The 114067-nt window shown below is 72.1% G+C and carries 95 protein-coding genes and 1 pseudogene (1 of these 96 cut by a window edge); 52 read left to right on the top strand and 44 right to left on the bottom strand.

Annotated features, from left to right (window positions below):
* Nucleotides 1–138 precede the first annotated feature (138 nt).
* The 3 genes from AB0L65_RS25005 to AB0L65_RS25015 are packed head-to-tail and all read right to left on the bottom strand — an operon-like array spanning nucleotide 139 to nucleotide 4711.
* Nucleotides 139–2271: an ATP-dependent RecD-like DNA helicase gene (locus AB0L65_RS25005; protein WP_364249302.1), complete on the bottom strand. Its 2133-nt coding sequence runs from the start codon at nucleotides 2269–2271 to the stop codon at nucleotides 139–141.
* 32 nt (nucleotides 2272–2303) lie between these two features.
* On the bottom strand, nucleotides 2304–3569 hold the full coding sequence (locus tag AB0L65_RS25010; protein ID WP_364249304.1) for an erythromycin esterase family protein: 1266 nt from the start codon (nucleotides 3567–3569) through the stop codon (nucleotides 2304–2306).
* Nucleotides 3566–4711: an acetate/propionate family kinase gene (locus AB0L65_RS25015; protein WP_364249306.1), complete on the bottom strand. Its 1146-nt coding sequence runs from the start codon at nucleotides 4709–4711 to the stop codon at nucleotides 3566–3568. The genes AB0L65_RS25010 and AB0L65_RS25015 overlap by 4 nt, the downstream gene beginning before the upstream one ends.
* A 96-nt stretch (nucleotides 4712–4807) precedes the next feature.
* On the opposite strand from AB0L65_RS25015, the gene AB0L65_RS25020 reads away from it, so the two are divergent.
* Genes AB0L65_RS25020 through AB0L65_RS25035 form a run of 4 tightly spaced genes read left to right on the top strand, consistent with a single transcriptional unit; the run spans nucleotide 4808 to nucleotide 8840 of the window.
* On the top strand, nucleotides 4808–5296 hold the full coding sequence (locus tag AB0L65_RS25020) for a 2Fe-2S iron-sulfur cluster-binding protein (protein WP_364249308.1): 489 nt from the start codon (nucleotides 4808–4810) through the stop codon (nucleotides 5294–5296).
* On the top strand, nucleotides 5293–6261 hold the full coding sequence (locus AB0L65_RS25025) for a xanthine dehydrogenase family protein subunit M (protein WP_364249310.1): 969 nt from the start codon (nucleotides 5293–5295) through the stop codon (nucleotides 6259–6261). The genes AB0L65_RS25020 and AB0L65_RS25025 overlap by 4 nt, the downstream gene beginning before the upstream one ends.
* On the top strand, nucleotides 6258–8288 hold the full coding sequence (locus AB0L65_RS25030) for a xanthine dehydrogenase family protein molybdopterin-binding subunit (protein ID WP_364249312.1): 2031 nt from the start codon (nucleotides 6258–6260) through the stop codon (nucleotides 8286–8288). Before AB0L65_RS25025 ends, AB0L65_RS25030 begins: the two co-directional genes overlap by 4 nt.
* A 51-nt stretch (nucleotides 8289–8339) precedes the next feature.
* The gene (locus AB0L65_RS25035) at nucleotides 8340–8840 is read left to right on the top strand and encodes a DUF6328 family protein (protein ID WP_357739825.1); all 501 of its coding nucleotides are present in this window, start codon (nucleotides 8340–8342) and stop codon (nucleotides 8838–8840) included.
* Here the strand turns inward: AB0L65_RS25035 and AB0L65_RS25040 are convergent.
* The 7 genes from AB0L65_RS25040 to AB0L65_RS25070 all read right to left on the bottom strand — a co-directional run bounded on the left by AB0L65_RS25040 (nucleotide 8789) and on the right by AB0L65_RS25070 (nucleotide 16586).
* A complete protein-coding gene (locus AB0L65_RS25040; RefSeq protein WP_364249314.1) occupies nucleotides 8789–9118 on the bottom strand; it encodes a monovalent cation/H(+) antiporter subunit G in 330 nt (109 codons plus the stop codon). The genes AB0L65_RS25035 and AB0L65_RS25040 overlap by 52 nt on opposite strands.
* The gene (locus AB0L65_RS25045) at nucleotides 9115–9375 is read right to left on the bottom strand and encodes a monovalent cation/H+ antiporter complex subunit F (protein ID WP_364249316.1); all 261 of its coding nucleotides are present in this window, start codon (nucleotides 9373–9375) and stop codon (nucleotides 9115–9117) included. The genes AB0L65_RS25040 and AB0L65_RS25045 overlap by 4 nt, the downstream gene beginning before the upstream one ends.
* On the bottom strand, nucleotides 9372–9875 hold the full coding sequence (locus AB0L65_RS25050; protein WP_364249318.1) for a Na+/H+ antiporter subunit E: 504 nt from the start codon (nucleotides 9873–9875) through the stop codon (nucleotides 9372–9374). Before AB0L65_RS25050 ends, AB0L65_RS25045 begins: the two co-directional genes overlap by 4 nt.
* A complete protein-coding gene (locus AB0L65_RS25055; protein WP_364249320.1) occupies nucleotides 9872–11422 on the bottom strand; it encodes a Na+/H+ antiporter subunit D in 1551 nt (516 codons plus the stop codon). Before AB0L65_RS25055 ends, AB0L65_RS25050 begins: the two co-directional genes overlap by 4 nt.
* 87 nt (nucleotides 11423–11509) lie before the next feature.
* Entirely contained in the window at nucleotides 11510–12319 is an 810-nt protein-coding gene (locus AB0L65_RS25060; protein ID WP_364249322.1) for a Na(+)/H(+) antiporter subunit C, read from the bottom strand.
* On the bottom strand, nucleotides 12316–15042 hold the full coding sequence (locus tag AB0L65_RS25065) for a Na+/H+ antiporter subunit A (RefSeq protein WP_364249324.1): 2727 nt from the start codon (nucleotides 15040–15042) through the stop codon (nucleotides 12316–12318). Before AB0L65_RS25065 ends, AB0L65_RS25060 begins: the two co-directional genes overlap by 4 nt.
* Before the next feature lie 137 nt (nucleotides 15043–15179).
* Nucleotides 15180–16586: an alpha/beta hydrolase gene (locus tag AB0L65_RS25070; RefSeq protein WP_364249326.1), complete on the bottom strand. Its 1407-nt coding sequence runs from the start codon at nucleotides 16584–16586 to the stop codon at nucleotides 15180–15182.
* Nucleotides 16587–16896: 310 nt separating this feature from the next.
* Between AB0L65_RS25070 and AB0L65_RS25075 the strand changes: the two genes are divergently transcribed.
* The 3 genes from AB0L65_RS25075 to AB0L65_RS25085 are packed head-to-tail and all read left to right on the top strand — an operon-like array spanning nucleotide 16897 to nucleotide 23776.
* Nucleotides 16897–18498, top strand: coding sequence for a TIGR02677 family protein (locus AB0L65_RS25075; protein WP_364249328.1), 1602 nt, complete (start codon nucleotides 16897–16899; stop codon nucleotides 18496–18498).
* Nucleotides 18495–19703 (top strand): TIGR02678 family protein, encoded by a 1209-nt coding sequence (locus AB0L65_RS25080; protein WP_364249330.1) that lies wholly within the window; start codon nucleotides 18495–18497, stop codon nucleotides 19701–19703. Before AB0L65_RS25075 ends, AB0L65_RS25080 begins: the two co-directional genes overlap by 4 nt.
* On the top strand, nucleotides 19700–23776 hold the full coding sequence (locus AB0L65_RS25085) for a TIGR02680 family protein (protein ID WP_364249332.1): 4077 nt from the start codon (nucleotides 19700–19702) through the stop codon (nucleotides 23774–23776). The genes AB0L65_RS25080 and AB0L65_RS25085 overlap by 4 nt, the downstream gene beginning before the upstream one ends.
* Here the strand turns inward: AB0L65_RS25085 and AB0L65_RS25090 are convergent, their stop codons facing one another.
* Nucleotides 23777–24730, bottom strand: coding sequence for a carbohydrate kinase (locus tag AB0L65_RS25090; protein ID WP_364249334.1), 954 nt, complete (start codon nucleotides 24728–24730; stop codon nucleotides 23777–23779).
* 148 nt (nucleotides 24731–24878) lie between these two features.
* Here AB0L65_RS25090 and AB0L65_RS25095 point away from each other — a divergent pair, with 148 nt between their 5' ends.
* The 4 genes from AB0L65_RS25095 to AB0L65_RS25110 are packed head-to-tail and all read left to right on the top strand — an operon-like array spanning nucleotide 24879 to nucleotide 28688.
* Nucleotides 24879–25871 carry a sugar ABC transporter substrate-binding protein gene (locus tag AB0L65_RS25095; RefSeq protein WP_355195768.1) on the top strand — a complete coding sequence of 331 codons (993 nt, stop codon included), beginning with the start codon at nucleotides 24879–24881 and terminating at the stop codon, nucleotides 25869–25871.
* Between the two features lie 10 nt (nucleotides 25872–25881).
* Nucleotides 25882–26844 carry an ABC transporter permease gene (locus tag AB0L65_RS25100; protein ID WP_364249336.1) on the top strand — a complete coding sequence of 321 codons (963 nt, stop codon included), beginning with the start codon at nucleotides 25882–25884 and terminating at the stop codon, nucleotides 26842–26844.
* Complete coding sequence (locus AB0L65_RS25105; protein WP_364249338.1) at nucleotides 26841–27653, top strand: ATP-binding cassette domain-containing protein; 813 nt, start codon at nucleotides 26841–26843, stop codon at nucleotides 27651–27653. Before AB0L65_RS25100 ends, AB0L65_RS25105 begins: the two co-directional genes overlap by 4 nt.
* 24 nt (nucleotides 27654–27677) lie before the next feature.
* Entirely contained in the window at nucleotides 27678–28688 is a 1011-nt protein-coding gene (locus tag AB0L65_RS25110; protein WP_364249340.1) for a LacI family DNA-binding transcriptional regulator, read from the top strand.
* Here the strand turns inward: AB0L65_RS25110 and AB0L65_RS25115 are convergent, their stop codons facing one another.
* A complete protein-coding gene (locus AB0L65_RS25115; protein ID WP_364249342.1) occupies nucleotides 28689–29417 on the bottom strand; it encodes an SDR family NAD(P)-dependent oxidoreductase in 729 nt (242 codons plus the stop codon). It lies immediately after the preceding gene.
* A gap of 122 nt (nucleotides 29418–29539) precedes the next feature.
* Between AB0L65_RS25115 and AB0L65_RS25120 the strand changes: the two genes are divergently transcribed.
* The 4 genes from AB0L65_RS25120 to AB0L65_RS25135 are packed head-to-tail and all read left to right on the top strand — an operon-like array spanning nucleotide 29540 to nucleotide 33720.
* On the top strand, nucleotides 29540–30634 hold the full coding sequence (locus AB0L65_RS25120) for a glycerophosphodiester phosphodiesterase (RefSeq protein ID WP_364249344.1): 1095 nt from the start codon (nucleotides 29540–29542) through the stop codon (nucleotides 30632–30634).
* A gap of 55 nt (nucleotides 30635–30689) precedes the next feature.
* Nucleotides 30690–32123 (top strand): tetratricopeptide repeat protein, encoded by a 1434-nt coding sequence (locus AB0L65_RS25125; protein WP_364249346.1) that lies wholly within the window; start codon nucleotides 30690–30692, stop codon nucleotides 32121–32123.
* Between the two features lie 39 nt (nucleotides 32124–32162).
* Nucleotides 32163–32990, top strand: coding sequence for a PIG-L family deacetylase (locus tag AB0L65_RS25130; RefSeq protein WP_364249348.1), 828 nt, complete (start codon nucleotides 32163–32165; stop codon nucleotides 32988–32990).
* A 25-nt stretch (nucleotides 32991–33015) separates the two neighbouring features.
* The gene (locus AB0L65_RS25135; protein WP_364249350.1) at nucleotides 33016–33720 is read left to right on the top strand and encodes a crotonase/enoyl-CoA hydratase family protein; all 705 of its coding nucleotides are present in this window, start codon (nucleotides 33016–33018) and stop codon (nucleotides 33718–33720) included.
* A 134-nt stretch (nucleotides 33721–33854) separates the two neighbouring features.
* Here the strand turns inward: AB0L65_RS25135 and AB0L65_RS25140 are convergent, their stop codons facing one another.
* Complete coding sequence (locus AB0L65_RS25140; RefSeq protein ID WP_364249352.1) at nucleotides 33855–34433, bottom strand: TIGR03086 family metal-binding protein; 579 nt, start codon at nucleotides 34431–34433, stop codon at nucleotides 33855–33857.
* Between the two features lie 118 nt (nucleotides 34434–34551).
* Here AB0L65_RS25140 and AB0L65_RS25145 point away from each other — a divergent pair, with 118 nt between their 5' ends.
* Entirely contained in the window at nucleotides 34552–35130 is a 579-nt protein-coding gene (locus AB0L65_RS25145) for a TetR/AcrR family transcriptional regulator (RefSeq protein WP_364249354.1), read from the top strand.
* Nucleotides 35131–35317: 187 nt separating this feature from the next.
* Here the strand turns inward: AB0L65_RS25145 and AB0L65_RS25150 are convergent, their stop codons facing one another.
* Entirely contained in the window at nucleotides 35318–36184 is an 867-nt protein-coding gene (locus AB0L65_RS25150; RefSeq protein ID WP_364249356.1) for an alpha/beta hydrolase, read from the bottom strand.
* On the opposite strand from AB0L65_RS25150, the gene AB0L65_RS25155 reads away from it, so the two are divergent.
* Nucleotides 36176–36322, top strand: a complete 147-nt coding sequence (locus tag AB0L65_RS25155; protein WP_364249358.1) for a hypothetical protein — start codon at nucleotides 36176–36178, stop codon at nucleotides 36320–36322. The two genes, AB0L65_RS25150 and AB0L65_RS25155, sit on opposite strands and share 9 nt — an antisense overlap.
* A gap of 46 nt (nucleotides 36323–36368) precedes the next feature.
* Here the strand turns inward: AB0L65_RS25155 and AB0L65_RS25160 are convergent, their stop codons facing one another.
* Nucleotides 36369–38294: a hypothetical protein gene (locus tag AB0L65_RS25160; RefSeq protein WP_364249360.1), complete on the bottom strand. Its 1926-nt coding sequence runs from the start codon at nucleotides 38292–38294 to the stop codon at nucleotides 36369–36371.
* Nucleotides 38295–38362: 68 nt separating this feature from the next.
* On the opposite strand from AB0L65_RS25160, the gene AB0L65_RS25165 reads away from it, so the two are divergent.
* Both AB0L65_RS25165 and AB0L65_RS25170 read left to right on the top strand, forming a co-directional pair.
* Nucleotides 38363–38824 carry an Rrf2 family transcriptional regulator gene (locus AB0L65_RS25165; RefSeq protein ID WP_364249362.1) on the top strand — a complete coding sequence of 154 codons (462 nt, stop codon included), beginning with the start codon at nucleotides 38363–38365 and terminating at the stop codon, nucleotides 38822–38824.
* 44 nt (nucleotides 38825–38868) lie between these two features.
* Complete coding sequence (locus AB0L65_RS25170; protein ID WP_364249364.1) at nucleotides 38869–40035, top strand: globin domain-containing protein; 1167 nt, start codon at nucleotides 38869–38871, stop codon at nucleotides 40033–40035.
* A 21-nt stretch (nucleotides 40036–40056) separates the two neighbouring features.
* On the opposite strand, the gene AB0L65_RS25175 is transcribed toward AB0L65_RS25170, so the two are convergent.
* The 3 genes from AB0L65_RS25175 to AB0L65_RS25185 are packed head-to-tail and all read right to left on the bottom strand — an operon-like array spanning nucleotide 40057 to nucleotide 42537.
* On the bottom strand, nucleotides 40057–40854 hold the full coding sequence (locus AB0L65_RS25175) for an ABC-2 family transporter protein (protein WP_364249366.1): 798 nt from the start codon (nucleotides 40852–40854) through the stop codon (nucleotides 40057–40059).
* Nucleotides 40847–41602 (bottom strand): ABC-2 family transporter protein, encoded by a 756-nt coding sequence (locus AB0L65_RS25180; protein WP_364249368.1) that lies wholly within the window; start codon nucleotides 41600–41602, stop codon nucleotides 40847–40849. The genes AB0L65_RS25175 and AB0L65_RS25180 overlap by 8 nt, the downstream gene beginning before the upstream one ends.
* Nucleotides 41599–42537, bottom strand: a complete 939-nt coding sequence (locus tag AB0L65_RS25185) for an ATP-binding cassette domain-containing protein (RefSeq protein WP_364249370.1) — start codon at nucleotides 42535–42537, stop codon at nucleotides 41599–41601. The genes AB0L65_RS25180 and AB0L65_RS25185 overlap by 4 nt, the downstream gene beginning before the upstream one ends.
* Nucleotides 42538–42759: 222 nt before the next feature.
* On the opposite strand from AB0L65_RS25185, the pseudogene AB0L65_RS25190 reads away from it, so the two are divergent.
* A pseudogene (locus AB0L65_RS25190) lies at nucleotides 42760–43848 on the top strand (aminotransferase class I/II-fold pyridoxal phosphate-dependent enzyme); the annotation flags it as partial.
* A gap of 162 nt (nucleotides 43849–44010) precedes the next feature.
* Here AB0L65_RS25190 and AB0L65_RS25195 read toward each other — a convergent pair.
* From AB0L65_RS25195 to AB0L65_RS25205, 3 genes are read right to left on the bottom strand one after another with little or no spacing between them, the layout of a single operon-like run.
* On the bottom strand, nucleotides 44011–45543 hold the full coding sequence (locus tag AB0L65_RS25195) for an SLC13 family permease (RefSeq protein ID WP_364249372.1): 1533 nt from the start codon (nucleotides 45541–45543) through the stop codon (nucleotides 44011–44013).
* Between the two features lie 25 nt (nucleotides 45544–45568).
* Nucleotides 45569–48340 (bottom strand): FAD-linked oxidase C-terminal domain-containing protein, encoded by a 2772-nt coding sequence (locus tag AB0L65_RS25200; RefSeq protein ID WP_364249374.1) that lies wholly within the window; start codon nucleotides 48338–48340, stop codon nucleotides 45569–45571.
* A complete protein-coding gene (locus AB0L65_RS25205) occupies nucleotides 48337–49479 on the bottom strand; it encodes an aminotransferase class V-fold PLP-dependent enzyme (RefSeq protein ID WP_364249376.1) in 1143 nt (380 codons plus the stop codon). The genes AB0L65_RS25200 and AB0L65_RS25205 overlap by 4 nt, the downstream gene beginning before the upstream one ends.
* A gap of 200 nt (nucleotides 49480–49679) precedes the next feature.
* On the opposite strand from AB0L65_RS25205, the gene AB0L65_RS25210 reads away from it, so the two are divergent.
* The 8 genes from AB0L65_RS25210 to AB0L65_RS25245 all read left to right on the top strand — a co-directional run bounded on the left by AB0L65_RS25210 (nucleotide 49680) and on the right by AB0L65_RS25245 (nucleotide 60065).
* Nucleotides 49680–50390 (top strand): IclR family transcriptional regulator, encoded by a 711-nt coding sequence (locus tag AB0L65_RS25210; protein ID WP_364249378.1) that lies wholly within the window; start codon nucleotides 49680–49682, stop codon nucleotides 50388–50390.
* Between the two features lie 213 nt (nucleotides 50391–50603).
* Nucleotides 50604–52952 carry a glycoside hydrolase family 3 N-terminal domain-containing protein gene (locus tag AB0L65_RS25215; protein ID WP_364249380.1) on the top strand — a complete coding sequence of 783 codons (2349 nt, stop codon included), beginning with the start codon at nucleotides 50604–50606 and terminating at the stop codon, nucleotides 52950–52952.
* Nucleotides 52949–53932 (top strand): ABC transporter permease subunit, encoded by a 984-nt coding sequence (locus AB0L65_RS25220; RefSeq protein WP_350727790.1) that lies wholly within the window; start codon nucleotides 52949–52951, stop codon nucleotides 53930–53932. Before AB0L65_RS25215 ends, AB0L65_RS25220 begins: the two co-directional genes overlap by 4 nt.
* Nucleotides 53929–54804: a carbohydrate ABC transporter permease gene (locus tag AB0L65_RS25225; RefSeq protein WP_357739936.1), complete on the top strand. Its 876-nt coding sequence runs from the start codon at nucleotides 53929–53931 to the stop codon at nucleotides 54802–54804. The genes AB0L65_RS25220 and AB0L65_RS25225 overlap by 4 nt, the downstream gene beginning before the upstream one ends.
* Nucleotides 54805–54831: 27 nt before the next feature.
* A complete protein-coding gene (locus tag AB0L65_RS25230; protein WP_364249383.1) occupies nucleotides 54832–56469 on the top strand; it encodes an extracellular solute-binding protein in 1638 nt (545 codons plus the stop codon).
* Between the two features lie 12 nt (nucleotides 56470–56481).
* The gene (locus AB0L65_RS25235; protein ID WP_364249385.1) at nucleotides 56482–56751 is read left to right on the top strand and encodes a hypothetical protein; all 270 of its coding nucleotides are present in this window, start codon (nucleotides 56482–56484) and stop codon (nucleotides 56749–56751) included.
* A complete protein-coding gene (locus AB0L65_RS25240; protein ID WP_364249387.1) occupies nucleotides 56748–57434 on the top strand; it encodes a DUF624 domain-containing protein in 687 nt (228 codons plus the stop codon). The genes AB0L65_RS25235 and AB0L65_RS25240 overlap by 4 nt, the downstream gene beginning before the upstream one ends.
* 87 nt (nucleotides 57435–57521) lie before the next feature.
* Entirely contained in the window at nucleotides 57522–60065 is a 2544-nt protein-coding gene (locus AB0L65_RS25245) for a hypothetical protein (RefSeq protein WP_364249389.1), read from the top strand.
* Here the strand turns inward: AB0L65_RS25245 and AB0L65_RS25250 are convergent.
* The 7 genes from AB0L65_RS25250 to AB0L65_RS25280 form a co-directional block, all read right to left on the bottom strand.
* Nucleotides 60027–61964 carry an alpha-glucuronidase gene (locus tag AB0L65_RS25250; protein WP_364249391.1) on the bottom strand — a complete coding sequence of 646 codons (1938 nt, stop codon included), beginning with the start codon at nucleotides 61962–61964 and terminating at the stop codon, nucleotides 60027–60029. The two genes, AB0L65_RS25245 and AB0L65_RS25250, sit on opposite strands and share 39 nt — an antisense overlap.
* 77 nt (nucleotides 61965–62041) lie before the next feature.
* Complete coding sequence (locus AB0L65_RS25255; protein WP_364249393.1) at nucleotides 62042–62770, bottom strand: DUF6882 domain-containing protein; 729 nt, start codon at nucleotides 62768–62770, stop codon at nucleotides 62042–62044.
* Between the two features lie 69 nt (nucleotides 62771–62839).
* Nucleotides 62840–65506, bottom strand: a complete 2667-nt coding sequence (locus AB0L65_RS25260) for a sugar-binding protein (RefSeq protein WP_364249395.1) — start codon at nucleotides 65504–65506, stop codon at nucleotides 62840–62842.
* Nucleotides 65507–65522: 16 nt separating this feature from the next.
* On the bottom strand, nucleotides 65523–66323 hold the full coding sequence (locus AB0L65_RS25265; protein ID WP_363974498.1) for a carbohydrate ABC transporter permease: 801 nt from the start codon (nucleotides 66321–66323) through the stop codon (nucleotides 65523–65525).
* On the bottom strand, nucleotides 66320–67204 hold the full coding sequence (locus tag AB0L65_RS25270) for a sugar ABC transporter permease (RefSeq protein WP_364249397.1): 885 nt from the start codon (nucleotides 67202–67204) through the stop codon (nucleotides 66320–66322). The genes AB0L65_RS25265 and AB0L65_RS25270 overlap by 4 nt, the downstream gene beginning before the upstream one ends.
* Nucleotides 67205–67212: 8 nt before the next feature.
* Entirely contained in the window at nucleotides 67213–68577 is a 1365-nt protein-coding gene (locus AB0L65_RS25275) for an extracellular solute-binding protein (protein ID WP_364249399.1), read from the bottom strand.
* A gap of 4 nt (nucleotides 68578–68581) precedes the next feature.
* Nucleotides 68582–69778, bottom strand: coding sequence for a carbohydrate kinase family protein (locus AB0L65_RS25280; protein WP_364249401.1), 1197 nt, complete (start codon nucleotides 69776–69778; stop codon nucleotides 68582–68584).
* Between the two features lie 135 nt (nucleotides 69779–69913).
* Here AB0L65_RS25280 and AB0L65_RS25285 point away from each other — a divergent pair, with 135 nt between their 5' ends.
* Nucleotides 69914–70717 carry a DeoR/GlpR family DNA-binding transcription regulator gene (locus AB0L65_RS25285; RefSeq protein ID WP_364249403.1) on the top strand — a complete coding sequence of 268 codons (804 nt, stop codon included), beginning with the start codon at nucleotides 69914–69916 and terminating at the stop codon, nucleotides 70715–70717.
* Between the two features lie 10 nt (nucleotides 70718–70727).
* Entirely contained in the window at nucleotides 70728–72098 is a 1371-nt protein-coding gene (locus AB0L65_RS25290; protein WP_364249406.1) for a 6-phospho-beta-glucosidase, read from the top strand.
* A gap of 52 nt (nucleotides 72099–72150) precedes the next feature.
* Here AB0L65_RS25290 and AB0L65_RS25295 read toward each other — a convergent pair whose 3' ends face one another.
* Nucleotides 72151–73479 carry an amidase gene (locus AB0L65_RS25295; protein ID WP_364249408.1) on the bottom strand — a complete coding sequence of 443 codons (1329 nt, stop codon included), beginning with the start codon at nucleotides 73477–73479 and terminating at the stop codon, nucleotides 72151–72153.
* Nucleotides 73480–73580: 101 nt separating this feature from the next.
* On the opposite strand from AB0L65_RS25295, the gene AB0L65_RS25300 reads away from it, so the two are divergent.
* Nucleotides 73581–74846: a hypothetical protein gene (locus AB0L65_RS25300; protein WP_364249410.1), complete on the top strand. Its 1266-nt coding sequence runs from the start codon at nucleotides 73581–73583 to the stop codon at nucleotides 74844–74846.
* Between the two features lie 244 nt (nucleotides 74847–75090).
* Here the strand turns inward: AB0L65_RS25300 and AB0L65_RS25305 are convergent, their stop codons facing one another.
* The 6 genes from AB0L65_RS25305 to AB0L65_RS25330 form a co-directional block, all read right to left on the bottom strand.
* Nucleotides 75091–75900, bottom strand: coding sequence for an amino acid ABC transporter permease (locus AB0L65_RS25305; RefSeq protein WP_364249412.1), 810 nt, complete (start codon nucleotides 75898–75900; stop codon nucleotides 75091–75093).
* On the bottom strand, nucleotides 75897–76565 hold the full coding sequence (locus tag AB0L65_RS25310; protein ID WP_364249414.1) for an amino acid ABC transporter permease: 669 nt from the start codon (nucleotides 76563–76565) through the stop codon (nucleotides 75897–75899). Before AB0L65_RS25310 ends, AB0L65_RS25305 begins: the two co-directional genes overlap by 4 nt.
* A gap of 3 nt (nucleotides 76566–76568) precedes the next feature.
* Nucleotides 76569–77405: a glutamate ABC transporter substrate-binding protein gene (locus AB0L65_RS25315; protein ID WP_350727809.1), complete on the bottom strand. Its 837-nt coding sequence runs from the start codon at nucleotides 77403–77405 to the stop codon at nucleotides 76569–76571.
* A gap of 11 nt (nucleotides 77406–77416) precedes the next feature.
* A complete protein-coding gene (locus AB0L65_RS25320) occupies nucleotides 77417–78160 on the bottom strand; it encodes an amino acid ABC transporter ATP-binding protein (protein ID WP_350727810.1) in 744 nt (247 codons plus the stop codon).
* Nucleotides 78161–78267: 107 nt separating this feature from the next.
* Nucleotides 78268–79101 (bottom strand): glutamate ABC transporter substrate-binding protein, encoded by an 834-nt coding sequence (locus AB0L65_RS25325; RefSeq protein WP_364249416.1) that lies wholly within the window; start codon nucleotides 79099–79101, stop codon nucleotides 78268–78270.
* Nucleotides 79098–79784 (bottom strand): response regulator, encoded by a 687-nt coding sequence (locus AB0L65_RS25330; RefSeq protein ID WP_364249418.1) that lies wholly within the window; start codon nucleotides 79782–79784, stop codon nucleotides 79098–79100. The genes AB0L65_RS25325 and AB0L65_RS25330 overlap by 4 nt, the downstream gene beginning before the upstream one ends.
* 162 nt (nucleotides 79785–79946) lie before the next feature.
* Between AB0L65_RS25330 and AB0L65_RS25335 the strand changes: the two genes are divergently transcribed.
* The 5 genes from AB0L65_RS25335 to AB0L65_RS25355 all read left to right on the top strand — a co-directional run bounded on the left by AB0L65_RS25335 (nucleotide 79947) and on the right by AB0L65_RS25355 (nucleotide 87871).
* A complete protein-coding gene (locus tag AB0L65_RS25335) occupies nucleotides 79947–82766 on the top strand; it encodes a response regulator (RefSeq protein ID WP_364249420.1) in 2820 nt (939 codons plus the stop codon).
* An 83-nt stretch (nucleotides 82767–82849) separates the two neighbouring features.
* Nucleotides 82850–83569 carry a hypothetical protein gene (locus AB0L65_RS25340; protein WP_364249422.1) on the top strand — a complete coding sequence of 240 codons (720 nt, stop codon included), beginning with the start codon at nucleotides 82850–82852 and terminating at the stop codon, nucleotides 83567–83569.
* Nucleotides 83569–84447, top strand: a complete 879-nt coding sequence (locus AB0L65_RS25345; RefSeq protein ID WP_364249424.1) for a hypothetical protein — start codon at nucleotides 83569–83571, stop codon at nucleotides 84445–84447. The genes AB0L65_RS25340 and AB0L65_RS25345 overlap by 1 nt, the downstream gene beginning before the upstream one ends.
* Before the next feature lie 17 nt (nucleotides 84448–84464).
* Entirely contained in the window at nucleotides 84465–84773 is a 309-nt protein-coding gene (locus AB0L65_RS25350) for a YbaB/EbfC family nucleoid-associated protein (RefSeq protein ID WP_185074069.1), read from the top strand.
* Between the two features lie 56 nt (nucleotides 84774–84829).
* Nucleotides 84830–87871 (top strand): BTAD domain-containing putative transcriptional regulator, encoded by a 3042-nt coding sequence (locus AB0L65_RS25355; RefSeq protein ID WP_364249813.1) that lies wholly within the window; start codon nucleotides 84830–84832, stop codon nucleotides 87869–87871.
* Between the two features lie 6 nt (nucleotides 87872–87877).
* Here AB0L65_RS25355 and AB0L65_RS25360 read toward each other — a convergent pair whose 3' ends face one another.
* Entirely contained in the window at nucleotides 87878–88420 is a 543-nt protein-coding gene (locus AB0L65_RS25360) for a hypothetical protein (protein ID WP_364249426.1), read from the bottom strand.
* A gap of 222 nt (nucleotides 88421–88642) precedes the next feature.
* Here AB0L65_RS25360 and AB0L65_RS25365 point away from each other — a divergent pair, with 222 nt between their 5' ends.
* From AB0L65_RS25365 to AB0L65_RS25380, 4 genes are all read left to right on the top strand, one after another.
* Nucleotides 88643–89548, top strand: coding sequence for an ATP-binding cassette domain-containing protein (locus AB0L65_RS25365; RefSeq protein WP_364249428.1), 906 nt, complete (start codon nucleotides 88643–88645; stop codon nucleotides 89546–89548).
* Nucleotides 89545–90336 carry an ABC transporter permease gene (locus tag AB0L65_RS25370; RefSeq protein WP_364249430.1) on the top strand — a complete coding sequence of 264 codons (792 nt, stop codon included), beginning with the start codon at nucleotides 89545–89547 and terminating at the stop codon, nucleotides 90334–90336. Before AB0L65_RS25365 ends, AB0L65_RS25370 begins: the two co-directional genes overlap by 4 nt.
* A gap of 95 nt (nucleotides 90337–90431) precedes the next feature.
* Entirely contained in the window at nucleotides 90432–91805 is a 1374-nt protein-coding gene (locus AB0L65_RS25375; RefSeq protein ID WP_364249432.1) for a histidine kinase, read from the top strand.
* On the top strand, nucleotides 91796–92440 hold the full coding sequence (locus tag AB0L65_RS25380; protein ID WP_364249434.1) for a response regulator transcription factor: 645 nt from the start codon (nucleotides 91796–91798) through the stop codon (nucleotides 92438–92440). The genes AB0L65_RS25375 and AB0L65_RS25380 overlap by 10 nt, the downstream gene beginning before the upstream one ends.
* Before the next feature lie 22 nt (nucleotides 92441–92462).
* Here the strand turns inward: AB0L65_RS25380 and AB0L65_RS25385 are convergent, their stop codons facing one another.
* On the bottom strand, nucleotides 92463–93182 hold the full coding sequence (locus tag AB0L65_RS25385; RefSeq protein ID WP_364249436.1) for a sulfotransferase family protein: 720 nt from the start codon (nucleotides 93180–93182) through the stop codon (nucleotides 92463–92465).
* Between the two features lie 479 nt (nucleotides 93183–93661).
* Here AB0L65_RS25385 and AB0L65_RS25390 point away from each other — a divergent pair, with 479 nt between their 5' ends.
* Entirely contained in the window at nucleotides 93662–94993 is a 1332-nt protein-coding gene (locus AB0L65_RS25390) for a hypothetical protein (RefSeq protein ID WP_364249438.1), read from the top strand.
* Here the strand turns inward: AB0L65_RS25390 and AB0L65_RS25395 are convergent.
* The 3 genes from AB0L65_RS25395 to AB0L65_RS25405 form a co-directional block, all read right to left on the bottom strand.
* Entirely contained in the window at nucleotides 94899–95144 is a 246-nt protein-coding gene (locus AB0L65_RS25395; protein ID WP_364249440.1) for an XF1762 family protein, read from the bottom strand. The genes AB0L65_RS25390 and AB0L65_RS25395 overlap by 95 nt on opposite strands.
* Nucleotides 95145–95388: 244 nt before the next feature.
* Entirely contained in the window at nucleotides 95389–95808 is a 420-nt protein-coding gene (locus AB0L65_RS25400) for a hemerythrin domain-containing protein (protein WP_364249442.1), read from the bottom strand.
* A complete protein-coding gene (locus tag AB0L65_RS25405; RefSeq protein WP_364249444.1) occupies nucleotides 95805–97127 on the bottom strand; it encodes an MFS transporter in 1323 nt (440 codons plus the stop codon). The genes AB0L65_RS25400 and AB0L65_RS25405 overlap by 4 nt, the downstream gene beginning before the upstream one ends.
* A gap of 22 nt (nucleotides 97128–97149) precedes the next feature.
* Between AB0L65_RS25405 and AB0L65_RS25410 the strand changes: the two genes are divergently transcribed.
* Complete coding sequence (locus AB0L65_RS25410; RefSeq protein ID WP_364249446.1) at nucleotides 97150–97788, top strand: helix-turn-helix domain-containing protein; 639 nt, start codon at nucleotides 97150–97152, stop codon at nucleotides 97786–97788.
* Between the two features lie 107 nt (nucleotides 97789–97895).
* On the opposite strand, the gene AB0L65_RS25415 is transcribed toward AB0L65_RS25410, so the two are convergent.
* Nucleotides 97896–99089 carry an MFS transporter gene (locus AB0L65_RS25415; protein ID WP_364249448.1) on the bottom strand — a complete coding sequence of 398 codons (1194 nt, stop codon included), beginning with the start codon at nucleotides 99087–99089 and terminating at the stop codon, nucleotides 97896–97898.
* Between the two features lie 66 nt (nucleotides 99090–99155).
* Here AB0L65_RS25415 and AB0L65_RS25420 point away from each other — a divergent pair, with 66 nt between their 5' ends.
* The 9 genes from AB0L65_RS25420 (at nucleotide 99156) to AB0L65_RS25460 (ending at nucleotide 108416) form a co-directional block, all read left to right on the top strand.
* Nucleotides 99156–100109, top strand: coding sequence for a LysR substrate-binding domain-containing protein (locus AB0L65_RS25420; protein ID WP_364249815.1), 954 nt, complete (start codon nucleotides 99156–99158; stop codon nucleotides 100107–100109).
* Nucleotides 100110–100129: 20 nt separating this feature from the next.
* Nucleotides 100130–100918: an NUDIX domain-containing protein gene (locus tag AB0L65_RS25425; RefSeq protein ID WP_364249450.1), complete on the top strand. Its 789-nt coding sequence runs from the start codon at nucleotides 100130–100132 to the stop codon at nucleotides 100916–100918.
* A gap of 139 nt (nucleotides 100919–101057) precedes the next feature.
* A complete protein-coding gene (gene boxB, locus AB0L65_RS25430) occupies nucleotides 101058–102467 on the top strand; it encodes a benzoyl-CoA 2,3-epoxidase subunit BoxB (protein WP_364249452.1) in 1410 nt (469 codons plus the stop codon).
* A gap of 71 nt (nucleotides 102468–102538) precedes the next feature.
* Nucleotides 102539–103504, top strand: coding sequence for an adenylate/guanylate cyclase domain-containing protein (locus AB0L65_RS25435; RefSeq protein ID WP_364249454.1), 966 nt, complete (start codon nucleotides 102539–102541; stop codon nucleotides 103502–103504).
* A gap of 303 nt (nucleotides 103505–103807) precedes the next feature.
* Complete coding sequence (locus tag AB0L65_RS25440; protein WP_355195879.1) at nucleotides 103808–104287, top strand: SigE family RNA polymerase sigma factor; 480 nt, start codon at nucleotides 103808–103810, stop codon at nucleotides 104285–104287.
* Nucleotides 104284–105321 carry a hypothetical protein gene (locus tag AB0L65_RS25445; protein ID WP_364249456.1) on the top strand — a complete coding sequence of 346 codons (1038 nt, stop codon included), beginning with the start codon at nucleotides 104284–104286 and terminating at the stop codon, nucleotides 105319–105321. The genes AB0L65_RS25440 and AB0L65_RS25445 overlap by 4 nt, the downstream gene beginning before the upstream one ends.
* 5 nt (nucleotides 105322–105326) lie before the next feature.
* Nucleotides 105327–106085, top strand: coding sequence for an aminotransferase class IV (locus AB0L65_RS25450; protein WP_364249458.1), 759 nt, complete (start codon nucleotides 105327–105329; stop codon nucleotides 106083–106085).
* 56 nt (nucleotides 106086–106141) lie between these two features.
* Nucleotides 106142–107659, top strand: coding sequence for an acyl-CoA synthetase (locus AB0L65_RS25455; protein ID WP_364249460.1), 1518 nt, complete (start codon nucleotides 106142–106144; stop codon nucleotides 107657–107659).
* 103 nt (nucleotides 107660–107762) lie between these two features.
* Nucleotides 107763–108416, top strand: coding sequence for an SAM-dependent methyltransferase (locus tag AB0L65_RS25460; RefSeq protein ID WP_364249462.1), 654 nt, complete (start codon nucleotides 107763–107765; stop codon nucleotides 108414–108416).
* Here the strand turns inward: AB0L65_RS25460 and AB0L65_RS25465 are convergent.
* From AB0L65_RS25465 to AB0L65_RS25475, 3 genes are all read right to left on the bottom strand, one after another.
* On the bottom strand, nucleotides 108413–109978 hold the full coding sequence (locus AB0L65_RS25465) for a benzoate-CoA ligase family protein (RefSeq protein WP_364249464.1): 1566 nt from the start codon (nucleotides 109976–109978) through the stop codon (nucleotides 108413–108415). The two genes, AB0L65_RS25460 and AB0L65_RS25465, sit on opposite strands and share 4 nt — an antisense overlap.
* Before the next feature lie 611 nt (nucleotides 109979–110589).
* Nucleotides 110590–111762: a hypothetical protein gene (locus AB0L65_RS25470; protein ID WP_364249466.1), complete on the bottom strand. Its 1173-nt coding sequence runs from the start codon at nucleotides 111760–111762 to the stop codon at nucleotides 110590–110592.
* 371 nt (nucleotides 111763–112133) lie between these two features.
* On the bottom strand, nucleotides 112134–112886 hold the full coding sequence (locus tag AB0L65_RS25475; protein WP_364249468.1) for a FadR/GntR family transcriptional regulator: 753 nt from the start codon (nucleotides 112884–112886) through the stop codon (nucleotides 112134–112136).
* 88 nt (nucleotides 112887–112974) lie between these two features.
* Here AB0L65_RS25475 and AB0L65_RS25480 point away from each other — a divergent pair, with 88 nt between their 5' ends.
* Nucleotides 112975–114067: the 5' portion of an ABC transporter substrate-binding protein gene (locus AB0L65_RS25480; RefSeq protein ID WP_364249470.1), read on the top strand. The gene runs 404 nt beyond the window's last position; only the first 1093 of its 1497 coding nucleotides appear in the window; the start codon lies at nucleotides 112975–112977; the stop codon falls past the right edge of the window.

The raw sequence follows: 114067 nt of genomic DNA on the forward strand, positions 1-114067 counted from the left end.
GGGGCGGCCCCCCCGGGCCCGGGGGGGGGGGGGCCGCCGGGGATGGGGGGGCCCCCCCGCGCGCCGGGCGCGGCGGCCGCCCTCGCCCCGCACCCCCCCGGCCCCCGGGCTCAGCCGTCCAGGGCTAGCTTTCCAGGGCTAGCTTTCCAGGGCGGAGGCCAGGCGGCGGGCCAGGCCGGTGTTGCGCCGGTGGCCGATCCGGTGGACGGCCAGCTCCAGCGCCTCCCGCTGGCCCACCAGCACCACCCACGCCTTCGCCCTGGTCACCAGGGTGTAGAGGAGCTTGCGGCGGAGCATGATCCCGCCCGACTCGGCCACGATGGGCGCCACCACGAACGGGTATTCGCTGCCCTGCGACCGGTGCACGCTGATCGCGTAGGCGTGGGTCAGGTCGTCGAGCTCGTCGAAGCCGTAGCGCACCCGCTCGCCGTCGTCGGTGAGGATCTCGATCGTGCGCTCCTCCTGCACGACCGCCGTCACCGTGGCGGTCTCCCCGTTGAAGACGCCTTTGTCGTAGTTGTTGCGGATCGGCATGACCCGGTCGCCCACACGGAACACCGACGCGCCCGACCAGTGCTCCGGCTTGTCGTCGGCGGCCGGGTTGAGCTGGTCCTGGATCAGGCGGCCGAGCGCGGTGGCGCCCGTCTCGCCCTTGCGCATCGGGCACAGCACCTGCACCTGGTCGGGCTCGACGTTCTGCTTGCGCGGGATCGCCACCATCGCCAGGTGGGCCACCCGCCGCGCCACCTGGGCGGGGTCGTCGAGCTCCTCGAACCAGAACCCGCCGCCGGCCGTCCTGACCGGGAGCCGGCCGGCGCGGATGCGGTGGGCGGCGTCGATGATGCCGCTGCCGCCCGCCTGCCGGAAGACGTGGGTGAGCTGGACCCGCGGGACCGCTTCCACGCGCAGCAGGTCGGCGAGCACGTCGCCGGGCCCGATGCTGGGCAGCTGGTCGCCGTCGCCGATGAGCAGCAGATGGCTCCCGGACGGCACGGCGGCGGCCAGCCGGGTGGCCAGGTGGAGGTCGAGCATGGACGCCTCGTCCACCACGATCAGGTCGGCCTGCGACGGCGTCTCGTCGAACAGCGTCTCCGGGTCGGGATCGGGCTGCCGGGCGAGCATCCGGTGGATGGTCATCGCCGGCAGCCCGGTCAGCTCCGACAGCCGCTTGGCCGCCTTGCCCGTGGGCGCGGTGAGCGTGACCGTGCCGCCCGCCGCCCTGACCGTGGTCGCGATGGCCTTCACCGTGTGGCTCTTGCCGCACCCGGGACCGCCCGTGATGATGGAGACGGTGCTGGTCAGGGCCATGTTGACGGCGGTCTGCTGGTCCTCGTGGAGCCCGGGGTCGTCGGGGAAGGCGCGCAGGGGGAGCGTCGAGCGGGCCCGCATGAGCCGGGCGATCTGCTCGGTCAGCGCCGCCTCCCGGCCGTGCACGTGCTTGGCGTACGCCACCGCCTGGCCCGGCTGGCCGGGCGCGGCCTCCACGACCACCCGGCGGTCGGCCACGAGCGCGTCGATCATCGGGCGCACCAGCTCCTGGTCCTGCTCGATCAGCTCCGCAGTCTCCCGCACCAGCGCGGGCACCGGCACGAAGCAGTGGCCGTCGCGGCTCCCCGCCGCCTCCAGCCGGTCGAGCAGCGCCGCCTTGACCCGCTGCGGGCTGCGCTCGGGCACCCCCGACTGCAGCGCGATCTTGTCGGCGATCCGGAACGCGATCCCCCGCACCCGCCCGATCAGCCGGTACGGGTCGGTGGCCAGCACCTCGTCGGCGTCCTGCCCGAACACCTGGTAGATCTTGGCCGCCAGCAGCGGGCTGACCCCGAGCCCCTGCAGCGTCACCATCAGCGCGGCGATCGCCTTCTGCTCCTGCCACGCCTGGACGATCTGCCCCTGCCGCAGCGGCCCGATGTTGACGACCTCGGTGAGCCGCTCGGGCTCGCTGTCGATCACCTTGAGCGTGGCCTCGCCGAAGTGGTCGACGATCGCGTAGGCCAGGCGCGGCCCGATGCCCCTGATCAGCCCCGACCCCAGGTAGATCCGGATGGCCCGGACCGACGAGGGCACGATGCGCTCGCACCCGCTGACCGCGAAGCGCCGCCCGTAGCGGGGATGGCGGCCCCACTCGCCGAAGATCCGCAGCGTCTCGCCGGGCTGCGCCCCCGCCAGCGCCCGCCCGGTGGCCACGAAGTCGGGCTCGCCGTCGGCGCTCATGCGCGCGACGGTGTATTCGTCCTCCCGGACGTAGACGAGCTGCTCGACCGACGCCTCCACACCGCAGATCCAACCACCTGGCACCGACAAGGTCACATGGCGGTCGGATATGTCGCCGGTTCGGCGTCGCCCCACGGCTCGCCGTGCAGCGGGTGCAGCGCCCTGGTCTCGTCCAGCCAGATGAAGGCGTCGTAGCGGCCGCCCACCACCGTGGGCACGTAGTTGCCCCTGAGCTCCCGCTCGGGGTGGTACACGACGCCGACCGCCCGGTGCCCCATCGGCTCGTCGTACCAGGCGGGTCTCGACCACTTGGGCGGGACCACGAACAGCACCTCGGGCTCGACGACGGCCTCGTGCAGCAGCGCCTCCAGCGACGCGGGCCGCGCCGGCGGCACCCGCATGACGTGGTGCTGCGAGCCCCAGGCGGTCGCGGCCACCACGGACCCGCGATGGGTGCCGAACCCCACCAGCACCGCGTCGTCACCGTACCGCTCCCGGGCCAGTTGCCCGAGGTTGGTCATGCCCGCGGCGGCCATGTCCGTGGCGCGGGCGTCGCCCACGTGGGTGTTGTGCGCCCACACCACGCCCTTGGCGTCGGAGAAGTCCGCGAGCCGGGCCATGGTGTCGGCCATGTGGACGTCCCTGACGTTCCAGGACTCGGGGCCGCCGCGCATCATGGAGCGGTAGTAGCGCTCGGCCCCGGCCACGACCTCGGCGTTCTGGCGCGCGCTGTAGCCCTGCTCGTCCCCGGGCGCCGCGCGGACCACGGCCTGGAGCAGCCGCACGACCTCGTCCTCGCAGCCCTCCGGGACCAGCCGGGTGGCCAGGCCGTACTGCTGCGGGTCGTGGCCGTAGGACTCGAAGCAGTACAACGCGTCGATGACCGGCTCCATCTCCTGCGGCAGCCGGGCGGCGGCGTAGCGGCGCACGGCGCGCAGCGAGTCCCACAGGCTGTAGACGTCCAGGCCGTGGAAGCCGCAGCGCTCCTCGCGCGGCAGCGCGGCGTTGTAGCGCCGCAGCCACCGGCAGAACTGCACGACCTCCTCGTTGGCCCACATGAACGTCGGCCAGCGCTCGAACGTGTAGAGGGCCTCGAAGGGATCGGTGTCGCCGGTCACGGCCCGATGCACCCGTTCGCAGTCGGGCCAGTCGCCCTCGACCCCGACGAAACCGAATCCCTTCTCGGCGATCAGCCGGCGGGTCAGCTCCGCCCGCCAGGTGTAGAAGTCATGCGTCCCGTGGCTGGCCTCGCCGATCAGCACGAACCGCGCCTCGCCCACGCGTTCCATCAGCGGGTCGAGGTCCCCCGGGCCGGTCAGCGGCAGGGCCGAGCGGCGTACCTCGTCGAGAACCGTCATTCGTCCTCCTCCGCGAGCACGCGCAGGCATTCGCGGGCCAGCTGGAGCTCCTCGCGCACCTGCACCACCATGACGGGGACGGCCGCGTCGTACGCGCTGACCGGCCCGTCGTCGTGGCGGTTGCCGAGCGCGGGAGGCTCGATGCCGAGCAGCCCGAGGCGGGCGCAGACGGCCTCGCGCACCTCGGGCTGGTCCCAGCCGATCTCCCCGGTGAACACCAGCGCGTCGATCCGCCGCAGCGAGGTGGCCGCGGCGGCGATCTCCCTGGCCACCCGGTGGCTGAACGCCTCCAGCGCCAGCTCCGCGACCGAATCGCCCTCCCGCGCGGCCGCCACCAGCTCGCGCGTGTCCCCCGAGAAGCCGCCCGACAGCCCCAGCAGGCCGGAGCGGCGCTCCAGCCCCTCGCTCAGCTCGTCCACCGTGAGATGGCCCGGCCCCAGCAGCCACATCAGCATCCCGGGATCCACGCTGCCCGAGCGCCGGGACATCGGCAGCCCCTCCAGCGGGGTGAAGCCCATCGAGGTGTCCAGGCTGCGCCCGCCCGACACCGCGCACACCGAGCAGCCGCCGCCCAGGTGCGTCAGCACGAGGTCCAGCTCCGCCGGCGGCCGGCCGAGCAGTTCGGCCGCCCGGTCGGCCGCCCACGCGTACGACAGGCCGTGGAAGCCGTAGCGCCGCAGCCCGTACTTCTCCCGCCAGGACAGCGGCAGCGCGTAGACCGCGGCCTCCTCCGGCAGGCCGGCGTGGAAGGCGGTGTCCGGGCAGAGCACGTGCGGCAGGGCAGGCAGCTCCGCGCGGGCCGCGTCCAGCAGGGCCAGCGCCGGCGGCAGGTGCAGCGGCGCCAGGCTCGTCAGGCCACGCAGCCCTTCGGCCGTCTCGTCGTCGGCCACCGCCGGGGTGCGGACGAGCTCGCCGCCGTGCACGAGGCGGTGTGCCACGGCGCGGATGTCGCGCCCGAAGTGCCCGCCGAGGAACGACGACAGCTCCCGCCTGGCCGAGCCGGGGTCGACGGCGCGTTCGGTGTGCACGCAGTCCAGCACGCAACCGCCCTCCACCAGGTCAAGGCGGAAGCTCGACGACCCGGCGTTGACGGTGAGTATCGCCGCCGACTCCGTCACCTGCTCGTCGATCGACACCCCCATGCCCGCTCGGCTACCCCTCATCTCAGGCGCAAAACGGACATCGCGCTTTACCGCCCTCAGAGATTGCCTCGTCTGGAGGTCGGGTAGTCGTGCGCCATGGACATCACCCTGAAGGTGAACGGATCGTCACATTCTGTGCACGTGGACCCTCGGATGTCGCTGCTCGACCTGCTCCGCGAACGGCTGGGCCTGATCGGCGCCAAGAAGGGCTGCGACCACGGCCAGTGCGGGGCCTGCACGGTCCTGATCGACGGGCGGCGGGCCAACTCCTGCCTGGCGCTGGCGGTGGCGATGGACGGCTCGGAGATCGTCACCGTCGAGGGGCTGATGGAGGGTGAGGAGCTGCATCCGCTGCAGGCCGCGTTCATCGAGCACGACGCCTTCCAGTGCGGCTACTGCACGCCGGGGCAGCTCTGCTCGGCGGTGGGGATGCTGGGTGAGCAGGGCCCGAGCGCGATCACCGGCGATCTCCGCGAGGACCCCGGCCTGACGCCGGAGGAGATCAGGGAGCGCATGAGCGGCAACCTGTGCCGGTGCGGCGCCTACGTCAACATCGTCAGCGCCATCGCCGAGGTCGCGCCGTGAAACTCTTCGAATACACCCGGGCGGGCAGCGCGGCGGACGCGGTGCGCAGGTTCGGGCCGGGCGCCATGTACCTGGGCGGCGGCACCAACCTGGTGGACCTCATGCGGCTGGGCGTGGCCGAGCCGGACCGCCTGGTGGACGTCGGCAAGCTGCCGCTCGACGCCATCGAGCAGGCCGGCGACCGGCTCCGCGTCGGCGCCGCCGTGCGCAACAGCGATCTGGCGCTCCACCCCCTGGTGCGCTCCCGCTACCCGATGCTGGCCCGGGCGGTGCTGTCCGGCGCCTCCGGTCAGGTGCGCAACATGGCCACGGTGGCCGGCAACCTGCTGCAGCGCACCCGCTGCCCGTACTTCCAGGACGTGACCCGGCCGTGCAACAAGCGCCAGCCCGGCTCCGGCTGCCCGGCCATCGAGGGCGACCACACGAACCTGGCGATCCTCGGCACCTCGCACGCCTGCGTGGCCACCCATCCGTCGGACATGGCGGTCGCGCTGGCCGCGCTGGAGGCCGAGGTGCACGTCACCGGCCAGGGCGGTGACAAGATCGTCCCGATGCCGGGGCTGCACCGGCTGCCGGCCGACGCGCCCGAGCGGGACACCGTGCTGGAGCCGGGCGACCTGATCACCGCCGTGGAGCTGCCCGCCCCGCCGCCGGGCGCCTCGCTCTACCGCAAGGTACGCGAGCGGGCGTCGTTCGCCTTCGCCCTCGTGTCCATCGCCGCCGTGCTCGACGTCCGCGACGGCACCGTCACCGGCTGCCGCATCGCGCTCGGCGGCGTCGCCCACGCGCCATGGCGGGCCGAACGCGCCGAGCAGGTCCTCGTCGGCGGCCCGGCGACCGGTGAGGCGTTCCGCACCGCCGCCGAGGCCGAGCTGGAACAGGCCCGTCCGCTCCCGCGCAACGACTTCAAGGTGCCGCTGACCCGCAATCTGATCGTCCGCACGCTTGAGGAGCTGACGCCGTGAACCGCGTCGAGGGCCGCGTCAAAGTCGCCGGGCTGGCCACGTACGCCGCCGAATACCCGGTCGAGGGCGTCACCTACGCCTATCCCGTGCAGTCGCGGATCGCCAAGGGCCGCATCAGGCGCATCGACGTCCGCGACGCGCTCGCCATGCCCGGCGTGCTGGCCGTGCTGTCCAGCGAGGACCCGCCCCGGCTGGGCCCGGCCGCCGAGGGCGAGCTGGCGCTGTTCCAGAGCCGGGAGGTCGCCTACCGCGGCCAGTTCGTGGCCGCCGCCGTGGCCGACACCTACGAGAACGCCCGCGCCGCCGCCGACGCGATCGTCGTCGAGTACGAGCAGGACATCCACGACGTGGCCCTGCGCGCCGACCACCCCAACCTGTACCAGCCGGAGACCGTCAACCCCGGCTTCCCGTCCGACACCGTGAAGGGCGACGTCGAAGCCGGGCTCAACGCGGCCGAGACCGTCATCGACGTGACCTACACGACCCCCGTCCTGCACAACAACCCGATGGAGCCGCACGCTGCCCTGGCGCTGTGGGACGGCGAGGGCAGGCTGCTGGTGTACGACACCACGCAGGGCACGTCCTCGAGCCGCGACCTCCTCGCCCAGACCCTCGGCGTGTCCAGTGAGCAGGTGCGGGTGGTGTCCCGGCACGTCGGCGGCGGCTTCGGCTCGAAAGGCACCTCCAGGCCGCAGGCCGTGCTGGCCGCCCTGGCCGCCAGGGCCGTCGGCCGGCCCGTCAAGATCGTGCTGACCAGGCAGCAGATGTTCGACGTCACCGGCTACCGCACGCCCACGATCCAGCGGCTGCGGCTCGGCGCGGACGCCGACGGCCGGCTCACGGCGCTGGAGCACGTGGCCTACGAGCAGAGCTCGACGCTGGTGGAGTTCGCCGAGCAGACCACGACCCCGACCCGCGTCATGTACGCCACGCCCGCGCTGCGCACGGCCCACCGGCTCGTCCGGCTGGACGTCGCCACCCCGTCGTGGATGCGCGCCCCCGGCGAGTGCCCCGGCATGTACGCGCTGGAGTCCGCCATGGACGAGCTGGCCTACGCCGCCGGCATCGACCCGATCGAGCTGCGCGTCCGCAACGAGCCGGAGACGGAGCCGGACAGCGGCCTGCCGTTCAGCTCCCGCAACCTGGTCGCCTGCCTGCGCGAGGGCGCCCGCCGCTTCGGCTGGGACCGGCGCGACCCCGAGCCGGGCCGCCGCCAGGAGGGCGAGTGGCTGGTCGGCACCGGCGTCGCCGCCTCCACCTACCCGGCCAGGCGCAGCCCGTCGAAGGCCGTCGTCACCATGCGGGAGGGCGACTTCCTCGTCCAGGTGGCCGCCGCCGACATCGGCACGGGCGCGCGTACCGCGCTGGCCGGGATCGCGGCCGGCGTGCTGCGCGTCGCGCCCGACCGGGTGCACGTCGAGCTGGGCGACAGCGACCTGCCGGACGCCCCGCTCGCGGGCGGCTCCATGGGCACGGCCTCGTGGGGCTCGGCGATCGTGCGCGCCTGCGAGCACCTCAAGGTGAACGGCACGGTGGGCCGCGCCGACACCACCGAGGAGGTCGCGCGGGACGCGGAGCTGGCCAGGCACGCGTTCGGCGCCCAGTTCGCCGAGGTGCGGGTCAACTCCGTGACGGGCGAGGTACGGGTGTCGCGCCTGCTCGGCGTCTTCGCCGCCGGGCACATCCTGGACGCCGAGCTGGCCAGGTCGCAGTTCATCGGGGGCATGACGATGGGCATGGGGATGGCGTTGATGGAGGAGACGTACACCGACGAGGAGTTCGGCGGCTTCCTCCGGCGCGACCTGGCCCAGTACCACGTGCCCGCCTGCGCCGACGTGGAGCGGATCGAGGCGGTCTGGCTGGACGAGGAGGACGACGACCTCAACCCCATGGGCAGCAAGGGCATCGGCGAGATCGGCATCGTCGGCACGGCCGCCGCCGTCGGCAACGCCGTGCACCACGCCATCGGCCGCCGCGTGCGCGATCTGCCCATCACTCCGGCCAAGATCCTGCGGGCGAGGTTTTAGCGCGCCCCGCCAAGGAAGGAGAAGTCTCTCGTTCCGGAGTCGGGAGGCGGCGTGAAGAACGAGTCGGATCAGGAGCGCGCGGACCGGAACTTCGTGGAGCTCTTACAGGGCGCGCGCGTGGCGGTGACCGGGGTGCAGGTGCTGTTCGCGTTCCTGCTCACGGTGCCCTTCTCGGTCGGGTTTGGCAGGCTGGACCCGCCCGACCGGTGGCTGTTCTACCTGGCGCTGGTCAGCGCGGCGGTCGCGTCCATCTGCTACATCGCGCCGACCGCCCAGCACCGCGTGCTGTTCCGGCAGGGGCGCAAGGAGACCCTGGTACGGCGCTCCAACCTCTACGGCATCGTCGGCGCGCTCGCGCTGGCCGTGTCGATGGCGACGGCCACCATGCTCGTGATCGACTACCTGTTCGGCCCCGCGCTGGGCTGGACCACCGGCGGGATCCTGGCCGCGCTGGCCCTGTGGACCTGGTTCGGCCAGGCGGCGCTCAACCGCTCGGACGATCAGTCCTCCGAGGGGAGCTCGGTGTCGTCGTCCGCGCGCTCGCGCGAGTAGGCGCCCCGCGCCACCATGTACGCCGCGACCGACACGGTGATCACCTGGGAGATGCCCGCCAGCAGCAGCGGCCCGGCGTTCGCCCAGGTGGGCCGGTGCAGCCACATGGCCAGCAGCACCAGCAGCACGCCGAGCACCTGCGGTTTGGTGCCCGCGTGCATGCGGTCCAGCGTGGTGCGGAACCGGACGAGCCCGGCCCCGGCCGACAGCGCCAGCGTCGCGCCCAGCAGCAGGCAGGCCGCCGCCGCAATGTCGAGCCACATGTCGAGCCGGCTCATCGGGACCTCCCCGAGAAGAAGCGGGCCAGCGACACGGACCCGACGAACCCCAGCAGCGACAGCACCAGCAGGATCGGCAGATCCGAATAGTCGTCCCTGGCCACGGCGAACGCCCCGACGCCGCACATGCACAGCGACGTCATCACGTCGACCGCGACCGCCCGGTCCAGCATCGTAGGACCGCGCGCCACCCGGTAGAGCGTGGCCGCCGCCGCGCATCCGAGCAGCCCCAGCGTCACGAGGTACACCACGGTCACGGCAGCTCCTCCCGGTCCCGCCGGGTGCCGAACGCCGCCACGATGCGCGACTCCAGCCCGGCCACGTCCGCCCGCACCGCCTCGGTGACGTCTCCCGGACGTCCCAGCACGTGCAGGTCCAGCTCGCGCTCCTTGGGGTAGGCCTCCACGACGAGGCTGCCGGGCACGGTCGACAGCGCGACCATGATCATCACGGTCATGGACTCCGACGACGTGCGCAGCCGTACCCGGACGATCTGGGTGGGCGGCACGCCGGGCCGCACCACCCAGACCACCACCCGCACGGTCGAGACCACCAGGTCCCGGCCGAACCAGAGCAGGAAGTCCACCAGCGCCACCGGATGGACCCTGATACCGGGGTCGAGGACGGGCAGCGGCAGCAACCACGTCACCACCAGCGCGACCGCGAGCCCGCCCAGCACGTTGCCGGCGGAAAGCTCGCCCCACAACGTCACCCACACCACCGCCAGCCAGGCGATCAGCGCCAGCCGCGGCTTCACGGCCGCCCCCCGAGCACGGCCGTGACGTACGGCTCGCGGGCCATCAGCTCGGCGGCGGCCCGGTGCGTGAACGCCGACAGCGGCCCGGCCAGCACCGTGAACGACAGCCCCATCGCGACCAGCGCCGCCACCGACGCCGTCAGCGCCCCCGGGACGGCCGTCGTGGTGACGGTCGGGTCCTCGCCGGTGTACTCCTCGCTCTCCACGACCGTGCCCGCCCGCACGGCCCGCGGGCCGCGCCAGAACGCCTTGCTCCACGTCTGGGCCACGGCGTACAGGGTGAGCAGGCTCGTCACCAGCCCTCCGGCCACGAGGGCGACGGGCAGCGGGCGGCCGTCGGCCATGCCCGCCTGCACCAGCATCAGCTTGCCGAGGAAGCCGGACATGGGCGGGATGCCCGACAGGTTCATGGCGGGCACGAAGAACAGCACGGCCAGCAGGGGTGCGGTCGTCATCAGGCCGCCGAGCCCGTTCACCGAGGTGGTGCCGGTGCGCCGCTCCACCAGCCCGGTCACCAGGAACAGGGTCGTCTGCACGGTGATGTGGTGCACCACGTAGAAGATCGCCCCGGCCAGCCCGGCCACCGAGGACAGGCCGACGCCGAACACCATGTAGCCGATGTGGCTGACCAGCGTGAACGAGAGCATGCGCTTGAGGTCGGTCTGCGCGACCGCGCCCAGCACGCCCGTCAGCATCGTGGCCAGCGCCACCCACATGAGCAGCGTCGACACCGGCCCGCCCGGGAACAGCAGCGCCTCCAGACGAATGATCGAGTAGACGCCGACCTTGGTCAGCAGGCCCGCGAACACGGCCGTGGCCGGGGCGGGCGCGGTGGGATAGGAGTCCGGCAGCCAGGCCGACATGGGGAAGATCGCCGCCTTGATGCCGAACGCCAGCAGCAGCGTCAGCTCCACCAGCAGCGCCACCTGCACGGGCAACGTGGCGAACCGCTCGGCGAGCTGCGCCATCGACAGCGTCCCGGTGGCCGCGTACGTGACTCCCAGCGCGATCAGGAACAACATCGACGAGGCCAGGGCCATCAGCGTGTACGTGGCGCCCGCCCGGATCCTGGACTCGGTGCCGCCGAAGGTGAGCAGCACGTACGAGCCGCTCAGCAGCAGCTCGAACGCCACGTACAGGTTGAACAGGTCACCCGACAGGAACGCGTCCGCCACCCCGGCCACCATGACCAGGAACGCCGGATGGAAGATCGCCATGGGGGCGTCGTGCTCCTGCGCGGCGTAGGCGTTGGCGACCGAGTACACCATGACGCAGAACGTCACCGCCGACGACACCAGCAGCACCAGCGTGGACAGGCGGTCGGCCACCAGGCAGATGCCGACGGGCGCAGGCCAGCCGCCCAGCTCGGTGACCAGCGGGCCGCGGGTGTCGGCGGCGACCAGCAGCAGCGCGGAGACGACGACCGAGATGGCGAGCGTGACCAGGCTGATGAGCGACTGCAGCCGGCGCAGCCGCCCCCCGATCGCCAGCTTCACGCCGGCGGCCAGGAGCGGCAGCAGCACGGGCACGCAGATCAGCCTCTCCACCGGGATCAGCCCTCGCCTTCCGGCTCGGGCACGCGGCTCTCCACGGTCAGACCTCGCCTTCCGGTCCGGGCACGCGGCTCCTCATGGTCAGTCCTCGCCTTCCAGCTCGGGGTCCTGCGCGAGGGCCTGGCGCTCCCGCTCCTCCCTGATGGCCGCCCGCATCTGCCTGCGCGCCTCCCGCTGTCGTGCCTTGAGCCTTCTCCGCATCGCCCGCTCCCTGGCCGCCTGCTCCTCCCGCCCCCGCGTGTGCTGCTCGCGCAGCTGCTCGATGCGCTCGGCGTTGTCCAGGGCGGCCGCGTCCTCGCGCCGCCCCGCCTCCTCGAAGCGCAGGTGCACCTCCTCCTCGGTCAGCCCCTCCTGCCGCCGCTCGCGCATCCACCGTTCGAGCTCGTCGTGCACCCTGGAGATGCGCTGCTCCAGGTCGGCCTCCTGCAGCCGCTCGCGCTCGGCCTGCTCGGCCGCGAGCTTGGCCAGCTCGGCGCGCTGCTCGGCGACCAGCCGCCGGTAGGCGTCCCGCCGGGCGCGCACGGCGTCGCTCAGCTCGCCGCGCCGGGCGCGCAGCCGTACGCGGCGGTCCTCGGTGTCGTCCTGGACCTCGTCGCTCCCGGACAGCTGCCACGACCGGTGCGCCAGGGCCAGCAGGAACGCCGTCACCCCCAGGGTGATCACGATCGCGGTGAGCACCATGGCCTGCGGCAGCGGGTCGGCCCGCCCGCCGACGTCCACGAAGGGCGGGCCGCCCGGGTCGCCGCCCGCGGTGACGATCAGCAGGTTGATGCCGTTGCCCAGGAGGACGACGCCGGCCAGCACCCGTACCAGGCTCCGCTCCAGCAGGAGCGTGACCCCGGTGGCCACCATCGCGAAGCAGGCCAGGAAGGGCAGCAGGGTGACGGTCACACGCTCTCCTGCCGGTCCAGCTCGGCGCCGAGGGAGCGCAGGATGTCCTGGACCATGCCGACGACGGACACGTACACGCCGAGGTCGAACAGCAGCCCCGTGGACACGTGCAGGTGCCCGGCCAGGGGCACGCTCACGTCCACGGTCAGCAGGTCGAGCGCCGCCCGCCCGAACAGCAGCCCGATCAGCGCCGTGCCCGCCGACAGCGTGAGCCCGGCGCCCATGAGCACCCCGGCGTGCACCGGGAGCGCGGCGGCCAGCTCGTTCCGCCCGCCCGCCAGGTAGCGCACGGTGATCGCGAGCCCGGCCACGATGCCGCCGGCGAACCCGCCGCCGACCTCGCTGTGCCCGATGAACAGCAGGAACACCGAGAGCACCAGCACGGTGTGGAACGTCAGCCGGGCCACCACCTCGAACGCCAGCGCCCGCTGCCCGCGCGGCAACGTGGCCGACAGCCAGCGGGTGCGCTCGACGGGCGGCCCCGCGACCGGCTCGATGTGGTACGACCTGCGCCGCAGGAACACCAGGCTCGTCACGCCCAGGGTCAGCACGACGAGCACCGTGCTCTCGCCCAGGGTGTCCCAGGCGCGCAGGTCGACGATGAGGGCGCTGACGATGTTCCGGGCGCCGGCCTGCCCGGCGGCCGCCTCCAGGTGCGCGCCGACCGGCTCGGCGGTCCGCGCGCCCATCGCCAGCATGCCCGCGCCGGTGACCACCACCCCCACGGCCAGCCCGAGCGCCATCCTGAACGGGAACGGCAGCCGCCCCCTGACCGGGCCGAGCGGCAGCCGCCGCAGCACCAGCGCGAACATGACCAGGCTCACCGTCTCGGCCAGGAACTGGGTGAGCGCCAGGTCGGGCGAGCCGTGCGCGAGGAACAGCAGCGCCGTGCCGTACCCGGTGAGGCCGACGACCAGGGCCAGCAGGATGAACGCGCGGGCGAACAGCGCCAGCACGGCCGCCGCCACCGTCAGGACGGCGGCGACGGGCTGCTCGGGGCGCTGCCAGAGGACGACGGGCACGCCGAGGTGGGGCGGGCCGCCGGAGGCGAGGGAGAACACGCCGACGCCGACCGCGGCCAGCAGGGTGAGCGTCAGGTAGTCGGGTACGGACCCGCGCTGGATGAAGCCGGTGAGCTGGATGGCGAAGCGGTCGAGCCGCTGCACGAGCGCCCAGAAGACCTGCCCGGAGTCGACCACGTGCAGCGCCGCCCCTACCCTGGCCACGGGCTCCCTGGCCAGGAACAGCGCCACCCCGGCCGCCACCGACACCGCCGACAGCAGGAGCGGCAGGGTGAAGCCACCCCACGGCGCCAGATGGACCTCATGCCCTTTAACGCGAAATGTCCCGATATATCCGGAAAAGGTGGAGGCGAGCCACCCGGCGAACGGCGTCAGGACCAGCCCGAGCAGCGACAGCAGCGCGGCAGGTCCCGTCATGGCCGCGGGCATGCGATGCGTCTGCCGCGCCGCCACCCCCGGCTTGTCGCAGAACGCGCCCCACAGGAACCGCAGCGTGTACGCCGCCGTCAACGCCGACCCGGCCACCACGCCCGCGAGCACGACCGGCGCGCCCATGAGCGCCTCCAGCGCGGCCTCCTTGCCCGCGAACCCCGCCAGCGGCGGCAGCCCCGCCATCGACGCCCCCGCCAGCACCGCGACCCCGCACACCCACGGCATCGACCGGCCGACCCCGCTCAGCTCGCGCAGGTCGCGGGTGCCCGCCGCGTGATCGACGATGCCCACCACCAGGAACAGCGCGGCCTTGAACAGCGCGTGCGCCGGCAGCATGCCCGCGCCGGCCAGCGCCGCGCCCCCGTCGCCGGAGCCGAACAGCACCGTGAGGAAGCCGAGCTGGCCGACCGTGCCGTAGGCGAGCAATCGCTTGAGATCCGTCTCGCGCAGCGCCCGCCACCCGCCCAGCACCATCGTGACCAGGCCGAGCGGCACCGCCGCCGCCCGCCAGACCGTCAGGTCCCCGAGCGCGGGACCGAGCCTGGCCAGCAGGTACACGCCGGCCTTCACCATGGCGGCCGCGTGCAGGTAGGCCGAGACGGGGGTGGGTGCGGCCATGGCGGCCGGCAGCCACATGCTGAACGGGAAGATCGCCGACTTCGACAGCGCGCCGGCCAGGATGAGCACGACGGCGACGGGGCCCGCGTGGGGCGGGTGCGCGACGATGTCCGAAACGCGGTACGTGCCCGCGGCCTGCCCGAGCAGGACGAACCCCGCCAGCATGGCCAGGCCGCCGAACGTGGTGACCATCAGCGCCTTCATGGCGGCCTGCCTGCTCAGCCTGCTCTCGGGGTCGTACCCGATGAGCAGGTAGGAGAAGACGGTGGTCAGCTCCCAGAAGACGTACAGCAGGAGCAGGTCGTCGGCCGCCACCAGCCCCAGCATCGACCCGGCGAAGCCCGTCATGAAGCAGCCGTAGCGCCCGAGCCCTTCGTCGTCCCGGCTGAAGTAGCGGGAGCTGTAGATCATGACCAGCGCGCCCACGCCGGTGACCAGCGACATCATCAGCACGGCCAATGCGTCGGCGCGGAAGGACAGCTCCAGTCCCAGCACGGGCGCCCAGGCCGCGCTCTCCCGCGGGGGCAGCCACAGCAGGACGGCGAGGAAGGCGATGCCCGGGGGAAGGGCGAGCACGGCCAGGGACGTGCGCCTGACCAGCCAGGGAGCGCACACCGCCGCCACCGCGTGCAGGACCAGCAGCGACTCCATGGGCTCCTCGGGAGGGACTTTTCCGGCTACGTCCGTCAATCTCTCCCGGCACGGGACGCGTGCCCCGCAGGCGCGACCGTGGTTGACCCGAACGACACCAGTCCCACACCGTGGTGTGGGACTGGGGGAACAGGGGCTTACACCTTGGCGGAGCAGGCTCCGGGCCGCGGCGGGACGACCGTGATCAGGTAGCGGTCGATCTGCTTCTCCACGCAGCTCGAACCGCCGCTGTACGCGGTGTGCCCGTCGGCGTCGTTGGTCAGCAGCACGCCCTTCGACAGCTGGGACGCCAGCGCCTTCGCCAGGCCGTACGGCGTGGCCGGGTCGCGGGTCGTGCCCACCACCACGATCGGCGGCGAGCCCTGGGCCCGCACCTTCTTGGCGAACCTGGTGCCCTTGACCGGCCAGTACGGGCAGCGCGACTCGGGGTGGTCGAGGCAGTTGATCGCCATGAGCGCCTCGTACCGGTTGTCGTAGCTGCCGTCGGCCCGCCGGCCGTTGTAGTCGTCGGCGAGCAGCAGCAGCTTCGTGCCGTCGCCCTTGAACGCGTCCGCCAGCGCGACCCGCAGCGTCGGCCAGTAGGCCACCGCGTAGAGGGCGTTCATGACGCCGGTCCGCGCGACGGCCTCGCTGACCTGCCGGCCGTCGTAGGTGTTGCGCAGCGGCGCCTGGTCGGCCCGCTTGTACAGCGCGTCCAGCCGCTTCCAGGCCGCGCTGACGGAGTGCTTCTTGAACGGGCAGTCCTTGGCCTTGAAGCAGTCGCGCATGAACGACTCGGTCGCCACCTGGAAGCCCTTGGCCTGCGACCGGGCGAACTCGACGCCGGTCTGGTTCGGGTTCTCGGCGCCGTCGAGCACCATGGCGCGGATCCTCGTGGGGAACAGGTCGGCGTACCTGGCGCCGAGGTAGGTGCCGTACGACCAGCCGAGGTACGTCAGCCGTCGCTCGCCCAGCGCGACCCGCATCACGTCCATGTCCCTGGCGGCCTCGCCGGTGCCGACGTGCGCGAGGAGCTGCTTGCCCGCGTTCTTCGCGCAGGCGCCGGCGAACGCCTTGGCCCACTGCTTGGCCTGCTTGACCTCGGTGCGGTTGTCGGGCGTCGGGTCGGTGGCGAAGAGCGCGTCGAGGCCGAGCGTGCCGAGGCAGCGCACGGGAGCCGAGGCGCCCACGCCGCGCGGGTCGAAGCTGACCACGTCGAACCGCTGCCTGAGAGAAGGGGACACCATGGTCTTCGCGGCCTTCAACGAATCGACGCCGGAGATGCCCGGGCCGCCGAAGTTGAGCACGATCGACCCGATCTTCTTTCCGGTGGCGCGCAACCGGACCAGGCTGATCTTGATCTGCCTGCCGCCGGGCTTCGAATAGTCGAGCGGGACCCGCAATTTCCCGCATTCATATCCGTTGCCACAGGAGGACCAGGCCACCCGCTGACCGTAATAAGCGTCGAGCCCGCCGGCCCCGGTCGCCCGCGCCGGCCCCGCCAGACCGGCGGCGGCGATCAAGCCTGCGATGGCGGGCGAAATGATGGTGATTAGACGTCGCATGAATAGAACGTGAATGTGAATGCTTGCGGCGGCCTTTAAGGGCGCTGGAATAGATCGTCTGCAAGCGCGAATTCGGGGCTCGCCCATGCGCCGCCCTCGACAAGGTAATCGGATGGTAGTGCTCGGGCGCCGAATCGCGCCGATCCCGCGTCAGGCGCGGGGACGTGTCGTACCGAACTCCGCCATCCCGGCCCCCGTTCCCCTGCCGCCGCCGTACCCTCGGTGATCTGCGCGCAAACCGGGGCCGGGTCGTGGGGGCTTCCCGCTACGGTTGCGCGCGTGGAAATCGTGCGGCGAGGGGAGCGGGGCGATGGCTGAGCCGCCACGGGTGCCGCCGGAGATGTTCCGGTTCGCCACCACCGACCGGGCAGACCTGAACACCGCGGTCCTCTACGCCTTCGGCGAGGCCGGCGAGCGGCTGGAGACGGCGCTCACCGTGGAGGCGGCGCGGGAGCGGCTGCGGGCGGTGGGCTGGTACGCGCCGGTCGGCGAGCAGGAGCTGACCGCGACGCTCAAGCAGCTCGCGGGGTGGGGGCTGCTCGACGTCATCTTCAACCACGCCGGCAGCTTCGCCACCGCCGAGGAGTACGAGCGCAAGAACCTGCAGTACTCGCTGACCAGGCGCGGCGAGGCGGCCTTCGCCGGCGTGCGGCACGCGATGGCGGTGCTGGCCTCCGCCGGCGCGCTGCAGACCGCGGTGCTCGACGCCATCGCCGACCGGCTGGGGGAGCTGGAGTCGCTGCTGCGCGACCCGGACCCCGGGCGCAACCGGCGCATCTTCGCGAGCCTGCGGGAGCTCGAAGGCCACCTCGACGGACTGCGCGACAACACCAGGCAGTTCAACGGCGAGCTGCAGCGGCTGCTGCGTGTCGAGGGGACCGACCTCACCACGTTCCACGAGGTCAAGGGGGCCACCGTGGCCTACCTGCAGGAGTTCGTGAGCAATCTGGAGCAGCGCGGCGACACCATCGCCGCCGCCCTGCGCGGGGTGGCCGGGCACGGGGTCGCCGTGCTGCACGCCCGCGCGCTCGACGGGGCCGACCTGCCGAAGGCGCCGGGCACGGATCACGTCACGTCGTGGCTGGCGGCGCGGGCGGCCAGGTGGGAGGGCCTGTGCCGGTGGTTCGCGCCCGAGGACAGGCCGACCGACGGATCGGACGGCGGGCCGGACGACTGGGGGGAGCCGCGGATCCGCCGGCTCCATGACGTGGCGCGGCAGGCCATCGTGTCGCTGCTCCAGGTGCTCGACCGGATCACCGACTCCCGCCGCCGCTCCTCCAGCGCCGCCGCCGACTTCCGTACGCTGGCCCGCTGGTTCGCCGGCGCCCCGAGCGAGGACGACGCCCACCGGCTGTGGGACGCGGCGTTCGGGCTGGGCCCCGCCCGGCACGCGCACCTGGGGCACGCGGACGCGGAGCTGATCCCGGCCGGGGTGTCGTGGCGGGAGGCCGAGCCCGTGGAGGTGTCGGCGCTGCTGCGCTCGCGCGGGCGCACCGAGCGGATGGGCCGCACGGGCAAGGTGCGCGACGTCATCGCCCTGCGGGCCGAGCGCCAGGAGCGGGCCGGGAAGGAGCGGGCCGAGCTGGAGGCCGCCTGGTCGGCGCTGGCCACCACCGGGGCGACCCGGCTGTCGCAGCTGGGGGAGCTCGACCACGACACGTTCGGGCGCCTGCTCGACCTGCTCGGCAGGGCTTTGGCCGAGCGGCCCGACTCGACCGGGTTCCGGCGGGCCGTGACCTCGGACGGGCGGGTGGAGATCGTGCTGCGGGCCCCGGATGACGGCGCGGTGGCGGTGCTGCGTACGTCGGACGGCTGGTTCCGCGGCCCCGACTACCTCATCGACGTGCGCTCCCTGGGGCTCGCCCGCGTGGGCGGCACCCCCGCCTACCACGAGCAGGCGGCGGGCGCATGAGCAGCCTGGCCAACCAGCTCGTCAGAGCCGAGAAAGAGGAGATCGCGCGGGCGATCAGGACCCTGCTCGGCCGGCCGCTCGTGTCCCTGCACGACGACGCCGCCGCCTTCGACCTGATCAGAAAACGGCGGCAGCCGCTGATCCAGTGGTTCGACTACTTCTGCGGCTGGCGGCTGGTGGTGGAGCCGCGCCAGGGGTACGCCCGCCTCGTCAAGGTCAGATCCGAGGCGAGCGCCACCCGGCCCGCCCGGCGCCGCCGCACCACCAGGGCCCCGTTCGACCGCCGCCGCTACACGCTGCTCTGCCTCTGCGCCGCCGAGCTGCTCACCTCGCCGGTCACCACGATCGGCATGCTCGCCCAGCGCGTGGTCCAGGCCGCCGCCGTGGAGACGGGGGTGCCCGCGTTCGACCCGGTCAGGAGCGAGGAGCGGGCCGCGTTCGTGGACGCGCTCAAACAGCTGGAGCACTACGGCGCGATCACGGCCATGGACGGCGCGACCGACTCCTACCTCGACGACGAGGACGCCAAGGTGCTCTACCGCGTCGACACCACCCGCGTGATCAGGCTCCTCGCCGCCCCGGTGCCCCCGTCCCGCATCACCGCCGAGGGCGACGACCCGATGGGCCGGGTGCTCGGCACGCTCACCACCGAGCCCCGCTACGGCGGCGACGAGCCGACCGAGACCCAGCGCAACCTGTGGGCCAGGCACTCCCTCATGCGCCGCCTCCTCGACGAGCCCGTCGTCTACCGCGACGAGCTGACCCCCGAGCAGTCGGCCTACGCCGCCTCGCTCACCGGCCGCCGGATCATCCGCCGCGCCGCGGAGGAGGCCGGGTTCGTGCTGGAGGAACGGGCCGAGGGCCTCCTGCTCATCGACGCCGACGCCACCGCCACGGACACCAAGTTCCCCGACGACGGCAGCCACGCCAAGGTGGCTGCCCTGCTCCTGCTCGACCTGCTCGTCTCCGCCGGCCCCGTCCGGGCCGCGCGGGTCGACGCCGAGGCCACGGAGCTGCTGCGCCGCTTCCCGCAGTGGGCCAAGGCGTACCAGTCCGACGGCGGCGGGCCGCGGCTGGCCGCCGACGCGCTGGAGGTGCTCGAACTGTTCGGGCTGGCCCGCCGCACGGGTGACCGGGTCGCCGCCCTGCCTGCCGCGGCCCGCTACCGGGTCGACCGCGGCACGGCCGTCCAGGAGGATTCATGACAGTCACGGAGCTCACCGCCGCACTCACCACCGGCACGCGTGCCGCGCAGGGCATGGACGCCCGCTGGGTGCCCGTACGCGCGGGGATCCTGAACGTGTGGCGCTACTACGACGAGGTGTTCGAGTTCCACCGGGGCAGGCTGCTGCTGCGCGGGCCCAACGGCAGCGGCAAGTCCAAGGTGCTGGAGCTGCTGCTCCCGTACGTGCTCGACGCCAGCCTCAAGCCGAGCAGGCTGTCCACGTTCGGCGGCACCGAGCGCACCATGCACTGGAACCTCATGGGCGACGGCGCCACCGGCACCACCCGGGTCGGCTACGTGTGGCTGGAGTTCCGGCACGCCGACGGGCGCTGGTTCACGTGCGGCGCCCGGCTCCAGGCCACCGTCCACACCAAGAACGTCACCGCCGCGTACTTCACGACCGAGGCCCGCGTCGACGCCCCCGACGGCATCCGGCTCATCGGCGAAGGCGGCCAGCCCCTGACCAAGGCCCAGCTCGCCGAGGAGCTCGGCACGTCGGGCCAGGTCCACGAGTCCGCCGACGCCTACCGCGCCGTCGTGCGCCAGACGCTCTACCGGGCGCTCAACGAGCAGCGCTACGACTCGCTCCTCACCGCCCTGCGTCAGCTGCGCACCCCCAAGCTCTCCGAACGCCTCGACCCGGGCCTGCTGTCCGACCTGCTGTCGAGCGCCCTGCCGCCGCTCGGCGAGGGGGAGATCCACGAGATCGCCGAGGGGTTCGAGCGGCTCGACCGGCAGCGCGAGGAGCTGCGCCTGCTCGACCGCGACGTGGAGGAGGCCGACCGGCTGGCGGGCCGCCAGCGCGGGTACGCGCAGCGCGTCCTGCGCGCCGCCGCGGCCGCGGTGACGTCCGCGGGCCACACCCTCGACTCGCTGGCGGCCGAGGCCAAGGCCAAGCGCGAGGCGCTCAAGGAGGTCGAGGGCGAGCTGAACGCCACGACCGTGCGGCTCGGGGAGGAGGAGGCGCAGGAGCTGGCGCTGGCGGCGCAGATCGACGGGCTCAAGGAGAGCGAGGCGTACCGGGCGGGCTCCGAGCTGCACCGGCTCCGCATGGAGGCGCAGGCCGCCCACGAGACGGCCGCCCTGCTCCGCGACCAGGCGGGGGCGGCGGCCCGCTCGGCCGCCGCCAAGCAGGAGCTGTCGGCGCTGGCCGAGGCCGCCGCCCGCACCGCCGCCGCGCTGTCGGAACGTTCCAGAACGGAGGCCCGCCACGCGGCCGAACGCGCCGGGCTGCTGGCCGCCCACGAGGAGTCCGACCGCGCCGGATCCGGCCCGGAGCCGGACGAGGGTGATCAGGCCGTCCGAGCCACTGACGGGGCCGGCGCCGTGCACCGGGCCCGGGAGCTGCTGCGGGCCGCCGTCACCAGCCGCGCCGCCCAGATCCGGGAGGTACGCGCCGGAGCCGTCGAGCACCAGGAGGCCATCAACCGCCGCACCGCGGCCGAGCAGGACCGCGACCGCGCCCGCGACGACCTCGCCGCCGCCCAGGCCGCCCACGACGCGGCCGAGAGCCTGCGCGACGAGCGGGCCGCCAACCTGGCCGCCGCCCTGTCCGAATGGGCGGCCGGCTGCGCGCAGCTCAAGCTCGACGCGGACGAACTGGCGGGCCTGGCGGAGCGGTTCGAGCAGGCCGACGAGCTGGTGGGCACCGCCCGTACGGCGGCGGCCGTCAAGCTGGCCGCCCGCGAGCAGCACCTGACCGGCCTGCGCGACAAGCTGCTGGCCGAGCGCGGCGAGCTGATCCGCGAACGCGAACGCCTCAACGACCGGACCGTCCTCGACCCGCGCGCCACGCACGCCCGCGACATGGCCGCCAGGAAGGGACGCCCGGGGGCCCCGCTGTGGCGGGCCGTGGCGTTCAGGTCGGGCCTCGACCCCGTCGCCCAGGCGGGCGTGGAGGCGGCGCTGGAGGCGGCGGGCCTGCTGGACCTGTGGCTGCGCCCGGACGGCGGGTTCGACGCGGGGGAGCACGACGCGTTCGCGGTGGCCGCGCTGGCCAAGCCCGCGCCCGGCTACAGCCTGGCCCACGTGCTGCTCACGGAGGCGGACTCCCCGGTCAAAGCCGACACGGTGCTGGCCGGCATCGCGTTCGCGCCCAGCGCGATCGGCGTCGACCACCCCGCGGTCGTCGGCGCCGACGGCACCTGGCGGCTCGGACCCGCCGCCGGCCGCTGGGTCAAGCCCGAACCCTCCTACATCGGCGCCACCGCCCGCGAGCGCGCCAGGCGCCGCCGCGTCGCCGAGCTGGACGACCGGCTCGGCGAGCTCGCGGGCACGGTCGCCGAGTGCGACCACCTGCTCGCCGTGGTCGACGCCGACCGCGACACGCTGGCCGCCGAGCTGCGCCGCCGGCCCGCCCGGCGGTCGTACGCGGACGCGCTCGACGCGCTCGACGGGGCGGTGAAGAAGGTCGCGCTGCTCGAGGACCAGCTCAGGGCCTACGAACAGCGCCTGCACGACCGGGAGAAGGAGGTCGGCAGGACGCTGCGGCGGCTCACCGAGCTGGCGGCCGGCCACGCCCTGCCCACCGCGCCGCCCGCGCTCGACAACCTCGAAGAGGCCCTGCGCACCGCCGAGACGACCGGCACCGCCTGGCACGACCGGCGCGCCGACGCCCGCGCCGCCGCCGAGCGCGCGCAGCACGCCGCCGAGACCTCCGGCGAGTACCAGGACCTCGCCGTCAGGGCCGTCGAACGCGCCGAGGACGCCGCGGCCGGCGCCGTCACGCTGGCGGAGAAGCTCGCGGCCGTCGAGTCCACGGTCGGCGCCGAGCACCTGCGCGTGCTGGAGCGGCTCCAGGAGACGCAGGCCGCGTACCAGACCTGCCGCCGCCTCATCCGCTCGGTCAACGACGACCTGGCCCGCATGCACGCCCGGCTCGGCGAGCTCAGGGGCGAGCTGGGCACGGCCGAGGAGAAGCACGCCGAGGCGGGGCGGGTGCGGGACGAGGTGTCCGAACGCTTCCGCGGCCTGACGGCCGGGCACCTGGCGGCGGACGCGCGGGCGGCGGTCGAGCTGGCGCGCGACGCCGGGGTGCGGGCCGTGCTGGTCTCGGCCAGGGACGTCGCCGAGCAGCTCGCGGCGGTGCCGTACGAGCAGAAGAACGTCAAGGAGGCGGAGGCGCGGCTGCTGGACGCCTTCCACCACGCCAGGGAGATCCTCGCCGACCGCGCGGACCTGGAGCTGACGCCCGACGAGGACGTCCAGCTGCTGACCGCCACCGTCGCCGGCGTCCGGGCGGGGGCCGCCGCCCTCAGCGAGGCGCTGCGCAAGGAGCGCGACGAGCGGCGCTCGGACATCACGGAGGCGGAGCGGGATCTGTTCGACCGGACGCTGGCCGGCGACACGCGGCGGCACCTCGCCGACCGGATCAGGCAGGCGACCGCGCTGGTGGAGGGCATGAACCAGCGCCTCGAACGCGTCCGCACCGCCTCCCGGGTGGCCGTCCGCCTGGTGTGGCAGGTCGATCCCACCCAGTCGCCCGGCACCCGGGCCGCCCGCGACCTGCTGCTGCGCGACCCGGCCGGGCTGGACGAGGCCGACAGGGAGGCCCTGTACGTCTTCTTCAGGGACCGGGTGGAGGAGGCGCGGGCCGACAACTCGTCGGCGAGCTGGGAGGACCAGCTCATGAAGGTGCTCGACTACACGGCCTGGCACCGGTTCGTGGTCAGGCTCGACCGCGGCGACGGGCAGGGCTGGCAGGACCTCACCAGGAAGCTGCACGGGGCGCTGTCCGGAGGGGAGAAGGCGATCGCGCTGCACCTGCCGCTGTTCGCCGCGGTGGCCGCGCACTACCAGAGCGACCCGGGCTGTCCCCGGTTCATCCTGCTGGACGAGGTGTTCGTGGGGGTGGACAGGACGAACCGGGGGCAGGTGTTCGACCTGCTGGTGAACCTGGGGCTGGACCTGGTGCTCACGTCCGACCACGAGTGGTGCGAGTACCGCGAGCTCGACGGGATCGCCGTCCACCAGCTCATCACCGGCGACGGGGACGACGCGGTGACGACCGCCCGCTTCGTCTGGAACGGCTACCGTACGGTCCCGACGGAATGATCACACGGTCCAGGGCGGGTTGGCGCCCGCGACCGAGCACGTCAGTGCCGCCACCCTCACCGCGAACTCGGCCGCCTCCACCGCCGTCCCCAGATCCAGGCCGTCCAGGCGGCCCCCCAGGAGGTTCTTGGCGGCGAGGCTGTGCAGGAGGCCCGCCGTGAAGGAGTCGCCCGCCCCGACCGTGTCCACCACGTTCACCTCCGGCGCCGGCACCGACGCGCGCTCGCCGTCCAGGGACACCAGCGCGCCCGCCGCGCCCTTCGTGACGACGATCAGCCGGGCGCCGGCGGCGTGCCAGGTGTCGCAGGCACGCTCCATCGGCACGCCGGGCAGCAGGAAGTCGAGGTCGTCCGCGCTGAGCTTGAGGATGTCGGTCCACTCGCACCAGCGCGACACCGGGTAGTCGGCCAGGGAGGCGAGGCTGGGGCGGACGTTCGGGTCGATCGAGATCGTGGCGCGCCCGGCGGCCTCCCGCGCGAAGGCCTCCACCGCCGTCCGGCCCGGCTCCCTGGCCAGGGCGAGCGATCCGGTGTGCAGGCAGGCGACCGGGCCGAGGCGGTCCAGGTCCAGCTCGTACGGGGTCCACTGCCAGTCGGCGGTGCCGTCGGCGTAGAAGGTGTACTCGGCCTGACCGCCGGCGTCGAGGGCGGCGACGGCGAGCGTGCTGGGCTCCTTGGCGTCGACGGCGGCCGAGAGGTCCACGCCCGAGGAGGCGAGGTGGCGGCGGAACAGCTCGCCGAACACGTCGCTGGAGACGCGGCCGAGGAAGCGCGTGGGGGTCCCGAGCCGGGCCAGCGCCACCGCCGTGTTCGCGGGCCCGCCGCCCGGCAGCACCCGCAACCCCAGCTCCATCGCCTCCCCGCCGTGCTCGGCCGGCCCGGATATGAGGGGGTGGTCGCCGGGGGAGCGGGTGGTGAAGCCGTCGGCGACGCACTCGCCCAGGACAGCGATCATCGAGCCTGCCTTTCAGGCACGTTGCCGATTTGTTACGGCATGGGGGCATTGACGTTTCTCGGATGGGAGTCCATCATCGCAGCACAGCGGATGTCAACGTTGACATATGTCAACGATGACATCGGGTCCCCCCTGATAGGAACCGCCCATGAATGCAAAGATTTCGGCCGGACTCCTGGTCACCGCCCTTCTCGTCACCGGATGTGGCGGCGGGGGCGGAGGCGCCGGGCAGAGCTCCTCCGCGACGCCCAAGGTCGGCCTCATCACCAAGACCGAGACGAACCCGTTCTTCGTGAAGATGAAGGAGGGCGCCCAGAAGTCGGCCCAGGCCAACGGCATGGAGCTGATGACCGCCGCCGGCAAGTTCGACGGCGACAACGCCTCCCAGATCACGGCCATCGAGAACATGGTCGCCGCCGGTGTGAAGGGCATCCTCATCACGCCGAGCGACACCAAGGCCATCGTGCCCGCCGTCAAGAAGGCCCGCGACGCGGGCGTGCTCGTCATCGCGCTGGACACGCCGACGGACCCGCAGGACGCCACGGACGCGCTGTTCGCCACCGACAACCTGAAGGCCGGCGAGCTGATCGGCCAGTACGCCAAGGCCGCCATGGCCGGCAAGCCCGCCAAGATCGCCACCCTCGACCTGGCCCCCGGCATCACCGTCGGCCAACTCAGGCACGACGGCTTCCTGAAGGGGTACGGGATCGCGGAGGGCGACCCGTCCGTCGTCTGCTCCCAGGACACCAGGGGCGACCAGGCCAAGGGCCAGACCGCCATGGAGAACTGCCTGCAGAAGGCCCCCGACATCAACCTCGTCTACACGATCAACGAGCCCGCGGCGCTGGGCGCGTACACGGCGCTGAAGGCCAAGGGCCGCGAGAAGGACGTGCTGATCGTCTCCGTGGACGGCGGCTGCACCGGCACCAAGGCCGTGAAGTCGGGCGAGATCGCCGCCACGAGCCAGCAGTACCCGCTGAAGATGGCCGAGGACGGCGTCAAGGCGGTGTCGGAGTTCGCCAAGACCGGCAAGAAGGCCTCCGGCTACACCGACACCGGCGTCACCCTGATCACCGACAAGTCCGTCTCCGGCGTCGAGGCCAAGGACACGGCCTTCGGCCTGGCCAACTGCTGGGGCTGACATGGCCGTCATGGAAGCGACGCTGCCGCGCCGCCTGATCTCCACTCCCGTCGCGGGCCCGCTGGCCGCGCTCGTCCTGGCCTGCGTGTTCTTCGCGCTCAGGACCGACCAGTTCTTCACCGGCCCGAACTTCTCGCTGATCATCCAGCAGGTCATGGTGGTCGGCACGCTGGCCATCGGCCAGACGCTGATCATCCTGACCGCGGGCATCGACCTGTCCAACGGCGCGATCATGGCGTTCGGCGGGATCGTGATGACCAAGCTGGCCGTGGACAGCGGCCTGCCGCCGGTCCTCGCGGTCGCCGCCGGGCTCGCCGTCTGCTCGCTGTTCGGGCTGGTCAACGGGTTGCTGGTGACACGGATCTCGTTGCCGCCGTTCATCGTGACGCTCGGCATGCTGAACGTGGTCTTCGCCCTGACCCACATCTACTCCAACGAGCAGACGGTCACGGACCTGCCGCCGGTGCTGACGTTCCTCGGCCAGACGTTCCAGGTCGGGCAGACGAACGTCACCTACGGCTCGCTGCTGACGATCCTGCTGTTCCTGCTGTTCGCGTACCTGCTCGGCTCCACGGCGTGGGGCCGCCACGTGTACGCGCTCGGCAACAGCCCCGAGGTGGCCCGCCTGACCGGCATCAGGACGCGCCGGCTGACCATCGGCGTCTACACGCTGGCCGGCTTCGTGTACGGCATCGCCGCCCTGCTGCTGGTCTCGCGTACCGGAGTGGGCGACCCGCAGGCCGGCCAGACCGACAACCTGGACAGCATCACCGCGGTCGTCCTGGGCGGGACGAGCCTGTTCGGCGGCCGCGGCCTGGTGATCGGCACGCTGGTCGGGGCGCTCATCGTGGGGGTGTTCCGCAACGGGCTGCAGCTGATGGGCGTACCGTCGATCTATCAGACGCTCATCACCGGCATCCTGGTGATCCTCGCCGTCGCGGTCGACCAGCTCTCCCGCAGGAGGAACCGATGACGACCCCCGTGCTCCAGGCCCGCGGCCTGGTCAAGCGGTACGGCCACGTGACCGCGCTCGACGGCGCCGACTTCGAGCTGATGCCCGGCGAGGTGCTCGCCGTCATCGGCGACAACGGCGCCGGCAAGACCAGCCTCATCAAGGCGCTCACGGGCGCGCTCCAGCCCGACACCGGCGAGATCCTGCTCGACGGCAAGCCGGTGCGCTTCCGCGACCCGCTGGAGGCACGCCGGCAGGGCATCGAGACCGTCTACCAGGACCTCGCGGTGGCGGCCTCGCTCGACATCGCCACGAACATGTTCCTCGGCCGCGAGATCCGCAAGCCCGGCATCCTCGGCAGCGTCTTCCGCATGCTCGACAAGAAGCGCATGCGCGAGGAGTCCGCCCGGCACATGGCCGAGCTCAAGATCGGGCTGCGCTCGCTCACCCAGCCGGTCGAGTCGCTGTCCGGCGGCCAGCGGCAGGGTGTGGCCGTGGCCAGGGCGGTGGCGTGGGCCACGCACGTCGTGGTCATGGACGAGCCCACCGCCGCGCTCGGCGTCAAGGAGTCCGGCCAGGTGCTCGACATGATCAAACGGGTCCGCGACGGGGGCACGCCGGTCGTGCTGATCAGCCACAACATGCCGCACGTGTTCGAGATCGCCGACCGCATCCACGTCCAGCGCCTCGGCCGCCGGGTCGCCCAGATCAAGCCGGGCGACCACAGCATGGCCGAGGTGGTGGCCATCATGACCGGCGCCCTCCAGGTCTCGGACGGCAAGGCGGTGGTGGCGGACCAGGGCGCGGCGGAGGCTATCGGGTTGACCTGATGAGCGGCCACTAACATGGGCGCAATGCGGCGTCCGACGATGACAGATGTGGCGCGTGAGGTCGGCGTCACGGCGAAGACGGTCTCGCGGGTGCTCAACGACGACGGCCCGGTCGCCGTCGAGACCCGCGAGCGCGTCATGGAGGCCGTCAGGAAGCTGGGCTACCAGCCCAACCTGATGGCCCGCAACATGCGGGTCGGCGCGCGCGACGCCGCGATCGGCCTGGTCATCCCCGAGATGGGCAACCCGTTCTTCGGAACGGTCGCGGGCGGCATCGAGAGCGCCGTCCGCGCCCGCGGCCTCACCCTCATCGTCGGCAACTCCAGCGAGACCGCCGACCTGGAGCAGTCGCTGATCGCGACGTTCCTGGCCCGCAGGGTGAGCGCGCTCATGGTGGTCCCCTCGGCCACCAGCGACCACCGCCACCTGCGCAACGAACGCGTGGCCGGCCTGCCCATCGTCTTCCTCGACCGGCCGGCCGTCGGCCTGACCGCCGACAGCGTGGTCAGCGCCAACCGGGAGGGCGCCAGGGCCGGCGTCGCCCACCTGATCGCCCACGGCCACCGCAGGATCGGCTTCGTCGGCGACGTGCCCGCCGCCCTCTACACGCGCCGCGAACGCTTCCAGGGTTACCGCGACGCGCTCGAAGACGCGGGGTTGTCGTTCGACCGGGGCCTGGTGGAGACCGGCCACGACCAGGAGGCCGCGGCCCGGGCCACGATGCGGCTGTTAGCCCTCGGCGATCCGCCCACGGCCCTGTTCGCGGGCAACAACCTGGCCTCCACGGGCGCGGTGGTGGCGCTGTCACGGGCCCGCCGCAGGGACGTGGCGCTGGTGGGCTTCGACGACCTGCCCCTCGCCGAGTGCCTGGACCCGCCGCTGACGGTCGTGGCCCAGGACCCGGCGCGGATGGGGGCCGCGGCGGCCGAGCAGGTGCTGGCGCGGCTGGACGGCGACCGCTCCAAGGCCCGCAGGACGCTGGTGCCCACCCGGTTGGTCGTCCGGGGCTCGGGCGAGCTGCCCGCCCCCAGGTAGCTAGCGGGGGTAGGCGCCGCCGTCCAGGCTGAGGACCTGGCTGGTCAGATAGCCGTTGCGGAGGACGGCCAGGGCCAGGTCGGCGACCTCCTCCGGCCGCCCGAAGCGGCCGACCGGGAGGTGGCTCGGGCTCGCCGTGGCCGGGAGCATCGCGGTGTCCTCGATCAGGGCGGGCGCCAGGGCGTTGACCGTCACGCCGTGCGAGGCCACGCGGGCGGCCAGGAAGTGGAGCATGCCGTGCAGGGCCGCCTTGGACGCGGCGTAGTGCGGGCCGACGATGCCGCCGGTGAAGGCCGCGATCGACGACATGAACAGCACCCGCCCGAACCCCCGCGCCGCCATCCCCGGCAGCGAGTGCTGCGCCAGCAGGAACGGCGCGCGCAGGTTGACCGCCATCGTGCGGTCCCACGTCACCGCGTCCACCGCCGTGTACTCCTGCTGGATGGCATAGCCCGCGTTGGAGATCAGCAGGTCGACGGGGCCGAGCGCGTCGGCCGTGGCGCGCAGCAGGGCGACCGGGACCTGCGGGTCGGCCAGGTCGCCCGGGAGCGCTATCGCGTCCACGCCGGCGGCCCGCGCCCGCGCCACCAGGTCGTCGGCGTGCTCGGAGCGGGTGCCGTAGGTGAAGGCGGTCCTGACTCCCGCGGCGATGAGACGGCGTCCGATCGCCTGCCCGATGCCGCCCGACGCGCCGGTCAGCAGGGCCACGCGGCCAGTGAGTTGGGTCATGTCACCCAATCTTCCCCGTGACAGAGGCGTTGACGGCACGTTGGAATGGGGCGTTTCCGTACGTCTTCCACTGTGTGCTCACGCGTAACTCGCGGTCCACCTGGGCGGTTTACGGTGCGCGCATGAGAATGCGCAGGTTACTCGCGAGTGTGCTGGCCGGAGTCGTCGCCGGCGGTACCGTCGCGGTCGTGCTGACCCAGACGACTCCCGCCACGGCCGAGCGCCGCGGCCAGGCACCCATCGTGATCGGCCACCGGGGCGCGAGCGCCCACCGGCCCGAGCACACGCTCCTGTCGTACGAGACCGCCATCGCCATGGGCGCCGACTACATCGAGCCCGACCTCGTCTCGACCAAGGATCACGTGCTGGTCGCCAGGCACGAGAACGAGATCTCCGGGACGACCGACGTGTCCGCGCACCCGGAGTTCGCCGACCGGCGCACCACCAAGACCGTGGACGGCCGGCCGATCACCGGCTGGTTCACCGAGGACTTCACGCTGGCCGAGCTGAAGACGCTGCGCGCCAAGGAGCGCGTCCCCGACCTGCGGCCGGACAACACCGCGTTCGACGGGCTGCCGGAGATCCCGACGTTCGAGGAGGTCGTGAAGCTGGCGCAGGAGCGCGGCGTCGGCGTCTACCCCGAGACCAAGCACCCGACGTACTTCGACTCCATCGGGCTGTCGCTGGAGGAGCCGCTGCTGGACGTGCTCAACCGGTATCGCGTGCGCAAGGCGTACATCCAGTCCTTCGAGACCGCGAACCTGCGCGAGCTGCGCGGCAAGACCCGCCTGCCGCTGATCCAGCTGATCACGTTCGGGGGCGCGCCGTACGACTGGGTCGCCTCCGGGAGCACCCGCACGTACGACGACATGGTCAAGCCGGACGGGCTGCGCGAGGTGGCCTCGTACGCGAACGGGATCGGGGTGGACACCCGGCGCGTGGTGCCCCAGGACGCCTCGGGCAAGACCCTCGAACCCACCACGCTGGTCGCCGACGCGCACCGGCGCCGGCTGGACGTGCACGTCTGGACGGTACGCAACGAGAACTCGCAGCTGCCCGCCGACTACCGGCTCGGCAACCCGGCCAGCCCCGTCTACCCCCGGGCCACCGGGAACGTGATGGGGTGGCTGTCGAAGCTGATCGACCTGGGCATCGACGGCGCCTTCTGCGACGACCCCGCCATGGGCAGGGCCGTGGTGAGCGGACGGCAGGCGTAGGGACCCGTGGGGCGTCGGCCCTATTCCCCACCGGATCAGTGGGTACATTGGTCCGGTGAGGAACGACCAGCACGGCCTGGCGATGACCGGGGCCGGCACCGCCGCGGCGCGGCACTACGACCGCGCGATCGACGAACTGCTGCACCTGCGGGTGGAGGTCGCCACCGAGACCAAGGCGGCGCTGGCCGAGTCGCCCGGCTTCCCGATGGGCAACGTCCTGAGCGCGTACCTCGGGCTGCTCACCACCGAGGTCGATGACGCGCGGAAGGCGCGGGCGCGGTTCGGGGCGTTCCGGGACAGGATCGACGAGTCGTCGCTGCTGCCCCGCGAGCGAGCCCACGTGGCGGCCGTGCAGGCGCTGCTCGACGGCGACTGGCTGACGTGCGGGCGGCTGCTCGGCGAGATCACCGTGGAGCACCCGCGCGACGCCCTGGCGCTGGCGGCCGGGCACCAGGTCGACTTCTTCACCGGCGACGCGCGCTCGCTGCGCGACCGGATCGGCGGGGCCCTGAACGCCTGGCGGGAGGACGACCCGCACTTCGGCCACGTGCTGGGGATGTACGCCTTCGGCCTGGAGGAGGCGGGGCACTACGACCGGTCGGAGGAGGCCGGGCTGCGGGCGGTCGAGCTGAACGCGCGCGACGTGTGGGGCATCCACGCGGTCGTGCACACGTACGAGATGCAGGGGCGGTTCGGGGAGGGACTGCGCTACTTCGACGCGCGGGTCCCGGACTGGTCCACCGGAACGTTCTTCAACATCCACAACTGGTGGCACTACTGCCTTTTCGCGCTGGAGTCCGGTGACGAGGCGCGGGCGCTGGCGATCTACGACTCGGTGCTCGCGGGCGGGGAGACCTGCATGGAGCTGCTGGACGCCGCCGCCCTGCTCTGGCGGCTCCACCTGGAGGGCTCCGAGCAGCACGAGCGCTGGCGCGCTCTGGCCGACGCGTGGCCGGTCAGGGTGGCCGAGCCGTTCTACGCGTTCAACGACATGCACGCGGTCATGTCGTACGTGGGCGCCGGGCGGGTCGGGGAGGCGGAGAAGCTGATCGCGACGCGCGAGGCGTACGTGCTGGAGCCGCGTCCGGGCGTCACGAACCGGGACATGACGCTCCGGGTGGGCCTGCCGGTGTGCCGCTCGCTGGTGGCCTTCGGGCGGGGCGACTACGACGCGGTCGTGGACCTGCTCCATCCGATCAGGCACCGGGTCAACGAGTTCGGCGGCAGCCACGCGCAGCGGGACGCCGTGCAGAAGACCCTCCTGGAGGCGGCCCTGCGGGCGGGGCGGCGGGACATCGCGCGGGTGCTGGTGAGCGAGCGCGTGAACGTCCGGCCGTGCAGCCCGTACAACTGGCTCAAGCAGGCCGCCCTCGCCGATGAGCTGGGTGAACGGGGCGCCGCCGCGGCCGCCCGCCTGCGCGCCGGCGAGCTGTCCCGCAACGGCGGCCTGCGTGTCGGCGATCCGGCCTCGGACGGCGGCCGGTCCTAGCTGCGGAACTGTCGGAGCCGGCGGGTAGTGTTTCCGGCCATGGAACGCCAACTCACCCTGATGGTCGTACACGCACACCCCGACGACGAGTGCCTCAGCACCGGCGGCATCTTGGCACGCTACTCCGACGAGGGCATCCGCACGGTCCTGGTCACCTGCACCAACGGTGAGCAGGGTGACGGCCAGGGCGGCGTGAAGCCGGGCGAGGACGGCCACGACGACGCGGCGGTGGCCGAGCAGCGGCTGGCCGAGCTGCGCGAGTCGGTGTCCCACCTGGGCATCGACCACCTGGAGCTGCTCGGCTACCGTGACTCCGGCATGGAGGGCTGGGACGCCAACGCCCACCCCGACGCGTTCGCCAATGTGCCGGTCGAGACGGCCGCCGCCAAGCTGGCCGCGTTGATGGAGCACTACCGGCCCCAGGTCGTGGTGACCTATGACGAGACCGGCGGTGGCGGTTACGGCCATCCTGACCACGTCCAGGCCCACCGCGTCACGGTGGCGGCCGTCGAGCAGACCGGCATTCCCGACAAGTTCTACTACACGGCCATGCCTCGGTCCGGCATCAAGCAGATGTTCGAGATGATGCGGGCCAGCGGGGTCGACCTCGGCGACTTCCAGCCGTCCGACGACTTCGGCACCCCCGACGAGCGGGTCACCAGCGTCGTCGACATCACGCCGTTCGTCGAGCGCAAGCTCAAGGCGCTCAGGGCGCACGAGAGCCAGGGCGAGAACATCTTCCTGCTCCGCATGCCCGAGGAGGTGCAGCAGCAGGCGTTCTCGCACGAGGCGTTCGAGCGGAAGCTGTGCAAGGTGGACGCGCCCGATCATGAGGAGGACCTGTTCGCGGGACTGCGTGACGGCTAGCCTCCAGAACATTATTCTGAGCCCTATGGGCACCCTCGTCAGTTATCAGCTCAAGGACTCCGTCGCCACCATCACCATGGACGACGGCAAAGTGAACGCGGTCTCGGTCCAGATGCTGACCGAGCTCGGCGCCGCCCTCGACCGGGCGGCCGCCGACTCGGCGGTCGTGCTGCTGGAGGGCCGGGAGGGGGTCTTCTCGGCCGGGTTCGACCTGAAGGCGCTCGCGGCGGGCGGCGACGGGGCCCTGGCGATGGTGCGGGGCGGGTTCGAGCTGGCGGAGCGGCTGCTGTCGTTCCCGACGCCGGTGGTGGCCGCCTGTACGGGGCACGCGGTGGCGATGGGCGCGTTCCTGCTGCTGTCGGCCGACTACCGGGTGGGCGCGGCCGGGCCGTACCGGCTGGTGGCCAACGAGGTGGCGCTGGGCATCACGATGCCGTACGCGGCGGTCGAGATCCTCCGGCAGCGGCTGACGCCCGCGTGCTTCACGCGGGCGGTGCTGCTGGCCGAGACGTTCTCGCCCGACGACGGCGTGGCGGCCGGGTTCCTGGACCGGGTGGTGGAGCCGGCCCGGGTGTCCGACGTGGCCCGCGAGACGGCCGAGGCGCTGACCGGTCTGAACATGCGGGCGCATGCGGCCACGAAGGCGCGGGCGCGGCGGCGGACGCTGGAGGCGATGCGGGCCGGGATCGCCGAGGAGCTGGGTCCGGGGGCGAGCTGGCCTCCGGCGTAACGGGGGCAGGCCGCAGTCGGGCGGGGGGCGCCGGCCCCGCGAGCGCCGGACCCCTGCCCGCGCGGGACCCTCCCATGCGTGATCCTTGCCTGGAGCGGGGCGCTCTTGTCTGCGCGGGTGGCCCAGTGGGGTGATCAGCGCGCGGCCTCGGAAGTGACGGCGCGGCCGAGGAAGGCGAGCAGCCGCTGATGAGCGGTCGCGTCGGCCGGAGCGGGCAGTTCGGGGCCGAACATGCCCGGCCGGCGGAAGGCGTCGAAGTCCATGCCGCGCATGACCGCCAGCAGTTCCTCGCAGGAGCGCTGGTCGACGAGGTGCTCCTGGCGGGTGGCGAGTGCCAGGTCGACGCCGTGCACGAGCACCTCGGTGAGGTGGATGAGCGCCGCCATCGGCCCGGGTACGGTGCCGAACCCCAGACGCACGCTCGTCTCCAGGACGCCGGGCCGGTGCCAGGCCGCGCGGTCGAGGTCGGCCGCGACGGCGAAGGCCCCCTGCGGATCGGTGCCCAGCCAGTCGGACTCGTGATCGGCCCCCGCCTCGGTCCCGGTGAGCTCGGCGGCGAAGATCCGCATGCCGCCCACCAGGTGGTTGAGCTCGGTGCGTACGTCCCACTCCGGGCACGGCGTGCCGGCTCCGAACTGGTCGGGCCCGATTCCCTTGACGATGGCGGCCGTCATGTCGATGGCCCGGTCGATCTGCTCGATGACGCTGCTCATGTCGTTCTCCAAGAAGGGACGTGCTGCCTTGCCCTAAAGCAGGAAGTGACTGCGTTAAAACGCAATCTAGAGCCGTCACAGCCGCAAACGCAAGTCATAACTGCGTTAAGGTGGCGGCATGGAGGAAGAGCGACAGGCGGCCCGCCGGCCCGGTGGCCGCAGCGCCCGCGTCCGGGCTGCGGTGCACCAGGCCGTCACCGACCTCATCGCCGAACGCGGCTACGGGAACTTCACGGTCGGCGAGGTCGCGGCCCGCGCCGGCGTGGCCGACACCAGCGTCTACCGCCGCTGGGGCAACCTCGAGGCCCTGCTCATGGACGTCGCGATCACCTGGCTGACCACGCAGTCGCCGATCCCCGACACCGGCAGCCTGGCGGGCGACCTGCGCGCCTACGCCGCCAACGTGGCCCGCGACGTCACCGGCCCCGACGGGCCGGCGGTGCTGCGCCTGGTCATCGCCCTGTCCACGGCGGGACAGGACGGCCTGCGGGCGCGCGACGCGTTCCTCGCCGAACGTTCCCGCCAACTCCAGGCCATGCTCGACCGGGCCCGCGACCGGGGCGAACACCCGCCGGACGTCCTGGACGTCCTCGACCACATCCTGGCCCCGATGTACATCCGGATCCTGTTCGGAGCGGGCCCGCTCACCCCCGACTACGCCGGCACGCTGGTCGACCGCCTCCTGTCTCACAAGTGACCACGGCCGGACAGATGATTCCGAGATCGCCGGGCTGGTACGGGTCGAGGGCGGCGCCACCGTCTTCCGGCATCCGCTGGTACGGTCGGCGGTCTATCGCGGCACGACCTTCCTGCAGCGGCGCGCCGTGGAGCAGGCCCGGGTGGAGCCTGACGTCCTGCTGGGTGGGCCTTTCCGGGGTGACGGGTCACGGGGCGGGAGGCGTCGGTGCGGTTGAGGTCAGGAAGGACACCAGCTCCTTCGCGACCCGCTCCGGCGCGTCGCGGGGCAGCCAGTGGCCGGCGTCGGGCACCAGGGCGAAGCGGGCGTCCGGGATGAGGGCCGCCGCCGCGCGTACGTCATCGGGCGGCACCAGCGTGTCCTTCGCCCCGCACAGCAGCAGCGCCGGGCAGGCGAGGCGGGTCAGCTCGTCGCCGAAGCAGGTACGCGGGCCGTTCCAGCGCACCTCGTCCCGCTGGAACGCCGACCACGCGACACCGGCGTCCGGACCGGACAACGCCGCTCGTACGTCGGCCAGGAGGTCGGCGGTCGCCGCGTCCCGGCGGTGGAGCACCGCCCGGGGGCCGGCGCGGAGGAGGCGGTCGCTGCGTCGCATGAGCGCGTTGGACACGGCCGGTGCGTACGGGGCGTGCACGGCGAGGTAGCCGGCCCGGCCGCCGGCCACGGACGGGCTCACCCCGTACGGCGCGCAGAGTGCCAGCTTGGCGACCCGGTCCGGCTGGTCGAGCGCGACCCGCAGGGCGATCCCCCCGCCGAGGGACAGCCCGGCGATCGCGACCGGGCCGGTGACGCAGGTGTCGAGGAACTCCCGGAGCCAGGCCGCGTACCCGATCAAGGTGGGCTCGGTCGTCCCCAGCGGGGTGCCGCCGAAACCGGGCAGGTCGGGTGCGGTCACCCGGGCGTGCGCGGCGAGCGCCGTCCAGACCGGCTCCCAGGTGAGGCGGGCGCTGTCCAGCCCGCCGCCGTGCAGGAGCACCACTTCGGGGCCGTCGCCCGCTCTGTAGGCCCGGACGGGCGAACCGGACACCGTGCACACCATCTCGTCATGCCGCATCGGGCCATCCTGCCCGGGACGTCGCCGGCTCGCATCCGCGACCTCACCGGTCCGGCATCGGCGGGCCCCGCCGGGCAGGCGTCCGCGCGCGAACCGCAGCAGGTGCACGTAGCGGCGGGCGCGGACGGCGCTGCGTGAACCGCGGCATGGCGCGGCCGGCTCAGCGGGGAGTGCCTGCCGTGCTTCAGGTCCGGCGAAGGAGGGCGGACGCCGCCTCGACGCTCGCGACGACGTCGAGCCGGCCCCAGCGGACAGGCCAGGAGAAACGGCGGTCGACGGTCCAGGCCAGGACGGCGTCGAGGTCGTCTGGAGAGTTCAGGCGGTCCTCGTGGGCGATCACCAGGGCCGCGGCAGGACCGACGGCGGGGTCGGCGATGGCGCACCACGAGGAGTCCGCCAGGGGAAAGGCGTCCGACCGGAACATCCCGTGCAAGGTCGCGTAATCGTCGTCGAGCGGACTCCGTTCACTGTCGAAGTAGCGGCCGAACACGAAGTCGCCCAGCACGGCACCGGTGAAGGCGCCGACGAAGCGGAGCGTCTGCGCGCCGATCAGCGCGAGCACCCCGTCCGCGCCCCACAGCACCGCCTCCGTCCCGTCCGGCGCCTCGATCGACCCGACCCGGGCCGGTTCCTCGCCCAGCGACCACACCTCCGCCCGCCCGTCCGCGGTCAGGCACGCGCCGAAGTCCCCGGCGCTCTCCCAGGCCCAGGGGCGCTCCTGGCCGTCGTAGAAGTACCGGCCGACGCGCCTCGTGGTGGCGATGGGCAGGTGGTACCGGTGGCGCCCGTGCGCGTCGTGAACGTCGACACCGCCGCCGTCCTCCACCACGACCGCCAGCCGGGCCTCGGACCCGCGCATGCCCCAGTGCAGCGACCCCTCGGCCTGGGCCACGGGGTCGCCCACCCGCTGCCCGGTGCCGGCGTCGAAGACGGTCAGCCGGCGCGGGCGGCCCGGCGTCAGCGCGGCGGCGTACCGGTCGTCCGGGCTCCACGCGACCGGGCCGGCGGTCAGCGCCAGCCAGCGCATCCGCCCGCCCGGGAGATCGACCACGGCGGCCCACGTGTCGTTGTCCCCGAGCAGTCGCCCGCCGTCGCGGGACCAGCGCACCCGGCGGAAGGAGAAGTAGTCGTCCTTGAGCCGCTCCTTCGCCTCCTCCGGCAGCGGTTCGGTCAGCATGGCCGGCTCGGGGCCCGTGTTGTGGTGGCGGTAGTCGTTGTAGAAGACCTTGCCCTCGTCCAGGGCCGCGACGCAGCCCATCATCTCGTGCTCGCTGCTCATCGAGACGTAGGCCCGGCGGCCGTCGGGGGCCAGGGTGAAGATCGCCGCGGCGTCGTACCCGTCCGTGACGTCCGCGCTCCCGTACGGATTGGTACGCGCGCCGAACGGGTCCCACACTCCGACGTTGTTCGTGCAGAACGCCAGCGCGACCCGGGTCCCGTCCGCCGACCACTGCACGGTGTCGCGGCGGCCGGGCCAGCCGACGCCGTACATGATGTCGATGGTGTTGACGAGGCGCCCCGTGGCCATCTCCCACACCTGCAGCGGACCGGTGCCGTCGTAGTTGTCCTTCGTGAGGCCACGGCCCGTGGCGAGGTAGCGGCCGCACGGGCTGAGCGCGTAGTCCTGAAAGCCACCCCCGAACATGGTGTACGGGTGCCGCAGCCGCGCCCCGCGCTCGCGCAGGCGCTCGGTGGCCAGCAGGTGCGCGCCGGTGACGCCGTGCCGCTCTTCCACCCCGGCCAGGAGATCACGCAACGGCAGCAGGTCCCGCTCCGGCTCGAACGCCGACCAGTCGGCCTCCTCCAGTAGTTCGAGCAGGGCGGCGGGATCGTCCCGCACCGCGTCCAGATCGGGGAAATCCCCGGACCCGCTACGCGGGGCCGGCGCCAGCAGTTCCGTCACCGGCATCACCGGCACGCCCAGCCGCTCCGCCGCGCGGACGTGCTCGTTCGGGTAACCGCCGTCGTACCCGTCGAACACGACGTCCACCGAACGCGACACCTCGTCCACGACGCTCGCCCCGGCCGCCTCGAGCCGCGCCTTCAGCTTCGCGACGGACTCGGTACGGAAGCTGCCCGCCACGACGACGGTTCTGCCTCGAAGATCCATAGCTGGCGAGGATAGACGAAGCCGAGCAGGCTGGCGTACCACTGCGGGACAGCGCCTACGGTGGGTGCATGCGCCTGACCGCCTTCACCGACATCTCCCTGCGCATCGTGATGCGGCTGGCCGTGGCGGATCCGGACGACCTGCTGACCACGCGGGCCGCCGCCGACCTGCTCGCCGTCCCCTACACCCACGCCGCCAAGGCCGTCGCGAGGCTGAGCGAGCTGGGTGTGGTGGAGGCCAGGCGCGGGCGGGGCGGCGGGTTGCAGCTCACCGCGGCCGGGCGCGAGGCGACGGTCGGGGGCCTGGTCCGCGCCCTCGAATCCGCGGGCGACGTGGTGGGGTGCGAGGACGACCCGCCGTGCCCGTTGCGGGCGGCCTGCCGGCTGCGGTCCGCGCTGCGCCAGGCCCAGGAGGCCTTCTACGCCTCGCTCGACACGATCACGGTCGCGTCCCTGGTGGACGCGCCGACCGGGCCGCTTCTGCTGTCGTTGACGCCCCCCGGAAAGGGGACCGACCCCGCCATTGCTTAATATGAATCCCAGATGCCAATTTATGGTCCTTTCTGGGAGGTCTCATGCTGTCCGCCGAGAGCGCGGCGATCGTCGGCGAAACCCTGCCCGTCGTGAAGGCGCGGCTCGAGACGATCACGGCCAGGTTCTACGCGTCCATGTTCGCCGACCGCCCCGAACTGCTCGACGGGCTGTTCAACCGCGGCAACCAGCGCAACGGCGAGCAGCGGCAGGCCCTGGCGGGCGCCTTCGCGGCGTTCGCGGCCGCGCTGGTCGCGAACCCGGACGAGCGCCCCGACGCGCTCCTGGCGCGCATCGCGCACAAGCACGCTGCGGTGGGGGTGACCGACGACCAGTACGTGATCGTCCAGAAGTACCTGTTCGGCGCGATCGCCGAGGTGCTCGGCGACGCCGTCACGCCCGCGGTCGCGGCGGCCTGGGACGAGGTGTACTGGCTGATGGCCGGCGCGCTCATCGCCATCGAGGCCCGCCTGTACGCCGACGCGGGGGCCCGGCACGGCGACACCTGGCGGCAGTGGCGGGTGGTCGAGCGGCGCGAGGAGACCGCGGACGCCATGTCGCTGGTGCTGCGGCCGGTCGGCGACGCGCCGGCCCCGCCCGCCCGGCCCGGCCAGTACGTCAGCGTACGGGTACGGATGCCCGACGGCGTCCGCCAGCTCCGCCAGTACACGCTCTCGGGGAACGGCGCGGACGGCCTGCGCCGCATCACGGTCAAGCGGGTCGGCGACGGCGAGGTGTCCAGCCTCCTGCACGCCACCGCCAAGGAGGGGCACGAACTGACCCTGTCCGCGCCGTTCGGCGATGTGGCTCTCGACGGCGGCGAAGCCCCGCTCGTGCTCGTCTCGGCGGGCATCGGCTGCACCCCGATCACCGCGATGCTGGAGCACCTGGCGCTCACCGGCGACACCCGCCGGGTCCTGGTGCTGCACGCCGACCGCTCCCCGGCCGCCCACGCCCTGCGCTCGGACATGGAACGCCTGGCCGACGCCCTGCCCGGCGGGGAGCGGATCTTCTGGTACGAGGAAGGCCACCCCCGTGCCGGGAGGATGTCCCTGGACGAGGTGGACATCCCGGCGGGCGCGGTCGTCTACATGTGCGGGCCTGTGCCGTTCATGCGGACGGCGCGCGGCGAGCTCATCACGGCCGGGGTCGCCCCGCGCGACATCCACTACGAGGTGTTCGGCCCGGACCTGTGGCTCGGCGCGGCCTGAAAGCGGCTCTCGGGGCGGAGCTCAATGGCCGACGCTCTGGTAGTGGTCGAGCTGGCGGCGCCACACGAGGTACGCCAGCACGATCAGGATCACTCCCACCAGCGGGGCGGCCAGCGCCCAGGGGTTGCCGAGCTTGCCCAGCACGACGCTCGCCGGCACGTACGCCACGAACGCGACCGGCAGCACGAACGTGAGCAGCCACTCCACCACGCCGCCGAAGATCCTCATCGGGTACGAGCCGAACTTGCTGAAGACGTCGTCGACGAAGACCCGCAGCGCGAAGGTGTCGATCATGCGCAGCGACAGGGAGCAGAGCGCGAGGAAGAAGGCGGCCTCGATGAGGGCGCCGCCGACGATCGCCAGCAGGCAGAAGGCGATCAGCCAGGCGTTCCACCGGACCTGCGCGTTCTGGCCGGCCACGGCGAACAGCGTCAGGCCCACGAGCAGGTCGCCGAACTGGGCGATGCCCATTCTGTTGCCCATGAGCTGGACGAGGGGGTTGAGGGGGCGCAGCAGGAAGCGGTCGAACTCTCCGTTGAGGACGAGCCACTGGATGTCGTTCACGCTCATCAGGGGGATCATGGCCAGGGCGTGGGCGGTCAGGCGCAGGCCGTACAGGAAGGCGATCTCCGCCAGGCCCCAGCCCGCCAGCGACGGGAAGGTGTGCATCACCACCCAGACGAAGGCGAACCCGGTGCCCTGCCAGATCGCGCCGCTGAGGACGCCGATCACGGTGTTCATGCGGTACTGCAGGGCGCCGCGGGCGGAGGCGCGCTGGAGCAGGACGTACAGCCGCAGGCCGCGGAGGAGTTCAGCCACCCTGGATCACCACCCTCCGGTGCGCCCTCGACCAGGTCAGTTCGAGCAGGCCCCACAGTCCGGCGATCCAGGCGAGCTCAACCACAACAGGTCCTGAAATATCGGAAATGTGGCCGATGTAGATCGCGGCGGGCACGTAGCCCATGTACTTGAAGGGCAGGACCTCGGCCAGCTCGCCCAGGAAGCCGGGGAAGAAGGCGAGCGGCACCATCGTCCCGGCGAAGAACTGGCTGACCAGCCGGTAGAGCAGCGAGATGGCCCCGGTCTCCATGGTCCAGAAGCCGATCAGGCTGATCAGCAGCGCCATTTGCACGGCGATCACGTACCCGAGCACCAGCGTGATCACATAGCCCGGGCCGTTGACCGGCACGGTGATCGAGCCGACCAGCAGGACCACGGGGACGACCGGGGCGAGCAGCAGCAGCCCGCCGGCGGTGTTCCCGACCTGGAAGGCGGCCATCTGCCGGAGGTAGCCGACCGGGCGGGCCAGGTCGAAGAAGACCGTCCCGGTACGGATGCGCTGATGGACGGTGCGGGAGACGAGCGTGTGGGTGGCGAAGGCCTGCAGGTTGGCCAAGGTGAGGTAGGCCAGCAGCGCCTCCAGCGTGAGCCCGGCGGCCACGGGGCGCGCGCCGTACACGGCGGTCCAGATCATGCGCAGCAGGAACACCTGGGCGACCATCGTCACGCAGGTCATGATGATGTTGCTGCGGTAGGCCAGGGCGAGACGGAAGCCGATGCGCGTCATCGGGTGTAGATCCCTTTGATCACGCTCTCCAGGTCGGGTTCCTCGATCGACAGGTCGCGGATGGTGTGTTCGGCGGAGATCCAGGCGATCATGCCCGGCAGGTCGTCGTGGATCTCGAAGACGTAGCGTCCCTCGGCGTCCCGGGACACGCCACGCACCTCCTCCGGCCCGGACTCGAGCAGCACCACCAGCCTCCGGGGCTGGTTCACCAGCGCGTCGATGGCACCGTCGAACAGCACCCGGCCGTGGTCGATGAGGATGATCCGCTTGCACAACGCCTCGACGTCGGCCAGATCGTGCGTGGTCAGGATGACGGTGGTGCGGCCGGCGCGGTTGGTCTCCACGATGAACTCGCGTACGGCCTCCTTGGCCACCACGTCCAGCCCGACGGTCGGCTCGTCGAGATAAAGCAGCGGAGGCTCGTACAGCACGGCCGCGGCCAGGTCGCCCCGCATCCGCTGGCCGAGGCTGAGCTGACGTACTGGAGTGTCGAGGAACTCGTCGAGCCCGAGTAGCTCGCGCACCTTCTTCAGCGACGTCTCGAAGCGCGCGGCGGGAACGTCATAGAGCGAGCCCACCAGCCGTAACGACTCGATCAGCGGCAGGTCCCACCACAGCTGGCTGCGCTGGCCGAAGACCACGCCGACGTTGCGCGCGTTGGCCGAGCGACTGCGCCAGGGCACCAGACCGTTGACCCGCACGGTGCCGCTCGTCGGGGTGAGGATGCCGGTGAGGATCTTGATGGTGGTGGACTTGCCCGCGCCGTTCGGTCCGAGGTAGCCGATGACCTCGCCCTCGTCGATCGCGAAGCTGACGTCGTCGACGGCGGTCTTGTGGTCGTACTGCCGGGTGACCAGTGTGCGTAACGCCCCGAAGGGGCCGGGGAAGGTGCGTGGCCGGCGGAAGACCTTGGTTAATCCCTCGACCCGGATCATGCACGAATACTTTCTTCGGAGCGCGCACGCTGCAACTTGTTTTCACGGCCCCTAGCCGGAGGTGGCCGAGACCCAGATCCGCTTCTGCAACGAGGGTGGTGAATGCGGATGAAGGCCCCGCCATGCCCTGGGCCGCCACGTGGACAGCGACGGCAGCGAACCGATCGAGCAGACTTTTTCACGAGAGCCCGTGCAACGAAACCGCTCGGAAGGCGAGAAGCCATGGTCGATGTGTTCGCGAAATGCCGGCTGCCCGAGACATATCAGTTCGTGAAGGACCTCGGCGTCTACCCCTTTTATCAGGCGATCGAGGAGCGCTCGGACAGGGGCGAGGTCGTGATCGGCGGGCGGGTGCTCGTGCAGGCGGGCTCCAACGACTACCTCGGCCTGTCGGGCGACGAACGCGTGAAGGAGGCAGCGGTCCGGGCGACGCGGCGGCTGGGCACCGGCAGCGGCGGCTCACGCCTCAGCAACGGCTCGCTCGCGCTGCACGAGGAGCTCGAGGCGCGGCTGGCGGCCTTCTTGGGACGGGCGGCGGTCATGGTGACCAGCGCGGGCTATCTGGCCAATCTCGCCCTCGGGGCGCTGATCGGGCCCGGTGACACGGTGATCGGTGACCGGCTGGTCCACGCTTGCCTGATCGACGCCGTACGCTTGGGCGGCGCACGATTACGCCGCTACCGGCACAACGACCTGGACCATCTACAGCGGCTGCTCGACGCCTCCGACCCTGGCGCCGGGCGGCTGATCATCACCGAGGGTATGTTCTCCACCTCCGGCAGCGTGTGCGACCTGCCGGGCATCGCCAAGCTCGCCCGCGCGTACGGCGCCCGCGTGGTCATGGACAGCGCCCACGACATCGGCCTGCTCGGTGCGACCGGCCGAGGGGCGGCCGAGCAGCACGGGCTGGAGAGCGCGGTCGATCTGCAGACCATCACCTTCTCCAAGGCACTCGGCACCCTCGGGGGCGCGGTGGCCGGCCCCGAGGAGATCATCGCTTACCTGCGGCACTACGCGCGGTCCATGGTGTTCACGGCTGCGTTGTCCCCGGCGTGCGCCGCGGCCGCGCTGGCCGCTCTGGAGATCATCATCGCGGAGCCGGGGCGCCGTCACCGTCTGCGGACGGCGGCACAGCGGTTGAGCGGGGAACTGGCCGCGATGGGCTACGCGGTCGTCCCCTCCGACCGGCCGGTCATCGCGGTGCCGGTCGGCGACGACCTCCTGTGCTTCCAGCTGTGGCGGGAGCTGTTCGACGAAGGTGTCTTCACCACCGCCATGATCTCGCCCGGAGTCCCGCCCGGCGAGGCGCTCATCCGGGTCAGCATCACCGCCGCCCACACCGAGGCCCAGGAGGAACGCATCGTGTCGGCGTTCGCGGCGTCGGCCGAGTCGGCTGGGTGTCACCAGGTCGGCGTCGGCCGGGCGCCACCAGGGCGGCGTCGGCCGAGTCGGCCGGGTGGCACCGGGACGGCGTCAGCCGAGCCAGCCCGGCGCCACCAGGACGGCCCAGGCCGCCAGGGGCCCCACCACGACGATCGCCGCGCCGTACGCCAGGAGCTTGCGGTAGAAGGCGTCCCGCTCCATGCCCCTGACGTTGGCCACCAGCAGCGCCCCCGTGGTCGAGAACGGGCTGACGTCCACGATGGCCGACGACACCGACAGCGCCGCGATCATCGCGACCGGGCCCAGGGAGCCCTGGTTGAGCAGCGGCACGGCCAGCGGGACCAGCGCGCCCAGGATGCCCACCGTCGAGGCGAACGCCGACACCACGCCTCCGACGTAGCAGATGAGCAGCGCGACCAGCAGCGGGATGCCGATCGCCGCCACCGCCGAGCCCACGTAGTCGACGGTGCCGATCTCCTGGAGCACGCCCACGTACGTGACGACGCCGCAGATCAGCAGCACGGTCGGCCAGGCCACCCGCTCGACGGCGCCCTTGTTCGTCCTGGGGGAGGTGAGGGACAGGACGACGGCGACGGTGACGGCGGTCAGGCCGACGTCCAGCTTGAACACCAGCACCGCCAGGCAGAGGGCGACGATGCCGGTCAGCGTCAGCGCCTGGTGCGGGGTGAGGCGCAGGCCACCGGACCCCGCGTCGGAGGCGTCGGGGACCGGTTCCGGAGCAGCGGCATCGTCGGCGGTCTCCACGGAGACGGACGTGGCCGCGGCCCCGGGGGCGGACCCGCCGGACGACGGGCCGGGGGCGGCCCCACCCGAAGGCGAGGTGGCCAAAGAGGCGACGGCCGAGGAGGCGGCGGGCGAGGAGGCGGCGGGCGAGGAGGCGGCGGGCGAGGAGGCGGCGGGCGAGGAGGCGGCGGGCGAGGAGGCGGCGGGCGTAGAGGTGGCGGGTGAAGGGGAGACGGGTGCAGGGGCGGGCGCGTCGGGGGAGACGGCGCCGCGATTGACCAGGTGACGGCCGCCGAAGATGAAGAACACGACCGCCGCCGCAGCCGCGTTGAACGCGAAGCTCGACAGGAACAGCACCAGGTCGTCGCCGGGCAGCTTCGCGTCCCTGGACACCCCGTTCACGATCCCGCCCAGCACGCTGATCGGCGAGAACGCGCCCGCCTGCGTGCCGTGCGCCACCATGAGCCCGATCAGCATCGGATGGATCCGGTAGTCGGCCGCGAACCCGAAAGCGATGGGCGCCAGGATCGCCGCCACCGCCGGGGCCGGCGCGCCCACGGCCGTCAGCAGCGCCGAGATGGCGAACACCACGATCGGGATGGCGGCCAGCCGGCCGCGCACCAGGTGCACGGCGGCCCGTACGAGCCAGTCGACCGTGCCGTTGTTGGTGGCGATCGCGAACAGCAGCGTCACCCCGACCAGGATCACGAACAGGCTGCCGGGGAAGGCCCCCAGGATGTCGTCCGTGCTCATCCCGGCGGCCAGCGTGCCGACGAGGAAGGCGCCGACCAGGGCCAGCGCGCCCAGGTTCACGGGGAAGAGGGTCGCGATGACGAACATGACGATGAGGGCGAGAATGGACAGGAGCTCTGCGGACACTGCGTACTCCGATCTCCCCCGAGCGTTATGGCAGGTCGACCACCTGGTGGAGGAGCTCGACCGGATGGCGGGCAGCGCGTCCCGCGCCGTGGGCGATCTGCTGGCGGCACGAGACCCCCGTGGCCGCCAGCAGGGTGTCGGGCGAGGATGCGGCGATCGCCGGGAAGAGCCGGAGGTCGCCGATCTTCATGGACAGGTCGTAGTGCTCGCTCTCGAATCCGAACGAACCGGCCATGCCGCAGCAGCCGGCGTCGATCTCTTCCACCTTCGCTCCCGGGATCCTGGACAGCAGCTCGCGCGTGGCCGCGGTGCCGACGACGGCCTTCTCGTGGCAGTGGCCGTGCAGGAGGATCCGGCGCCCGCTCAGCCCACCGTTCAGCGGCAGCGAGCCGTCGTCGACGGCCTCCGCCAGCAGCTCGGGGATGAGCCTGGCCCGCGCCGCCACCGCCGCCACCCGGGGGTCGCCGGGAAGCAGCGCGGCGTACTCGTCCTTGAGCGTGAGCAGGCAGGACGGCTCCAGACCGACGATCGGCGCGTCCGAGCCGGCGAGCCGGCTGACCATGGCCTCGGCCATCGCGCGGGCCCGGTCCAGCAGCCCCTTGGAGATGCTGGAGCGGCCGCAGCAGCCCTCCGACTCCAGGCGCACCCGGTAGCCGGCGCGCTCCAGCAGCTCGACGGCGGCCCGCCCGATGCCGGGCTCGCTGAAGGAGGTGAAGGAGTCCGCGAGCAGGATCACTTCCCGCTGACCGGCGGCGGGCGGCCGGCGGGCGAACCAGCGGAGCAGGTTGTCGCGGCGGAAGCGGGGCAGGGGCCGCCGCGTGCTCAGCCCGAGCGGCCCGCGCAGGGGGGCGGCCAGCCAGTTCGACAGGGGCGCGGTGGCCGAGCCGAGCCGGTTGAGCGTCCGGATCGCCCCGAACAGCCGCGACCGCGCCGGCACCCCGTGGGTCTCCTGGTACTGGTGCAGGAACTCGCTCTTCATCGCCGCCATGTCCACGCCCAGCGGGCACTCCGACTGGCAGGCCTTGCACTCCAGGCAGAGGTCGAGGATCCCGTGCAGCCGCCCGTCGCCGAGAGCCTGCCGGGGGTCGTCCGAGGACAGGGCCTTGACCAGGGCGTTGGCGCGGCCCCGGGTGGAGTGCTCCTCCTCGCGGGTGGCCATGTACGACGGGCACATGACGCCCGTGTCGTCCTTGCGGCAGACCCCGACGTTCATGCACCGGTCGGCGGCGGCGTGCATGCCGTCCGCGAACGACAGGGTGGTGCGCAGCGGGCGCGGCGCGGGCATCGCGGGATCGCGCAGGTGCTCCGTCATCGGGGGCGCGTCCACGATCTTGCCGGGGTTCAGCAGGCCGCGCGGGTCGAAGGCGTGCTTGATCCGCCGCATCGCCTCGTAGACCCCGTCGCCGAACAGCCGCCGGTTGAACTCGGAGCGCGCCAGCCCGTCGCCGTGCTCGCTGGAGTTGACGCCGCCGTGCCGGGCGGCCAGCTCGGCGATCTCCTCGGCGACCGCGCGCATGGTGCCGATCTCGCCGGGCACGCGCAGGTCGACGAAGGGGCGGATGTGCAGGCAGCCGACCGAGCAGTGGCCGTAGAAGCCCGCCGAAAGCCCGTGCCGGGAGAGGATCTCCGCGAACTCCTCGACGTACGGCAGCAGCCGCTCCGGCGGCACGGCCGTGTCCTCGACGAACGCCAGCGGCCTGCGGCTGCCCACGCTGGAGGCCATCAGCAGCCCGAGCCCCGCCTTGCGGACCTTGAGCACGGCGGCCTGCTGCCCGGCGGTGACGGCCCGCAGGGTGTGGTAGCCGTGGCCGTTCGCCTTCCAGGTGGCGGCGAGCTTGTCCACGCGGTCGGCCACCTCGGCGGGACTGTCGCCGAAGAACTCGACGAACAGCAGCGCCTCGGGGTCGCCGGACAGGATGTCGCCGAGCCCGGCGTAGTCCACGCGCCGCCTGGACAAGCCGAGGATGGCCTTGTCGATCAGCTCGACCGAGGCGGCCTCGAAGGAGAGCGCGTCCGCGGTGGCAGCGATGGCGGACGGCGTGGAGGTGAAGTGGCCGACGGCGATGGCCTTGGCCCGGGGCCGGTCCACCAGCCCGACCGTGGCCTCGGTCACCACGGCCAGCGTGCCCTCGGAGCCGACGACCAGCCTGGTGAGGTCGGGCAGGTCACGGGCGGCCAGGTCCAGGCGGTAGCCGCCCGAGTGCCGCCAGAAGCGCGGGAACCCGGACAGGTCCACCCCCCGCAGCGCCCCGGCCACGGCCGCGCCCAGGCGGGCGTCGGAGCGCAGGTCGGGCGTGGTGGCGTCGGCGAGCACCACCCGCAGCGACTCGACGTGGTCCACGGTGGACCCGTAGAGCACGGAGTGGCTGCCCGCCGAGTTGTTGCCGATCATGCCGCCGATCGTGGCCCGGTTGCTGGTCGAGGTGTCGGGCCCGAACATCAGCCCGTGCTTGCGGGCCGCCCGGTTGAGCTGGTCCTGCACGACGCCAGGCTGCACGCGGGCGGTCCTGCCGTCGATCTCCAGGATGCGGTTCATGTGGCGGGAGAAGTCGACGACCACCGCGGCGCCGACCGTCTGCCCGGCCAGGCTGGTGCCCGCCCCGCGCGGCAGCACCGGCACCCCCAGCTCGCCGCAGGCCGCGACCAGCGCCTGGACGTCGCCGGCGTGCCGGGGGAAGGCGACGGCGAGCGGCTCGATGGCGTACATGCTGGCGTCGGAGGAGTACAGATGCCTGGTGTACGGATCGTCCCTGACGTCTCCTTCGAGCAGCCGGGACAGGGTCCGGGCCAGGGTCATTCGGCCCCCTCCAGGTAGGCCAGCGCGGCGCGCGTCCCGCCTTCCTTGATCGGCACCCCGGCCGCGCTCAGCCCCATCTCGACACCGCTCAGCGTGCCGGCCAGCGTCAGGTCGTTGAAGTGGCCGAGGTGGCCGATCCGGAAGACGCGCCCGGCGAGCCGCCCGAGCCCGGTGCCGAGCGACATGTCGTACCGATCGAGGATGAGCTTCCTGACCGCGTCGGCGTCGTGCCCGTCCGGCATCAGCACCGCGGTGAGCGAGCTCGAGTGCTCCCGCTCGTCGGCGCAGAGCACCTCGAGCCCCCACGCCCGTACGGCGCGCCGCGTCGCCTCCGCGTGCCGGTCGTGGCGGCGGAAGACCTCGGCCAGCCCCTCCTCCTCCAGCAGCATGACGAGCGCCTCGCGCAGCCCGTAGAGCAGGTTGGTGGGCGGCGTGTACGGGTAGAAGCCGCCGCGGTTGGCCGCGATGATCGGCTCCCAGTCCCAGTACGAGCGGGGCAGCCGCCCCCGGTGGGCCAGCGCCTTCGGGCTGACCGCGTTGAGCCCGATGCCGGGCGGCAGCATGAGCCCCTTCTGGGAGCAGCCGACGGTCACATCCACGCCCCATTCGTCGTGGCGGTAGTCCATCGAGCCCAGCGACGAGATCGTGTCCACCAGCAGCAGCGGGGAGTGCCCGGTCCGGTCGACGGCCGCGCGGATCTCCGGGATCCGGCTGCGCACGCCGGTCGAGGTCTCGTTGTGCACGACCATGACGGCGGCGTGCTCGGCGGTGAGGCGGCCGGCGATCGCGTCGGGGTCGGCGCCGTGCCGCCAGTCGCCGGGCACCAGGTCGACGACCAGCCCCAGCCGGGCGGCCATCTCGCACCACAGCGCGGAGAAGTGCCCGGTCTCGTACGCCAGCACCCTGTCCCCGGGCGAGAGCGTGTTGACCAGCGCCGCCTCCCACGCGCCCGTCCCCGACGACGGGTAGACGATCACGTGGTGGCGGGTCCGGAAGACCGCCCTCAGCCGCTCCAGGACCTCGCCGGCCAGGCGGGCGAAGGTGGGGCCGCGGTGATCGACGGTGGGCTGGGCGATGGCGCGCAGCACCCGGTCGGGAACGTTGGTCGGCCCTGGGATCTGCAGGAAATGACGCCCCACGTCTTGACGCGCCTCATGGCGATCCTTCGGATCGCGGTTCGGTCGCTGGGGTCCTGTGTCTTCCCTCGTCTCTCCGGTCGCTTCGCTCCCTGCGTTCCTCAGTCCAGACACAGGCGCTCCCTCACGCGTGCCGTGTCACGGCACGGCGTGCCGTGTTGCGGTTCACTAACATTAAAATCGGTCCGCAGAGGAGTCAATGGATGCAGAACGTGATCAACGCCCTCCGGGTGCTCGAAGAGGTCGCCGCCCGCCAGCCCGCCGGAGTCGGGGAGCTGGCCCGGGTGCTGGGCCTGCCCAAGAGCACGGTGCAGCGCTCGCTGCGGACGCTGCACGAGGCCGGGTGGATCAGGCCCGCCGCGGGCGAGATCACGCGCTGGCAGGTGACGAGCAAGGCGTTCCAGGTCGGCCGCAGGACGGAGCTGGGCCTGCGGGACGCGGCGATGCCGGTCATGGAGCAGCTGCGGCAGCGCACCGGGGAGACGATCCACCTGATGGTGCCGGAGGGTGACGCGGTCGTCCTGATCGAGCGGCTGGAGACCGACAAGCCGCTGCGCATCGTGCTGCCGCTCGGCATCAGGCTCCCGCTGCACGCCTCGGCCAACGGCAAGGCCGTGCTCGCGCACAGGTCCGCCCCGCTGCCGGAGCTCGCGTCGTACACGGACACGACGATCATCGACCCCGAGGCGCTGGCCGCCGAGCTGGCGGCGGTCCGGGCGCGGGGTTACGCGGACAACCGCGGTGAGTGGCGCTCCGACATCGCGGCCGTCGCCGCCGCCGTGCTGGGCCCGGACGGCCCGGTCGCCAGCCTCAGCGTCTCCACCCCCGCCAGCCGCATGCCGGAGGAGCTGCGCGGCGAGTACGGCAAGTTGGTCACCCAGGCGGCCCGCACTCTGACGGACTCCCTGACCTGAGGGTGGCTGAACGGCAACTTGCCACCTGAGCATCCGGAAACTTTCTGGAAATGCAGGGTGCCGAATGCTGGCCTGACCCTGCGGTGATCAGCGCGAATATAACGGTTTGCACCCTCTTGACACGCCGAAACCTGGACCCATAAGTTGCCGCAATATTAACGGGAATTCCTTGAAAGTTTCGGCGGCAGGCCGGCGAAGAGCCGAAAGGGTGGCATGAGGGGCCAGGTACCAATCGACAAGTGGCGGGACACGCGGCTGACGGCCGCCGAGCGGGCCGAGGTGCTCATCCCGCTCATGACGCTGGAGGAGAAGATCGCCCAGCTCGTGGGCGTCTGGGTCGGCGCCGACGCGTCAGGGGGAGGCGTCGCCCCGCACCAGGCCGACATGGCGGGCGTGGAGTGGAGCGACGTCATCGCCCACGGGCTGGGCCAGCTGACCCGCCCGTTCGGCACGGCGCCGGTCGATCCCGTCGCCGGCGCGCGCTCGCTGGCCGCCTCGCAGGCCCAGATCGTGGCCGCCAGCAGGTTCGGGATCCCGGCCCAGGTCCACGAGGAGTGCCTGACCGGCTTCGCCGCCTGGCGGGCGACGGTGTACCCGGCGCCGCTGAGCTGGGGCGCCTCCTTCGACCCCGAGCTGATCGAGGAGGTGGCCGGGCGGATCGGCCGATCCATGCGGGCCGCCGGCATCCACCAGGGCCTGGCCCCGGTCCTCGACGTCACCCGCGACTACCGCTGGGGCCGCACCGAGGAGACGATCGGCGAGGACCCCTACCTGGTCGGGACGGTCGGCGCGGCCTACGTGCGCGGGCTCGAGGGCGCGGGCCTCGTCGCCACGCTGAAGCACTTCGCCGGCTACTCCGCCTCCCGGGGCGGCCGCAACCTCGCCCCCGCCCACATGGGAGGCAGGGAACTGGCGGACGTGATCCTGCCGCCGTTCGAGATGGCTCTGCGCCTGGGCGGCGCCCGGTCGGTGATGAACTCCTACGCCGAGATCGACGGCGTCCCCGTCGCGGCCGACGAGGAGCTGCTGACCGGGCTGCTGCGCGAGGAGTGGGGATTCGCGGGCACGGTGGTCGCCGACTACTTCTCCATCCGGTTCCTGCACAAGCTGCACGGCGTCGCGGCGGAGGCCGCCGACGCGGCCGGGCTCGCGCTGCGGGCCGGGATCGACGTTGAGCTGCCCACGGTGGACACCTTCGGCCCCCCGCTGATCGAGGCCGTGAAGTCGGGACAGGTCGACGAGGCGCTCATCGACCGCGCGCTGGCCCGGGTGCTGGCGCAGAAGGCCGAGCTGGGGCTGCTCGACGAGGACTGGCGGCCGCTGCCCGGCGACGCCGCCGACGTGCGGCTCGACGACGAGGAGAGCCAGGAGCTCGCCCTGCGCCTGGCGCGCGAGTCGATCGTGCTGGTGCGCAACACCGGCGGCGTCCTGCCGCTCGCCCCGGGCCGGCGGGTGGCGCTCGTGGGGCCGGTGGCCGACGACCCGATGGCGATGCTCGGCTGCTACGCCTTCCCCGCGCACGTGGGCCCGCACCCCGAGCACGGGCTCGGGCTCGACCTCCCGTCGCTGCGCGAGGCGCTCGGCGCGCTGGTCCCCGATCTCTCGTACGAGCCGGGCTGCGAGATCACCGGCGACGACACCTCCGGGATCGCGGCGGCCGTCGCCGCGGCGGCGGACAGCGACGTGTGCGTGCTCGCCGTCGGCGACCGGGCGGGGCTGTTCGGGCGCGGCACCTCCGGCGAGGGGTGCGACGCCGCCGACCTGCGCCTGCCGGGCGTGCAGTCCGAGCTGGTCCGGGCGGTGCTCGCGACCGGCACCCCGGTGGTCCTGGTGCTGCTGGCCGGGCGGCCGTACGCGCTGGGCCCGGAGTTCGACGCGGCCGCGGCCGTCGTCTACGGCTTCTTCCCCGGCCAGCGGGGCGGCCAGGCGCTGGCGGAGGTGCTCACCGGCGCCGTCAACCCGACCGGCCGGCTGCCGGTCAGCGTGCCGCGCCACGCCGGCGGCCTGCCTGCCACCTACCTGTCGCCGTGGCTCGGGCGCCGTACGCAGGTGTCGTCGGTGGACCCGACGCCCGCGTACTCGTTCGGGCACGGGCTGAGCTACACCACGTTCGAGTGGGAGCCCCTCGACACGGACACGGACACGGACACGGGTGCGGCCGAGTGGCCGGTGGACGGCGAGGTCACCGTCGGGGTGAGCGTCCGCAACACCGGATCGCGGGCCGGTGCCGAGGTCGTCCAGCTCTACCTGCACGACCCGGTCGCGCAGACCACCAGGCCGGTGGTGCGGCTGGTCGGCTACGCCCGCGTCCCGCTGGAGGCCGGGCAGGCCGCCCGCGTGGAGTTCACCGTCCCGGCCGACGCCGCGTCGTTCACCGGCGTGCGCGGCCGGCGCATCGTCGAGCCCGGCGACGTCGAGCTGCGCTTCGCGCGCTCCAGCGGGGACGCCGCGACGGACCCGGTAACGGCCGTGCCTCTACGCCTGACCGGCGCCGAGCGCGAGCTCGGTCACGACAGGAACCTGCTGGTCATGGCTCGTATCACACGGGAAGGAGCGGGATGAGCACAACGTCGTTGGACAATCCGCCGCGAGACGCGCGGGCGGCGGGACCGGCGCCCAGCCGGCGCAGACGGGCCAAACCCGGCACCTGGCGGCACGCGATCCGCCGCGACTGGCAGCTGTACTCGCTGGCGATCCTGCCGCTGCTGTTCTTCGCGATCTTCCGGTACCTCCCGATGCTCGGCAACGTGATCGCCTTCCGCAAGTTCGAGCCCGGCGGGAGCATCTTCGGCGAGACCTGGGTGGGCCTGCGGTACGTGAAGATGTTCCTGAACGACCCGTCGTTCTGGACCGTGTTCGCCAACACGCTCATCCTCGGCGCGCTGACCCTGCTGTTCTGCTTCCCGCTGCCGATCGTGCTGGCGCTGCTGCTCAACGAGGTGCGCAACCGGCGCGTGAAGCGGTTCCTGCAGTCGGTGTCCTACCTGCCGCACTTCCTGTCGATGGTCATCGTGGCCGGCATCGTCATGCAGATGCTGGCCATCGACGGGCCGGTGAACCAGATCGTCAAGGTGTTCGGCGGGGAGCCCACCGCGTTCCTGCAGAAACCGGAGTGGTTCCGCACGATCTTCGTCTCGTCGGAGGTCTGGCAGACCGTCGGCTGGGGCACCATCCTCTACCTGGCCGCGCTGACCACCATCGACGAGCAGCTCTACGAGGCGGCCCGGATGGACGGCGCCGGCCGGTGGCGGCAGATCTGGCACGTCACCCTGCCGGGCATCCGGCCGACGGCGATCACGCTGCTGATCCTCAACATCGGCACGTTCATGGCCGTGGGCTTCGAGAAGGTCCTGCTGCTGTACAACCCGCTGACCTATCCGACCGCGGACGTGATCTCCACGTACCTGTACCGGATGGGCGTGGAGTCCAGCAACCTCAGCTACGCCGCCGCGATCGGCCTGTTCGAGGCCCTGGTCGGCGTGGTGCTGATCCTCTCGGCGAACCTGATCTCCCGCCGCACAGTTGGGACGAGCCTGTGGTGACCCTCGAGAAGACCCGTGGCTACCGCGCCTTCCAGGTGGTCAACGCCGTCATCCTGAGCGGCGTCGTGATCGTGACGCTCTACCCCTTCCTCAACATCCTCGCCCGCTCGTTCAGCGAGGAGCGCTACATCGTCGGCGGGCAGGTCAACCTCATCCCGCGCGGGTTCAACATCACGACCTACAAGCTCGTGGTGTCGGACCCGACGTTCTGGACGAACTACGGCAACACGATTGTCTACACCGTCGTGGCCACGGCGATCGCCATGCTGCTGACGACGTGCTACGCGTACGTGCTGTCCAAGAAGCACCTCAGGGGCCGCACGTTCCTGATCTGGGTCGCCGTCTTCACCATGATCTTCTCCGGCGGCCTGATCCCCAACTACGTGCTGGTCAACGGCCTCGGGCTGACCAACTCCATCTGGGCCATCGTCCTGCCCAACGCCATCAGCGTCTTCAACCTCCTGGTCATGAAGGCGTTCTTCGAGGGACTGCCGCAGGAGCTGGAGGAGGCCGCCGCCATCGACGGCCTGAACACCTACGGCGTCCTGTGGCGGGTGGTGCTGCCGCTGTCGAAGGCGGTCATCGCCACGATGGTGCTGTTCTACGCGGTCTCGTTCTGGAACTCGTGGTTCACGGCGTTCCTCTACCTGAACAAGACCGAGTTGTTCCCCGTGACCATCTACCTGCGCAATCTCATCGCGGGCGCCACCGGCGCCGAGTCCGCGGGTGCGTCGCTCAGCGAGGCGTCGGCGGCGGCGGCCAACATCCAGTCGGTGACGATCATGCTCACCGTCCTCCCCATCCTGGCGGTCTACCCCTTCGTGCAGAGGTACTTCGTCTCGGGCGTCATGCTCGGCGCGGTCAAGGGTTAACCACTGTCCTCCCGAAAGGATCCCCCCATGCAGCACATCTCCCGCCGTCAGGCACTCCTCGGGCTGGGTGCGCTCACTCTTGCCGTCGCCGGCTGCGGCGCGGACGAGGCTCCGAAGAAGGCCGCCGACGTGTCCGCGAACAAGGCGGGCGCGATGGCCAACTACGGAGTCAACCAGCAGTTCAAGGCCACCGAGCCGGTCTCGTTCGACGCGCTCTACAACAACCACCCGTTCTACCCGGACAAGAGCGACTGGCTGTTCTGGCAGGAGCTGACCAAGCGGACCAACGTGACGATCAAGCCGGTGGAGGTGCCGCTCAGCGACTACGAGAAGAAGCGCGGCCTGCTGGTGGGCTCCGGCCAGGCCCCGCTCATCATCCCGAAGACCTACCACCCGGCCGAGGAGGCGTTCGTCTCCTCCGGCGCCGTCCTGCCGGTCAGCGACTACTTCGACCTGATGCCCAACTTCAAGGACAAGGTCGCCAAGTGGAAGATGGAGCCGGAGCTGGACACGCTGCGCCAGGCCGACGGCCGCATCTACCTGCTGCCGGGCCTCCACGAGGAGATCTGGATCGACTACTCCCTGGCCGTGCGGACCGACATCCTCGAGAAGCACAAGCTGGAGGTCCCGAAGACCTGGGATGACCTCTACACCCTGCTCAAGGCGCTGAAGAAGGAATACCCCGACCTCTACCCGATGACCGACCGGTTCGGCGTCCCCACGCCCGGCGGCAACCTGTTCAAGCTCGTCGCCCAGGCCTACGGCGCCAAGGGCGGCTGGCAGTACCAGCACGCGACCTTCGACGCCACGGCCGGCAAGTTCGTCTACACCGGCGCGATGCCGCAGTACAAGCAGATGCTGGAGTACCTGAACAAGCTGGTGAAGGAGAAGCTGCTCGACCCGGAGAGCTTCACCCAGCAGGACGAGCAGGCCAAGCAGAAGTTCAACTCCGGCAAGTCGTTCGTGATCAGCGCGAACGCGCAGTCGATCGTCAACGACTACCGCCCGACGCTGAGCAAGCTCGTCCCCGGCGCCAAGGTCGCCAAGATCCCGGTGCCCGTGGGCCCGGTCGGCGAGTACAAGATCGACACTCGGCTCGAGAACGGCATCATGATCTCCAAGAAGGCGCTGGAGAACAAGAACTTCGTCGCCATGATGCAGTTCGTCGACTGGCTCTGGTACTCCGACCAGGGCGAGGAGTTCGCCAAGTGGGGCGTCGAGGGCACGACGTACACCAAGGACGCCTCGGGCGCCTTCAAGCTCGCCAAGGACATCGACTTCGTCGGCCTCAACCCCGGCGCGCCCAAGCACCTGCAGAAGGACTTCGGCTTCTCCAACGGCGTGTTCGCCTACGGCGGCACCACCAAGCTGCTGAACTCCACCTTCTCCGAGGAGGAGGTGGCCTTCCAGGACGTGATGAACGCCAGGAAGGACTGGCCGGTCGAGCCGCCGCACCCGTTCAACGACGAGGAGCGCGAGCAGGCCACGCTGTGGGAGACGCCGCTGAAGGACTACGTCACCCAGCAGACGCTCAAGTTCGTCCTCGGCGAGCGTGACCTGAGCGAGTGGGACGCCTACGTCAAGGAGCTGGAGGCCAAGAACATGACCTCCTACATGAACCTCGTCAACTCCGCCTACGAGCGCTTCAAGAAGGACCACGGCTGACTGCGCTCGTCGGTGAGCGAGGAGAAGGGCAATGCGTGGGCGGCGTGGCGCGAGCTGGGCCGCCCGCGCTCGCCGCGGCCCAGGGAGCTCGACGTGCTGCGGGAGGCGGCCGAGCCCGTGCGCTCCCACCGGAGCCTGCCCGGCGCGGACGGTCGCGTGGACCTGGATCTCCGGCTCGACCGCCACGAGGTTACGCTGGTCGAGCTCACACCGGTGGTGGACCGCACGCCGCCGTGGTGGGACGACAGGCGGCTGCTCGGCCTGGGAGAGGAGAGCCGATGAGCGAGGTGTCGGCGGGGCGGCGGTTCGGCGAGGGCCCGCTCTCGCGCGCCGCCACGCTGATCTACAGCCTGCTGGTGGTCGAGGGCCTGTTCCTCGTCGCAACCGCGCCCGGCCTGATCGCGCTGACCCTGCTCGGCGGCGACGCCGCCAACGTGCCGCTGGTGGCGGCCTGCGCGCTGCCGCTCGGCCCCGCGCTGTCGGCCGCCCTCTACGCGCTGCGCCACCGCAGCCGGGACCTGACGGACCTGCGTCCGGCGGCGGCGTTCTGGCGCGGTTACAAGGCCAACGTGCGCGGCGTGCTGAAGATCTGGGTGCCGTGGCTCGTCGCGCTGGCCGTCGTCGGGACGAACCTGGCGAACTTCGCCGTCGCCGGCGTCCCGGGGTGGTGGGCGGTGCTGCTCGTGCTCGTCGCGCTGGCGGCGCTGCTGTGGGCGGCCAACGCGCTGGTGATCACGTCGCTGTTCGCGTTCCGGGCGGTGGACGTGGCGCGGCTGGCGTCGTACTTCCTCATGCGCCACCCGAAGGCCGCCCTCGGCAACGCGTCGCTGCTGATCGTGGCGGGCGGCATCACCATGGTCGCCACCGAGCTGGCGCCCGCCCTGCTGGCCTCGGCGTTCGCCGCGGCCCTGCTGTGGAACAGCCGCCCGGTGATCGCCGAGGTCCGCGAGCGCTTCACCGCCTGAGGAGTCGCGGGCGCGGATCGAGCCACTATCCTCAGCATGATCTCCCGGTGATCACCGGGAGATGAGAGCTGCGGAAGGTGGCGGGGCATGCCGTCAGTGCTGAGGCTGGGCGTGGTGAGCCTGCTGGTCGCCACCGTGTTCGCCGGGCTCGGCATGTGTGCCGCGGCTCTGGGCGATGCGGAAGTGCGGCATGCCGTGGAGACGGCTCCGCCTCAGGCCGTCGGCGTCACGGTCGCCGGCGTGATCAACGCCGGGAACTTCGCCGGGTTCGACCGGGCCGTACGGGAACAGACGGCTCTGGCGTTCGGTGGCGCGCCCACCGAGGTGACCACCTTGCTCCGCTCGGACGGCTACACGATGCCGGGCCAGGAGAAGCTGAGGTACCGGCGGCCGGAGCGGCTCAGGTTCGGCAGTCTCGACGGATTCCAGCAGCACGCGAGACTGGTCAGCGGCTCCTGGCCCCGGTCGCGCACCGAGCCGGTCGAGGCGGCGATCTCCCTGGCCGCTGCCTCGTTCACCGGCTTCACGGCCGGACAGGTGTTCACCACGATCGGCCGTATCGACGCCGAGCCGGTAAAGGTCAAGATCACCGGGGTGTTCGTGCCCGACGACCCGTACGGGCCGCGCTGGGCCGGCGACCTGATGCTCGGCCGTGGCGTCGAGAGGGAGGGATACACCACCTACGGCCCGCTCATGGTGGATCAGGCCACCTTCCTCGACCGCTTCGCCGAAACGGTCGACGCCACCTGGACCGTCGTGCCCGACCTGCGCGGCCTGCCGGTCGAGCGGCTGCGTACGGCCGCCGCCCGGCTGCCGGACCTGCGGGAACGACTCAAGGCGAACGGCTGCCCCGACTGCACGCCCGCTAGTGCTCTCCCCGGCACCCTGGCCCGGATCGAGGCCGCCGCGCAGGCGGCCCGCTGGACCGTCCTGGGTCTGGCGGCGCTCCTGGCCCTGGCGCTGCTCCTCACGCCCGGGCCCAGGCGGACCGGCCGGGCCCTGGGCACGGCGGCGGTGGCCATGGGCTGCGCGTTCCTGGCACCGTTCGTGGTCCGCCTGCTGCTGTCCCTGGCGGAGGCCACGCCGTGGTGGCGGGCCGCGGGATTACGGCTGCCGGACCTGTCGGGAACACTCCTGGTGGCGATCCTGATGGCGCTGGTCGCGGTCGTGTGCCTGGTCGCCGAGGCACCGAGGCCGGGGATACGGGCGCTCTCCGCGGGGATCGCCGCCGCGGTCGCCGTTCTCGCGATCGGTGGCGCCACGACCTGGCGCTCCTCGCAGGCGGACCAGGCCCGTCACCAGGCCGGTGCCGACGTGCGGCTGACCGGCCCGCCGGCGGGAGGCGAGCCGGGCGTCCTCGGCCGTGGCACCGCCTTCACCGCGCTGCCCGGTGTCACCGCCGCGGTGCCCGGGCACCGCGATCGCGTCGACGTCGACCTCCGCTACAGCACCCTCCTCGGCGTCGACGCGAACCGCCTCGGCGAGGTGTTCCGGCTGCGGCCCGATCTGTCGGACCGGACGGTGGCGCAGCTGGCGGCCGCGATGGTCGCTGGCCGTCCCCAGCTCGGCACCCTGCCGCTGCCCGGTCGGCCGCGCACGCTGACCGTCGAGGTCGAGCGGTCCGACGGCTCCGTGCGGCTGCGCGCGGTGGTCTCCGACGCTCTCGGGGTCTGGCACGACCTGCCGGTCGCTCCGCCGCGCGAAGGCTCCGCGAAGGTGGACGTGGACCTCGCCGGCCTGGCCGGCCGGGACGGGAAGATCGCCTACCCGCTTGCCGTCCGGGGTTTCCTGGGCGACGCCACCGACGACTCCGCGCACGTGATCACCGTGACGGCGCTGCGCGCCGACGGCGGGGAACTGGCCCTTCCCGCGGGCCAGCGATGGTCGGAAGGGACGGGAGGCGGCATCTTCTCCCTGAAGGTGAAGGACGGTGCCTCCGTCGTGCGGCCCGTACCGCTGAACGCCGCCCCTGACCGGCCGGTGCCGATCGTGCTCACCCCCGAGCTGGCCGCCTCGGCGAAGCTCGCCACGGGCCGGACCGGCTCCATCTCGCTCGGACGGCGACCGCTCCAGGTCGAGCTCGCCGGTGTCGTCGAGCGCATGCCCGGCGTCGCTCTCGACTCCGCCGCCGTTCTCATGGACTGGCAGACCTTGCAGGCCTGGAACCTGGCCGCGGCACGGCCGCCGTTGCCCGCCACCGACTGGTGGCTCGCCGTGGACGGCGACGGGAACGCGGCCCGCGCGGCGGTGGCCGGATCCGGGTGGGACGTCACGGTGATCGGCTCGCCGGATCCGGCGGTCCCGTCGCCCGTCCTGCTGGGCGGAGCGATCGCGCTGGGGCTGGTGGCCGCGTCCGGCCTCCTGCTCCGCGCCGCCGCCGCGGGCCGTTGGGCGGCCCTGTGGCACGCCGCCGGGGGCGCCTTGCTGGGGCTGGGGCTCTGCCATGTCCTGATGCCCCGGCTCGTGCGTGCCTGGCAGGGCGGGCCCGTCACGCCGGACGTCGTGCCGGACGTGCCGTGGCCCGCGATCGTCGCCCTGCCCGTGCTGGTGGCGGCTGTGATCGCCGTCGCGCGGTCGTTCGCCGGGCGCTCCCTAGGGGATGCGCCTGCCGCGCGCGTCGGGGACGCCTGACTTGCGGAAGAAATAGGCGTTGATCTGGTCGCGCCACTCCTCGGCGCACCGGACCTGCTCGTCGAGCCGCTCCTTGACCCGGGCGTACAGGTCCGGGTCGACCGCGCCGGTGTCGGCCAGCTTCTCCCAGTGCAGCCGCGTCTCGGCCGCCTCCTCCGCCCCCGCGAAGTGCGTGTCGTAGATGTGCTGGATGACCGTCGAGCCGCTGTGCAGCACGTGCCCGTACGGGACGTGGTGGAAGAACAGCAGCAGCTCGTCGGGGCAGCGCTCCAGCGACTCGTAGACGTCCGACCACGGCCGCGGGTACTGGTCGGTGAAGCCGGTGCCGGTGGCGCGCGTGCGGTCCACGCCCACGCCGTCGCGGTCGGCGAAGTGGTACGTGCCCCACGGCGTGTACTCGTAGCCGTCCACGTCCGGGCCGTAGTGGTGGCCGGGGCGCACCATGAAGCCGACGCCGAGCGGCGCGGTGTAGCGCTCGTACGTGCGCCACGACCCGTCCATCATGGCGTGCAGGGTGCGCCGCAGCGACTCGCCGGGCCACGCGAAGGTGAGGTCGATCCACTCGTCGAGGACGGCGGCGGGGTCGAGGCCCGGGTCCCAGGCCAGGCGGCCGAACGCGTACAGGTTGGCCTGCGCGAGCGGGTGGCCGGTCCAGTAGCGGTCGTCGCCCGCGTTGGAGACCGCGACCAGGTCGCCCGCCTCGGCGACGTTCTCGAACGCGAGGATCTCGCTCCACATGGGGGCCAGGTAGCAGACGTGCCGCTGCTGGCCGGTGTACTCCTGCGTCACCTGCAGCTCCACCGCCAGGCGGGTCCCCCGCATCTCCAGGATCACCGGGGAGACCGGCTCGCGCGTCTGGAAGTCCATGGGGCCGTGCTTGACCTGCAGGATCGCGTTGTCCAGGAACCGGCCGTCGAGCGGGGCGAAGTGGTCGTAGGCGGCGCGGGCGCGGTCGGTCGAGCGGTCGCGCCAGTCCTGGCGGTGGTTGTAGACGAAGGCCCGCCAGTGCACGACCCCGCCGAAGGGGGCCAGGGCCTCGGCCAGCATGTTCGCGCCGTCGGCGTGGGTGCGCCCGTACGCGAACGGGCCCGGCTGGCCCTCCGAGTCGGCCTTCACCACGTATCCGCCGAAGTCGGGGATCGTCGCGTACACCTGCTCGGTGGTCCGCGCCCACCACGCCCGCACCCCCTCGTCGAGCGGGTCGGCGGTGGGCAGGCCGCCGAGCGCGATCGGGGAGGCGAAGTTGACCGACAGGTGCACGCGGATCCCGTACGGGCGCAGCTCGGCCGCGATCGCGGCCACCTCGCCGAGCCGGTCGGTCAGCAGGTGGGCCTCGGTGGCGTGCACGTTCACGTTGTTGATCGCGACCGCGTTGACGCCGGAGGCGGCCAGCAGCCGCGCGTAGGCGCGCACCCGCGTCAGGTCGGCGCGCGGCGCGCCCTTGTCCCAGAAGATCGAGCCGCCCGCGTAACCGCGCTCGACCTGGCCCATCACCGGGTGCACGTCGATGTTGTCCCAGTGGTCGAGCATGCGCCGGCGCATCGCGGGCCGGTGGTGCTCCGTCTCCCTGTCGGCCCCGAACGCGGCCTCGCCGAGCCGTACGACGTGGAAGAACCCGTACAGCAGCCCGGCCGGATCGCCGCCGGTCACGGTCGTGACGCCGTCCCGCCGCGCGATCGCGTACCCGTCCGCTCCCTCGGCCGCGTCCAGGCCCAGCACCAGGTCGTACGGGCCCTCGGAGCCGTCGCCGTACCCGGCGCGGGCCCGCGTGACCTCCGCCCGCACGGTCTCGGCGAGCGGCCCGTCGGCCCGCACGAGAGTACGGCGGGAACCGATCGCCCGGAACGCCTCGGGCGGCAGCCACGCCGCGTGGACGTCGGTCAGTTCGGGAATGGTCACGAGGCTCCTTCGGTCGGTCACCGAGGGATGAATCTATCGAAACCGCACCCGCCGCGAGCGATCAGGGGTGGCGCTCCTCAGGCACCGCGGGGCGCCGACAGGGTCGCGCTGATGTTGCCGACGCGGCCGTGTCCGTCGAAGTCGACGGCCGCCTCGAAACCGGGACCCGTGAGCATGAGCCGGTCGCCGCCCGCGTCGCTGTAGGACGCCCCGAGCCCGCGGCGGGCGGCGTAGCCGTGCATCGCGCGCCGGTGGTCCGTCAGCAGCGGCAGGGAGAGCGCCTGCTGCAGGACACGCATGACGCGGACCGGCTCGGGCGGCGGCAGCTGGAAGTCCGGGTGCTCGACGAGGAACGCGGCCCGGGTGCCGCCGCCCGCGTCGCCGCTGTAGGACGTCCAGTGGCCGGTCACCGCCTTGGCGGCCTCGGTGAGGATCGCGGCGGCGAAGTGCGGCTCGGCGGGGGAGGTGGGCAGCGCGGCGAACGGGACCTCCGCGGAGGCCAGCTCCGCGATGCCGAACCGCTGCCCGAAGTCCCGCAGCGTCCCCGACAGGGCGGTCACCGGCTCCGGGAAGCCGGACGGGTTGGCCCAGGCCCACAGCCACGACTCCGGCCCGGGGGCGGCGCTGCCGAGCAGGTGGAAGCGGGTGCAGGTGATCGTGCGGCTCCCGGTGAACTGGAAGCGCTGCTCCCGCAGGTCGACGCTCCAGTTGTGCTCGCCGAGGACCTCTTCGAGGTGGATCTGGTGCTCGAGGGAGATGATGGCCGCGTCGTCGAGCAGGTTCGTGAGGGTGAGGGATTCCGGCATCCCGGCAGACTACGGGATGCGGCCGACAGGGCTGCCCGCCCTCCTTCCCGGAGGGCGGGCAGCTCGACTTCAGCGCACCTTCACCTGCGAGGCCGCCGTGCCGCCGCCGGGCGCCTCCCAGCCCGCCACCACCGCCGGGTGAGCGGCCGGGGCGCGGGTCAGGGGCACGGTGACGGTCGTGACGCCCTTGCGGGACACCGTGACGACGCGGCTGCCCGCCGTCCCCTGGTCGTCGCGGACGAACAGGTGGGCCTTACCGGGCGCCTCCGCCCGCAGCGTCACCTTCACCTCCTTCTGGCCGCCGGTGGCGGAGACGGCCTGGCCGCTCTCCGACTCCTTGGCCGCCGGGCCGCCCGCGAGCGGGACGTTCACGCGGACCGCCTGCTCCAGCGACTGCGGCGAGTCCAGGCTGGACAGGGCCGTGTCGGGGATCACCGGGTCGGGCACCGGCCGGTCCGCGGGCGGCCGGTAGCCGGTCAGCGTGGCCGCGCCCCACCGGTACGGGTCGCCCTGCACGCCGCCCCACGTCGACCAGCCGATCCGGGTCTGGCCGGTCTTGTCCTGGGTGTCGGAGTCGTACACGAGGATGTTCAGCCCGAGGTGGGTGGGGTCGATGGAGCCGGGCAGGAGCTCCAGGGGGATCGACATCTCCACGGTGTATCCGCCCGAGACGACCTTCGAGGCCACCCGCATGCCGGGAGCGGTCTGCTCGCCCGGGCCCTGGCGGTTGTCGGCGTCGCGCAGGAAGCACGGCGGTCCCTCGGCCGTCACGGGCAGCACCGCGGTCTTGAAGGTGGTCGAGGTGTTCTCGGACGTGCCACGCGGGTCGAGCGTGACCTCCACCGAGTCGGTACGCCAGTGCCGCTTGCAGTCGGCGGCGGCCAGCCGGGTGCCGAGCACGTCGTCCTGCACCTGTACCAGCAGGTAGAGGGTGTCGTCGCGCCACGCGAGCTTGGCGGTGCCGGAGCAGTCGGCCGCGGACGAGCAGGCCGTGCCCTCCCACAGCCGCGAGATGTCGAGGGCGGGCCCGGGATACTCGCCGTCGCCCGCCACGCCGTCCACGGTGGGCGACGCCTGCGGCACGGAGGCCGCCGGGACCAGTTCGAGTGCCGGCTTGCTCGCGACCGCGCCGTCCACGCTGATGGTGTACGCGTAGTCGCCGCCCTGGTTGGACGTCTTCAACGAGGGGTCGGAGTTCGTGACGGTGAATGGCACCATCGTCGAGGCCCCGGCGGCCAGGTCGCTGTAGGGCGCCTCCACGCGGTCCGCGGTGAACCCGGCGGGCAGGTCCACGCGCACGGTCCCCGACTTGGCGGCGTCGCTGACGTTGGTCACCACGACGCCGACCTGCCGGGAGCCGCCGGAGGGCAGGGTGAGCACGGGGGTGACGATGCCGCGCAGCTGCGGCACGCCGACCTCGGAGGTCCACTTCTCGTACTGGGCGACCTGGGGGAGGAGCTGCTGCCCGGCCCGTACGGGCGGGCTGATCTCGACCTGCCGGTCGGTGTAGCCGCGGCCCCGCTCGGTGGTCAGCGCGGCCGACACGCGCGCCCGCCCGGTGCCCGCGGCGGGGGTTACGGTGAATGTCGCCGTCCCGGTGCGTCCGGCGGAGAGCCTGCCCAGGTCACCCGAGCCGCTGACCTGCCAGCCCGCGGGCACGCCCAGCGTCACCGACGAGCGGCCCAGCGGCTCGCGGGCCGGCGCGGTCGCGCTGACCTTGACGGTGAACGGCGTGCCGGGCCGCACGTCGAACGTGCCGGCGCGCAGCTCGAACAGGGTGCCCAGCGGGACCGCCCCGCTCGCCCTGGTCAGCGCGCCGTCGAGGATCGCCGTCGGCGCGGCCGCCGCCGCGCTGCCCGGCTCGGGGAACGGCACCCGCGAGTCCACCTGCGTGAAGAAGTCGCAGCCGAGCTGGTTCGGGTCCGACGGCACGTCGGGGAAGACGGCCCAGCCCTGGGAGGCGTACGCGCGCTGGGCGTCGCGCTCGATCGCGGCCCACGTCTTGCCCTGGGCCTGGGAGGGGCGTCCGCTCCACACCCCGTACACATTCTGCGCGGGGTTGTTCGGGCGGAAGGTCGAGGCGCAGGACGGGCCGGTCTGCGAGGTGCCGCGCCCGCCGCCGAGCAGCAGCCGGGCCGCCGCGAACGGGCGCAGCCCCTCGCGGGTGATCTGCTCGGGGAACACCTTGGGGTCGGCCGCCGCGTAGAACGCCTGCACGGCCAGCCGCGCCGCCTGCTGGTGGTTGCCGTGGTTGCCGGGGGAGGGCGCCGGGTCCATGGTCAGGATGACCTCGGGCCTGGTCTGGCGGACCACCCGCACGACCTTCTCCAGGGTGTCCGCGCCCCAGATCTGGTCGGTCAGCGGGGCGCTCACCGTGTAGTAGAAGTCGACGTCGTCGAGGTTGAAGACCTCGCGCACGCCCGCCTTGCCGACCGCCGCCCGCTCCTCGGACTCGCGCAGCAGCCCGAGCGCCGGGCCCTCCTCGGGTCCGACGGCGTTGCCGCCGCCCTCGCCGCGGCTGACGGTGACGACGCCGGTGCGTACGCGGTGGTCCTCGTTCCACTGGCCGAGCGTGGACAGGCTGAACGCCTCGTCGTCGGGGTGGGCCCCGACGAACAGCGCGTCGAGGTCCACGGGAGCGCCGGTGGTGGAGGCGGCGGAGGCTGTGGAGGGAACGGCGGGTGAGAGGGCGAGCGCGACCGTGGCGGCCAGCACCAATGACAGGCGTTTACGCATGGAACCTCCGGAACAGTTACTCGCGGACCGCCCCTTGGAGCAGGCCGCGGACGAAGTGACGCTGGAGGAACAAGTAGAAGATCACGACCGGGGTCGCGACGATGACGGAGCCGGCGGCCAGCAGGGTGAAGCCGGAGGTGTACTGGCCCTGGAAGAAGGCCAGCCCCAGCGGCGCGGTCCGGAGCGACTCGCTGGTGACCATGATCAGCGGGATGAGGAACTCGTTCCACGTCCACATGAAGACCAGCACGGTCAGCGTGACGACGGCGGGCCGGGCCGGCGGCACCAGCACCTGCCACAGGATGCGCCACGTCGAGGCGCCGTCGATGCGGGCGGCCTCGACGATGGCCCGGTTGGAGGCCCGGAAGTAGGCCCGCATCCAGAACGTGCCGAACGCCACCGACAGCGCCACCTGCGGCAGCGCCACCGACCAGAACGTGTCGATCAGGCCGAGCGAGCGCAGGTCGAAGTAGAGCGGCACCGCGATGGCCTCGCTCGGCATCATGATCCCGAGCATGAACAGGTAGAACAGCACCGACTGGCCGCGGAAGCGCATGGTGCCGAACGCGTACCCGCTCAGGATCGACAGCACCACGCTCACGACCACGACGAACGACGACACTGCCAGGCTGGTGCGCAGGTACGTGCCGAACCGCCCGATCTCCCACGCCGCCGCGAAGTTGCCCAGCCCGGAGGTCCCCCCGCTGTCGGCGGGGCCGAGCGCGGCGGCCAGGATCGAAACGATGGGGAAGAGCGCGAAGGCGGCGAACGCCGACAGGATCACGTAGTTGCCCACCCGCTCGCCCCGCGAGATCACGACACCCTCCTGTCGGCGAACCGGTTGATCCCGAACGAGATCACGAAGATGACCACGGTGAGCGTGACGCCGATGGCCGCGGCCGAGCCGATCTGGCTGAGCCCGAAGGCCCGGTGGTAGACCTCGTACGACGGCACCGACGTCGAGTCGCCCGGCCCGCCGCGCGTCGTGACGTACACCAGGTCGAACGTGCGCAGCGCGGCGATCACCGTCAGCGTCAGCGCGACGGCGATCTCCCCGCGCACCGACGGCAGCGTGACCGCGAAGAACTCCCTGACCGCGCCCGCCCCGTCCAGCCGCGCCGCCTCGTACAGCTCGCCGGGGATGCGGCTCATCCCGGCCAGCAGCAGCACCGTCACCAGCCCGGTCTCGAACCACGTGCCCACCACCCCGACCGCGGGCAGCGCGAAGGTGTAGTCGCCCAGCCAGCCCCGCGTCAGCGAGTCGAGCCCGAGCGCGCCGAGCAGGGTGTTGAGCGTGCCGTCGGGCGCGTAGACCCGCCGCCAGGCCACGGCCACCACGACCATGGCCACCACCTGCGGCAGGAACACGACCGTGCGGAAGAAGCCGAGGCCGCGCACCTTGGCGTGGTTGAGGATCGCGGCCAGCCCCAGCCCGATGGCCAGCGGCGCGGCCGCGTAGAACACGACCAGCACCAGCGCGTGGCCGAAGGCCGCCCGCAGCCCCTCGTCGGAGACGATCGCGAGGTAGTTGTCCAGGCCGACCCAGCGGCCGAGCGACAGCCCGTCCCAGTCGTACAGCGACAGCTGCACCGCGCGACCGATCGGATAGAGCAGGAACACCGCGTAGACGGCGAAGGCCGGCAGCAGGTAGAGGTAGGCGACGCGGCGAGGCTCTCCCGGAGGCCGGCCCCCGGTCATCGGTCGGCTCACCCGTTGCTCTCGACGAAGGTCTTGTAGTCCTTCTCCAACGTGGCCAGGAACTCCTGCGGGGTCTGCTTCTTGGCCAGCAGGTCCTGCAGCGCCGCGCCCAGCGTGTCGGCGAACGTCGGGGTGGCGTAGTCGAGGTACGGCACCAGCCCTTCCTTGGCCGTGACCGTGCCGAACGCGGTGAAGACGTCCTGCTGCGGCCCCGCCGGGACGCTCTGCTGCGCGGTGTCGGCGACCGGCAGGTTGCCGGTGGTGGTGAGCACCTTCATCGCGTCGGCGTTGGTGATGAAGTCGATGTACGCCGCCGCGGCGTCCGGGTTGGGGCTCTTGGCCGTGATCGCGAACGGCAGCCCGGTCCCGCCGGTCGCGACGGGCGGCGCGTCGGCCGTGGCGCCCGGCGGCAGCATGAAGCCCAGGTCCTTGCCCAGCGCCTTCTGCAGGTCGGCGAGCAGCCAGGTGCCCCCGATCAGGAAGACGCCCTCACCCTTGCCGAACGCCTGCCACGCCGGGTCGTAGCCCTGGCCGTTGAAGCCCTTGTTGAAGTAGCCCTTGTCCACCCAGCCGACGAGCTCCTCGGCGGCCTTGGTGTTCTCCGGCGTGTTCCACGAGGCGCCCTTGCGGCCGAAGGCCAGCGTGCTGATCTGGTCGGCGGGCACGCCGCGGCTCTGCACCGTGCCGAACACGTGGATGGCCGGCCACTTGTCGAGGTTGCCCAGCTGCGTCGGCACCTCGCCGGCGGTCTTGGCCTTGGCCAGCGCGGCGTCGAAGTCGGCCCACGTCGCGGGCGGCTGCAGGCCGAGCTTGGTCAGCTTGGCCTTGTTGAAGAAGATGCCGACGACCTCGCCGACCTGCGGAAGGCCGTACAGGTTGCCCTCGCCGAAGGTCTTGCCGTCGGCGCTGTAGCTCGAATAGCGCAGCACCGACTGCGGGTAGCGCTTCTTCCACCCGTACGCCTCGGCGTAGGCGTCCAGCGGGCGCAGCTGCCCGGCCTTGACGAACGCGCCCATCGACGAGCGGCCGTTGTTGGCCTCCACGATGTCGGGCGGCTCGTTGCCGCTCAGGGCCAGGCGCAGGGTCGTGTTGAGGTCGTCGAAGGAGCGGCTCACCCGGTTGATCTTGATATTCGGGTACTTCGCCTGGAAGGCGTCGTTGAGCTGCTTCATCTGGGCGGCCTGCCCGCCGCGTACCTCCTGGTCCCAGATCGTCAGGGTGACGTTGCCGAGCGCCGCGGCGTCGGTGCGCACCGACGAGGCGGAGGGCTGCGCGGAGGTGGCCGCGGGCGGGGCGGAGGATCCGGGGGCGCACGCCGTGACGGCAAGGGCGCTGGCGGCGAGCACGGCGAGCGCTCGGAGCGGGGGGTTCATGGTGTTACTCCTTTTGCGCGGGCACGCGAGGCGTGTCGGGGCCCTCGTCCTCGGGTGGGTTCGGCCGCGTGGTGGGAACCTTGGGGCCGACGTCGGCGTACCGGGCGATGGTCGCGGCCGCGCGGCGCACGGCGCCCACCGGCACGGCGGGCACCAGCTTGTCGAGGAAGGCGTAGCGGCGGGCCAGCGAGTTGCCGTAGGCGCCGCTGTGGTCGGCCGAGTCGCGGACCTCGTGCCACCAGTCGGCGATGTCGCCCCAGCCGGGCGCCGCGAGCGAGCCGCCGAACTGCTGCACCGCCAGCGCCGCGCACAGCTGCGCGAACGCCAGGCGGTCGGCCAGCGGCCAGCGCGACAGCGTACCGAGCACGAACCCCGCGCCGAAGACGTCGCCCGCGCCGGTCGGGTCGAGCGCCGTCACCCGCGGCGCGGGCACGAACGCCTCCTCGCCGTTGGTGGAGTCGATGGCCATGGCGCCGTTGGCCCCGTCGGTCACCACGGCCACGGGGACTTTGTCGGCGATCGCGTAGAGCGCGTCGCGCGGGGTGTCGGCGCCGGTGTAGGCCATCGCCTCGACCGCGTTGGGCATGAACGCGTGGCAGAGCGCGAGCTGGTCCAGCAAGGACGCCGACCAGGAGCCCGACGGGTCCCAGCCCACGTCGGCGAAGATGAGCGCCCCCTCGCGGCGCGCCAACTCGGCCCAGTTGCACGGGCTGTCCGGTGAGTCGAGCGGATCGTCGGTGGACAGCGACACGATCACCGCCTTGGACCGCGGCGGGTTGCCGATCATCTCCGAGGCCGGCAGGGGCGAGGGGTGCCCGTGCGTCACCATGCTGCGGTCGCGGTCGACCGCCATGGAGACCGTCACCGGCGAGTGCCAGTGCTCGAACCGCCGCGACCTGGACAGGTCCACCGACTCCTGCTCCTCGAGCGTGCGCCAGCAGAAGTCGCCGTAGTCGTCGTCGCCGAACGCGGCGGCCAGCGAGGTACGCAGGCCCAGCCGGCTGGTCGCGATGGCGAGGTTGGCGATGCCGCCGGGGCACGATCCCATGCCCTCGGCCCAGATCTCGGTTCCGGCCGCGGGCATCGCGGGCAGACCGGTGAAGATGATGTCCAGAAAGACCGTGCCCGCCAGGAAGACGTCGAACTGCGGCCCCTCCGGGGTGCGTTCGGCGGCGAGAGGGTCGTACACCTGATTAGACACGGGAATGAGTCCTCCCCGACACGTATCGAGATGTGCGCAATCTTGCACGTTTGCTCGCGCACTTCAAGTCTTCCCCTGAGAGTTTTTGGGCAAAGCTGCATAGTTCTGCGCGATTTTGACTGATACACTCGCGCCGTGCTTCAGCGCCTCAGGCATGCCGAGATCATGCGCCGGGTCCGACTCTCAGGCGCCACCAGCGTCAGCGATCTCGCCAGCCAGCTCGGCGTGAGCCCGTCCACCATCCGCAGGGACCTCGAGGTGCTCGACCGCGACGGCACGCTGCGGCGCGTCCGCGGCGGGGCCCTGCTCCTCGATGGCGGGCTCCTCGACGGCGGGCTCCTCGACAGCGGGGTCAGCGTCGACGCCGACGCCGACCGGCCGTTCGCCGAGGTGGCCGAGGTGGACGAGCAGGACAAGGAGGCGGTCGCGGTCCGCGCCGCCGAGCTGGTCCGCGACGGCGACGTGGTCCTGCTCGACATCGGCACGACGACGATGCGGCTGGCCCGGCGGCTGCGCGGGCGCCGCGTCACCGTGGTCACCTCCAGCCTCGCCGTGCTCGACGTGCTGCGCTCCGACCCGGAGGTCGAGCTGCTGCTGCTCGGCGGCGCGCTGCGGCGGACGTACCACTCGCTGGTCGGGGTGCTGACCGAGGCGGCCCTGAGCCAGGTGGTCGCCGACCGCGTCTTCCTGGGCGCCAGCGGCCTGCGGCCGGACGGGCAGCTCGTGGACACCACGCTCGCCGAGGTGCCGCTGAAGCGCGCCATGATCGCGGCGGCGGGCCAGGTGGTGCTGCTCGTCGACCGGCACAAGTTCCCGGGCACCGGCGCGCTGCGGGTGTGCGGGCCCGACGACATCGACGTGATCGTCACCAACCAGGGCGCCGACGAGGCGACGCTGCGCAACTGCGCCGCCGCCGGCGCCGAGATCCTGCTCACGTGAAAGGGTATCGATGAGACTGGCCGTTCTCGGGGGCGGCGGCTTCCGGGTCCCGCTCGTGTACGGCGCGCTGCTGCGCGAGACCGCGAAGCCGCGTGTGGAGCAAGTGGTCCTGTACGACGTGTCGCAGGACCGGCTGGAGGCCATCCGGCACGTGCTCGGCCAGCTCGCCGCCGGGCACGACGACCCGCCGGAGGTCCTGACCACCACCGACCTGGACACCGCGCTGCGCGACAGCTCGTTCGTCTTCTCCGCGATCCGGGTCGGCGGCCTGGCCGGGCGCACCGCCGACGAGCGGGTCGCGCTCGACCTGGGCCTGCTCGGCCAGGAGACGACCGGCCCCGGCGGCATCTCCTACGGCCTGCGCACCATCCCGGTCGCGCTCCACGTCGCCGAGCGGGTGGCCGCGCTCGCGCCCCAGGCGTGGGTCATCAACTTCACCAACCCCGCCGGCATGATCACCGAGGCCATGCGGCACGTGCTCGGCGACCGCGTGATCGGCATCTGCGACTCCCCGATCGGCCTGATCCGCCGGGCCGCCGTCGCGCTCGGGCTCGACCCGGCGCGCGTGTCGCCCGACTACGTGGGCCTCAACCACCTCGGCTGGTTGCGCGGCCTCACCTATCAGGGGCGCGACGTGCTGCCCGGCCTGCTGGCCGACGACGCGGCCCTGCGGCAGGTCGAGGAGGCGCGCATCTTCGGCGGCGACTGGGTGCGCACGCTGGGCGCGCTGCCCAACGAGTACCTGTACTACTACTACTTCACCCGGGAGTCCGTGGCCGCGATCTCCGGGCAGACCCGCGGGGAGTCGCTGGTCCGGCAGCAGGACGACTTCTACGCGGCCGTGCGGGCGCGTCCCGAGGAGGCGCTGGCGGAGTGGGTCAGGGCGCGCAGGCTGCGCGACGAGTCGTACATGGCCGAGGCCCGCGAACCCACCGCCGCGGGCGCGCGCGACGCCGCCGACCTGGAGGCCGGCGGGTACGAGGGCATCGCCCTGGCCCTCATGGCCGCCATCGCCCGCGGCGAGCCGACGTCCATGATCCTCAACGTGCGCAACGGCGCCGCGGTGCCCGGCCTGCCCGCGGACGCGGTCGTCGAGATCCCGTGCGCGGTGGACGGGGCCGGCGTCCGGCCGCTGGCCACCCGCCCCCTGCCGGGCCGCTTTCTCGGTCTCGTGCAGCAGGTGAAGGCCGTGGAGCAGGCCGCCATCGAGGCCGCCAGGTCCGGCTCGGCCCGGCTGGCGGTCGAGGCGTTCGCGCTGCACCCGCTGGTCGACTCGGTCGCGACGGCCCGCAAGCTGCTCGACGGCTACCGGGCGCGCATCCCCGAGCTGGCCGCCGCCATCCCGGGCTCCTCCGACACGGGCGGGCGCACGACGATCTAGCGGGCCCTCCTCGGGGGCGCTTCCACGCCGCGCCCCCGCTCTGGGGTCGCCGTCACGCCATGCCGGCCGCCTCGAAGAGCCGCAGCTCGCGCCCGGGGCGGCACACCAGCTGCAGCCCCACCGGCAGCCCGTCCACCGTGCCCGCGGGCACGGTCAGCGCGGGCAGGCCCAGCACGTTCCACAGGCTCGTCATGGACAGCAGCGCGGGCCGCACGGCGACGGTCCGGCCGTCCACCTCCGTCTCGCGCTCCAGGAGCAGCGGGGCGGTGATCGGCACGGTGGGCAGCGCCAGCACGTCGTGCCGCTCGAACAGCGTCGCCGCGGCCTCGGCGAGCCGGGAGCGCGCGGCCACCGCCGCGACGTACTGCCAGCCGGGGATCTCGGCGGCCGTGCGGAGGCGTTCGAGCAGTTCGGGGTCGAACAGCTCGGGCGCCTGCGCGATCCGGGCCGCGTGCACGGCCACCGCCTCGCAGCTCTGGATCACCGTGTACGTCTCGCGGAACTCCTCGCCCAGCCCCGCCCGCAGCCGCACCTCCTCCAGTCCCGAGCGGGCCAGGCGGGACTCCGCGGTCGCGCGTACCGCGTCCACCACGCGCGGATCCCCGTCGAACAGCTCCGACGGATCGAGCCAGGCCACCCGCGCGGGACCGGGGTCCTCGCGCAACTGGGCGGAGGCCAGGCAGCGGTAGGCGAGCAGGCAGTCCTGCTCGTCACCGGCCAGGACGCCGACGTGGTCGAAGCTGCGTGCCAGGGGGAACACACCTTCGGCCGAGATCGCCCCATAGCTCGGCTTGAACCCGGCGATCCCGCACAGAGCCGCCGGGATGCGGACAGATCCTCCCGTGTCGGTGCCGAGCGCGAGCGGTACCAGGCCCGCCGCCACGGCCGCCGCGCTGCCGCCGCTGGAGCCGCCCGACATGCGCTCCGGGTCCCACGGGTTGCGCGAGGGGCCGTTGGCCGAGCGGTCGCCCGTAGGCCCGTACGCGAACTCGTGGGTGGTCGTCTTGCCCACGACGACGGCGCCCGCGCGGCGCAGCCGGGTCACGGACTCGGCGTCGGAGTCCGCGACGTACCCCGCGAAATGCCGCGAACCCATGGTCGCGGGCAGCCCCGCGACCATGAAGAGGTCCTTCACGCCCACCGGCACGCCGTGCAGCGGGCCCCGGTAGGTGCCCGTGTCCAGCTCGGCGTCCGCCCGTCGCGCCGCCGCCAGCGCCCCGTCGGCGTCCACGGTGACGAACGCGCCGAGCGCGGGGTCGCGCTCGGCGATGGCCTCGAGCGCCTGCTCGACGAGCTCGACGGCGGTGGTCCGGCCTTCGCGCAGGTCCTGGGCGAGGCTCGTGATGGTACGGCCGGTGAAGGGGCCGGGGGAGAGCGGCATGGGATCCTTTCGAGCGGTCGTCGGCTGACGGATCCCACTGAACACCACGCACATCGGACCTTCCACCGCAGGGCTCCCCCTCACGGGGCTAAGATCGTCGGATGTCCCAGCCGTCGGCCGCCCGCCGGGCGTGGAAGTGGGCGCGGCTGGTCCTCGCCGTCGTGGTGAGCGCGTGCGCGCTGGCCGGCGTCGTACGGCTGACCGTGCCCGCCACCGCGGGGACGTCGGGGGAACCGCCCGGGGTGCGGCGGCAGCTGGCGTTCCTGCGCGCGGCCCTGGACGCGGGCGCGGGTGACGAGGCGCAGGCGCTCTTCCCCGAGGGGTATTTCTTCCTGCACGCCCTGTACGGGCTGAGCTGGGTCGAGCTCGGCATGCGCGCGCCGGCGGGCGAACGGTCGCGGGCGCTGCGCGAGGCGCGCTGGGCGTTGAGCCGGCTGGACTCGCCCGCCGGGCGGGCCCCGTTCAGCCCCGGCCTCACCCCGCCCTACGGCGTCTTCTACCGGGGATGGTCCAACTGGCTGCGCGGCGGGGCGCTGAGCCTGGAGCCGGCCGAGCGGCGCGACCCGGCCGAGGTGCGCCGGTTCACGGAGGACTCCGCCGCGCTCGGGGCCGCGTTCGACGCGTCCGCCTCGCCGTACCTGGCGGCGTATCCGGGGCAGGCCTGGCCGGTGGACTCGACCGTGGCGGTGGCGTCGCTGCGGTTGCACGACGCGATCCTCCCGCCCCGGTTCGGCGGGACCGTCGAACGCTGGCTGCGGGAGGTCAGGCGGCGGCTCGACCCGCGTACCGGGCTGCTCCCGCACCGCGCCGACCCCGGCGGCGGCGCGCCGGCCGAGGTGGCGCGGGGCAGCTCGCAGAGCATGATCCAGCGGTTCCTGGTGGACGTGGATCCGGCCTTCGCCGCCGAGCAGTACGCGCGCTTCCGCGAGCTGTACGTCGCCACCCCGCTCGGGCTCGGGCCCGCCGTGCGCGAGTACCCGGAGGGCGTGGACGGACCGGCCGACGTGGACTCCGGGCCGCTGCCGCTCGGGGTGAGCCTGTCGGCGACCGTGGTCACCCTCGGCGCGGCGCAGGCGCACTCCGACGCTCCGCTGGCCTCGGCGCTGGCCGGCTACGGGGAGCTGGCGGGGCTGCCCGTGGACACCCCCTGGACCAAGCGGTACGCCTTCAGGCTGCTGCCCATCGGCGACGCGTTCCTGGCCTGGGCGAAGACGGCCCGGCCGTGGGTGGCCCGGCCGCCGTCGGCGCCGCCGGCGACCGTCTCGTGGTGGTGGCGGACGCCGCTGCTGATCCTGCTCACCGCCCTCGCCGCGGCCCCCTGGCTCCCGGCCCTACGCCGTCGCTTCCGTCCCGCCGACCGTGGCTGAGGTCCCTTGGGGAGGGAGGGGCTGCACCTGCCGCCCGTAGCTTGGGGTCCCTCGGGAGGGAGCGGGTTGCGCCTGAGGAGCCGTAGCCCGTGATGGGAGCGCGGCCCGGACGGTGGTTCACCGTCCGGGCCGCGGGTGGGCGCCCCGCGCTTCGCCGGTGGGCGAGGCGCGCGATGGGCGCGGGAGCCGGGCACGGCGAGGGGGTGGGCCGTGCGGTGGCCGGGCTGAAGGGGAGGGTGGCGGGTCAGCGGGTGGAGCCGAGGCGGGTGGAGAGCCGGGTGGCGAGGCGGTCGAGGGAGAGGTTGATCAGGATGAAGATGGCCGCGATGAGGATCGCCGCCGGGATGGTGTTCTTGAAGTTGGCGGCGATCCCGTTCAACCCCCGGTTCACCAGCTCGTCGAAGCCCACGATGAGCCCCAGCGCCGAGTCCTTCAGCAGCACCACGAACTGGCTGACGATGGCGGGCATCATGGTCCGGAACGCCTGCGGCAGCAGGACGAGGCGCATCACCTGCCCCTTGCGCATGCCTATGGCGTAGGCCGCCTCGGACTGGCCGCGCGGCAGGCTCTGCACCCCGGCCCGGATGATCTCCGCGATCACCGAGCCGTTGTAGAGCGTGAGCCCGAAGACGACGGCGGCGAAGGCCGAGATGTTCACGCCGATCAGCATGTACGAGCCGAAGAAGGCGAAGAAGATCAGCAGCAGCAGCGGCACGGACCTGAAGAACTCCACCACCGCGGCCGCGGGCACCCGGATCCACCGGTGGTCCGACATCCGGGCGGTGGCGAAGACGAGGCCGAACAGGCCCGCCAGCACCACCCCCACCACGGCCGCGCCGATGGTCCCGGCCAGCCCCGGCAGGATGAAGGTGGCCCAGACGTCCCCGCGCAGCAGCGGCGTCCACTTGTCGGCCGCCCACTGGTCCTTGGTGTCGAAGCGCACGTAGACCACGTACGCCAGCCCCAGCAGCACGAGCGCGACGACCGCCGCCAGCACCCGGTTGCGCCGGATCCCGCGCGGCCCGGGCCGCTCGTAAAGGTTCGCGTAGCTCATCGGGCCACCGCCATCCGCCGCGACAGCCAGCCGAACAGCAGCCCCATCGGCAGGCACAGCAGCACGAACCCGGCGGCGAAGCCGAGGAAGATCTCGAGGACCTGGTCTCCGTACGTCTCGATCATCTCCCGCATCCGCACGGACGCCTCACCCACGCCGACCACGAGCGCGATCGTGGTGTTCTTGGTCAGCGCGATCATGATGCTGCCCAGCGGCGCCACCACGGCGCGGAACGCCTGCGGCAGCGTGATCAGCCCGAGCGTCTTCGTGAAGCCCAGCCCGAGCGACCGGGCCGCCTCCGCCTGCCCGACCGGCACCGTGTTGAGCCCCGACCGCAGGGCCTCGCAGACGAACGCCGAGGTGTAGGCGGTCAGCCCGATGACGGCGAGCCAGAAGTTGTTGGTCGCGATGTCGTCCGACAGCTCCACGCCGAGCTGCGCCCCGACGCCGAGGCCGGTGAACATCAGCACCAGCGTGAGCGGCGTGTTGCGCATCATGGTCACGTAAAAGTTGGCCGCGCCGCGCAGGGAGGCCAGCGGGGCCACCCGCATGCCGGTCAGCAGCGTCCCCAGCACGAGGGAGCCGAGCGCGCTGACCGCCGTCAGCCGTATCGTCATCCAGAACGCGGCGAGGATCGTGTCGCGTTCGAACAGCAGCGCTTCCATGGATCAGTAGCGCTCCAGCTGCGGGGCCTGCGGAAGGGTGAAGCCGGAGGCGCCGACGCTGGCCTGCAGCGCCTTCGTCCAGCTGCCGTCGGAGAACATCTTCTCCAGCGCGTCGTTGATCGCCTTGCGCCCGGCCGTGTCGTCCTTCTTCAGCCCGATGCCGTACTTCTCGGTGCTGAACGGCTGGCCGACCACCTTGAGCTTGCCGCCGTACTGGGCGGCGTAGCCGGCGAGGATGACGTTGTCGGTGGTGAGCGCGTCGAGCTGGCCGCCCAGGACGCGGTCCACGCACGCCGAGTACGTCCGCTCCTCCTGCAGCTGCACCTCCTTGGAGTACTCCGCCTTGACCTTCTGCGCCGGGGTGGAGCCGGCGACCGAGCAGAGCTTCTTGCCGTTCAGCGTCTCGGGCCCGGTCAGCGCCGTGTCGTCGGCCCTGACCAGCAGGGCCTGCCCGGCCACGAAGTACGGCCCGGCGAAGGACACCTTCTGCTTCCTGGCGTCGGTGATGGAGTACGTCGCCACCACCATGTCCACCTGGCCCTGCTCGATGAACGCCTCGCGGTTGGCCGACACGGTCTCCTTGAACGTGACGTCCTTGGCCTCCACACCGAGCTGCTTGGCCACGTACTTGGCGACCTCGATGTCGAACCCGGCGAAGCTGCCGTCGGGCGTGCGCAACCCCAGCCCCGGCTGGTCGGCCTTCACGCCGACGACCAGCTTCTTGTCGTTCTTGGCCTTGTCGACGATCGAGGCGTTGCTGGCCTCGGCGCTGCCACAGGCGGTGGCGGTGGCGGCGAGCGCGACCACCGCGAAGGTCGCGTAAAGGGACCTGCCGAACATATGACGGCTCCTTAGTGAGTGAGGATCTTGGCGAGGAAGGACTGGGCGCGCTCGCTGTTCGGGGCTCCGAAGAACGCGTCGGGGGTGTTCTGCTCGACGATCTCGCCCTCGGCCATGAAGACGACCCGGTCGGCCGCGCGACGGGCGAAGCCCATCTCGTGGGTGACGACCACCATGGTCATGCCCTCGCGGGCCAGCGAGGTCATGACGTCGAGCACCTCGTTGACCATCTCCGGGTCGAGGGCCGAGGTGGGCTCGTCGAAGAGGATCGCCTTGGGGTCCATGGCCAGCGCGCGGGCGATGGCCACCCGCTGCTGCTGCCCGCCGGAGAGCTGGGCGGGGAACTTGGCGGCCTGACCGCCGATGCCGACCCGGTCGAGCAGTTCCTGGGCCCTGCGCACGGCCTCCGCCTTCGGCCGCTTCAGCACGTGGACCTGGCCGAGGACGACGTTGTCCAGGACGGTCTTGTGCGCGAAGAGGTTGAAGGACTGGAACACCATGCCCACCTCGGCGCGGAGTCTGGCCAGCGCTTTGCCCTCAGCGGGCAGCGGCGTACCGTCCAGGGTGATCGTGCCGGAGTCGATCGTCTCCAGGCGGTTGATCGCCCGGCACAGAGTCGACTTCCCGGCGCCGGACGGGCCGATGATCACGACGACCTCGCCCTGCCTGACGTTCAGGTTGACGTCCCTGAGCACATGGTGGTCGCCGTAGCGCTTGTTGACCTGGTCCAGGACGATCAGGTCGGCCTCGGTCATGCGTCACGCTCCTTGTCTCGGTCAGCGATGGCGTAACCGTAGGAGCCGTATGTGTCACCGAAAGGCTTGTGCGCGTTCTGCTCAGTGATTGATCGATCTGAGTTCGATCAGGGCCGGTGGTCGCCGGGCCTGGAGGCGTCGGACGTCGCGCCGGAGACGCCGATGGTGTCCTTGTAGGCGCGGTCCCACTGCCCGTCGCGCAGCCATCCCGCGATCAGGCCGTTGAGGTAGTCGCGGAAGGCGACGTCCTGCTTGGGCACGCCCATCCCGTACGGCTCGCGCCCGAACGGCTTGAGCACCAGCCGGAACTGGTCCGGATGCTGGTCGAGCAGGCCGAGCAGGATCGTGTCGTCGGTGCTGATCGCGTCGACCCGCCCGTTCGTGAGCGCGGGCACGCAGATGCTGTAGGCGTCGACGATCTCCAGGGTGGCACCGGGCACCAGGGAGCGCAGCCGCTCGACGGACGTCGAGCCCGTGGCGGTGCACACGGTCTTGCCGTCCAGGTCCGACACGTCGTTGATGGTGGTGTCGGCGGTCCTGACGAGCAGGTCCTGCCCGGCGTAGTAGTACGGGTCGGTGAAGGCGACGAGCTGCGCGCGGGCCGGGGTGATCGAGTACGTGGCGATGACGAGGTCCACCACGTTCTGCGAGATGAAGTTCTCCCGCTCGCGCGAGACGGTCTCGACGAAGCGGATGTTGCGCTCGCTGCCGGTGAGGTCCTTCGCGATGAGCCGGGCGATCTCGGCGTCGAAGCCGGTGATCCGCCCGCTGGAGGGATCCTTGTAGCCGAACATCGGCTGGTCGAACTTGGTGCCCACGACGAGGACGCCCCGGTCCCTGATCCGGGCCATCGTGGAGCCCTCGGGGAAGGGGTTGTCGCTCCCGCATCCGGCGGCGGTGAGGCAGAGCAGGACGGCGAGCAGCGCCCTGAGCCCTCTCATCGCACTCGATAACGGTGCTGGGGGCGCCCGGTCGGCCCGTACTTCGGCCGGCCTTCGAGCAGCCCGCGATCGGCCAGATGCTCCAGGTAGCGGCGGGCGGTGGCGCGGCTGACGCCGATCATCCCGGCCAGCTCGTTCGCCGACACGTCCTCAGGGACGGAGGCCAGCGCGTCCAGCACGGCCTGCTCGGTCGCCGCCGAGATGCTCTTCGGCCGGGCGCCCTGGTCGAGGTGGAGCGTGCGGAAGATGCGGTCGATCTCCTGCTGCTCGGCGAACCGGTCGCCCGACTCCAGCTGCTCGGCCGTGGCCGCGTAGCGCAGCAGCGTCTGCTCGAGCGTGCCCGCCCTGGTCGGCTTGACCAGGTAGTAGAGCGCGCCGCGCTGCATGGCGGCGCGTACCGTGGCCGACTCCTTGCGTCCGGAGATCACGATGATGTCGATGGGCGGCTGCTCGGGCCGGCGCAGCCGGTGCGCCACCTCCAGCCCCGGCAGGTCGGGCAGGTGCAGGTCCAGCAGCACCAGCCGGGGTGCGAAACGGCCGGCGGCGGCGAGCGCCGCCTGGCCGGTGTGCGCGATCCCGACCACCCTGAACCCGAGTACTCTGTTCACCTGCGCGTGCAGGGCCGCCGTGACGACCGGGTCGTCGTCCACGATGAGAACGGTGATGTCCCGTGGCTCAGGCACCGCCACTCCTCGTCCAGGTGCAGTTTTTACAAATCAGAGTGAGCTTAGGCAGGTTTTGTTACAAACGCTCAAGTTTTGCGCGTTCTGCTCACCGTGATCCGCCGCCCATGCCCTCTTCCTCTTAATCTGTAGCCGAACCGACAGGGGGGAGGACGGACGCCGGTGAGATGGGTGCTCGCGGTGACTGCCCTGTGGACGCTGCTCGGCCTGCTGCCCCTGGCGCTGCTGACCTCCTCCAGTATCTCCCTGTCGGAGAACGCCGTGCGCGACGAGGTCGACGGCCGGGTCAGGATCACCGCCTCGGTGAGCCGGGTCGTGGTCGAGCAGCAGATGGGCTCCCTGGCGCAGCTCGTCACCACGTTCGCGCAGCGGCCCGGCGTGCGCGACACGGTGGAGCACGCGACCCCCGAGGCCATGCGCACGTACCTCGGAGAGCTCAAGGAGCTGCGCGACGGCATCAGCGGGCTGATCCTGGTCTCGTCGGAGGGCCGCATGCTCGGCGCGGAGCCGAAGACCGTGCTGCCCCAGGACCTCACCGCCACCGACTGGTACCGCGCCGTGCGCGACCGGCGGGCGGCCCACATCTCCCAGGCGTACACGCCCACGATGATCGACGTGTCCAGGGCGGTCGCGGTGGCCGCGCCGATCCCGAGCGTCGACGGCAAGCGCATGCTCGGCATCCTCGCCGTTGTCTACAGCCTGGACGCCATCCAGGAGTTCGCCAAGGAGGCCGCCGAGGCGCAGGACATCAGGCTGCTGATCACCGACCGGGCGGGCGTGCTCGTCGCCGACCCCGGCAGGAAGCTGCTCGCGCTCACCTCCCTGCGGGAGGACCCCCGGGTGGACGCCGCGCTCGCCGGGCGCACCTGGAACGGCCTGTTCAGCGGCGTCGACGGCGCGGTGCTGTCGGCGTCCGAGCCGATCCCGGGCATCGGCTGGACGGTCACCGCCGAGGTGTCCGCCGCCGAGGCGCTGGCCTCGGCCGAGCGGCTCAGGACGAACGTCATGACCGTCGCAGCCCTGCTGGCGCTGCTCATCCTCATCGGCCTGGGCCTGCAGATCCACACCACGCGCGGCCGCCGCCGCGCGCAGGCCACGCTGGCCAGGTACGCGGCCGAGCTGGCCGCCGCCAGGGACGAGGCGGTCAGCGCCTCCAGCGCCAAGTCCGAGTTCCTGGCCAAGATCAGCCACGAGATCCGCACCCCGATCAACGGCGTGCTCGGCATGAACTCCCTGCTCATGAGCACCCGGCTGGACGACGAGCAGCGCCACTACTCGACCACGGCCCAGGAGTCGGCCCAGAACGTGCTGCGCCTGCTCGACGACTTCCTCGACCTGTCCAGGATCGAGGCGGGCCACCTCCAGGTCGACGCGGTGCCGTTCGACCTGCCGCGGTTGTGCGACGAGGTGGTCGCGCCGTTCGCGCCGCACGCGTACGAGCAGGGGCTCTGGCTCACGCTGCGGCTCGACGACGGCGTGCCCCGGCAGGTGACCGGCGATCCGGCCCGGCTGCGCCAGATCCTCACGAACCTGGTGGGCAACGCGCTGAAGTTCACCGTCCAGGGCGGGGTGGACCTGCACGTCACCCTGGAGGAGGGCGAGCCCGGCGACGCGCGGGCGGTGCTCAGGTTCGCGGTCGCCGACACCGGGATCGGTGTGGGGCCCGACGACCGGGAGCGGGTGTTCGGCGTCTTCCGGCAGGTCGACTCGCCGATCACGCGCAGGACCGGCGGCAGCGGCCTGGGGCTGGCCATCGGCCGGCAGCTCACCGAGCTCATGGGCGGGGAGATCGGGCTCGACAGCGTGGAGGGCGTGGGCAGCCGGTTCTGGGTGCGCCTGCCCGTTGACGTGCTGACCTGGTCGGAGCCGTCGGTCGAGGCCCTGCAGGGCAGGCGCGCGCTCGTCGCCGACCCGCGGCCCGAGGACCGCGCGCTGGCCGTGCGGTTCCTGGCGGGCGCCGGGCTCGACGTGGAGGAGACCGCGGACTCCGCCCTGGAACTGCTGCGGGCCGCCGCGTCGGGCGGGCGGCCGTACGAGCTCGCGGTCGTCGCGCTCGATCTCGGCACCGACGCCGAGTCGACCGCGCACGTGATCCTCACGGACCCGCTGCTCCAGGCCACCAGCGTGGTCGTGGTCGTCACCCCCGGGCGGTCGGGTTTCGCCTGGCCCGGCACCATGGGGGAGCGGGCCGTCCAGTCGATCACCCGGCCGCTGAGCCGCCGCCGCCTGCTGGCCGCCGTGGAGAACGCCCTGGTCACCGCCGAGTGCCCCGGCGAGCCGCGCGAAGGCGTGGAGCTCGCGGGCTGGGACGGCGGCGCGCGGATCCTGGTGGCGGAGGACGACGAGGTCAGCCGCCAGGTCGCGATGCTCGTGCTGCGCCAGGCCGGGCACGAGGTCGAGGTGGTGGACGACGGTGAGCAGGCCGTACGCGCCGTGCTGGCCGGGGGCTACGACCTGGTGTTCATGGACTGCCAGCTGCCCGTGCTCGACGGGCTGGCCGCGACCGAGGAGATCAGGCGGCGCGAGGACGCGCACACCCCGATCATCGCGATGACCGCGGCGGCGATGCCGGACGACCGGATCCGCTGCCTGGCGGCCGGGATGGACGACCACCTGGCCAAGCCGGTGGACTGGCCGCGCGTGCTCGCCAGCATCCCGGAGTGGGCCGCCTACTCCGGGCTCCCGCCCGAGCTGGTGGGGCTGTCGCCGGAGGCGCTCGCCGACGTGGCGGAGGCGTACCTGGCCACCGCGACGCGGACGTACGAGGAGCTGCGGCTGGCGGCGCGGACCGGCGACGTGGCGGAGGTGGCCGCGCTCGCCCACCGGCTCAAGGGCAGCTGCGCGACCGTCGGGGCGGCCCGCGAGGCCGAGCTGTGCCGCCGCGTCGAGGATCGGGCGCGTACGGGCGCCGTCGACAGCGAGCCGCTCGACGAGCTGGGCGAGCTGCTCAAGGTGACGCCGGCGTGGATGAACAATCCGTAGCCGCTTTTTAACACCTGGGAAATTTGTCAACGTTAGTGTCTCACTGTTACTAGTCGTGTTTGTTTGTAGTGATTGGAGGGTTGATGGCTGATTCGTCTGGTGAGCCGAGTCCAACGACCACCCCCAGCCCGACGTCCTCCCCGACGCCGACCCCGTCCCCGACGGGCACCCCGTCGCCGACCGGCACCCCATCCCCGACCGGCACCCCGTCTCCGACCGGCACCCCGACTCCCACGCCCACGGGGTCCCCGAGCCCGACCCCGTCCCCCACCGGCACCCCGAAGCCCACCCCCACGGGCTCGCCGAGCCCGAGCCCGACCCCCACCCCCACCCCCACCTGGTCGCCCGTTCCGACGCCCACCTGGTCGGTCATCCCCCCGGCGCAGGAGCCCTCCCCGCGCCCGACCCCGACCCAGGAGCCGGTCCAGCCCCCGAACGCCCCCAGCGGCGGCCTGGAGATCCACTGGACCTCGATCCGCCGCCTGGCCAAGCTCTTCGACAAGACCGGCGACGACGTCGTGGCGCTGCACCGTGGCTCCACCTCGCTGGCCACCACCTCCGACCTGGTCGGCGGCGACGACGACGGCCGCGCGTTCGCCGAGTGGTACAGCGACGGCTACGACTCGCTCACCGAGGCGATGCAGGGCATCGCCGACAAGAACTTCAGCTCGGCGGGGAACTTCCGCGACTTCGAGAAGTTCTGGGACTTCCTGGAGCAGCAGATCATCAGCACGCTGCCCAAGATCCCCGACCTTCCCGCGCCGCCGATCCCGCAGGCCCCGCCGCGCAAGGAAGGCGCCTGATGTTCGACCCCTTCCAGGCGCTGGCCTGGTTCGCCGACGTGCACGTGCCGGTGGCCGACGTGAGCAACCTGCGGGACCGTGCCAAGGCGCTGCGCGCGCTGGCCGAGTCCATCGGGAAGGTCGCGCACAAGACCGACACCGGCGTCGCCGAGGCGCGCAAGGCGAACGACAGCCGCATCGTGGACCGCTTCGCCGACGTGTGGCCGAAGGAGCTCGCCCCCCGCTACGCCGCGCTCCAGGAGGAGCTGCTGGACCTGGCGGCGGGCTGCGAGGAGTACGCCGACGCCGTCGAGGAGCACCGTGAACAGCTCCGGATCATCGGCACGTACCTCGCCGCCATGGCCTTCACGATGATGTTCGGCTTCGTCTACCCCGCGGCCAGGGTCGCGGCCGAGAAGGCGTTCCGATGGCTGGTGTCCAGGGCCAAGCTGGAGCGCACGATCTTCCAGAAGATCACCAGGATGATCCTGGAGGCGCGGATGGGCAAGCGCCGCGTCGGCAACTACTTCGTCCGCGAAGGGCTCGACGCGCTGGCCGACTCCGTGCTGTGGACCGTGCTCAAGACCGGCGTGCACGCGGGCAGCTCGGCCGCCACGGGGCAGCCGATGGGCAACCTCTGGGAGTACGCGGGCAAGCACTTCGCCGCCGAGATGGCCTACAACGGCGGCATCAAGGCGCTGAGCGACGTGCGCAGGTTCTTCCCCGCCACGAAGGTCACCGAGACGCTGCTGGGCTCGGACCCCGCGGGCAAGTTCTTCCGCCGTACGCTCTCGGCCGCCACCATCTACCCCCTGGTCGCCGGCGGGGCGATGTCGGAGCAGGGCGCGCTCCGCTCGGCGCTGGCGCACGCGCCCAGGGCCTTCATCTTCAAGCGTTGAGTGAGTGAGGAACACCGATGACGACACCCCGTACCGGAGACCCTGAGCTTGACCGCGCGCTGGCCGAGATGGCGGCGCGGACGGCCGAGCTCGAAGAGGTGAGCCGCCTGCTGGAGGAGACCCGGGGGCGCGGCGAGAGCGCCGGCGGGCAGGTCGTCGTGGAGCTCAAGCCCACCGGCTCGCTGGCCGGGCTGCGCATCGACCCGCGGGCGATGCGGCTGGGCTCGCAGGCGCTGGCGGACGCCATCGTGGAGGCGTTCCGGCGGGCCGAAGACGACGTGGCCGGCCAGTCGTACGACCTGGCGAAGACGGTCTTCGGCACCTGACCACCGCGCGGTTGGCGCACTATGGGGTGAATGGCAAGCTTGGTGCCGTGCGTGTGATGTTGCTCGGCCCGTTCGAGGTGCGTGACGGGGAGGGGCGCCGGGTCGAGATCTCCGGTGCCAGGTTGTGTGCGCTGGTGGCCAGGCTCGCGCTGGAGCCGGGCCGGGTCGTGCCGTTCGACGTGCTCACCGCCGCCATCTGGGGCGAGCGTCCGCCGGCCGGCAGCGCCAACGCCCTGCAGTCGCTGGTCTCCCGCACCCGTCGGCTGGTCGGCCACGCCGCGATCGAGTCGCACCCGGCCGGCTACCGGCTCGCCGTCGAGGCCGACGACGTGGACGTCTCCCGGTTCGAGCGGCTGGCCGGCACGGGGGGCCTCGCCGCGCTGCGCCAGGCCGAGGGGCTGTGGCGGGGGCCGGCGCTGGCGGACCTGGCCGGGCTGCCGTTCGCGGACAACGCCGCCGTACGGCTGGACGAGCTGCGCCTGTCCGCCGCCGAGGACCGGCTAGAGCTGGAGCTGGGCGCGGGCAACGACGTGCTGGCGGAGCTGGGCCCGCTGGCGGCCGCGCACCCGCTGCGCGAGCGCCTGCAGGGCCTGCTCATGCGGGCCCTGTACGCGGCCGGCCGGCAGGCCGACGCGCTCGACGCCTACGAGCGGACCCGGGGGACGCTGTCGGAGGAGCTGGGCGTCGACCCGTCCGCCGAGCTGGCCGAGCTGCACCTGTCGATCCTCCGGCACGACCCGCAGCGCCAGGACCGCCGCCGCACCCGCCGGACGAACCTGCGCGCCCAGGTGACCAGCTTCGTCGGCCGCGAGCAGGAGCTGGCCCAGCTCGCCAAGGCGCTGGAGACCGGCCGGCTCGTCACCGTCGTCGGCCCCGGGGGCGCGGGCAAGACCAGGCTCGCCGCCGAGGTCGCCGAGCGCTCGGCCGACCTGGCGCCGGACGGCGTCTGGCTGGCCGAGCTGGCGCCCGTCACCGACCCCCACGACGTCGCCAACGCGGTGCTCACGGCGATCGGCGGCCGGGACGGAGCCCGGTTCGAGGCCGGGGAGGGCGGCGCCGCCGAGCGGCTGGAGGAGGTCTTCGCCCAGCAGGGGGCGCTGCTCGTGCTCGACAACTGCGAGCATGTCGTGTCGGCCGTCGCCGAGCTGGTGGACCGGCTGCTGGGCGCCTGCCCCGACCTGCGCGTCCTGGCCACCAGCCGGGAGCCGCTGGCCGTCGCGGGCGAGAGCCTCCACCCCATCCCGCCCCTGGAGTGGCCCGCCGGCTCGACCGAGGACGCCCGCGGCTACTCCGCGGTCCGCCTCTTCGCCGAACGGGCCGTGGCGGTCCGCCCCGGCTTCACCCTCGACGAGACCACCACCCGGGCGGTGGTCGAGATCTGCCGGCGGCTCGACGGCATGCCGCTGGCCATTGAACTGGCCGCCGCCAGGACGCGCGCGCTGAGCGTGGAGCAGATCGCGGCCAAGCTCGACGACCGCTTCCGCCTGCTCAGCAGCGGCAGCCGGACGGCCCTGCCCCGGCACCGCACCTTGCAGGCGGTGGTCGACTGGAGCTGGGACCCGCTGTCCGGTGAGGAGCGGGAGCTGGCCATGGTGCTGGCGGTCTTCCCCGGCGGGGCCACGCTGGAGGGGCTGGAGGCAGTCAGCGGGCTCGACCCGCTCGACGCGCTCACGGCGCTGGTGGACAAGTCGCTGGTCGAGCTGTCCGGCGAGCGCTACCGCATGCAGGAGACGGTCAGGTCGTACGGGATGGCCCGGCTGGCGGAGTCCGGGCAGGACCGGGCCGTGCGGGACGGGCACGCGCGCCACTTCCTGCGGCTCGCCGAGGCGGCCGACCCCGGGCTACGCGGCGCCGGCCAGCTCCAGTGGCTGGACAGGCTGCGGGCCGAGCACGACAACGTCGTGGCCGCGCTGCGGTTCGCGGCCGACGCGGGGGACGCCGAGCTGGGCGTGCGGCTGGTGGGGGCCGTCTGGTGGTTCTGGTTCCTGCAGGGCATGCGCATCGAGAGCGTGCACTGGATGCGTGGCGTGCTCGACCTGCCGGGCGAGGTGCCGGAGGAGCTGCGGCCCGTACGGCTGGCGCTCCAGGGGCTCGTCCACCAGCAGCTCGGCGACCCGGCGGCGGCACAGGAGACGGTTCAGGAGGCGCTGGACCTCGGCGACCGGCTGGGCGGGCCCGTCGGAGTGCTGCTGCTCTGCGCGCCGATGGTGCTGGGAGACCTGGTGGCGGCCGCCCGGGCCGCCGAACGGTCGATGCCGGGCCTGACGGGATGGGAACGGGCGTTCGCGCGGATGACGCTGTCCATGGCGGCCGAGAGCAAGGGGGACGTCGGTGGGGCGTTCACCCTCGTGGACGAGACGCGGCGGGAGATGGAGGCCCTCGGCGAGCGGTGGGGGCTGTCCTCCGCGCTGCGCGTGCTGGCCGAGCACCACGACCGCGCGGGCGATCTCGCTGCCGGGATCGAGGCCAGGTCGCGGGCGCTGCGCCTGGCCGGTGAGCTGGGTGTCATGGAGGACCAGGCGGCCATCCTGGCCAAGATCGCGCTCTCGTACGCGCGGTCGGGCGAGCATGACCGCGCCCGGTCGTACATGGACGCGTGCTGGGACTGCGTGGAGCGGTTGCGACGGAGGGAGGGCGTCGAGTACGTCCGGCTGTCGCAGGTCGAGGTGCTGCTCCGGAGCGGTGACCTGGAGGAGGCGCGGCGGGAGCTGACGGCGGTCGAGGATCCGTCCTGCCCTCCCGAGGTGCGGGCCTGGGCCGCCTGCTATCGCGCGATGGCCGCGCTGCTGGACGGCGACCGGCCGGGTGCCGGGCCGTCGCTCGACACCGCGATGGAGCTGGGGGACCTGCCGACCCTGGCCGCCGCGGCGCACGTGCGGGCGGCCGCGCTGGCCGACGACGAGCCGGCGCGGGCGGCGTACCTGCTGGGGGCCGCGACCGCGCTGCTCGGGACGGAGGACCGCAGCGGGTTCGGCGACCTGCTGCGGCCCGCGGAGCGGGCGCGGGCGGCGCTGGGGGACGAGGCGTTCGCCGCGGCGTACGGGAGCGGGGCCGCGCTCACCCGCGACGCCGCGATCAGTGCCGTCCGCCCGGCGTGAGCGGCTTCAGGTGGAGCAGTCACAGCAGTTGCAGCAGTCGCAACAGGAACAGTCCAGGCCGCTCAGGTCGCACCCGCCCCGGCCGCAGGTCAGGATCGTCAGGATCCCGGCCCCCGTCTTGCGGATCCAGCCGGGCCGCTCGTAGGACGCCCGGAACGCCCGCTCCACCGCCCGATGCACCTCGGTGCCGAGCAGCGTGTCCACCAGGTGGCGCTCCTCGAACCCCACCTCCCGCAGGGCCAGGGTGAGGCCGCGGGCGGCGTCGTCGGCCGCCCGGCGAGCACCGCCGTGTGCGCGAACGCCGCCGCCTCCTCCGTCGGCGCGGAACCCGCGTAACGCGCACGGCCCGGCCGCCCGGCGGGGCGCGGCCGACCCGAGCTGGGCCTCGGTCAGCACCGAGATGATCAGCGTGTCGTAGTTGGTGGCCGGCCGCGCCGCCTGGCCCTGCCCGTCCCGCAACGTCAGGCACAGCCCGCACAGGTGCGCCCGCCAGGCCGCACGCAGCGACGGGCACCCGTGTGCGCCGCAGGGACGGATGATGCCGAACATACGACCTCGCAGGATTCGGATTCTGGAGGCGCGATGCCCGGAGGCACAGCCGAACCCGGTATTTCCCCGTGGTCCGCACTCGAGGCGAGGCAGTACATTGTGCGGACCGGGCCGGAGGCGTCCCCGTTCGCCGCCGGCCTGGTCTTTTACGGCTTTCCGCCATCGAAGTCGGCGGGTCGCCCCCATACCCGCCGGACCCGGGGCCGCCTAGCGTGAGGCGGCGTGATCAGTCTGAAGGGTTTGAGCAAGAGGTACGGCGATCGCCCGGCGGTCGACGACCTGACACTGGAGCTGAGACCGGGCACGGTGACCGGGTTCCTCGGCCCGAACGGGGCCGGGAAATCGACCACGATGCGCCTGATCCTCGGCCTCGACCGCCCCACCTCCGGCACCGCGCTGATCGGCGGCGTGCCGTACCACCGGATCGGCAACCCGATGCGCACGGTCGGCGCGCTCCTCGACGCCCGCGCGCTGCACCCGGGCCGCAGCGGCCACGCGCACCTGGTGGCGCTGGCCCGCGCCAACGGCATCCCCCGGCGGCGCGTGGGCGAGGTGCTGGAGACGGTCGGCATGGCCGTGGCGGCGCGCAAGCGGGCCGGGGCGCTGTCGCTGGGCATGAGCCAGCGGCTCGGCATCGCGGCGGCGCTGCTGGGGGATCCGGAGGTGCTGATGTTCGACGAACCCGTCAACGGGCTCGACCCGGACGGGGTGCGCTGGGTGCGCGGGCTCATGCGGTCGCTGGCCGCCGAGGGGCGGACGGTGTTCGTCTCCAGCCACCTCATGACCGAGATGCAGCTCACCGCCGACCACCTCGTCGTGATCGGCAAGGGCCGGCTCATCGCGGACGCGCCGCTGTCCGACGTCATCGCGGGCAGCTCCCTGACGGCCGTGCTCGTCCGCACCCCGCACGCCGGCGATCTCGCGGTACGGCTGCGCGCCGCCGGGATCGCGGTGGACCGGTACGGCGAGAACGAGCTGGAGGCCACCGGCGCCACCCTCGAAACGGTCGGCGACCTGGCCCACGAGGCCGGGATCCGGCTGCACGAGCTGCGCACCCGGGAGGCCTCGCTCGAACAGGCCTACCAGGAGCTGACCGCGGGAAGCGTCGAGTACGGGGCGGGATCATGAGGACGTTGTGGCAGGCGATCGGGTCCGAGTGGGCGAAGCTGTGGTCGGTCAGGTCCACGTGGTGGTGCCTGGCCTGCGCGGCGGCGCTCATGGTGGTGACCGCGCTCACGCTGGGCGGCGCGAGCGCCACCGACGCCCTGCGCGAGGGCCGGACCGGCGCGCGGGTGACGGCCAGCGAGCCGGTGGTGTCGGCGACGTCGTTCGTCCAGTTCGCGCTGGTGGCGCTGGCGATGCTGGCGATCACCTCGGAGTACTCGTCGGGGAGCATCCGGGCCACGTTGCAGGCCACTCCCGTCCGCGGGGTGGTGCTGGCCGCCAAGGCGCTGGTGGTGGCGCCGGTGATGGCCGTGGCGGGTGTGCTGTCGGGGGCCGTCGCGACGGTGGTCGTCCAGGTCGTGCTGTCCGGCGCTCTGTTCGGCGGGCTCGTCGTGTCGCCGATCGGCGAGGTCGTGCCGGACCTGCTCGGGGTCGGGGTGTTCTTCGCGCTGGTGTCGGTGATGACGCTCGGCGTCGGCGCCGCGATGCGTAGCGCGGCCGGCACGCTGACCGTGGTGTTCATGCTGCTCATGGGGTTGCCGCTGATGTTGCTGACGACGGGGAGCCAGGCGGCGCTGGACGCCTCTTTGCGGATGCCGACGTTCGCGGGGCTGGCGTTCATGGGGAGTGCGAACAACCTGGCCGGCGGGCCGATGCCGTACTCGGCGGGGGAGGGGCTGGCCTGGCTCCTCGCCTGGACGGCGGCGGCCCTGGCGGCGGGCCACGCGGTGCTGCGCCGCCGCGACGCGTAGCGCGGCGGCCCGCGATGCGTGGAGCGGCGCGGAGGATGCGTGGAGCGGCGCGGGCGGTGCGCGGCATCAGGGGGTTGCGCCTAGAATTCACGCCCGTGTCAGGCAGCAGGGCAGCCCGGGTGCTGGCCGGGGTCGTCCTCGGGATGGCCCTCGGCCTCGTCGAGCTGGTTTTCCTCTGCGTGGCGTGGCCCGCGTGCCTGGTCCCCGCCGCCCGGCCCGCCGTCGTCCGAGGGCTGGACAGGCTGATGGCGCTGGAACGGGCCAGGCTGTCCGGCTGGCTCGGGCACGAGGTGGCAAGGCGGGACGGCGGTTACGGCTTCCTCGCCGCGCGCGCCGCCCTGGGGGTCCTGGGCGGGTACCTGTGCGCGGCGGGCCTCTTCCTCGGCGGGCTCCTGCTGGTCGGCGGCCTGTGGGACCTCGCATGGGGGCGGGCCGAGCCGGTGCCGGTGAACCTGCCCGGCGTCAGGATCGTCACCAGCAGCGGCCTGCTCGGCCTGACCGGCGGCGCCGTGCTGCTCGCCCTGGTCGCCCTCATGACCCTGGCCGTCGGATCGCTCGAACGGCGGCTGGCCGACCACTTCCTCGGCCCCGGCAGCCACGAGCTGATGCGCCGGCGGATCGCCGAGCTGACCGCCACCCGCTCCGGCATCGTCCGGGCCGTGGACGACGAGCGGCGCAGGATCGAACGCGACCTCCACGACGGCGTCCAGCAGCGCGGCGTCGCGCTCGCCATGCTGCTGGGCCGGGCCCGGCACAGCGCCGACCCCGGGGCGACCACCGAGCTGGTCGCCCAGGCGTACACCGAGTCGCGCCAACTCCTGGACGAGCTGCGCAGCGTGGCCTGGCGCATCTACCCGACCGCGCTCGACGAGCTGGGGCTGCGCGCCGCGCTGGCGGGCGTCGCCGACCGGTCGAGCGTGCCGGTGACCGTGCACGACGGGCTGGCCGGACGGCCCGTGTCGGAGGTGGAGACCGCGCTCTACTTCGTGGCCCGCGAGGCGATCACCAACGCGATCAAGCACGCCGGGGCGCGTGACATCCTGGTCGTGCTGACGGAGGACGAGCGGGCGGTGAGCGTGGTGATCTCGGACGACGGCTCGGGCGGGGCCGATCCGGCGGGCGGCGGGCTGTCGGGGCTGGCCCGGCGGGTGCTGGCGATGGACGGGGACTTCACGGTCGAGAGCCCGCCGGGCGGGCCCACCAAGATCGCCGCCACCCTCCCGAAGACACCGCCCGGTGGTTCCCCCGAAGCGCCGGAGACCGTCCCCGGGCCATCCGGCGGCGTTTCCGGAGCGGCGCCCAGCGGGCCCCGGACGGGGTCGAGCGGGTCCGGGACGGGGTCGAGCAGGCCCCGAGCGGAGTCGAGCGGGTCCGGGGCGGGGTCAAGGAGGTCCGGGGCGGGGTCGAGCGGGCCTGGGATGGCGTCGTCCAGCGGGTCCGGGTCCGGGGCGGGGGCGTCGTGCGGGTGATCCTGGCCGATGACTCCGTGCTGCTGCGTGAGGGGCTCACCCGGCTGCTCGACGACGCCGGTCACGAGGTGGTCGCCGCCGTCGGCGACGCCCCCGCCCTGCTCGCCGCCGTCGAGCACCACCGCCCCGACGTGGCCGTGATCGACGTCCGCATGCCGCCCGGCCACAAGGACGACGGCCTCCGGGCGGCCCTGGAGATCCGCGACCGCCACCCCGGCGTCGGCGTGCTGGTCCTGTCGCAGTACGTCGAGCAGCACTACGCCGCCAGGCTCATGGCCGGCTCCACGCGAGGCCTCGGCTACCTCCTCAAGGACCGGGTCTCGGAGGTGGCCGACTTCCTCGACTCGCTCGAACGCGTACGAGCGGGCGGAACCGCGTTCGACCCCGAGGTGGTGCGGCAACTCCTGGCCCGCACCACCCACGCCGACCCGCTGAGCGGCCTGAGCCCGCGCGAGGGCGAGGTGCTGCGGCACCTCGCCCAGGGCTTCGTGAACGCGGCCATCGCCGAGCGCCTGCACGTCTCGCTCAGCACGGTCGAGAAGCACGTCAACGCCATCGTGGAGAAGCTCGACCTGCCCCGCGACCCCGACTACAGCCGCCGCGTCCTGGCCATCCTCCGCTACCTGGACACGTGAGACCCGGGCGGCGAAGGCAACCTCATTCCTGCCGGGTGAACGGCGAGCCCAGCCTGCCCTCGGTGATCAGCCGGTCCAGGGTCTCACGCATGGTCTTCGCGTCGTTCAGGTGCGGGAACGGCTCCCCGGCCGGGGCGTCCACGCCCAGGAACCGGCAGAGCGGCTCCCACCCTTCGCGCACGTCGAACACCAGCAGCCGTTCGGCGGGCAGGCTCTCCTTGACCGTGGCCAGGTGACGCTCGAACACCGCCACCGCCTCGTCCTCGTCCGGCAGCCCCTCCCTGAGGCTTCTCCTGCCCTCGAACACGGACGAGGTGATCAGGTCCATCACCGGGCTGAGCCGCATCATCCCGCCGAACACGGCCGCCGCCGTCTCGGGCAGGTCCTCCGGGAGCTCCCGCCCCGGGCCGATGGAGACGAGCGTCTGCATGCTGCGGTACCAGGCGTGCGGGTCGCGTACGGTCAGGACGACCTTCGCGTCCGGGTACGCCTCCGCCTGCTCCTTCCAGAAGAAGGACGCCGGCCAGTCCTGCGTGGAGCGGAAGCCGTCGAAGACGTGCTCCCAATCCACCTGCCCGCCGTCGGCCAGGGGCAGCCACCTATCGACGCGGGACGGGTCGCTGATGATCGTGAACATGTGGTGGCACGGTCCAAAACCGAGCCGTTCGAGTGCCGCCTTCATCGAGCTGGTTCCTGTACGCGGGAATCCCGCGCCGATCACCGTGAGCACATTTGCCTCCATGGGGTGTTGGTCGACTACTCCCGATGTTGACCCGTGGTCATGGGACGGGCAATCATCCAAGGCCAACCCAGCGGCCATGGGTGAGCGGTAGTGGACCGTATCGACATCGGTGCGGAGCGGTGCCGGCCGAGGGTCTCCACGGGGGTTGCGGTGGAGACGTCTCGGGCTGGTGGGCCAGGTCTGAGCCCTGGCGATCGTTGGACGGTCGGCCGCGCTCGGCGGTCATAGCCGATGCACCCGAGCAGTTCGACCGGCCGGTCATGCAGGCGAACCGCAGTCGAATCACTCGGCAGACCACAGGAAGATCTTGATGGATCGAGGTTTAGCCATCATTTGTCCAGCTATCAATCTCGTCGTTTTTCGGAAATTGAGGAGTTGTCTTTCTTGTTTTCTGCCGGGTCCTCATGCATATGATCAGTACGTGACGTTTTCGCCTGGGTGGCGCTGCCCTTTGGTTGCCGTACAGGGAGTCATCGATCATGTCTAGAACTGCACCCTTCTCCGTCGCGTTCAACGGCCCTGTGGACAGGTTCGTGGTCACGAGCAACCTGGGAAGCGGCCAGATTATCGTTATCACGCAAAGCGGCGACGTCTGGGGGCATAATCTCGCAGGCAACGCCAACGCCGTCGGGCAGGGCTTCAAGTTCGAAGGTGCGCGGGTCGCGTTCAACGGTCCCGTGGACAGGTTCGTGGTCACGAAGGACGACCGTATCTTCGTCATTACGCAAAGCGGCGATGTCTGGGGCCACAAGTTCAACGGCAGAAAAATCGACCCGAGCTTCAAGTACGGTGGAGCGAAGGTCGCGATCAACGGCCCCGTCGACAGGTTCGTGGTCGCCAGTGGCCTGAAGAATGACGACCGGATGTTCGTCATCACGCAAAGCGGCGACGTCTGGAGTCATGCGATCACCAGCAACTCCATCGGGCCGGGCATCAAGTGCGGCGGGGCGAAGGTCGCGATCCACGGTGCCATGGACAGATTCGTGGTCACGATGGGCAGTCGCATGATCGTCATCAGGGAAGACGGCGATGTCTGGGGCCATGAGGTCGATCCGGGCGGGGTCATCAACAACACCATCGGACCGGCCTTCAAGTTCGACGGAGCGAAGGTCGCGATCCACGGTGCCATGGACAGATTCGTGGTCACCAGTGACAACCGTCTCATCGTCATCAGGGGAGACGGCGACGTCTGGGGCCATAATGTCATCGGCAAGACCATCGGACCGCCTTTCCCGATGAACTTCCGCCTCATGCACTTCACTTTCGCGAACGACATTACCGCAGCACGCCGGGACCGGCTGATCGAGCGGCACAAGTTCGCGCTGCGGCGCGTCATGCTATGTAACAGCCTGTCGGCCGAGGAGAAGCGTCGTCTCATCGACGTAGCCTATGATCGCCCGATTCACCACAAGACGCTTGACGATGAAACTGCTCTCGGCAGGGCGGACCGGAACCGCGGGGAGTTGAGCGTCAACTTCCAACTTCTGTTCCCGTTGGGAGACGAGGAGATCGCCCAAACCATCATTCACGAGATGATGCACATGGCGCATTACGACCATCCCGAAAGGCACGACCCTCCCGCAGGGACCCCCTGCACCTCCCCGCCGTTCGACTACCCCGGCGACAATGGCCCGTACTACGGCACGCCTCCACTGCGGGCCGAGCTTTGCATTGCGGGCGACCAGAGCCTGCACGGGCGACCTGAGCGCAAGACTTTCAACAAAGGTTGCATGAGCGATGGGCAAGATGTGGCCACGATCTACGTCGAGTCTTCAGTGACGTCCCGTTCTCGTCGGCCCGCGTACAGGTGATCACCCGTATGAAGCCCATCGGTCGTGCGGCCCGCCAGGCCACCGAGTGAGGGACCGAGGAGGTGTTGCGGGTGCCGTCCGTCGCGCACCGGGTGACTTCCAGCGTCCGGCCGTTGTCGAACAGGCAGGCCACCGCACGATCCGCGCCCATGCGCCGTCCCGCCGCCGGCGCCGAGAGAACCCGTGATCATCCTTCGAGACGCGGGCCGGCGTGCCCGGCCAGACAGAGCCGGCGGTCCCCTTCCTTGACCCAGGTCTGGGTCATCGGCATCCGGAACGTCGAACGAACGCTTTCTCCGCTGACGACGTCGTCGGCCGCCACGCAGCGCAACACCGCGACCTTGGCTCGCCGGGGTGTCGCCTGCCGCGTCGTGGACCGACGTCCTGCGCCGACCCTAGACCTCCTCGGGGAGAGTGAGCATCCTGTTGAGGATCGGAACCAGCTGCTCCTCCTCGTAATCCAGGTGGGCCTCCAGTTCGGTGGCGAGCCGGTCGAGTTCCTCACCGATCCCCGTGCCGCCGTGGTCAAGGAGCCGCCTGATCCGCTTCAGGAGCCGGGCCACCACCCGGTGCTCCGCCTGGAGCCGGGTCAGGGTCTCGGCCAGTTCCACGTGCTCGGTCCCCAGATGGGGGAAAAGCGTGTTGTCCTCGCCCTCATGGTGGGCGTGGAGGGCGTCGCAGAACGTCAGGCAGTGCGAACGCAGGTCCGCCGCGTCCATCCGCGACGACCGCAGGTTCGCCAGGTCCCTGCGGAAGCCGTCGTGCAGTTTGATCAGCTCGTCACCCCACGCGACGATGCGCTGTTCGTCCGTCATACCAGTTCCTTCCGCGAGGGATTTCCGTAGGCGGCGGCGAAGAGTGCCGCCAGCAGGGCCGCTCCGGCCGCGACGCCGAAGGTCCACCCGGCGCCCCCGCTCGACAGCACCGCCGCCCCCACCGCCCCGGCCACACTGCTGCCCACGACCCTGACCAGCGCGTTCACCCCGCCGGCCGCCGCGGTCTTGGCGGGCTCCACGTGCTCGACGGCCATCGTTCCGAGCGCCGCGTAGCCGAGGCCGATTCCGAATCCCAGCAGTGTCGCCGCACCGTACAGGTCCGCGCTCGAAGACCTGGACACCGCCAGCCACAGGGCGGCGGCCATCACCAGGGCAGAGCCGCCCGCCACGAGGGTGGCTGCGGTGAAGCGACGCATCAAGGGGCCCGCGAGCACTGAGACGACGAGCATCAGCACCGTCGTCGGCAGCAGGTAGATCCCGGTCTGCAGCACTGAGGCCCCGAGTGCGCCCTGGGCCACTGCCGACACCGTCGTGATGGCGGCGAACAGGGCGAACCCCAGCAGGAACGACGCCACGGTCGCCCCCACCGTCCCCCGGTGCAGCAGCATGGGGATCTCGATCAGCGGCGACGCGGTACGGCGGGCGGTCGCGACCCACACCGCGGCCACCGCCACCGCCATGACGAACAGGCCCAGCGTCGGCGGCGAGGTCCAGCCCCAGGCCGCGCCCTTGCTGATGGCCAGCAGCAGGCAGACGAGCCACACCGCGACCAGCGCCGCCCCGATCAGGTCCGGCCGTCCGGATCCGCGCGCGGGCGCCTCCCGCACGACGGCCGCCACCAGGACGAAGCTCAGCGCGGCCAGCCCGGCCAGCGCCCAGAACACCGTCCGGTGGTTCCCGTCCAGCAGTCCGGCGAGGATCATGCCGCCGCCGCTCCCGACGCCGATGGTGGCGCTGAGCACCCCGATCGCGCTTGGCAGCCGGTGGCCGGGCACCACCTGCCTGACCAGGCCCATGGCCAGCGGGAGCAGCGGCGCGGCGGTGCCCTGCAGCACCCGGCCGACGATGAGCAGCGGCAGCGTGCCCGCCACGGCGCTGAGCGCCGAACCGGCGACGAGCAGCCCGAGGGCGACCAGTGACAGGGTGCGCCGACCGTACATGTCGCCGAGCCGCGACAGCAGCGGTATCGAGACCGCGCCGGACAGCAGCCCGGCGGTGAGCGTCCACGAGACAGTGGTGGACGGGGCGTGGAGCTGCCGTTCGAGGCCCGGCAGCAGGGGCACGAGGACGGTCATCTGGAGGGTTCCCACGGCCACCGCGAACGCGAGCACCGCTACGACCGCTGAGTTTTTATACACGTATAGAAAGTAGCATGGCAGGATGCCGACGCGTACAGGAAGACCGCCCAAGATCTCCCGGGCGGAGATCGTGGCCGCCGCCCTCCGGGTGATCGAGGAAGACGGGGTGGGCGCGCTCACCATGCGCAGGCTGGCCAGGGAGGTCGGCAGCACGGCGATGGCGATCTACCACCACGTGCGTGACAAGGAGGAACTGCTCCTGCTGCTGCTCGACGACTACGCGGCCGGGATCCCCCGGCCCGAACTGCCGGAGGAGCCGCGCGAGCGCGTGGTGGCCGCAGCCATGGCGATGCACGAGGCGGTGTCCGGGTGCCCATGGGTCGTGGACGTGCTCAGGGCCGATGACCTGATGTCGGTGGGCGCGCTGTGGTATCCGGAGCGGATCGTCGATGCCGCCGTACGCGCAGGGCTGACCACGGAGGAGGCCGTGGACGTGTACCGGATCATCTGGCACTACACGATGGGCGAGATCGGCGGCCGGGCGGTGGCGCGCAGGCGGCGGGAAGAGGAGAGGAGCACCTACCGGGAGCGGGTGTTCGCCGAGCTGGATGCCGAAGAATTCCCCCGGCTGAGCGAGGTGGCCGGGCGATGGGAGGAGCTGACCGCCCGCGACACCTACGCCAAAGGCGTGCGTGCCCTCGTGAAAGGGCTTCTCCCGTAGAAGCGGTCGCCGCCAGGGCAGCGAGCCGCGGGTGCGGCGCTCCAGCGCCCGGCGTGGCCGTCACTCGCCTGGCACGCGGCGCTCCGGCGCGGAGATCGGGGTGATGGTCACCTTGAGCGGCGGGTCATGAGGACGGCGAGGACCGCCAGCGCCAGCCAGGCCGACGTGAGCCCGATCAGCCAGGACCAGCCCGCGTGCCCGTACACGACGCCGCCCGCCGTGCCGCCGAGGCCGCTGCCCAGGTAGTAGCAGAGGGTGTAGACGCCGGCCGCGCGGCCCCGGGCGCTCGGGGGCGCCTCGGCGGCGACCCAGGCGTTGGCGATGGCGTGCGCGGCGAAGAATCCGGCGGTCAGTACGGCGAACCCGGTCACGATGAGCGGCAGCGACGGGTGCGCGGTGAGCACGGAGCCCGCCGCCGTCACGGCCAGGGCCGTGGCCAGCGCCTTCGTCCAGCCCAGCCGGGCCGCCAGGCGTCCGGCGGCGGCCGAGGAGGCGGTGCCCATGGCGTAGGAGAGGAAGACGAGGGAGGCGGCGGCGGGGGCGAGCGACAGGGGAGGGGCGGCCAGGCGGAACCCGGCGGCGTTGTAGAGCGCCACGAACGCCCCCGTGGCCAGCGTCCCCACGGCGAACGGCCCGACCAGCCCGGCCCCGAGCCGAGCCCTCCGGACGGGCCCAGCACTCGGCGACCCGCGCCCAGAGGTCTGCGATCCGGACCCCGGGGCGTGGTCGCGCGGGAGCGTGAGGGCCGCGAACAGCGCGCACAGCAGGGACAGCACCGCCACGGCCAGCAGCGCGCCGTGCCACCCCATCGGCCCGGCGGCGAACCCGGCGCCGAGCCGGCCCAGCATCCCGCCGACCGAGTTCCCCGCGATCATCGCCCCCACCGCGGCGGGCAGCCGTGCCGTACCGACCGCGTCGGCCAGGTACGCCGCCGCGACCCCGGCGAACCCCGCGACCGCCACCCCCTGCACCGCCCGCATCACCAGCAGCACGGGGAAGGACGGGGCCAACGGCAGCAGGAGCCCGATGATCACCGAGGCCAGCACCGACCAGACGATCACCCTGCGCCGCCCCACCCGCCCGGCGAGCCACGCCACCGGCAGCACGGCCACGGCCAGCGCCCCGGTGGCCACGCCGATGGTCAGCGAGGCGCTGCCCGGATCCAGCCGGAACCCGGCGGCGAGCTGCGGCAGCACGGGCTGCGGCGCGTACAGGAGGGCGAACGACGACACCCCGGCGGCGGCCACAGCCGCACTGACCCGCCGCGTGTCACGAACCGGAGGAGCCTCGAGAACCACCACGCCTGCAACGCTAAGCAAGGCTAATAAATACGTCTAATGCAGTAATGGGCGATAATTCATACCGTGATGGATGAATCGGCTGACGAGCGGCTGGCGGCTCGGCTGGCGCCCGCGCTGGCCCTGCTGGCCGCCGTGGGTGAGACGGGTCACGTGACGCGCGCCGCCGAGCTGCTCGGCATCCCGCAGCCCACGGCCAGCCGCCGCCTCGCCGCGCTCGCGGACCTGGTCGGCGCCCCGCTCGTCGTACCCTCCGGCCGCGGCATCCGCCTCACCCGGGCGGGCCGCACCCTGGCCGGCGCCTCCGCCCGCGCCCTCACCACGATGGCCGCCGCCGCCCGCGAGGTCCGCGAGGAGATCGACCCGGCCTCGGGCCGCGTCGTCCTGGGCTTCCTCCACCTCCTGGGCCGCACCCTCGTGCCGTCCCTCATCGGCGGCTTCCGCGAGCACCACCCCGGCATCCGCTTCAGCCTGGTGCAGGGCTCGCGCCACGACATGATCGAGGAGCTCCGCGAGGGCCGCATCGACCTGGTGTTCGTCGCCCCGATGCCCGTGGACGCCCCCGACCTCGCCGGCGCGCGCCTCGCCGACCAGGAGCTGGTGCTGTCCGTGCCGCCGTCCCACCGGCTCGCGGCGCGGGCGCGGGTGCGGGCGGCGGAGCTGGCGGGGGAGGAGCTGGTGACGCTGGAGCCGGGGTACGGCCTGCGCCAGATCACCGACGACCTGTGCGCGGCGGCGGGGTTCGAGCCGAGGATCGCGTTCGAGGGCCAGGAGACGGAGACCGTACGCGGGCTGGTGGCGGCCGGGCTCGGCGTCGCCGTCCTGCCCCGCTCCACCCACCCCGCGGCGGACGCGGCCGCGGCCGGCGTGGTGGAGATCCCGCTGTCCCCGCCGCTGTACCGGACCATCGGGGTGAGCTGGCTCCAGGACGCGCGCCTTCCGCCGGCCGTACGGGCCTTCCGGGACCATGCCCGCGCCGGCACCACCGCCCTGGGCCCGGGCTTCCGCCCCGCCACCCCCTGAACCCCGTCAGACTGGTGGCCATGAATCATGATGGCGATGCCGGCGTGCCGGGTTCGTTGGCGAGGGTGCTCGCGGACGTGACCGCCGAGCGGGTGGCCCAGGACGTGCGGTGGGGCATGCAGCTCCTGCCCGACGGCACCGGGCACGAGGGGACGGCGGCCGAGTCCGGCCGGGCCAGGTCCGAGACGGAGGCGGCGGCCGAGGCCGGGACGCTGACGTGGCGGCACGTCCTGGCGGAGGAGGTGCTGGAGGCGTTCGCGGAGTCGGACCCGGAGCGGTTGCGCGCCGAGCTGGTCCAGGTGGCCGCCGTCGCCGTCAAATGGGCCCAGGCCCTCGACCGCCGCGCACCCCTCACTCCCGATCGAGGGCTGCCGAGGGAACGCTTCCGGGCGATCGTCGACGTGCACGTGCTCCTCCTCCGCGACTCCACGGTGCTGCTCGGCAGGCGGGCCGGCACCGGGTACGGCGACGGGCTGTGGCATCTGCCCTCAGGTCACCTCGAAGCGGGCGAGTCGGCGACCGAGGCGGCCGTCAGGGAGGCGGGCGAGGAGGTCGGCGTGACGATCGATCCGGACGACCTCAGGTTCGTCCACGTCATGCACCGGGCCCCGGAACGCGTCGGCCTCTTCTTCGCCGCCGACACGTGGACCGGCGAGCCGTACAACGCGGAACCGGACAAATGCTCTGAGATCGCCTGGTGGCCCTTGGACGGCCTGCCCCGCGACATGGTCGGCTACCCGGCGGCGGCCATCGCCAACGTCGTGAACAGCGTGCCCTACGCCCTGCACGAATGGTCTACACATCGATAATGGGCCGTACGTAGCAGGTGGCAGATTGTTGGCCCAGTCGGCCTGCAAATCCTTCGACGTGGCTCAGAAAGCACTACACAGCCTTGACGTAGCCAAAGGTCCGCTGTTGAACTCGGAGGTGTTGAGGGGGAGGTCCGGGATGTCCATCGACTACTCCGAGCGCATACCCAACAACGTCCACCTCGCGGAGGACCGCCGGCTGCGGCGGGCGCTGGAGTCGTGGCAGCCGCGCTTCCTGCAGTGGTGGTCGGAGATGGGTCCCGCGCTGCCCACCCAGGACGTCTACCTCCGCACGGCCGTCGCGGTCGGCCGCGAGGGGTGGGCGCATTTCGATCACGTGGCGCTGCCGGACTACCGTTGGGGCATCTTCCTCGCCGAACGCGACACCGACCGGCGCATCGCGTTCGGGCAGAACAAGGGGCGGCCCGTCTGGCAGCAGGTGCCCGGCGAGCACCGGGCGGACCTGCAGCGGCTCATCGTCATCCAGGGCGACACCGAGCCGGCCAGCGTCGAGCAGCAGCGGCGGCTCGGCCTCACCGCCCCCTCCCTCTACGACCTGCGCAACCTCTTCCAGGTGAACGTGGAGGAGGGGCGGCACCTGTGGGCCATGGTCTACCTGCTGCACGCCTACTTCGGCCGGTCCGGGCGGGAGGAGGCCGAAGCGCTCCTGCTGCGCAACTCGGGCAGTGAGGACTCTCCGCGCATCCTGGGCGCCTTCAACGAGGAGACGCCGGACTGGCTGTCGTTCTACATGTTCACGTACTTCACCGACCGGGACGGGAAATACCAGCTCGGCACCCTGAAGGAGTCGGCGTTCGACCCGCTGAGCCGTACCTGCGAGTTCATGCTCAAGGAGGAGGCCCACCACATGTTCGTGGGGACCACGGGCGTGGACCGGGTGGTGGAGCGTACGGCGCAGCTGATGCGCGAACACGACACCGACGACGTCTGGGAGCACGGCGGCATCCCGCTCGACGTCCTCCAGAAGTACATCAACTTCCACTACAGCGTCAGCCTCGACCTCTTCGGCGGCGAGACCTCCACCAACGTGGCCAACTACTTCACCGCCGGGCTCAAGGGACGGTGGCAGGAGGAGCGGCGCAAGGACGACCACCTGCTCACCGAGGCGGTCGCCGTCGTGCAGCGGGTCGAGGCGGGGCGGCTGGCCGACGTCGAGCTGCCCGCGCTCACCGCGCTCAACGCCGACCTGCGCGGCGAGTACGTCGCCGACTGCGCCACCGGCGTCAACCGGTGGAACCGGATCCTCACCGACCGCGGTCTCGACGCCGTTCTCCACCTACCGCACCTGGGGTTCAACCGGCGGGTGGGCATGTTCGGCGGGCACCACATCTCGCCGCACGGGCGCCTTCTGGATGAGCCGGCCTGGGAGGCGTCCCGCGACCGGTGGCTGCCGACGGCCGAGGACAAGACGCGCGTCCAGGCGCTGATGCGCCCCGTCTACGAGCCGGGGAAGATCGCGGCCTGGGTGGCGCCGCCCCGCAACGGCATCAACGGCCGTCCGTTCGACTACGAGTACGTCCACCTGTGACAGGCCCCTCGGGAGCGGATCTTGCGGGGAGTGGAGGCGTGACCTGGCCCACAGGGTGTTATCTTGCCTGCGTGGCGGGCGTGGATGGGGAGGACGGGCTGACAGAGGCCTTTCTGCGCGAGCCGCGGCGCTATACCAGCCACCAGGTGGCCTACATGGCAGGGGTGCCGGTCTATCGCGCGCGGCGTTACTGGCGTGCTCTGGGGTTCGCGAACGTGGCCGACGACGCGGTCGAGTTCACCGACTCCGACGTGGAGGCGCTCAGGACGATGCTCGAGCTGGTCAGCTCGGGCGTCTACGACGAGGAGCACATGCTGCTGGTCGCGCGCTCGATCGGCAGCGCGACGACCCGGCTGGCGGAGTCGCAGGCCGAGCTGGGCGTCGAGGCGCTCGACCAGGCCGGGGTGCCGCTGGCCGAACGCCCGCGGGCCTGGCGCCGGCGGGCCGAGCGGGTGGTGCCCGACCTGGCGCGCCTGCTGGTCTACGGCTGGCAGCGCCAGCTCGCCGCCGCCGCGGGGCGCATCGCCGAGCAGGACATGAGCGCCGTACGCCTGGCCGTCGGCTTCGCCGACCTGGTCGCGTTCACCCGGCTGAGCAGGCAGATCACGGGGAGCGAGCTGTCCAGGCTGATCGACAGGTTCGAGGGGCGCTCGGCCGACATCGTGACCTCCACCGGCGGGCGGGTGGTCAAGACGCTGGGTGACTCGGTGCTGTTCGTGGCCGACCAGTCGCACATCGTGGCCGAGATCGCGCTGCGGCTGGTGGAGACGCACGCGAAGATCAAGGACATGCCGGAGCTGCGGGTGGGGCTGGCGGCGGGGCCGGTGATCTGGCGCATGGGGGACGTCTTCGGCACCACGGTCAACCTCGCCAGCCGGCTCACGGCGCTGTCGCTGCCGGGGACGATCCTGGCGGATCCGCAGTTCGCCGAGGAGCTGGAGGGGGACCGGGCGTTCCGGCTGCGGCCGGTCAACCGGCTGTCGGTCCGCGGGCTCGGCGAACTGGCCCCGTTCACGGTCACCCGCGCCGGCTCCTGACCCACCACCCCGAACCCCGTCACCTCCGCTGAACCGCTGCGCACGGCACGGGCGCGACGGGTGCAGGCGCCGCCGACCGGCGTCCCGGCGGCGTGCCGACCGTGGCGAGGTGGGCCGTCGGGGGCGGCGGTGGCGTGGTCGGGCCGGTGGCGGAGTGCTGAGGCGCTGGGGCGTTCCGGACGGTGGCCGAGGCCGGGCGGTGGGATCGGGTGAGTGATCCCGGTCATTGTCGGGGGTGGGCAACCTGGGGTTGCGGTCGATGCGTCACTACCGGCGACAGGCTCCCACGAGAGGCGAATCAAGTTGGCCGATAGGGCGATATTTCAGGACTTCGTGGTGGCGAGGTCGGATCGGCTGTTACGCACGGCGTACCTGCTGACCCACGACTGGGCCACCGCGGAGGACCTGCTGCAGGAGGCGCTGGCCAAGGCGTGGTTCGCCTGGCCGGGCATCGACGAGCCCGAGGCGTACGTGCGCCGGGTCCTGGTGACCACGTACACGTCCTGGTGGCGCCGCAGGTGGCGCAGGGAGCTGCCCAGCGGGGACCTGCCGGAGGCTCCCGCGTACGACGACGCGGGCCGGGGCGACGAGCTGTGGCAGGCGGTCGGACGGCTGCCCGCCAGGCAGCGCGCGGTGATCGTGCTGCGCTTCTACGAGGACCTGCCGGTGGCCGAGGTGGCCGCGATCCTGGGCTGCCAGGAGGGCACGGTCAAGAGCCAGACGGCCAAGGCGCTGGCCAAGCTGCGAGTGGACGAGTCGATCGTGAAGGAGCTGCACCGATGACCGTGCAAGACCTGCGTGACGTCCTGCGCGAGCGGGCCGAGGCCCCCTCGCCGGGCAACCCGAACCGGCACGACCAGGTCCGCTCCCGCATCCGCAGGACCCGCCTGCGCAGGCGGGCGACGGCGGGCACGGCGGCGGTGGCGGCCGTGGCGGCGAGTGCCGTAGTGGGCGTCTCCTTGCTTCCCGGTACGGCGACCGCACCGGGACCCGGCACGACCGCCACGGCAAGGACCGAACAGGACAAGCCCGCCGGACTGCCCGAGGAGTTCACCGCCGGCGACGGCACCGCGTACCGCCGCCTGGCCGTCGGCACGATCAAGAAGGAGGGCGCGAAGAAGGTCTCGCTCACGGTGCCGGTCTCCGGCAAGCCGCTGGACGTGGCCATGACGTGCGACGGCGAGGACACCGTCAACACGCCCCGCGTCTCCGTGAACGGCAACGCCGACACCGGCGCCCAGGTCCTGCCGTGCGGGAAGGCGATGGAGCTGCGCCCGCTGTCCCTGGTCCGGCGCGGCGCGACGGAGGCCACGGTCACGTTCGACACGACCGTCGTCGCCCGGGGCTGTGTCCGGCGGAAGAAGGACGGGCCGTGCGTGACTCCCAAGCCGAAGGAGGCCACCTGGAACGTGGCCGTCTATGAGTGGACGCCGCCCGCCCGGCCGGTCGTGCCCGAGCCGGTCAAGGACTTCCCCGACCGGGTGGACGGGTGGAAGCTGGCCGGTTCGGCGACGGGCGTGTCGGATCGGGACTCGTCGTTCACCCTCGTGGTCAAGAGCGCGAGCGGAAGGATCGGCATGGACCAGCTCTGCACGGGTGATCTGGCCGCGCGGATGTGGTTCAAGATCCGGGTCAACGGCACCGACGCCCCGATGGTCGGCGGCTGCAACGTCTGGAAGAGCGGTGACTACCCCATGGCCGTGAACGTGTACGACGTCCCCAAGGGCAGCCGGGTGACGATCACCGGAAAGATCGGCTTCTGGGGGGATTACACCAACCGCCCGGTGCGATGGTCGGTGGGCGTGTACGTAAAGTAGATCGCGTGACGGAACGGGCAGCCTTCGAGGGCAGGCTGGTGGACGCCGACGCGCGCCTCATGTGGCAGGCGCGCTACGGCCACTTCACCGCCATGCAGGTCAGGGATCGCCGGGTGCGGGGGCTCGACCTGCACATCGCCCGGCTGGAGGCGGCCAACGCCGAGCTGTTCGGGGTCCCGGTCGACCGCGCCGCCGTGCTCGGCTCCGTCGCGGCCGTGCTCGGCGACGACGTGCGGGACGCGAGCGTACGCGTGTCCGTGGTGGAGTTCGCCGACGGCCCGCGCGTCATCGCCGTCGCCGCCCCGCCCCACGAGCCGCCTGCCGGCCCGGTGGGTGTCAAGTCGGTCGTCGGCCAGCGCTACCTGCCGCACATCAAGCAGGCGTCCGGCATGATGCAGGCCCACATCGGGCGGCAGGCCGAGCGCGAGGGCTTCGACGAGGCGCTGCTCACCGCCGAGGACGGCCTGATCAGCGAGGGCTCGATCACCAACGTGGGCGGCTTCGCCGGCGGGCGCCTGGTCTGGCCGGACGCGCCGATGCTGCGCGGGATCACGATGCAGCTGCTGGAGCGGATGGACGTCCCGCAGGAGCGGCGGCCGTTGAAGGTCGCCGACCTGCAGGGCCTCGACCAGGTCTTCCTCTGCAACTCCTGGGGCGTCTGGCCGGTCGGCGGGGTGGACGGCATCCCGCTGCCCCAGGACGACACGCTGATGGCGAGCGTTCTCGAGCATTACGACCGTATTGCGTGGGATCCACTGGACTGACCTCTTTGTCAGGTACGATCGCCGATCATCGTTCTGCGATCGCAAGGGAAGTCCGCATGACGACTCGCCGCCACGCCATTGGTGATCTCCTCCGTCGCTCCGCCGCCCGCCACCCGGCCAAGACCGCCGTCGTCTACGGCGACCTGCGGCAGAGCTACGCCGACCTCGACCTGGCGGTGAACCGCACGGCCAACGCCCTGGCCGCGCGCGGCGTCGGCAAGGGCGACCGGTTCGCCGTCTTCAGCCACAACAACCACGCGTTCGTGGTGGCGTACTTCGCGCTGGCGCGGCTGGGCGCGATCTCCGTGCCGATCAACTTCATGCTGGGCACGGCGGAGGTCGCGTACATCCTGGAGCATTCCGGCGCGACCGGGATCCTCGTGGAGGAGGCGCTGCTGCCGGTGGCCGCGGCGGCGGCCGGGCCGCAGGTACGGGTGCGCGGCGTGATCGGATCGGCCGACGGCTGGGAGTCGTTCAAGGAGTGGGCGGCCTTCGACGACGCGTCGGAGCCGCAGGCGGAGATCGCCGACGACGACCCGATCCAGCTCATGTACACCAGCGGCACCGAGTCGCGGCCCAAGGGCGCCACGCTGTCCAGTCGCAGCCTGATCGCCCAGTACGTCACCTGCGTCGTGGACGGCGAGATGAGCCACCACGACGTCGAGATCCACGCCCTCCCGCTCTACCACTGCGCCCAGCTGCACTGCTTCCTGACGCCCGGCGTCTACCTCGGCGCCACCAACATCATCCTGCCCGGCGCCACCCCCGCGTCGATCCTGGCCACCATCGAGGGCGAGCGCGCCACCAAGCTCTTCTGCCCGCCCACCGTCTGGATCGGCCTGCTGCGCCACCCCGACTTCGACCGCCGCGACCTGTCGTCCCTGCGCAAGGGCTACTACGGCGCCTCGATCATGCCCGTCGAGGTGCTGAAGGAGATCGCCGCCCGCCTGCCGGACGTCCGCCTGTTCAACTTCTACGGCCAGACGGAGATGGCCCCGGTCGCCACCATCCTGGGCCCGGAGGAGCAGCTCACCCGCCTCGGCTCGGCCGGCAGGGCAGCCCTCAACGTCGAGACCAGGGTCGTCGACGACCAGGACAGGCCCGTGCCGCCCGGCGTGGTCGGCGAGATCGTCCACCGCAGCCCGCACGCCATGCTCGGCTACTGGAACGACCCGGACAAGACCGCCGAGGCGTTCAGGGGCGGCTGGTTCCACAGCGGCGACCTGGGCGTCATGGACGCCGACGGCTACCTGTCCGTGGTGGACAGGAAGAAGGACATGATCAAGTCGGGCGGCGAGAACGTCGCGAGCCGCGAGGTGGAGGAGGCCATCTACCAGCACCCGGAGGTGGCGGAGGCGGCCGTGTTCGGGGTGCCGGACGACACGTGGATCGAGGCGGTCACGGCCGCGGTGGTGCTGCGCGAAGGGGGCGGGGCGACGGAGCAGGAGCTGATCGCGTTCCTGCGGGAGCGGCTGGCGGCGTTCAAGACGCCCAAGCGGGTGGTGTTCGTGGACGCCCTGCCCAAGAACGCCTCCGGCAAGGTGCTCAAGCGGGAGCTGCGCGAGGCGTTCTGATCGCCCGCTTGCGTCAGCTCGGCGATTAGCGGGCATTCACTCTCGGTGACGAACTCCTCCTCAGACCCTGGGGCGCTCCTCCGCCTCGACCGAGAGAGACCGCATGCCGAGTTTGCCGGAGATCATGCACCGTACGTTCTTCCGTACCCTGTCCCTGCTGTCTCCGGCGGGGCAGGCGGTGCTCCTGCGCTACGTCTTCGACTGGCTGCACCGGACCCCTGACCCGTGGAGCCTCGCCACGGACAGTTACGAGCAGGACAAGTACCGGACCACGCTCCAGCACCTGCCCGCCCGGCCGTACCGGCGGATCATCGACGTCGGGTGCAGCGAGGGCGTGTTCACGCACGCTCTCGCGGTGACGTACCCGGACGCGGAGATCATCGGGGTGGACGTGTCGGAGCGGGCCCTGGCGCGGGCGCGCGAGCGGGTGCCGCAGGACGGGCGGGTGCGCTTCATCCGGGCGGACATCCTCACCCACCGCCCCGACCAGCGCTTCGACCTGGTGTTCTGCTCCGAGACCCTTTACTACCTGGGCCGCCACGAGCGGCTGCGGCGGGCGTCGGCGCAGCTCAGCGAGCTGCTGGTGCCCGACGGGGTGCTCGTGGCGGTCCACCCGTGGCCCGAGGCCGGCCGGCTGCACCATTACCTCGACTCGCACGCGGCGCTGTCACGGCTGACCGAGCAGGTCTACACGGCCACGTCGCGCCCGTTCGCCATCACCGTCTACGGGACGAAACCGGCGCCGCCGCCCTCCTAGCCGCCAGGCTTGCCCAGGAGGTCGGCGGCGATCTGGCGGATGACCACGCGCTGGATCTTGCCGGTCGCCGTCTTCGGCAGCTCGTCCAGCACCAGGACCTCGCGCGGCCGCTTGAAGGAGGCCAGGCCCTCCCGGCAGAAGCCGATCAGCTCGCCGGCATCCACCGCGCGGCCCGGGGCGGACACCACGCAGGCCACCGGCTTCTCCAGCCCGTCCTCGTCGATGTACGCCACGACGGCGCACTCGCCCACCGACTCGTGCTGGAGCAGCCGGGCCTCGACCTCCATCGGCGACACCCAGATGCCGCCGGCCTTGATCATGTCGTTGGAGCGGCCGAGGCACTGGTAGAAGCCGTCCTCGCCTCTGATGTAGGTGTCGCCGGTACGCAGCCACTCGCCCTGGAACACCTGCCGGGTGGTCGCCGTGCGGCACCAGTAGCCGGTGGCCACCGACTCGCCCCGGACGTACAGGTGGCCCGGCTCCCCGTCCTTGACGGGCGCGCCGGAGTCGTCGAGCAGCTTGGCCTCGTAGCCGGGCACGACCGTGCCCGAGCTGCCCGGGCGTACCCGGCCCGGGTGGTTGGAGATGAAGATGTGCAGCGCCTCCGTCGAGCCGAGGCCGTCGATGATGTCCACCCCGAAGCGCTCGGTGAAGCGGCGGTGGATCTCGGCGGGCAGTGCCTCGCCTGCGGAGACGGCCAGCCGTACGGACTGGAAGGCGCCGGCGGGGATGTCGGCGGCGAGCAGCGCCGCGAAGAACGTCGGGCCCGCGAAGAACAGCGTCGGCCGCTCCTCGATCACCCTGGCGACCACGCCCGCGGGGGTGGGCCGCGCCGGGTCGAGGACCGCCGTGGCGCCCGCGGCCAGGGGGAAGAACATGGAGTTGCCGATGCCGTACGCGAAGAACAGCCGCGCGACCGAGAAGCACCGGTCGTCGGGGCGGATGCCGAGGACCTGCCGCCCGTACCCCTCGTAGACCTCCTGGATGGCGCCGTGCCGGTGCATGGCCGCTTTGGGGGCGCCGGTGGTGCCGGAGGTGTAGAGCCAGAGGGCGGGGGAGTCGCGCCAGGCGTCGTACGGGAGGCCCGCCGCCCTGCCCGACTCCAGGACGTCGGACCACAGGCACACCGGCGTTTCCTCCTCGGCCGGCGGCGGGTCGATGAGGACGAGCACCGCCACGTCGGGCGTGCTCCGCACCGCCTCGCGCACGGTCGGCGCGAACTCGGGGGTGGCCACGACGACCCTCGCCCGCGAGTCCCGGACCAGGGTGGCGAGCTCGGTGGGGTTGTACATGGTGGAGACCGGTACGGCGACCGCGCCCATGCGCATGACGGCCAGGACGGTGATCGCGGTCTCCGGGCGGTCGGACATGACGAGCAGGACCCGCTCCTCGGGGCGGACGCCCATCGTGCGTAAGCCGGCCGCGAACCTGGCCACGTGGTCGGCCAGCTGCGCGTAGGTCAGCGTGCCCGCGGGGCCGGTGACGGCGATGCGATCGCCGTGGCCCGCTTCGACCTGGCGGTCCACGAGAAAGACGCTGGCGTTGAACGACTCGGACGACATGGGCGTCCCCATCCGCAGGCGCGTGTACGTAGGGAAATCTTCTACACAGGAGGGATGTGGCGTCAATGACATGTAGTGCGGGGAAACCGGGCGGCGGCGAAGCGGGCGATGCCGTCGACGGCGCGCCAGGTGGCCCTCCGCTTGCCGGTGGTCCCCAACCCCCGCCGGCACGGCCCTCGCGGTTGGCTAATCTGATCAATAGAGGGTGAGGAGGGACCGATGACTGTCTCGATCGCGGTGGCAGCCCTGATGTTGCTCACGGTTGCCGCGATCGCTGTCCGTTCGGCGTGGTCACTGTTATTCCGCAAGGCTCCCGTGCCCAGGCGTCGGGCCCGGGGCCGCCACCTGCCGTACTACGGTCCGATGGATAACGCCGGTCAGTCCCCCATGCCCGGCGCGGACGGTATCGGCTGCGACCCAGGGAGCTCGGGCAGCACTGGCGACTGATTCCGCGAAGCAGAAGGTGCAGGTCCAGGGGGTAGTGAGGCCACAGAGACCTCAGGGAACCCAAGGCTTATCCTTGGTGGAAGGAGCGGCGGCCCTCTGCGGCGGGGTGGTCTGGGTGGGCCGCCGGCGTGGCGGCGCCGCCGGTGGCGATGGTCATGGCGTCTCTAGCCGTAGCAGGCGTCGTACAGGACGCCGCCGCGGCTGAGCAGGAAGACGTGCGTGTAGGTGATCTCGGGGGAGTCCTCGATGATGACGCCCTCGCTGAGCTGCGACTCGAAGACGTCGCGGACGAGGTCGCCGACTCTGGACCAGGACCAGCGGTCTTCCGAGTCCGCCTGATCAGCCCACACGGCGGCGGTGGTGTCGCCCACCAGGGCGGCCGGGAAGAAGTCCCCGCCGGCGCGCGGCTGGACGAGGGCGGTCCCCAGGCCGACGTTCACCTGCTCCTCGGGCGGGGCGCCGGCATCGCGCCAGTGTGGGCCGGCGGCGTCGGTGACGTGGGCGTATAGCGGCTGCCCGAAGGCGGTGATGAAGGCGCAGACCTGTGGAGCCTTGTCATCGGCGTTCTGGACGGCCGTCACGCCGGCGGTGCCGCCGCTCGGAACCGGCGGCTTTTCGAGGTTGATCCATCGGGTCTCGCCCGTGTCGGAGACACACTGCCACACGTTTCCGTCGCCACCGTTCATGTAGACGTGCAGGAGCCCGTGGCCGGTCGCTCGGTCGGTGACGGCCACCACGCCGATCTTCCCGCTGAGGCCGACGTCCTCGGGGTGGCGCAGGTTGGCCCACTGCCAGCGGTGCTGAGTGGCGTTCCACCAGCCGGCCCACAGATTGGTGTCCTGGCCGCGTACGACCACGAACGGCTGGGCGCTGGCGCCGGGGACCAGTGCGAGGGAGACCGCGCCGATGCCTTCTGTGAGGGTCGTGCCAGGTGGCGTGCCCAGAGCCGTGGGGACCCACCTGATGCCATCCCACCAGTACAGCTGCAGTTGCCTGTCAAGCAGGACGAAGATATAGGGGCGGGTGCCCCGGCTGTCGTCGTCGACGGCGACGACGCCCACCGGTTGGTCGGCCGCGCCTTTCACGTGGGTCCACTTCCACACGCCGGGACCGAGCGGTGCGACCATATACAGGTGGCCGTCGGTGCTCTTGACGACGGCGACCGGCGAGGGGATGGGGGCGAACGTGGAATTGAGCATTCTGATCGCGCCGAGCATTTCGGCGATCGCCCTGGAGTCCGGCTGGCCGACCTTCTCCAGGTGCCACCGCCGCCGGATCGGCACGTCCTGGTGCATGTCCTGCGCCTGTGTGTTCTGCCGGCCGTCGTTGGTTGTCATGGTCCGTCCCGTTCTGATGGATTCGATGCACGTACCATCGCTCGCCCGGATCGCCGAACTCTCACAAACCGATACACGCTCTATCGACGCTGATCGAAGTACTTTGGCGGGTGCGAAAACATGCACCTATCGACCTGTCATGGGGTGCCCGGGCAGGCGTACCGCGACAACGTGCGGTGGCAGCCGCCACGATGGACGGCCGCCGGCGCCCACCTGAAGAGGGGGAACTTCCGGCGGCTCAGGTCTCGCGCGGCGACCCTTCCACACGCTGCGAGCCTGGAGACGCCCGCCTGGGATGTCAGGGCCGTTCAGTGGCGATCGCGAGATCGCGCAGCCAGACGACGGGGTGGTGTGCGGGCGGCAGCGGGGGATCAGTCGAGGAGGGCGCTGAGGGCGGGGCGTTCGGGAGCGGGGATGTAGCCGGCGTAATAGTCGTACATCGCCTTCTTCGACAGCCGGGCGGCCAGCGGGCCGTCACCGGCGCGCATGGCGGCCAGCACCTCCTCGTGGTGCCGGATGCTCTGCCGCATCAGCGCCTCCCGGTCGGGCGCGTCGGCGATCTTCTCCGAGATCAGCTTGAGCACGATCGAACGGACCACGTCCGTGCAGATCTGGATGAGCTTGTTGCCGCTCGCCCGCGCCACCACGTCATGGAAGGCCACGTCGGCCTCGCCGAACGTGTCCTGCCCCGTCTCCACGGCGGTCCGCATGTGTGCGACGGCCGACTCCATCTCGGCGAACTGCGCGTCGGTGCGCAGCCGGGCCGCCAGCAGGATCGCCGACGAGTCGAGCACCATCCTGAACTGCACCAGCTCGGCCAGCGACAGCTCCTCCACCCTGGCCAGCGTGGTCATCGACTTGTGCAGCGTGGCGGGCGAGAACGGCAGCACCTCCGCCCCGTTGGGGTCGCCGGGTCGTGACCGCACCAGGCCGCGCGCCTGCAGCACCCGCAGCGCCTCGCGCACGGTGGACCGGCTGACCGAGAACTGCACCATGAGCTCCCGCTCGCTCGGCAGCCGCTCGCCCGGCGAGAGGGAGCCGCTCTCGATGGCCTCCTCGACCTGCTCCACCACCCGCTCATAGGCGCGTACGGCACGTACCGGCTCGAACCTCGGACCACCCATGAAAGCCCCCTTGACCCGAGCCGCCGCCGACTGGCAATGTGCGTAGCCTACTGGTCCGACCAGTGCACTAGCCAGGAGGCAGTAACACATGAGGCGAATCGGAATCTGGATCGCCGCCGGCGGTCTCCTGCTGGGCACGGCCGCCTGCGGCGGCACCTCCAGCGGCGGCGGCAGTGCGGGCACCCCCAAGACCCAGGCCCTTTCCGTGGGATTCGTGGCCGAGCCCGCGAACCTCGACTTCACCTCGACGGAGGGCGCCGCCATTCCGCAGGCGCTGCTCGTCAACGTCTACGAGGGCCTGGTCAAGCTCGACCAGGACGGCAAGATCGTGCCGCTGCTCGCCGAGAAGTGGGAGGTCTCGCCCGACCGCAAGACCTACACGTTCAGCCTGCGCAAGGACGTCAAGTTCAGCAGCGGAGCGCCGTTCACGGCCGACGACGTGGCGTTCTCGCTCGACCGGGTCAAGACGGACTGGAAGCTCAAGATCAAGGCGCAGCTCGACGTCGTCGACAAGGTGGAGAAGAAGGACGACTCCACCGCCGTCGTCACGCTCAAGAAGCCGAGCAACGGCTTCCTCTACTCGATGGCCACCAGGCTCGGCGCCATGTTCAGCCGCACCGGGATCGCCGACCTGGCCAACAAGCCCGTCGGCACCGGCCCGTACACGCTCGGCTCGTGGCGGCGCGGCGACTCCATCCAGCTCAACGCGAACGCCTCCTACTGGGGCACCAAGCCGCCGCTGTCGTCGATCACGCTGAAGTACTTCAAGGACGCCACGGCGATGAACAACGCGCTGCTGACCGGCGGCATCGACGTCATCTCCGCCGTGCAGGCGCCCGAGTCGCTGCAGCAGTTCGCCGACCCCAACCGCTTCCAGACGGTCGAGGGCACCACGAACGGCGAGGTCGTGCTGTCGATGAACAACAGCCGCCCGCCCTTCAACGACAAGAAGGCCAGGCAGGCTGTCCGCTACGCGATCGACCACAAGGCGCTGCTGGAGACCGCCTGGGCCGGGCGCGGCCAGCTGATCGGCTCGATGGTGCCGCCCACCGACCCCTGGTACGAGGACCGCACCGGCGACTACCCGTACGACCCGGCCAAGGCCAAGGAACTGCTCGGCGGCAAGACGCTCAACGTCAAGATGCGCATCCCCAACCTGCCGTACGCGGTGGCGAGCGCCC

The organism is Nonomuraea sp. NPDC052116 (assembly GCF_040680035.1).
GTDB lineage: Bacteria > Actinomycetota > Actinomycetes > Streptosporangiales > Streptosporangiaceae > Nonomuraea > Nonomuraea angiospora_A.

What these genes read in the sequence shown, in the direction of transcription:
- AB0L65_RS25010 (WP_364249304.1), bottom strand. Translation starts at nt 3,569, where the DNA reads ATGACGGTTCTCGACGAGGTACGCCGCTCGGCCCTGCCGCTGACCGGC.
- AB0L65_RS25015 (WP_364249306.1), bottom strand. Translation starts at nt 4,711, where the DNA reads ATGGGGGTGTCGATCGACGAGCAGGTGACGGAGTCGGCGGCGATACTC.
- AB0L65_RS25020 (WP_364249308.1), top strand. Translation starts at nt 4,808, where the DNA reads ATGGACATCACCCTGAAGGTGAACGGATCGTCACATTCTGTGCACGTG.
- AB0L65_RS25040 (WP_364249314.1), bottom strand. Translation starts at nt 9,118, where the DNA reads ATGAGCCGGCTCGACATGTGGCTCGACATTGCGGCGGCGGCCTGCCTG.
- AB0L65_RS25065 (WP_364249324.1), bottom strand. Translation starts at nt 15,042, where the DNA reads ATGGAGTCGCTGCTGGTCCTGCACGCGGTGGCGGCGGTGTGCGCTCCC.
- AB0L65_RS25070 (WP_364249326.1), bottom strand. Translation starts at nt 16,586, where the DNA reads ATGCGACGTCTAATCACCATCATTTCGCCCGCCATCGCAGGCTTGATC.
- AB0L65_RS25075 (WP_364249328.1), top strand. Translation starts at nt 16,897, where the DNA reads ATGGCTGAGCCGCCACGGGTGCCGCCGGAGATGTTCCGGTTCGCCACC.
- AB0L65_RS25080 (WP_364249330.1), top strand. Translation starts at nt 18,495, where the DNA reads ATGAGCAGCCTGGCCAACCAGCTCGTCAGAGCCGAGAAAGAGGAGATC.
- AB0L65_RS25085 (WP_364249332.1), top strand. Translation starts at nt 19,700, where the DNA reads ATGACAGTCACGGAGCTCACCGCCGCACTCACCACCGGCACGCGTGCC.
- AB0L65_RS25090 (WP_364249334.1), bottom strand. Translation starts at nt 24,730, where the DNA reads ATGATCGCTGTCCTGGGCGAGTGCGTCGCCGACGGCTTCACCACCCGC.
- AB0L65_RS25095 (WP_355195768.1), top strand. Translation starts at nt 24,879, where the DNA reads ATGAATGCAAAGATTTCGGCCGGACTCCTGGTCACCGCCCTTCTCGTC.
- AB0L65_RS25100 (WP_364249336.1), top strand. Translation starts at nt 25,882, where the DNA reads ATGGAAGCGACGCTGCCGCGCCGCCTGATCTCCACTCCCGTCGCGGGC.
- AB0L65_RS25105 (WP_364249338.1), top strand. Translation starts at nt 26,841, where the DNA reads ATGACGACCCCCGTGCTCCAGGCCCGCGGCCTGGTCAAGCGGTACGGC.
- AB0L65_RS25110 (WP_364249340.1), top strand. Translation starts at nt 27,678, where the DNA reads ATGCGGCGTCCGACGATGACAGATGTGGCGCGTGAGGTCGGCGTCACG.
- AB0L65_RS25115 (WP_364249342.1), bottom strand. Translation starts at nt 29,417, where the DNA reads ATGACCCAACTCACTGGCCGCGTGGCCCTGCTGACCGGCGCGTCGGGC.
- AB0L65_RS25120 (WP_364249344.1), top strand. Translation starts at nt 29,540, where the DNA reads ATGAGAATGCGCAGGTTACTCGCGAGTGTGCTGGCCGGAGTCGTCGCC.
- AB0L65_RS25130 (WP_364249348.1), top strand. Translation starts at nt 32,163, where the DNA reads ATGGAACGCCAACTCACCCTGATGGTCGTACACGCACACCCCGACGAC.
- AB0L65_RS25135 (WP_364249350.1), top strand. Translation starts at nt 33,016, where the DNA reads ATGGGCACCCTCGTCAGTTATCAGCTCAAGGACTCCGTCGCCACCATC.
- AB0L65_RS25140 (WP_364249352.1), bottom strand. Translation starts at nt 34,433, where the DNA reads ATGAGCAGCGTCATCGAGCAGATCGACCGGGCCATCGACATGACGGCC.
- AB0L65_RS25145 (WP_364249354.1), top strand. Translation starts at nt 34,552, where the DNA reads ATGGAGGAAGAGCGACAGGCGGCCCGCCGGCCCGGTGGCCGCAGCGCC.
- AB0L65_RS25155 (WP_364249358.1), top strand. Translation starts at nt 36,176, where the DNA reads ATGCCGCATCGGGCCATCCTGCCCGGGACGTCGCCGGCTCGCATCCGC.
- AB0L65_RS25150 (WP_364249356.1), bottom strand. Translation starts at nt 36,184, where the DNA reads ATGCGGCATGACGAGATGGTGTGCACGGTGTCCGGTTCGCCCGTCCGG.
- AB0L65_RS25160 (WP_364249360.1), bottom strand. Translation starts at nt 38,294, where the DNA reads ATGGATCTTCGAGGCAGAACCGTCGTCGTGGCGGGCAGCTTCCGTACC.
- AB0L65_RS25165 (WP_364249362.1), top strand. Translation starts at nt 38,363, where the DNA reads ATGCGCCTGACCGCCTTCACCGACATCTCCCTGCGCATCGTGATGCGG.
- AB0L65_RS25170 (WP_364249364.1), top strand. Translation starts at nt 38,869, where the DNA reads ATGCTGTCCGCCGAGAGCGCGGCGATCGTCGGCGAAACCCTGCCCGTC.
- AB0L65_RS25180 (WP_364249368.1), bottom strand. Translation starts at nt 41,602, where the DNA reads ATGACGCGCATCGGCTTCCGTCTCGCCCTGGCCTACCGCAGCAACATC.
- AB0L65_RS25185 (WP_364249370.1), bottom strand. Translation starts at nt 42,537, where the DNA reads ATGATCCGGGTCGAGGGATTAACCAAGGTCTTCCGCCGGCCACGCACC.
- AB0L65_RS25200 (WP_364249374.1), bottom strand. Translation starts at nt 48,340, where the DNA reads ATGACCCTGGCCCGGACCCTGTCCCGGCTGCTCGAAGGAGACGTCAGG.
- AB0L65_RS25210 (WP_364249378.1), top strand. Translation starts at nt 49,680, where the DNA reads ATGCAGAACGTGATCAACGCCCTCCGGGTGCTCGAAGAGGTCGCCGCC.
- AB0L65_RS25215 (WP_364249380.1), top strand. Translation starts at nt 50,604, where the DNA reads ATGAGGGGCCAGGTACCAATCGACAAGTGGCGGGACACGCGGCTGACG.
- AB0L65_RS25220 (WP_350727790.1), top strand. Translation starts at nt 52,949, where the DNA reads ATGAGCACAACGTCGTTGGACAATCCGCCGCGAGACGCGCGGGCGGCG.
- AB0L65_RS25230 (WP_364249383.1), top strand. Translation starts at nt 54,832, where the DNA reads ATGCAGCACATCTCCCGCCGTCAGGCACTCCTCGGGCTGGGTGCGCTC.
- AB0L65_RS25240 (WP_364249387.1), top strand. Translation starts at nt 56,748, where the DNA reads ATGAGCGAGGTGTCGGCGGGGCGGCGGTTCGGCGAGGGCCCGCTCTCG.
- AB0L65_RS25245 (WP_364249389.1), top strand. Translation starts at nt 57,522, where the DNA reads ATGCCGTCAGTGCTGAGGCTGGGCGTGGTGAGCCTGCTGGTCGCCACC.
- AB0L65_RS25255 (WP_364249393.1), bottom strand. Translation starts at nt 62,770, where the DNA reads ATGCCGGAATCCCTCACCCTCACGAACCTGCTCGACGACGCGGCCATC.
- AB0L65_RS25260 (WP_364249395.1), bottom strand. Translation starts at nt 65,506, where the DNA reads ATGCGTAAACGCCTGTCATTGGTGCTGGCCGCCACGGTCGCGCTCGCC.
- AB0L65_RS25270 (WP_364249397.1), bottom strand. Translation starts at nt 67,204, where the DNA reads ATGACCGGGGGCCGGCCTCCGGGAGAGCCTCGCCGCGTCGCCTACCTC.
- AB0L65_RS25275 (WP_364249399.1), bottom strand. Translation starts at nt 68,577, where the DNA reads ATGAACCCCCCGCTCCGAGCGCTCGCCGTGCTCGCCGCCAGCGCCCTT.
- AB0L65_RS25290 (WP_364249406.1), top strand. Translation starts at nt 70,728, where the DNA reads ATGAGACTGGCCGTTCTCGGGGGCGGCGGCTTCCGGGTCCCGCTCGTG.
- AB0L65_RS25295 (WP_364249408.1), bottom strand. Translation starts at nt 73,479, where the DNA reads ATGCCGCTCTCCCCCGGCCCCTTCACCGGCCGTACCATCACGAGCCTC.
- AB0L65_RS25300 (WP_364249410.1), top strand. Translation starts at nt 73,581, where the DNA reads ATGTCCCAGCCGTCGGCCGCCCGCCGGGCGTGGAAGTGGGCGCGGCTG.
- AB0L65_RS25305 (WP_364249412.1), bottom strand. Translation starts at nt 75,900, where the DNA reads ATGAGCTACGCGAACCTTTACGAGCGGCCCGGGCCGCGCGGGATCCGG.
- AB0L65_RS25310 (WP_364249414.1), bottom strand. Translation starts at nt 76,565, where the DNA reads ATGGAAGCGCTGCTGTTCGAACGCGACACGATCCTCGCCGCGTTCTGG.
- AB0L65_RS25315 (WP_350727809.1), bottom strand. Translation starts at nt 77,405, where the DNA reads ATGTTCGGCAGGTCCCTTTACGCGACCTTCGCGGTGGTCGCGCTCGCC.
- AB0L65_RS25320 (WP_350727810.1), bottom strand. Translation starts at nt 78,160, where the DNA reads ATGACCGAGGCCGACCTGATCGTCCTGGACCAGGTCAACAAGCGCTAC.
- AB0L65_RS25325 (WP_364249416.1), bottom strand. Translation starts at nt 79,101, where the DNA reads ATGAGAGGGCTCAGGGCGCTGCTCGCCGTCCTGCTCTGCCTCACCGCC.
- AB0L65_RS25340 (WP_364249422.1), top strand. Translation starts at nt 82,850, where the DNA reads ATGGCTGATTCGTCTGGTGAGCCGAGTCCAACGACCACCCCCAGCCCG.
- AB0L65_RS25345 (WP_364249424.1), top strand. Translation starts at nt 83,569, where the DNA reads ATGTTCGACCCCTTCCAGGCGCTGGCCTGGTTCGCCGACGTGCACGTG.
- AB0L65_RS25350 (WP_185074069.1), top strand. Translation starts at nt 84,465, where the DNA reads ATGACGACACCCCGTACCGGAGACCCTGAGCTTGACCGCGCGCTGGCC.
- AB0L65_RS25355 (WP_364249813.1), top strand. Translation starts at nt 84,830, where the DNA reads ATGTTGCTCGGCCCGTTCGAGGTGCGTGACGGGGAGGGGCGCCGGGTC.
- AB0L65_RS25360 (WP_364249426.1), bottom strand. Translation starts at nt 88,420, where the DNA reads ATGTTCGGCATCATCCGTCCCTGCGGCGCACACGGGTGCCCGTCGCTG.
- AB0L65_RS25370 (WP_364249430.1), top strand. Translation starts at nt 89,545, where the DNA reads ATGAGGACGTTGTGGCAGGCGATCGGGTCCGAGTGGGCGAAGCTGTGG.
- AB0L65_RS25385 (WP_364249436.1), bottom strand. Translation starts at nt 93,182, where the DNA reads ATGGAGGCAAATGTGCTCACGGTGATCGGCGCGGGATTCCCGCGTACA.
- AB0L65_RS25390 (WP_364249438.1), top strand. Translation starts at nt 93,662, where the DNA reads ATGTCTAGAACTGCACCCTTCTCCGTCGCGTTCAACGGCCCTGTGGAC.
- AB0L65_RS25395 (WP_364249440.1), bottom strand. Translation starts at nt 95,144, where the DNA reads ATGGGCGCGGATCGTGCGGTGGCCTGCCTGTTCGACAACGGCCGGACG.
- AB0L65_RS25400 (WP_364249442.1), bottom strand. Translation starts at nt 95,808, where the DNA reads ATGACGGACGAACAGCGCATCGTCGCGTGGGGTGACGAGCTGATCAAA.
- AB0L65_RS25410 (WP_364249446.1), top strand. Translation starts at nt 97,150, where the DNA reads ATGCCGACGCGTACAGGAAGACCGCCCAAGATCTCCCGGGCGGAGATC.
- AB0L65_RS25420 (WP_364249815.1), top strand. Translation starts at nt 99,156, where the DNA reads ATGGATGAATCGGCTGACGAGCGGCTGGCGGCTCGGCTGGCGCCCGCG.
- AB0L65_RS25425 (WP_364249450.1), top strand. Translation starts at nt 100,130, where the DNA reads ATGAATCATGATGGCGATGCCGGCGTGCCGGGTTCGTTGGCGAGGGTG.
- boxB (WP_364249452.1), top strand. Translation starts at nt 101,058, where the DNA reads ATGTCCATCGACTACTCCGAGCGCATACCCAACAACGTCCACCTCGCG.
- AB0L65_RS25445 (WP_364249456.1), top strand. Translation starts at nt 104,284, where the DNA reads ATGACCGTGCAAGACCTGCGTGACGTCCTGCGCGAGCGGGCCGAGGCC.
- AB0L65_RS25455 (WP_364249460.1), top strand. Translation starts at nt 106,142, where the DNA reads ATGACGACTCGCCGCCACGCCATTGGTGATCTCCTCCGTCGCTCCGCC.
- AB0L65_RS25460 (WP_364249462.1), top strand. Translation starts at nt 107,763, where the DNA reads ATGCCGAGTTTGCCGGAGATCATGCACCGTACGTTCTTCCGTACCCTG.
- AB0L65_RS25465 (WP_364249464.1), bottom strand. Translation starts at nt 109,978, where the DNA reads ATGTCGTCCGAGTCGTTCAACGCCAGCGTCTTTCTCGTGGACCGCCAG.
- AB0L65_RS25470 (WP_364249466.1), bottom strand. Translation starts at nt 111,762, where the DNA reads ATGACAACCAACGACGGCCGGCAGAACACACAGGCGCAGGACATGCAC.
- AB0L65_RS25475 (WP_364249468.1), bottom strand. Translation starts at nt 112,886, where the DNA reads ATGGGTGGTCCGAGGTTCGAGCCGGTACGTGCCGTACGCGCCTATGAG.